At 42.5% G+C, this 115,343-nt stretch carries 94 protein-coding genes and 1 riboswitch (2 of these 95 only partly in view); of the genes, 35 read left to right on the forward strand and 59 right to left on the reverse strand.

Annotated features, from left to right (window positions below):
* The 8 genes from pstA to J0L60_11350 form a co-directional block, all read right to left on the reverse strand.
* Window positions 1–651, reverse strand: partial view of a phosphate ABC transporter permease PstA gene (pstA, locus tag J0L60_11315; GenBank protein MBN8546706.1) — the 5' portion only. Its footprint begins 294 nt before the window's first position; only the first 651 of its 945 coding nucleotides appear in the window; its start codon is at window positions 649–651; its stop codon lies off the left edge, out of view.
* A 1-nt stretch (window position 652) separates the two neighbouring features.
* On the reverse strand, window positions 653–1,639 hold the full coding sequence (gene pstC, locus J0L60_11320) for a phosphate ABC transporter permease subunit PstC (protein ID MBN8546707.1): 987 nt from the start codon (window positions 1,637–1,639) through the stop codon (window positions 653–655).
* A 2-nt stretch (window positions 1,640–1,641) separates the two neighbouring features.
* Window positions 1,642–2,526, reverse strand: a complete 885-nt coding sequence (locus tag J0L60_11325; GenBank protein MBN8546708.1) for a phosphate ABC transporter substrate-binding protein — start codon at window positions 2,524–2,526, stop codon at window positions 1,642–1,644.
* 73 nt (window positions 2,527–2,599) lie between these two features.
* On the reverse strand, window positions 2,600–3,661 hold the full coding sequence (phnE, locus tag J0L60_11330) for a phosphonate ABC transporter, permease protein PhnE (GenBank protein ID MBN8546709.1): 1,062 nt from the start codon (window positions 3,659–3,661) through the stop codon (window positions 2,600–2,602).
* Entirely contained in the window at window positions 3,661–4,419 is a 759-nt protein-coding gene (gene phnC, locus J0L60_11335) for a phosphonate ABC transporter ATP-binding protein (GenBank protein MBN8546710.1), read from the reverse strand. The genes phnE and phnC overlap by 1 nt, the downstream gene beginning before the upstream one ends.
* A gap of 2 nt (window positions 4,420–4,421) precedes the next feature.
* Entirely contained in the window at window positions 4,422–5,348 is a 927-nt protein-coding gene (locus J0L60_11340; GenBank protein ID MBN8546711.1) for a phosphate/phosphite/phosphonate ABC transporter substrate-binding protein, read from the reverse strand.
* 243 nt (window positions 5,349–5,591) lie between these two features.
* On the reverse strand, window positions 5,592–11,210 hold the full coding sequence (locus J0L60_11345; protein ID MBN8546712.1) for a CHAT domain-containing protein: 5,619 nt from the start codon (window positions 11,208–11,210) through the stop codon (window positions 5,592–5,594).
* Between the two features lie 12 nt (window positions 11,211–11,222).
* Window positions 11,223–13,673 carry a CHAT domain-containing protein gene (locus J0L60_11350; protein MBN8546713.1) on the reverse strand — a complete coding sequence of 817 codons (2,451 nt, stop codon included), beginning with the start codon at window positions 13,671–13,673 and terminating at the stop codon, window positions 11,223–11,225.
* Between the two features lie 278 nt (window positions 13,674–13,951).
* On the opposite strand from J0L60_11350, the gene J0L60_11355 reads away from it, so the two are divergent.
* From J0L60_11355 to J0L60_11380, 6 genes are all read left to right on the forward strand, one after another.
* Window positions 13,952–15,013, forward strand: a complete 1,062-nt coding sequence (locus tag J0L60_11355) for a hypothetical protein (GenBank protein ID MBN8546714.1) — start codon at window positions 13,952–13,954, stop codon at window positions 15,011–15,013.
* A gap of 2 nt (window positions 15,014–15,015) precedes the next feature.
* Window positions 15,016–15,693, forward strand: coding sequence for a FecR domain-containing protein (locus J0L60_11360; protein ID MBN8546715.1), 678 nt, complete (start codon window positions 15,016–15,018; stop codon window positions 15,691–15,693).
* A gap of 154 nt (window positions 15,694–15,847) precedes the next feature.
* Window positions 15,848–18,280, forward strand: a complete 2,433-nt coding sequence (locus J0L60_11365; protein MBN8546716.1) for a hypothetical protein — start codon at window positions 15,848–15,850, stop codon at window positions 18,278–18,280.
* Between the two features lies 1 nt (window position 18,281).
* Complete coding sequence (locus J0L60_11370) at window positions 18,282–20,504, forward strand: adenylate/guanylate cyclase domain-containing protein (GenBank protein ID MBN8546717.1); 2,223 nt, start codon at window positions 18,282–18,284, stop codon at window positions 20,502–20,504.
* A complete protein-coding gene (locus J0L60_11375) occupies window positions 20,476–20,949 on the forward strand; it encodes a septal ring lytic transglycosylase RlpA family protein (GenBank protein ID MBN8546718.1) in 474 nt (157 codons plus the stop codon). The genes J0L60_11370 and J0L60_11375 overlap by 29 nt, the downstream gene beginning before the upstream one ends.
* A gap of 190 nt (window positions 20,950–21,139) precedes the next feature.
* The gene (locus J0L60_11380; protein ID MBN8546719.1) at window positions 21,140–22,480 is read left to right on the forward strand and encodes an O-antigen ligase family protein; all 1,341 of its coding nucleotides are present in this window, start codon (window positions 21,140–21,142) and stop codon (window positions 22,478–22,480) included.
* Here the strand turns inward: J0L60_11380 and J0L60_11385 are convergent.
* Entirely contained in the window at window positions 22,410–23,327 is a 918-nt protein-coding gene (locus J0L60_11385) for a hypothetical protein (GenBank protein ID MBN8546720.1), read from the reverse strand. The two genes, J0L60_11380 and J0L60_11385, sit on opposite strands and share 71 nt — an antisense overlap.
* Before the next feature lie 212 nt (window positions 23,328–23,539).
* On the opposite strand from J0L60_11385, the gene J0L60_11390 reads away from it, so the two are divergent.
* Window positions 23,540–25,048, forward strand: a complete 1,509-nt coding sequence (locus tag J0L60_11390; protein MBN8546721.1) for a response regulator — start codon at window positions 23,540–23,542, stop codon at window positions 25,046–25,048.
* A gap of 79 nt (window positions 25,049–25,127) precedes the next feature.
* Window positions 25,128–26,654: an AbgT family transporter gene (locus J0L60_11395; protein ID MBN8546722.1), complete on the forward strand. Its 1,527-nt coding sequence runs from the start codon at window positions 25,128–25,130 to the stop codon at window positions 26,652–26,654.
* A 94-nt stretch (window positions 26,655–26,748) separates the two neighbouring features.
* Here J0L60_11395 and J0L60_11400 read toward each other — a convergent pair whose 3' ends face one another.
* From J0L60_11400 to J0L60_11425, 6 genes are all read right to left on the reverse strand, one after another.
* A complete protein-coding gene (locus J0L60_11400; GenBank protein MBN8546723.1) occupies window positions 26,749–27,639 on the reverse strand; it encodes a prolyl oligopeptidase family serine peptidase in 891 nt (296 codons plus the stop codon).
* Between the two features lie 3 nt (window positions 27,640–27,642).
* Complete coding sequence (locus tag J0L60_11405) at window positions 27,643–28,692, reverse strand: PD40 domain-containing protein (GenBank protein ID MBN8546724.1); 1,050 nt, start codon at window positions 28,690–28,692, stop codon at window positions 27,643–27,645.
* Window positions 28,693–28,756: 64 nt separating this feature from the next.
* Window positions 28,757–29,470, reverse strand: coding sequence for an MBL fold metallo-hydrolase (locus J0L60_11410; GenBank protein ID MBN8546725.1), 714 nt, complete (start codon window positions 29,468–29,470; stop codon window positions 28,757–28,759).
* A gap of 18 nt (window positions 29,471–29,488) precedes the next feature.
* Window positions 29,489–31,525 carry a ferrous iron transporter B gene (locus J0L60_11415; protein ID MBN8546726.1) on the reverse strand — a complete coding sequence of 679 codons (2,037 nt, stop codon included), beginning with the start codon at window positions 31,523–31,525 and terminating at the stop codon, window positions 29,489–29,491.
* Window positions 31,526–31,527: 2 nt separating this feature from the next.
* Complete coding sequence (locus J0L60_11420) at window positions 31,528–31,758, reverse strand: ferrous iron transport protein A (protein ID MBN8546727.1); 231 nt, start codon at window positions 31,756–31,758, stop codon at window positions 31,528–31,530.
* Window positions 31,739–32,203: a transcriptional repressor gene (locus tag J0L60_11425; GenBank protein ID MBN8546728.1), complete on the reverse strand. Its 465-nt coding sequence runs from the start codon at window positions 32,201–32,203 to the stop codon at window positions 31,739–31,741. Before J0L60_11425 ends, J0L60_11420 begins: the two co-directional genes overlap by 20 nt.
* 171 nt (window positions 32,204–32,374) lie before the next feature.
* Here J0L60_11425 and J0L60_11430 point away from each other — a divergent pair, with 171 nt between their 5' ends.
* The 4 genes from J0L60_11430 to J0L60_11445 are packed head-to-tail and all read left to right on the forward strand — an operon-like array spanning window position 32,375 to window position 37,874.
* The gene (locus J0L60_11430) at window positions 32,375–34,054 is read left to right on the forward strand and encodes a CotH kinase family protein (GenBank protein ID MBN8546729.1); all 1,680 of its coding nucleotides are present in this window, start codon (window positions 32,375–32,377) and stop codon (window positions 34,052–34,054) included.
* 35 nt (window positions 34,055–34,089) lie between these two features.
* A complete protein-coding gene (locus J0L60_11435; GenBank protein ID MBN8546730.1) occupies window positions 34,090–35,172 on the forward strand; it encodes an ABC transporter ATP-binding protein in 1,083 nt (360 codons plus the stop codon).
* Complete coding sequence (locus J0L60_11440; GenBank protein ID MBN8546731.1) at window positions 35,162–36,025, forward strand: ABC transporter permease; 864 nt, start codon at window positions 35,162–35,164, stop codon at window positions 36,023–36,025. The genes J0L60_11435 and J0L60_11440 overlap by 11 nt, the downstream gene beginning before the upstream one ends.
* Window positions 36,015–37,874: an extracellular solute-binding protein gene (locus J0L60_11445; GenBank protein MBN8546732.1), complete on the forward strand. Its 1,860-nt coding sequence runs from the start codon at window positions 36,015–36,017 to the stop codon at window positions 37,872–37,874. Before J0L60_11440 ends, J0L60_11445 begins: the two co-directional genes overlap by 11 nt.
* Here the strand turns inward: J0L60_11445 and J0L60_11450 are convergent.
* The 9 genes from J0L60_11450 to thyA form a co-directional block, all read right to left on the reverse strand.
* Complete coding sequence (locus J0L60_11450; protein MBN8546733.1) at window positions 37,871–38,623, reverse strand: glycosyltransferase family 2 protein; 753 nt, start codon at window positions 38,621–38,623, stop codon at window positions 37,871–37,873. The two genes, J0L60_11445 and J0L60_11450, sit on opposite strands and share 4 nt — an antisense overlap.
* Before the next feature lie 2 nt (window positions 38,624–38,625).
* Window positions 38,626–39,039, reverse strand: a complete 414-nt coding sequence (locus tag J0L60_11455; protein ID MBN8546734.1) for a DUF393 domain-containing protein — start codon at window positions 39,037–39,039, stop codon at window positions 38,626–38,628.
* Complete coding sequence (locus J0L60_11460; protein ID MBN8546735.1) at window positions 39,032–40,255, reverse strand: HlyC/CorC family transporter; 1,224 nt, start codon at window positions 40,253–40,255, stop codon at window positions 39,032–39,034. Before J0L60_11460 ends, J0L60_11455 begins: the two co-directional genes overlap by 8 nt.
* Window positions 40,255–40,761 carry a hypothetical protein gene (locus J0L60_11465; protein MBN8546736.1) on the reverse strand — a complete coding sequence of 169 codons (507 nt, stop codon included), beginning with the start codon at window positions 40,759–40,761 and terminating at the stop codon, window positions 40,255–40,257. The genes J0L60_11460 and J0L60_11465 overlap by 1 nt, the downstream gene beginning before the upstream one ends.
* Window positions 40,761–41,648, reverse strand: a complete 888-nt coding sequence (locus tag J0L60_11470) for a decaprenyl-phosphate phosphoribosyltransferase (GenBank protein ID MBN8546737.1) — start codon at window positions 41,646–41,648, stop codon at window positions 40,761–40,763. The genes J0L60_11465 and J0L60_11470 overlap by 1 nt, the downstream gene beginning before the upstream one ends.
* A complete protein-coding gene (locus tag J0L60_11475) occupies window positions 41,645–43,300 on the reverse strand; it encodes a methylmalonyl-CoA mutase family protein (GenBank protein MBN8546738.1) in 1,656 nt (551 codons plus the stop codon). The genes J0L60_11470 and J0L60_11475 overlap by 4 nt, the downstream gene beginning before the upstream one ends.
* 233 nt (window positions 43,301–43,533) lie before the next feature.
* Entirely contained in the window at window positions 43,534–45,510 is a 1,977-nt protein-coding gene (gene mutL, locus J0L60_11480) for a DNA mismatch repair endonuclease MutL (GenBank protein ID MBN8546739.1), read from the reverse strand.
* Between the two features lie 301 nt (window positions 45,511–45,811).
* Window positions 45,812–46,312: a dihydrofolate reductase gene (locus J0L60_11485; protein MBN8546740.1), complete on the reverse strand. Its 501-nt coding sequence runs from the start codon at window positions 46,310–46,312 to the stop codon at window positions 45,812–45,814.
* The gene (thyA, locus tag J0L60_11490) at window positions 46,309–47,148 is read right to left on the reverse strand and encodes a thymidylate synthase (protein ID MBN8546741.1); all 840 of its coding nucleotides are present in this window, start codon (window positions 47,146–47,148) and stop codon (window positions 46,309–46,311) included. The genes J0L60_11485 and thyA overlap by 4 nt, the downstream gene beginning before the upstream one ends.
* Window positions 47,149–47,734: 586 nt before the next feature.
* Between thyA and J0L60_11495 the strand changes: the two genes are divergently transcribed.
* The 3 genes from J0L60_11495 to J0L60_11505 all read left to right on the forward strand — a co-directional run bounded on the left by J0L60_11495 (window position 47,735) and on the right by J0L60_11505 (window position 51,599).
* Window positions 47,735–49,303 (forward strand): T9SS type A sorting domain-containing protein, encoded by a 1,569-nt coding sequence (locus J0L60_11495; GenBank protein ID MBN8546742.1) that lies wholly within the window; start codon window positions 47,735–47,737, stop codon window positions 49,301–49,303.
* A 518-nt stretch (window positions 49,304–49,821) separates the two neighbouring features.
* The gene (locus tag J0L60_11500) at window positions 49,822–50,061 is read left to right on the forward strand and encodes a hypothetical protein (GenBank protein MBN8546743.1); all 240 of its coding nucleotides are present in this window, start codon (window positions 49,822–49,824) and stop codon (window positions 50,059–50,061) included.
* A 2-nt stretch (window positions 50,062–50,063) separates the two neighbouring features.
* Window positions 50,064–51,599: a T9SS type A sorting domain-containing protein gene (locus tag J0L60_11505; GenBank protein MBN8546744.1), complete on the forward strand. Its 1,536-nt coding sequence runs from the start codon at window positions 50,064–50,066 to the stop codon at window positions 51,597–51,599.
* Between the two features lie 112 nt (window positions 51,600–51,711).
* Here J0L60_11505 and J0L60_11510 read toward each other — a convergent pair whose 3' ends face one another.
* The 11 genes from J0L60_11510 to J0L60_11560 form a co-directional block, all read right to left on the reverse strand.
* Window positions 51,712–53,613: a M1 family metallopeptidase gene (locus tag J0L60_11510; protein ID MBN8546745.1), complete on the reverse strand. Its 1,902-nt coding sequence runs from the start codon at window positions 53,611–53,613 to the stop codon at window positions 51,712–51,714.
* 4 nt (window positions 53,614–53,617) lie between these two features.
* Window positions 53,618–54,901: a 3-phosphoshikimate 1-carboxyvinyltransferase gene (aroA, locus tag J0L60_11515; GenBank protein ID MBN8546746.1), complete on the reverse strand. Its 1,284-nt coding sequence runs from the start codon at window positions 54,899–54,901 to the stop codon at window positions 53,618–53,620.
* A gap of 101 nt (window positions 54,902–55,002) precedes the next feature.
* Window positions 55,003–55,557, reverse strand: coding sequence for an RNA methyltransferase (locus tag J0L60_11520; GenBank protein MBN8546747.1), 555 nt, complete (start codon window positions 55,555–55,557; stop codon window positions 55,003–55,005).
* Window positions 55,558–55,600: 43 nt separating this feature from the next.
* The gene (locus J0L60_11525; protein ID MBN8546748.1) at window positions 55,601–55,822 is read right to left on the reverse strand and encodes a hypothetical protein; all 222 of its coding nucleotides are present in this window, start codon (window positions 55,820–55,822) and stop codon (window positions 55,601–55,603) included.
* Entirely contained in the window at window positions 55,797–56,672 is an 876-nt protein-coding gene (gene deoC / locus J0L60_11530; GenBank protein ID MBN8546749.1) for a deoxyribose-phosphate aldolase, read from the reverse strand. Before deoC ends, J0L60_11525 begins: the two co-directional genes overlap by 26 nt.
* Window position 56,673: 1 nt before the next feature.
* Window positions 56,674–57,552 (reverse strand): bifunctional methylenetetrahydrofolate dehydrogenase/methenyltetrahydrofolate cyclohydrolase FolD, encoded by an 879-nt coding sequence (gene folD / locus J0L60_11535; GenBank protein ID MBN8546750.1) that lies wholly within the window; start codon window positions 57,550–57,552, stop codon window positions 56,674–56,676.
* A 1-nt stretch (window position 57,553) separates the two neighbouring features.
* Window positions 57,554–58,363 (reverse strand): TIGR00282 family metallophosphoesterase, encoded by an 810-nt coding sequence (locus tag J0L60_11540; protein MBN8546751.1) that lies wholly within the window; start codon window positions 58,361–58,363, stop codon window positions 57,554–57,556.
* Window positions 58,364–58,548: 185 nt separating this feature from the next.
* Entirely contained in the window at window positions 58,549–60,459 is a 1,911-nt protein-coding gene (locus J0L60_11545) for a T9SS type A sorting domain-containing protein (GenBank protein MBN8546752.1), read from the reverse strand.
* Between the two features lie 12 nt (window positions 60,460–60,471).
* Complete coding sequence (locus J0L60_11550) at window positions 60,472–61,506, reverse strand: hypothetical protein (protein ID MBN8546753.1); 1,035 nt, start codon at window positions 61,504–61,506, stop codon at window positions 60,472–60,474.
* A gap of 123 nt (window positions 61,507–61,629) precedes the next feature.
* Window positions 61,630–63,333, reverse strand: coding sequence for a T9SS type A sorting domain-containing protein (locus J0L60_11555; protein ID MBN8546754.1), 1,704 nt, complete (start codon window positions 63,331–63,333; stop codon window positions 61,630–61,632).
* A gap of 177 nt (window positions 63,334–63,510) precedes the next feature.
* Window positions 63,511–65,055 (reverse strand): VCBS repeat-containing protein, encoded by a 1,545-nt coding sequence (locus J0L60_11560; protein ID MBN8546755.1) that lies wholly within the window; start codon window positions 65,053–65,055, stop codon window positions 63,511–63,513.
* Between the two features lie 471 nt (window positions 65,056–65,526).
* Here J0L60_11560 and J0L60_11565 point away from each other — a divergent pair, with 471 nt between their 5' ends.
* From J0L60_11565 to J0L60_11595, 7 genes are all read left to right on the forward strand, one after another.
* Window positions 65,527–68,157, forward strand: coding sequence for a RecQ family ATP-dependent DNA helicase (locus J0L60_11565; GenBank protein MBN8546756.1), 2,631 nt, complete (start codon window positions 65,527–65,529; stop codon window positions 68,155–68,157).
* A gap of 259 nt (window positions 68,158–68,416) precedes the next feature.
* Window positions 68,417–68,492: riboswitch (SAM riboswitch) on the forward strand.
* Window positions 68,493–68,562: 70 nt separating this feature from the next.
* Window positions 68,563–69,726, forward strand: coding sequence for a methionine adenosyltransferase (locus J0L60_11570; GenBank protein MBN8546757.1), 1,164 nt, complete (start codon window positions 68,563–68,565; stop codon window positions 69,724–69,726).
* Between the two features lie 94 nt (window positions 69,727–69,820).
* Window positions 69,821–70,459, forward strand: coding sequence for a hypothetical protein (locus J0L60_11575; protein MBN8546758.1), 639 nt, complete (start codon window positions 69,821–69,823; stop codon window positions 70,457–70,459).
* 52 nt (window positions 70,460–70,511) lie between these two features.
* Window positions 70,512–71,120 (forward strand): hypothetical protein, encoded by a 609-nt coding sequence (locus tag J0L60_11580; protein MBN8546759.1) that lies wholly within the window; start codon window positions 70,512–70,514, stop codon window positions 71,118–71,120.
* Between the two features lie 100 nt (window positions 71,121–71,220).
* On the forward strand, window positions 71,221–71,478 hold the full coding sequence (locus tag J0L60_11585) for a hypothetical protein (protein ID MBN8546760.1): 258 nt from the start codon (window positions 71,221–71,223) through the stop codon (window positions 71,476–71,478).
* Window positions 71,479–71,572: 94 nt separating this feature from the next.
* Entirely contained in the window at window positions 71,573–73,291 is a 1,719-nt protein-coding gene (locus tag J0L60_11590; GenBank protein MBN8546761.1) for an AAA family ATPase, read from the forward strand.
* 261 nt (window positions 73,292–73,552) lie between these two features.
* Window positions 73,553–73,963: a HEAT repeat domain-containing protein gene (locus J0L60_11595; GenBank protein MBN8546762.1), complete on the forward strand. Its 411-nt coding sequence runs from the start codon at window positions 73,553–73,555 to the stop codon at window positions 73,961–73,963.
* A 61-nt stretch (window positions 73,964–74,024) separates the two neighbouring features.
* On the opposite strand, the gene lptB is transcribed toward J0L60_11595, so the two are convergent.
* Genes lptB through J0L60_11635 form a run of 8 tightly spaced genes read right to left on the reverse strand, consistent with a single transcriptional unit; the run spans window position 74,025 to window position 81,219 of the window.
* A complete protein-coding gene (gene lptB, locus J0L60_11600; protein ID MBN8546763.1) occupies window positions 74,025–74,759 on the reverse strand; it encodes an LPS export ABC transporter ATP-binding protein in 735 nt (244 codons plus the stop codon).
* Entirely contained in the window at window positions 74,740–76,227 is a 1,488-nt protein-coding gene (gene lptC, locus J0L60_11605; GenBank protein ID MBN8546764.1) for an LPS export ABC transporter periplasmic protein LptC, read from the reverse strand. The genes lptB and lptC (J0L60_11605) overlap by 20 nt, the downstream gene beginning before the upstream one ends.
* Window positions 76,220–76,813 carry an LPS export ABC transporter periplasmic protein LptC gene (lptC, locus tag J0L60_11610; protein MBN8546765.1) on the reverse strand — a complete coding sequence of 198 codons (594 nt, stop codon included), beginning with the start codon at window positions 76,811–76,813 and terminating at the stop codon, window positions 76,220–76,222. Before lptC (J0L60_11610) ends, lptC (J0L60_11605) begins: the two co-directional genes overlap by 8 nt.
* Window positions 76,810–77,829, reverse strand: coding sequence for a KpsF/GutQ family sugar-phosphate isomerase (locus J0L60_11615; GenBank protein ID MBN8546766.1), 1,020 nt, complete (start codon window positions 77,827–77,829; stop codon window positions 76,810–76,812). The genes lptC (J0L60_11610) and J0L60_11615 overlap by 4 nt, the downstream gene beginning before the upstream one ends.
* Window positions 77,830–77,833: 4 nt before the next feature.
* Window positions 77,834–78,640, reverse strand: a complete 807-nt coding sequence (kdsA, locus tag J0L60_11620; GenBank protein MBN8546767.1) for a 3-deoxy-8-phosphooctulonate synthase — start codon at window positions 78,638–78,640, stop codon at window positions 77,834–77,836.
* 2 nt (window positions 78,641–78,642) lie between these two features.
* A complete protein-coding gene (gene ruvB / locus J0L60_11625) occupies window positions 78,643–79,668 on the reverse strand; it encodes a Holliday junction branch migration DNA helicase RuvB (GenBank protein ID MBN8546768.1) in 1,026 nt (341 codons plus the stop codon).
* Entirely contained in the window at window positions 79,669–80,757 is a 1,089-nt protein-coding gene (locus J0L60_11630) for a DUF1624 domain-containing protein (protein ID MBN8546769.1), read from the reverse strand.
* Window positions 80,758–80,763: 6 nt separating this feature from the next.
* On the reverse strand, window positions 80,764–81,219 hold the full coding sequence (locus J0L60_11635) for a RidA family protein (GenBank protein MBN8546770.1): 456 nt from the start codon (window positions 81,217–81,219) through the stop codon (window positions 80,764–80,766).
* A gap of 67 nt (window positions 81,220–81,286) precedes the next feature.
* Here J0L60_11635 and mazG point away from each other — a divergent pair, with 67 nt between their 5' ends.
* Entirely contained in the window at window positions 81,287–82,045 is a 759-nt protein-coding gene (gene mazG / locus J0L60_11640) for a nucleoside triphosphate pyrophosphohydrolase (protein ID MBN8546771.1), read from the forward strand.
* 40 nt (window positions 82,046–82,085) lie between these two features.
* Here mazG and dnaX read toward each other — a convergent pair whose 3' ends face one another.
* Genes dnaX through lon form a run of 3 tightly spaced genes read right to left on the reverse strand, consistent with a single transcriptional unit; the run spans window position 82,086 to window position 86,549 of the window.
* On the reverse strand, window positions 82,086–83,576 hold the full coding sequence (gene dnaX, locus J0L60_11645) for a DNA polymerase III subunit gamma/tau (protein MBN8546772.1): 1,491 nt from the start codon (window positions 83,574–83,576) through the stop codon (window positions 82,086–82,088).
* A gap of 9 nt (window positions 83,577–83,585) precedes the next feature.
* Window positions 83,586–84,086, reverse strand: a complete 501-nt coding sequence (locus tag J0L60_11650; protein MBN8546773.1) for a GAF domain-containing protein — start codon at window positions 84,084–84,086, stop codon at window positions 83,586–83,588.
* On the reverse strand, window positions 84,087–86,549 hold the full coding sequence (gene lon, locus J0L60_11655) for an endopeptidase La (GenBank protein MBN8546774.1): 2,463 nt from the start codon (window positions 86,547–86,549) through the stop codon (window positions 84,087–84,089).
* 270 nt (window positions 86,550–86,819) lie between these two features.
* Here lon and J0L60_11660 point away from each other — a divergent pair, with 270 nt between their 5' ends.
* From J0L60_11660 to J0L60_11695, 8 genes are all read left to right on the forward strand, one after another.
* Entirely contained in the window at window positions 86,820–91,091 is a 4,272-nt protein-coding gene (locus J0L60_11660; GenBank protein MBN8546775.1) for a choice-of-anchor A family protein, read from the forward strand.
* Between the two features lie 358 nt (window positions 91,092–91,449).
* A complete protein-coding gene (locus tag J0L60_11665) occupies window positions 91,450–92,694 on the forward strand; it encodes a hypothetical protein (GenBank protein ID MBN8546776.1) in 1,245 nt (414 codons plus the stop codon).
* A gap of 119 nt (window positions 92,695–92,813) precedes the next feature.
* The gene (gene truA / locus J0L60_11670) at window positions 92,814–93,548 is read left to right on the forward strand and encodes a tRNA pseudouridine(38-40) synthase TruA (protein MBN8546777.1); all 735 of its coding nucleotides are present in this window, start codon (window positions 92,814–92,816) and stop codon (window positions 93,546–93,548) included.
* A gap of 125 nt (window positions 93,549–93,673) precedes the next feature.
* Window positions 93,674–93,997: a hypothetical protein gene (locus J0L60_11675; GenBank protein ID MBN8546778.1), complete on the forward strand. Its 324-nt coding sequence runs from the start codon at window positions 93,674–93,676 to the stop codon at window positions 93,995–93,997.
* A 6-nt stretch (window positions 93,998–94,003) separates the two neighbouring features.
* On the forward strand, window positions 94,004–94,498 hold the full coding sequence (locus tag J0L60_11680; protein MBN8546779.1) for a hypothetical protein: 495 nt from the start codon (window positions 94,004–94,006) through the stop codon (window positions 94,496–94,498).
* Window positions 94,498–95,088 (forward strand): hypothetical protein, encoded by a 591-nt coding sequence (locus J0L60_11685; protein MBN8546780.1) that lies wholly within the window; start codon window positions 94,498–94,500, stop codon window positions 95,086–95,088. The genes J0L60_11680 and J0L60_11685 overlap by 1 nt, the downstream gene beginning before the upstream one ends.
* 14 nt (window positions 95,089–95,102) lie before the next feature.
* Entirely contained in the window at window positions 95,103–95,885 is a 783-nt protein-coding gene (locus J0L60_11690) for an enoyl-CoA hydratase/isomerase family protein (GenBank protein MBN8546781.1), read from the forward strand.
* A 17-nt stretch (window positions 95,886–95,902) separates the two neighbouring features.
* Window positions 95,903–96,922 (forward strand): hypothetical protein, encoded by a 1,020-nt coding sequence (locus J0L60_11695; GenBank protein MBN8546782.1) that lies wholly within the window; start codon window positions 95,903–95,905, stop codon window positions 96,920–96,922.
* On the opposite strand, the gene J0L60_11700 is transcribed toward J0L60_11695, so the two are convergent.
* From J0L60_11700 to J0L60_11720, 5 genes are all read right to left on the reverse strand, one after another.
* Entirely contained in the window at window positions 96,912–98,291 is a 1,380-nt protein-coding gene (locus J0L60_11700) for an insulinase family protein (GenBank protein ID MBN8546783.1), read from the reverse strand. The genes J0L60_11695 and J0L60_11700 overlap by 11 nt on opposite strands.
* Complete coding sequence (locus tag J0L60_11705; GenBank protein ID MBN8546784.1) at window positions 98,288–99,553, reverse strand: insulinase family protein; 1,266 nt, start codon at window positions 99,551–99,553, stop codon at window positions 98,288–98,290. Before J0L60_11705 ends, J0L60_11700 begins: the two co-directional genes overlap by 4 nt.
* A 10-nt stretch (window positions 99,554–99,563) precedes the next feature.
* Entirely contained in the window at window positions 99,564–100,415 is an 852-nt protein-coding gene (gene lepB / locus J0L60_11710; GenBank protein MBN8546785.1) for a signal peptidase I, read from the reverse strand.
* A gap of 79 nt (window positions 100,416–100,494) precedes the next feature.
* The gene (gene gatB / locus J0L60_11715; protein ID MBN8546786.1) at window positions 100,495–101,952 is read right to left on the reverse strand and encodes an Asp-tRNA(Asn)/Glu-tRNA(Gln) amidotransferase subunit GatB; all 1,458 of its coding nucleotides are present in this window, start codon (window positions 101,950–101,952) and stop codon (window positions 100,495–100,497) included.
* Between the two features lie 3 nt (window positions 101,953–101,955).
* Window positions 101,956–102,270, reverse strand: coding sequence for an alpha-glucosidase C-terminal domain-containing protein (locus J0L60_11720; GenBank protein MBN8546787.1), 315 nt, complete (start codon window positions 102,268–102,270; stop codon window positions 101,956–101,958).
* Between the two features lie 344 nt (window positions 102,271–102,614).
* On the opposite strand from J0L60_11720, the gene J0L60_11725 reads away from it, so the two are divergent.
* Window positions 102,615–104,111, forward strand: a complete 1,497-nt coding sequence (locus J0L60_11725; protein ID MBN8546788.1) for an AAA family ATPase — start codon at window positions 102,615–102,617, stop codon at window positions 104,109–104,111.
* 53 nt (window positions 104,112–104,164) lie between these two features.
* Here J0L60_11725 and J0L60_11730 read toward each other — a convergent pair whose 3' ends face one another.
* The 8 genes from J0L60_11730 to J0L60_11765 all read right to left on the reverse strand — a co-directional run bounded on the left by J0L60_11730 (window position 104,165) and on the right by J0L60_11765 (window position 112,698).
* Complete coding sequence (locus J0L60_11730) at window positions 104,165–105,460, reverse strand: DUF4147 domain-containing protein (protein MBN8546789.1); 1,296 nt, start codon at window positions 105,458–105,460, stop codon at window positions 104,165–104,167.
* Window positions 105,447–106,568: a response regulator gene (locus tag J0L60_11735; protein ID MBN8546790.1), complete on the reverse strand. Its 1,122-nt coding sequence runs from the start codon at window positions 106,566–106,568 to the stop codon at window positions 105,447–105,449. Before J0L60_11735 ends, J0L60_11730 begins: the two co-directional genes overlap by 14 nt.
* 219 nt (window positions 106,569–106,787) lie before the next feature.
* Window positions 106,788–108,803, reverse strand: coding sequence for a TonB-dependent receptor (locus J0L60_11740; protein ID MBN8546791.1), 2,016 nt, complete (start codon window positions 108,801–108,803; stop codon window positions 106,788–106,790).
* 298 nt (window positions 108,804–109,101) lie between these two features.
* A complete protein-coding gene (locus tag J0L60_11745; GenBank protein ID MBN8546792.1) occupies window positions 109,102–109,557 on the reverse strand; it encodes a hypothetical protein in 456 nt (151 codons plus the stop codon).
* A 119-nt stretch (window positions 109,558–109,676) separates the two neighbouring features.
* Window positions 109,677–110,006 carry a hypothetical protein gene (locus J0L60_11750; GenBank protein ID MBN8546793.1) on the reverse strand — a complete coding sequence of 110 codons (330 nt, stop codon included), beginning with the start codon at window positions 110,004–110,006 and terminating at the stop codon, window positions 109,677–109,679.
* 19 nt (window positions 110,007–110,025) lie between these two features.
* The gene (locus J0L60_11755) at window positions 110,026–110,346 is read right to left on the reverse strand and encodes a rhodanese-like domain-containing protein (GenBank protein MBN8546794.1); all 321 of its coding nucleotides are present in this window, start codon (window positions 110,344–110,346) and stop codon (window positions 110,026–110,028) included.
* Between the two features lie 45 nt (window positions 110,347–110,391).
* A complete protein-coding gene (locus tag J0L60_11760; protein MBN8546795.1) occupies window positions 110,392–111,489 on the reverse strand; it encodes a TRAP transporter substrate-binding protein in 1,098 nt (365 codons plus the stop codon).
* 9 nt (window positions 111,490–111,498) lie between these two features.
* Window positions 111,499–112,698, reverse strand: coding sequence for a PP2C family protein-serine/threonine phosphatase (locus J0L60_11765; protein MBN8546796.1), 1,200 nt, complete (start codon window positions 112,696–112,698; stop codon window positions 111,499–111,501).
* Window positions 112,699–112,942: 244 nt separating this feature from the next.
* Here J0L60_11765 and J0L60_11770 point away from each other — a divergent pair, with 244 nt between their 5' ends.
* The 3 genes in view from J0L60_11770 to J0L60_11780 are tightly spaced (each overlapping or abutting the next) and all read left to right on the forward strand, a layout consistent with a single transcriptional unit that may run on beyond the window.
* Window positions 112,943–113,641 carry an ABC transporter permease gene (locus J0L60_11770; protein ID MBN8546797.1) on the forward strand — a complete coding sequence of 233 codons (699 nt, stop codon included), beginning with the start codon at window positions 112,943–112,945 and terminating at the stop codon, window positions 113,639–113,641.
* Window positions 113,626–114,381 (forward strand): ATP-binding cassette domain-containing protein, encoded by a 756-nt coding sequence (locus J0L60_11775; GenBank protein MBN8546798.1) that lies wholly within the window; start codon window positions 113,626–113,628, stop codon window positions 114,379–114,381. The genes J0L60_11770 and J0L60_11775 overlap by 16 nt, the downstream gene beginning before the upstream one ends.
* Window positions 114,374–115,343: the 5' portion of an MCE family protein gene (locus J0L60_11780; protein MBN8546799.1), read on the forward strand. It continues 95 nt past the right edge of the window; 970 of the gene's 1,065 nt are visible here — the first part of the coding sequence; the start codon lies at window positions 114,374–114,376; the stop codon falls past the right edge of the window. Before J0L60_11775 ends, J0L60_11780 begins: the two co-directional genes overlap by 8 nt.

Here is a 115,343-nt window from a genome sequence, read left to right on the forward strand (position 1 = left end):
ACCGATTGCCCTGCTTACCGAAAGGATTATCCCTGTAAACACTCCTGATATCGAGTGAGGAATAAGGACACGCCTCACCATCTGAAACTTTGTAGCCCCGGCACCGTACGCAGTCTCCCTGTAACTCTCGGGCACTGATTTGAATGACTGATATGTCGTAATGACAACCATCGGGACGAGCATAAACGCCAGAGTGAACGAAGCCCATAACATTGACGGTTTTCCGAACACAAGATCGAGCCCAAAAAATGAATCCATCCCGGTACCAATATTCAGGACAAAAAATCCCAGTCCGAATATCCCAAAGACCACAGAGGGCACACCTGAAAGATTATATAGCATAAAAAGAAAAAACTTGTCGAATGCCCTGTTAATCGAATATTCGGCAAGATATAAAGCAGTGGTCACCCCGACCGGAATTACAAACGCAAGCATGAGCACCACAGTTGCAAGGGTGCCGGTGATAACGGTTCCTATGCCACCGTTTGTCAGATCACTCGACTGGGCAGAGGTCAGGTATTCCCATGTGATCACAGGAACCCCCTCAATAACTATTTTGAGAAAGAAAAGAACATAAACAATTGCAGGAATCAGGAAGAGGGTTCCGAAAAACAGTACAACAATTTTATCAATCGTATTTCCCTTCGTCATGCTACCTGACCTCCCCGCCCGACTGTTGAATGAACTTTTTGATAAGGTATTTTACCAGAAGATTGATAAGCACAGACATCAGAAACAGGATCATCCCAAGAAAAAAGAGTGTCTGAAAATGAGCCGTATCCGAGGAGACCTCCCCAAGTTCTGCAGCTATCGTAGCGGTCATCGTTCTGACACTTCCAAAAGGATTCATCGAAATGTTGGCTGCATTCCCCGATGTCATCAGAACTATCATCGTATCCCCCAAAGCCCTGCCAAATCCCAAAAGTATGCTTGCACTTATCCCGTTTACAGCTGCAGGGAAAACCACACTCCGGACCGTCTCCCACCGTCCTGCACCCAGACTGTAAGCCGCTGTTCGCACATGCCCCGGTACTCCCCGAAGTGCCTCTTCAGTGAGCGAAGCAATCTGTGGAATTATTATCAGTGAGAGTCCCACTGAAGAAAGAAAGGCATTTAGCCTGTTTTCAGGATCAAAAAGGGATGAAAAAAATGTGACACCCACCGTTAAGAGGATGAAACCTACCGCGACCGTCGGAAGTGATGCAAAAATATCAATAATCTGCTTCAGGAACCTGCTGATTGAAGGGGGTGCAAACTCTGAAATGTAAACTCCAATCCCCACTCCGAATATCGATGAAATTATCGTTGCCGGTATCGCAGTCATGATTGTCCCCAAAATAAGGGGAATTATTGAATACTTGGGGTCAGCCGAAACGGGATACCATTCGAAAACTTTTTCGCCGTTTTTTGTCGAAAAAAGAAGGTCTGAGGGACTTAGATAATTAAAGACAAGAAGGCTTTGATAAATTATAAAAATGAAGAAAAGACCGGTAACCAAAAAAACGAGAACCCCTGTCGATCTGACGAGGAGCGATACAAATGAGTTGCCGGAAAGAGCGCTCAGTCCTTTTTTGGCTGCAAAGACCGACTCATCCCTGTCAACAGCAAATTTTACAGGTATCCTTCTTTCCGGATCCACCACTACCTCAACGGGATGTAATTCATTTTAGCCACGATATCCTGACCCTCATCCGAAAGTACAAAATCAATAAACTCTTGTACCCCTTTTTTTGCCTCTGACTTTGAAACCAAAAGAAGGTGACGGGAAATGTAATACCTGCCTGATCTGATATCCTCATAATTTGGATGGTTTGAGTCAACGGGTGATTTTGACTTTTCTCCCTCAGCAGATTTTATTTTGATTATTTTGATTCCGGGTTTGTTGATGAAGTAGCCAATACCGCCGTAGACAATCCCTCTCCTGTCGTGAGCTACAGCGTCTGCGAGAGAGGCGGTTCCCTGAAGCACCTGAGTTGATCTGGCAAATTCCTCTCCTCCAAGGATGTTTTCCTTAAAAAAACGGTATGTCCCGCTGTTATTGTCCCTTCCGTAGAGATTTATGGAAAGGTCATCTCCGCCAACTTCATTGAAATTTTTAATCTTTCCTGTGAATATGGCTCTAAGTTGAGCCAGAGTCAGATCTTCGAGATTCAGACTGCTGTTCACCGCGATTGTTATGCCGTCGAAAGCAACATTGGTCAGAGAGAGCGAAATTTTTTTTATATCGGCTTTTTCTTTTTCAGCTTTCAGAATCTCCCGGCTCATGCAGGCAATATCGGCTGATCCGTTAATCAATGCTGTGATTCCGTTTCCTGACCCGCCACCAGTGACTGCAACCCGCACATCCTTGTGTTTTTTCATGTAAGCCTCAGCCCATTTTTGGCATAGATTAACCATGGTGTCACTACCCTTTATATTGATAGTGAAACCCCGGGTGCTGTCACCACATCCGCTGAAGACCAACCATGAAAAAAAAACAGCAGCGAACAATTGTCTGCCCGCTACTGTTTTAAAAAGACTGTTCAATTTGATGTCCTGTCTAAATCTCCCGCTTCCCGTTTCACCCGTGTCAGGTTTCAGGGGAAGAGAGGTCTAATCACTAATAAATTGCCTGACGAATCTTGGTCGAAATGTAATCCATAACCCAGACCACGAGGGCAATCATAATAACTATAAGCCCAACCTCATGCCACTGAGCAAGTCCCTGATACTGAATCAGCATGGTGCCTATTCCACCGCCACCAACCAGACCGATAATGGTAGCCATTCTCACATTTATATCCCATCTGTAGATGGTAAAGGAGAGGAAAGGAAGAATGATCTGAGGAATTACTGCAAACCAGATTACCTGAATCTTGTTTGCACCTGTTGCAGAAATAGCCTCAACCGGCCCTTCTTCAATTGATTCAATTGCCTCTGAATAAAGTTTCGCATTCGATGCAATACTGTGGATAAGAAGTGCCATCATTCCCGCAAAAGCACCAATTCCTATCCATACTGAAAAGATAATCGCCCAAATCAGTGGTTCAATTGAACGGACAAAGTTCGAGACGAGTCTGAGAAATGCATAGACTGCGAGGGTGAACTTGTTTTCATTCATCAAATTTCGAGCCGAGAGGAAACTCACAATCAGTGTAATTGGTATCGAAATCAGTGTGGCGATAAGTGCTATATAGATTGTTTCAATTATTGCAAAGAGTGCTTCGTCAAAAATTGCCATCTCAGGATTGAACAAAGCACTGAATATTCTTTGTGCTGCCTGAACACCTTCATCGCTGAACAGGTCGATTATCGAAATTTTTGTTACAATCCAACCGGCAATAAAGGTAATATTGAAAAGGAACCAGCCGAAAATCTCGACTGTATATTTGGTAACCTTGCCCGGTTTTGCAATTCCAACAAGTCTGCAGGAGAGAGAAGTACCTGTAAGGCTCCATACACTGCCAATAATAACACTCACGAGAGCTATGATGCCAATTTCGGTCCAACTGAACGGCAGATCTTTTATCTGGAGGATGAATCTGTTCCAAACTATCCTGTCTATCACCAGAATCGAGTAGAAGACAAAGAAAATATCGAGCAGTGCTGCCTTTATTTTGGCTTTTCTTAAAACATAATCGTTTCTTTTGGCAATTACATCATGTGGATTAACATGTGCCATTATCTTATCTCCACTTCTTCGGCTTCATCGCCATAAATTGTTTTGAACCATTTTTCATCGATATCGTGTGGCAGGCCTTCGTATATGATCTCGCCTGCTTTCAGAGCAATTACTCTCGAAGCGTATTTTCTTACCAGACTCAGGAAGTGGAGGTTGCAAATTACCGTTGTTCCGAGTTCCTTGTTAATCTTTTCGAAATAGTGCATTACCGAGTTTGAGGTTGCGGGGTCAAGTGACGCCACCGGTTCGTCTGCGAGAAGAAGTTTTGGATTTTGCATCAGACTGCGGGCAATTGCCACTCTCTGCTGCTGACCGCCGCTGAGTGCATCCGCTCTGATATATGCTTTCTCCTCGATACCCACGATGCGAAGTGCATTCATTGCATCTTCAATCAATTCAGGAGGGAAACTTTCGGTGATCGTTTGGAAAGTACTAAGTCTGCCGAGACTGCCCGTTAAAACATTTGTAATTACGCTTCTTCTTTTAATCAGGTTGAATTGCTGAAAAACCATTCCAATCTGCTGTTTCAACCCTCTCAGCTCCTTGCCCGAAACATGTGTGATATCCTTTCCCATGAAAGTAATCTCACCGGATGTCGGTTCGTGAAGTCTGTTAATACATCTCAGAAGAGTTGACTTACCCGATCCGCTAAGACCGATAATCACGAGGAATTCCCCCTCCTTCACATCAAAACTGACACCTTTTAGTGCATGAGTTCCTGAAGGATAAATTTTATGAACTTTATCAACTTTTAATATTGTCACAGTGCCCCCTCAATCTTAAAGTTGATGGCGTCAAGAATTTTTCTAAGCCCGTCATAGTCCTTGTCAGTTGTTGGTATCAGTTTTTTAACATTATAAATCCGGTGCAAAGACTCCTGACCCGCTTTAGTCGAAACGAATTTCAGGAAAGCTTCCACAATCCTTAGTTTCATTTCTTCAGGCATGCTTTTGTTGAATATTACGGGGTCGTTTGGAATCGGTTCGGTGAGTGCAATAATTTTAATTTTTTCAAATACATCGGGATACTGCGTTACCACCCGTTCTCTGGCATCCCTCAACTGACCTGTCTCATCTTTCGGAGAATAGTATGTTGCTCCTGCGTCCACCTGTTTCTGGTAAACCATCGAGACAACAATATCATGTTTCTTTGCAAAAATCGAATCTGAGGGGACAATACCATGTTTTTTTAGAAGTGCGGCCGGAAGGATGTAACCGGAGGTTGAGGAGGGATCGACATAAGCAATTTTCTTGCTCATCAGGTCAGTGATGGTGTCCAATCCCGAGTCAGACCTCACTATTATCTGTCCCCGGTAGACAGCCTCTCCATTGTCTCGAACAATACGAAGAAGAGCTGTGGCGCCATATTTTTTGTTGGCCATGAGATAGGAAAAAGTGTTTATTACCGCAATATCGGCTTTGTTGCTCCCAAAACTCTCGACTACCGTTACATAATCTGCAGGCACAGCCGAAGTGAAGTAGTACCCTGTTTCCTTTTGGAGAAACTCAAGCAATTCCTTTGCAGTGGTGGTTATCTGTTTCGCATCAACAGAAGGTGTAAAAAAAAGCTTGATCGGGTTCTTCTTGGAACCGAGCTCAGTGCTGTACTTGCCCCATTCCCTCTGCGTGGTTACCACGATGAAAAGAAGGAGAGGTGTAAGAAATAAAAGGATTCGTAAGATTTTCATATTTCATCAAAAAAAAAAAGAATACAATCACGAAATATGCCTTAGATTCCTCTCCTGACAAAGTAATCCTGAAAATTTCCAATGTTAAGAAATTGTTAAGAAATTGTTAACTGCGAAATCAGCCAATAATCACAGTTTTTTCAGACCATCAAAGATCTTAATTATACCAAATCTCAAAACTTCAATATTACTGCATTACTGCATTATTGGATTATTGGATTACTGCATTACTGCATTATTGCATTACCTGTAGTCCCCCACCATTATGAAGGGAGCCCAGAAATACGGGAATGCATATTTGGGGTTCTTAATCAGTTTTAGTTTGGCTTTTTGAAGCGCTTCACTCTTTGACATGGTTTTCAGGTTGGTGTAAAACTCTGTCATAAGGATGGAGGTTGCTTCGTCTTCCACTTGCCAAAGGGAAGCCACAACAGTCTGCACACCGATTTTGAGGAAGGCATTTGCCGGTGACACAAGCCAGCCCTTGGCAAATTCCTCGCTTATTGCGGTTTTACAGGCGGAAAGAGTGACGAGTTTATAATTTCTCAGGTTCGTCAATCCCCACACTTCGTTAATGGTCAATTGCCCGTCAGAGAGAGGATCCTGCCCCGCACCTTTTTTTGCCATGGTGAGGAAAGATTTGGTTATCTCACCGTAGTTCATGTTTCCGTGAGTTGCAAGATGCAAGGTGTTGAACTGCCCTTTGGTGAGCGAGCGGATTTTCTCCTCGGTGGCATCATCTTTTGAATATATCTCTGCATCGGTAAAAAGCTTTTTCAATCCGTTGACTTCATTTTCCGAGGAAGGAAGTGATTTGTCGGCATTCGCAAATGCGATCAGTTTGAACGGAACCGCTTCTTTTGCCATGTTTTGGGAGAATACCTTAAACGAGGTTACATAAAACAAAAGGTGATCTTCGAGTAAAAACTTAACTTTTTCACCCGGTTGCGAGGAGATCAAAGTTTCAAACGGGAGATAGTAGAGCTTGCCGAAAGGTACAACACAAAGCTTTTTCTTCCCCTTAAAAATCGATTTTACGGGCTGAACAAGCATCTGATAAAGTTCCATCGCAAGTTTTCGCTGCGGAGCAAGGTACATCTCATCTTCCATTGTCATGCTCTTGTTTTTCGGAGTATAGGTGTCAGGATCTACCTCACCAATCTCTTTTGCAGGATAGGAATCCTTGAGCATTGAGTAAAATTCAACAAGTTTCTGCTCAAGTTCATCTTTTTTGATGTTCATCACGACGGCACCTACGGTATCGGATGTGGCACCAAAAATGTAGAGGTTATTGTCACCCATAAGGTAGGCAAGAACCGCCACATCTTCAGGTATGAACTCCTGCCACTCAAGGAAACTGACCGGGTTAATGTTGTCTTTGAAATAGTCGTCGAGACCCGGATTTTTTTGCACCGTCTGCATTATAAACTCGACATAACTGTTCTCGGCGACTTCGAGACTTGCTTCGAGACTCGCTATTTTCTCCTTGTTCCGTAGTTCAGCGGGTTTCGATTTTTCCTTTTGAAGCTCTTCTTCCAGTCCCGATTTTTTGTTTTTCAGTTCCTTTTCTTTTTCGATTGCTTCGTTCTGATTTTTGTCATCAAATTTTGGGGTTACATTTCCAAACTGCTCTTTCAGACCTTCATTATAGCTCATATCGAGATAATAGAGAGCACTGTCCAACTGGCCTTTCTGTATGAATGAATTGATCAGAGCCTCATAAATTTTTACCTTCAAATCACCCGAAGAAAATAGCTTCGCAGCCTTGTCGCCTCCGACCAGCTTACCCCGGATGTCAGAAAGTACATTCACCGCTTTTCTAAGGTATGAAATGGAGGAATCCTGATTTTTTTCCTGCTGGAAATTCAGCGCTTTATAATAGTAGGAGTGATAGACCAGTTTGTTTGTCCCCAGCTCCTGCGAGAGTTTGATCGAATTATCCAGAAATTTATTTGAAGACTTGAAATCATTTTTGATGTAGTTGAGTCTGCCGAGCACGAGAGAACTGTACATCAGGTCGTTTCTGTCCTTTAGTTCGGTGCTGAGATCATAGGCAAGTTTCGCGTATTTTTCGGCAAGATCAGTCTTTTTAGTGTCGATATAGAGTGATGCAAGGAGTCCGTAAGGAGTGGTCAGATAGGTTTTTGCACCCGTTTTCTTGGCATGTTCAATTGACTTTATGAGAAATTTCTCTGCCTCATCATATTTCTTTTGTTCATACAACACTTCACCTATATTTGAAAGCACCGTCGCCCGGAAATCACCGAAATATTTCAATGAATCGAGAATCGAAAGTGACTTTTGGAAATAAGGAAGTGCCGCAGCGTAGTCGCCCTGCCAGAAATAGACGGTTCCCATGTTGTTCAGGGGTGTGGCCCGGTAATAGTCGTTTTCGAGCGATTTGTATATGCTGTCAGATTTTGAATAGTTATCGATAGAAAGCTGATATTCACCAAGAGAGTTGTAAATATTTCCGTATGAGATAAAAATACTGGCAAGTGCCCAGGGATTGTCAATCTTGTCGTAGTAGCTGTAGGCGGTATCAAAAATTGCCTGAGCCTTTTTGTATTCTCCTAAAACACGGTTCAAATCACCTTTATAGAGATAGACATCACCAAGAAGGTTGTTGTTGTTCATCTCCTTCGCCACCGCTTCTGCCTTGAGGAAATAACTAAGTGCCTTGTCGAAATCACCTCCGGCAATGGACGCGGAACCGAGATTGATCAGTACATTTCCAATCTCCGCTTTTTCCTGCATCGATTCATATATCGCAAGAGCGGAATCGAGATATTTACTCGAAATAGCAGATCCACCCGTCTCGGAGTAAAGCAGCCCTATCTGCTTGAAGCAATACGCAATCGGGGAATTGTTGCTGATCTCCTTCGCCATTTTCAGGGCGCTGTTGAAGATGACCAAAGCGGTATCAAAATTATTCCGGTAACCATACTGCAACTGCCCAAGGTTTATCATACAGTAGATGGCATCGAGTTTGTCATTCACCAAAAGGTTGAGTTCAAGACTCTTTTTAAGAGCTGTGGTTGCATTCGCCACATCGTTGAATGTCATGTAAGCAAGTCCCTGTTCAAACCAGTTTTCCGCAATGGCATACTTGTCTTTCGATTTTTCCTTTATTGCGAGACTCTTGTTGAAGAAGTCGAAAGTCTTCTCGAAATCTTTGAGGTATTTGTACATCGCTCCGATGTTATCATACACTTCAGCCATCCCTTTTTCATCATTTTGTGATTTGTAAAGTTCGACAGCCTTGTCAAAATATTCCATCGCCTTGCCGGGATCACCCTGTTTACTGTAGAGGGAACCGATTTTAGAATAGGAGAAAGCCTGATCAGCGAGATTTCCTGTCTTTACTCTGTGTTCGATTGCTTTATTGTGGGCTTTTATTGCATCATCAAACTTGCCGAGATTCCAAAGAGCCTGACCGATATTCGACTGACAAAGACCTGCATTATCCAGATCTTCAAGTTCGAGATAAAGCTTGTAACTGTTCGTATAGTTCTCGATGGCAATCTGATATTCCCCAAGTTCGAAATAGGTATATCCCATGTCGAAAAGATTCTGAGCCTGTTTCTTCTTGTTGCCCGTAATAAGGCTAAGTTCGTGGACTCTTTTGTAGATATCGAGGGATTTCTGATAGTTACCCATCTTCGAGTAAACATCCGCAATATTTCTTAATACCGTCAGTTTGTCATCTGAAACCGATGTCCCCTTGCTTGAATCGTAGGAAGCGAGGGCAAGTTCGTAAAACTCAACCGACTCCTTGTACTTGTCCATTCCCGCGAGCGAGTATGCCTTGCCCCAGTATGTTCCACCGAGTCTCTCCCACAGCCAGTCAGAAGGTTCGGTTGCAACCATTTTTTTTCTGATCGCAAGACAACTGTCATAATATGCTATCGATTTTTCATACTGCTCAAGATCGGAATATAATATCCCCAGATTATGCTGATTCGTAGCGATATATGATGTATCTTTTACCAGGCGTGCATACTCAAGACTTCTCTTGTAGGCGTATTCCGTTCCTGCCATGTCACCTTTTGCCTTGAGGTAAAGACCTCTTGCCAGGTAAACTCTTTTGATTTTGTCGTTGTTTTTCAGCCAGTCTGCGAACAAAGTAGCAGCCAGGGAATATTTTTCAGCTTCATCCATCAGTCCTTTGGGATAAAGGTCCTCGGTGGTATCTGCAAACTTCCCGGGGATGTCGTAATCGGCTATTGACGCACTGTCCACATCAAATATTTTTCGCAGATCCTTTTCACCATTGGCTTTCAGGATCAGATTCGCGAGTTTCGTCTGGCCGGCAATGGCATCCGAGGAAATCCAGGAAAAGTAGGACTCGATAAATTTAAAGGAGAGCCCGAGATATTTTGCGGGGAAATCTTTTACGAAGAAAAGAAAGTGTTTAACGGTTTCCAGGTCGGATTTTTTGATCGCCTTATCCACCGTCAGACCTTTGAACTCACCCGTTTCAGCCGGTTTTTGGTACGCCGGGTCTTCTTTTACTAGATCCTCTATAATACTATAAATGGGAGGATAATCAGCGAGAAATATTTCAAGGATTTTGGCATCAAGCGTTGGATCAGCAAGATAGTTCAGGACACCGTAACTGTATAAAATATTTTGGGAATTGTCCCTGAATATGATTTCCGATTTTGCAACATCAAGAAGTGGTGAAGTGTAGCCGGTTTTTCTGGCAACCGGAATGTAAGCATGATCTACAATAAAAAGTTTTTTATTCTTGTTTACACCGTCAAATAACTTAATCCCGATTTTGGTTTTGTAATCACCAACATCAAGTACCTTTCCCTTCCCCAGATTGAAAACATCGTGGTCGACAAGTTCAGGATACACACACGCCCACACATTTACATCGGATCCGTGTACTATGTTATCATAACTGCCTCCGAAAACTGTGGCAATAAGGGAGTCGGCAGTTATGTAATTAATGTCAGAGATGAAAAATACCCTGTTCTCAGTTTCTGTGGATGAAACCTTCCAAAGGTCTTTGTATTTCGGATCTTTAACATGCCTTGCAAGCATATCCAGATTGACCATCATAGCCATCGCATTCACCAGAGTGGAGTCGATATTTGATTCCTTCGCCAGCCTGACACTCTCGAGATAACTGCTCTTTGCTTTTAATAAATCACCTGTGTAGGTGTACATGTCACCGATAGTCTTATAAGATGCTGCAATCTGTGCTTTGTTTTTTTCTGACTTTAATTCCTGTTCCATCGTCTTTATTTTCGCGGCAGCTCCGGTGAGGAGCGATTTGGAATCAGGAAGTTTTAATTCATATTTTTCAAGAAGTGTGGCATCTTTTTCCTTGCCAAAATAGTTGATTGCGTCAATTATCAGGTCCTCTGTTTTGAAACCGGCAATGTATTCTTCATAATAGTAGATGAGATTGTCGTAATATGTATCGACATATTTATTGAGTTTCAACTCCTTCGATTTCTGAAGTGAAAGCTGGAAGTAGTCGAGAGCAAGCTCATGTCTCTTCATATTGTTATATGCCACGCCAATATTGTTTATGGCGATTACATAATTTTCGTAATCCTTTTCCTGATAAAATCCCTGCAGTGTTGAATGCCACAAATTTATGGCAACATTGTATTTTGTCGAATCGAAAGCTGTAAGTGCACGGTTAAATATTTTGAGAAGCGAATCGGAACTTTCCTCCGGAGATTTTGCAGTCAGCAACCCTTTTGCAGAATGCTCTTCCTCAGTAACGGATACTTTGCCTGTCTCCTTGCCACTAACGGGCGAAGAGCTCAGTTTGTAACCTGAAACCACTATTATGGTTGCAGTAAAGAATAAAAGTGTAACTTGTAAAACTCGCTTTTTCATCTCATTTCCTAGTTATTTGCCGGGTGATCCAATTAAAATAAATGGTGCCCAGTAAAATGGGTGACTCCAGTCTTTGTTCGTTTTATTGTTTAAAACGGCTATTTGAGCATCTCTCATTGAGAAGAGCAGTGGCTTTTTTTCGTCTTTGTATTTCTCGTAAAAATGTTCCATCATAAATCCGGTTGATTTGTCGTCCACAGTCCAAAGTGTACCCATTACATTGGCAGCTCCGGCATAGAGCAGCGCCCGGGTGAGTCCTGTAAGATCATCCGTCGTCAGATACTTTTGACCTCCGAAAGCTCCAACTCTTCCGGAAAGACATGCACTTAATACTACGAGATTTGCATTAAGTTTCAATTTAAATATCTCTGAAGCTCTCAGGTATCCGTCGTCACTTGAGTTTTTGGTAAGCATAAGATGACTCTTGAGAGCATCCTCCTCATAAATCCCATGGGTGGCGAAGTGGAGTATATCATATTTCCCCGCCTCTTTTTTAATCACCGATTCGGTGGCTGCCTCATTTATCAGAAGAAGAGTTTTATTTTTGTCAAAATGACGCGATATCTCATTTGCCTCTTTCTCAGCGAAAGGAAGTGGTGAGAATTTCGTGTTCGGATAGATGGGATTACCCACAATCAAAATCTTCCCTTCATCCTTCTTCCCTGCTTTCAGAAGAAACGGAAGTGAAGATGCTGAAGGAAGTGTGAGGATCTCCTTCTCCTCGATCCAGTATGTCGGTCTTGCCACATGATGTTTCTTTGTAAGATCAAGGTTTTTGAATGATGATATCAGCGCCGCAAATGGCATCTCGTGTAGAAAACCATGAGGAATGATTATTACCCTGTTAAAATTAACAAGATCCTTGTCCTGCTGATCACCGATTATTGTCTTGTAAAGCTGGAAGAGAGCGAGCTGAAGTACCCTGTCAGCATCTGAGGCATACCACATTTCGGCAAGTTTAAGACTGTCGAGTGAGTCATCGTTTCTGTTCAGAATCTTTTGAAGTTCGGTGAACTCCCCCCTCCTGTTCGGGAACAGATTTATGTCTGTGATAATTTTGGTTACGAGTGAATCGATTTCCCTTGGACTCTGTCTGGATCTGGAAACCGTGATCGAATTCCCGGTTACGAGAAAAGTGTAGAAAGCATTCCTTCCGATAAAGAACTCGACAACTGCACTTTTTTCATCGATTAGCTTTTGGAAGTCTTTCAGCTTCACTGTTTCCTCACTCACAAGCAGATTCAGATCCGGCTGCAACTCCTCCTTCTTCGAATAGATTTTTGAGTATTCATCAAGAAGGGTCGTAAATTTCCCGATTTTATCTTCCTCAAAATAAAGCCACAGCGAATCCCTGAAAACTGTCTCAATCTCGCTTTTCCTCGAAAGTACCTCCTTTAATTCAGAGGGGAGATTCTCCTCCACTCCTGATGCCTTGGTGGACAACATATCTATGAAGGATCTTGATTTGACTTTCTCGGCAAGATTGAACATTGCTTCAAAATCTTTGTTCTCATAAAGTTCGTTTATCAGGAGCACATAATAGTAGGTGAGATTGTCAAGAAATACTGCCCTCCCCCGTTCATCATCCAGTTTGGAGCGGTACTCCTCTATAACTGCGAGATTCTCTTTTAATAAATTAATCCCATTATTGCGAAATATTTCACCGTTCTCTTTTCTGTCTGACATCTCAAGATAGAGGTAACCGAGTCTTAGGGATGCTATCGCTTTCCAGTAGTTATTGCCGCTTTTTTTATATCCCTCGATACTCATCTCGATATTTTTAGCGGCACTGTCGAGCTGCCCGACACTCTGAAATGAGATACCAAGATTGAACAGAATGTTTGTCTTCAGGTTTTCATCCGGAGTGGAAACCGAAAGATTCCTTGCCCTTATCAGGGTGGTTAAAGCGTCATTCAGCACCTGATTGTAATCGCTGTTGTCAGGATCGGCGGATGCATCAAGCCTGTAGAGTATGCCGAGATTCAGGAGCACCGAGAGTCTGCCGTCATTATTCCCCTTTTTTTCATAAAAGTCGAGCACTTCCATAAAAAGATTCTCAGCCTCGGTGATCTTACCGGCATAAGCCGACCGTCTGTCAGTCTCCATCAGGGTAATCGCCAGATTGTTTTTTATATTGTACAGCTCTGTTTCGATTGCATTCGACAAAGGCGGGTTAAAATCTTTATTCAAAAGGTTTACAGCCAGTCTGTAAAAACTTGCAGCAGCCTCCAGTTCCCTGTAATTATAATAGAGTGTCCCGAGTAATTTTACCGACCGGATCTGGTTATAATTGTCTTTCTCCTTCTCCGAAACCTTAAAAGCTTCGAAAATCACCTTCTCGGCATCCTTGTACATCGATTTTTCGAGGAGTGCATAACCCTTGTCTACGAGTTTACCAGCTTCGCCCGTCTGTGCTTCAAGCAGTGGAACAAAAATCAGAATAAAAAAGAAAATTTTTTTCATGTTGGAAAAGTTTCAGATTTTTTACTAAATTGAGTAATACAAGATTTGATTTTACCTTAATTTGTGATCCAAAGCAATTTAACGGTTTTGAAGTGTCTAAATCACAGATTAAGGAGAGATTAAAGACTATTTTAACAAAAGAGATTCTAATTATTTCCTTTTACTCGTAGATGGAGTAATTTAGAATTCAATTTAATAAAGTTTATTTAGAATTCAAACTCTATTACATTTCTACGAGCAAAAAGTTTCCCTTAAGTTTATTTATCAACGGAGGACCCATGAGAAATCGAGTGGCTATATTCATCTTTTCTGTAATCATGACTCTGTCAGCGGCAGCGCAGGCACCAAGAGTCGATATACAGATACTTAATCCGCTGCCAACAGTAGATCTTACACAATTCATTAATGCAAAAGATCTGTGTGGCGCACCGGAAGTGTTTCAGGTTAGGCTTGATCCTAAAGGTCAGCAGGGCTTCATAAAAGCTTTTTTCTCCTGGAAAAAAATTGATCAGACAAATTACGACGAAGTCTATAGAATGACCAGTAATAATTTTACCATCAGAGACTTCTACAGCAACGAATTGTGTAATTCCGAGATTAATGTCAAGGAAGAAAATTCCAACAAGACCCTCATCGACGAGGCTCTGAAAAAAGGCGTGCCGGTTGGCAGTTACAAAATAACAATCGAGTTGTACGGTGCCAATGGTACATTTCTTGCTTCAGATACTGAAATAAGGGATTTCACAAACCCTGCAGCAACTTTGGCTCTTATCTCTCCTGTGCAGTTAATGTCTTACAGTGAAAACAGCGTACCTGCATCATGGAACCCGGTTATAGGTGCACAGTCTTACAGAATTAAAGCTGTCAGACTCACATCTATTCCACCTTCACTCGAATCAGCAATCGAAGACGGTACTCCCTGTATCAATAATGTTGATGTGGGACCAGTCACCCAACTGAATGACCTTTCAATTCTTCAGACAGCAAACCCCTGGAGACCGGGTGATTTTGTTGTCGTCAGAGTAACGGCTATCGTTCCCGGCGCAGGTACCAATCAGGAATTGAACAGTAATATTATCCTTTTCCAGATTAGAAATGTCAACAATCCCCAATCATCAGTTATTTCACAGTTGATAATGAATCTCCTCTCATTCCTGCCACCAAATATGGTTACTCCGGAGTTGCAGCAGTTCCTGACCCTTTACGGTGCTTCCATTACAGGATACCAGGGAGATGGTGGACAAAACCTGAATTTGAACGAATTCCTTAATCTCTTAAATATGATAATTGCGAACCCGGAGATACTAATTAATATCCGTCTCGAAGGTTCCGGGAGTTAAATATGAAAAAATATCTTTTAAATTTATCCGTACTCATGGTTGCTGTTTTCTTCTTCTCGGGAGCAACCGAAGAGATAAATGCTCCAGCCGCTGTTGTTACGAAGGTTGTTAACGCCGCTGAATACAAGACTTCTTCCGGTAAGTGGACCGATTTGAAAGTTGGACAGGCTCTTAACTCTGAAGATATGATTAAGACTTCAGGGAAATCTCTTGTCGTTGTCAAGTTTACCGATAACTCGGTACTCAAGGTGAGAGAGAATTCCCAGGTTAAAATATCAACCCTTAAGAAAGACAAAAATGTCTCCAAAACAGTAGATGTTGATAAAGGAGCTGTAAATGCTTCTGTTACCAAACAGGATCAGCAGGATTTCAAATTCAAATCACCGACTCTCGTGGCTTCGGTCCGCGGTACCTGGCTCCTCTTTGGAGTCGGAAGTGACACTACAAATGTTGACTTGAAGGAAGGACAGCTCTTCTGCGAAGCCCAGCTTGGAAGACAGGAATCTGGCGATTTGAAAGAAAATCAAACTGTTACAGTAACTCCTGAGGGTTCTTTCAAACCGAGAGAAATGACCGATTCAGAGAAAAAAAGATTCGAGAATTCGAACAGGTCGAATGTCAAAAAAGTGGTGATTAAAACACCGCAAGGTGACATCGTAATAGAATATCTGGAAAATTAAAGAATATATTTTCAGTATTAAGCCGCTTTTCATATTAAAACCATGTGAAAGCGGCTTTTATTTTTTGTTTTTTTTATGCTATTTTGTAAATTCCATAAACCCTTAAAGAAATTACCCAACTCCCGTTTCATCAATATCCCGGAGGTTTAATAGAATGTTAAATTACTTTTTCAAAATCAGTTTCTTTTTGCTTCTGCCTGTGGTTTTGTTAGCACAAGCAAGCAATTTTGTGACGGGCGTGTCACTTACGGATGCCAGAGAGGGCTCTGATCTAACCATAAGAGCGGAGCTGACCAATATCAGCGAAATTTCTGATATCACGATAGCTTATCGTGTATTTGGTACAACGGAATTCATTAAAAAAGAGATGGACCTTTCGGGCGGTAGTGCAAGCATAAATCTGGGTGCAGACGAAATAAGATTGCCGTCTCTCGAATATTATTTCATCATCAAAATGAGAAGCGGTGGTGAAGAAACCTATCCCGTTGATGCAGTCATGCAGTCGTATCTGAATGTACAGGTTCAACCCAAATCAGCCAAGGACAGTGAAGTTTTGCTGCTTAACCCTGAACCGGGTACACCTATGACAACTGATGAGGCTCTCGTTACCATTTCACTTCTTAAAGCCAACGATGAGGTTGACAAAGGAAAAACCCGTATTTTCGTCAACGGAGTCGACCTTTCCGATCAGCTTTTTATCGCCGAGGATCTTATTATTCTTGCCGGTGACAAACTCGTTTCGAATCTCAAAACCGGAGGTTTGAATTCCGTCAGAGTGGAACTCTATAAAAAAGACGGCGCTGCATACCATGCCTACTCCGCAGGTTTTGAAGTCAAGGAAAAAAGCGGTAACAGGATTCAAGGCACACCTTTTGAATATTTCCTTAATGTGAGAGGTGAAACCAGAAACGAAAATGTAAGAGAAGTGAACAACTGGTACAATAACATCTCCCTTGATGGTAAAGCCACCTACGGTGCTTTTGATGCCGATCTGCAGGTTTACGCCACTTCGGAAGAGAAAGGGTACCTCCAGCCTTACAACAGATATAAACTCGGAATCTATAACGAGTATTTCAGAGTAATTGGTGGAGATTATACACCCGGATATCAGTCACTCATCATGAACGGCAAAAGAGTCAGAGGTATCACCAGCAGTCTGCATGTCGGATTCTTTAATGTTCAGGCTTCCTACGGCGAAATAAACCGCGGTATCGATGGAGCGATTGTAGAGATTTTGCCACCGAACACCTCACTTCTTGGCGCTGATATTCAGAGACTCCCTGACGGAAGGATCGCAAGAGTTAATCAGGGTACTTTCAAACGCGATGTCCTGGCAGTCAATCCATACTTCACTGCCGGTGAAACATTTAAACTTGGATTTACCTATCTTCATTCGAAAGATGACCTTGCTTCTGCTCAATTCACCAGACAACCCCAGGAAAATGTTGTGGCTGGTGCCGACTTCGCTTTGAACCTTGACGACAACAGAATCCAGCTATATGCTCAGGGAGCATTCTCCGTCATCAACAAGGATATAACCACGGGAAACATCCCCGATTCGACCATTGACAAGGTTTTTGGTCCCGGTGGTGCATTCAGCGGTAATTCCGGGCAGATAAAAGATATCAAAGACATTATCAGCAGGTTCATCACTTTCAACCAGTTCCTATCCCCATTGAAACCGGATGAACTTTCTTCTCTTGCTTATGAAGTAAGCCTTTCACTTAATTATTTCAACAATTACTTCAAAGGTTCATACATTAGCAGAGGCTTTGACTATATCTCCTTCGGAAATAATTATCTTAGAACCGATGTCTCCGGATTTAATCTCTTTGACCGTTTTTCGTTGCTCGACAACAGGATGTTTCTCTCCCTCGGATACGAAAGACTGGAAGACAACAGAAATAAAACCAAATTTGCGACAACCAAATTCACAAATTTTAATGCATCAGTTTCATACTATCCTGCTTTCAATCTGCCCGGAATCATTCTTTCCTACTCCAGAAATGAAAACAACAACGGTATCCTGAGTACTGATCCTGATCCTATAAGAAGAACCTACGGCATTGATGATTATACCAACAGATTTGGATTGCAGGTTACTTACAGATTCTTTGCTGCATACAACCACAATCTTTCTGCAAATGCTTCGATTTCGAGCAGAAAAGACAACACCATATTCCAGTTTGATGCAAACAATACAATGTTTGGTATCAACTACTCGACAGAGTGGAGCAAAGCATTACAGTCGTTCCTGAACCTTAACATGAGCAATAATGAGATTGTTCAAGGACCGGGAAGACCAACTGTCAACTTTAACATCACTTCACTTGTTGCCGGAGCAAAATATTATCTGATGCAGAACAAGCTCGTTCTCAACGGTTCTGTCTCCCCCACCTTCGGAGATGCAAAAAGAACAGCAATCGATGTGAGCGCACTTTACTATGTGCTTCAGAATTTCTCGCTGCAGTTACAGGTAAGATACATATTGAACAGTGGTGATATTTTTGACCCTGTAAGAAATGTCACAATACCGATAGCAAACGATTCTATAATTGGATTAACAACAAGATATGAATTGAGGTAAGATGCAACCCAGGAAAAACAAGTCAGGCTTCGTAACAAAACTTGCCACAGCAGCGGTTGTTGCACTTCTGACAATTCTTCTCACGGGTGACTTTTTTATCTCAATAAAGCCCATCAAAGAGCTTGAGCTTAAGCAAATTGATGAGAAATTTACAAAAAGAGGTGCTGTCCCGTTTAAGGACAGCACCTCTAATGTTATTATTCTCGAGATAACCCGGAATACTTTTAAGGGCATGCCTGAAAAGTATAAAAAATGGCCCTACCCCCGGGAATTTTTCGCCCGTGTAATTAATAACCTGAATAATGCCGGTGTAAAAGCCATAGGCGTCGACCTTCTTATGGAAAGTTCCAGCATCTTCTCGCGTGAAGATGACTCCACTTTGATAAATGCCATTCTCGCTAAACACAATGTTGTGGTTGCCGGTAAGACTTTCGATGAAAACAGAAACACCGGAGGCAATGTACAGGTGGAGGTCGAAAATCTGAAGGAAGACTACGGGAGTTTCCTTTTCCCGGTCGACAGCTCAATCGGGATCGTGCAGGTAATAGCCGATAACGATGGTGTTCACCGCCGATACTACCCCTTTGCTTATTCCCAGACCTCCAAAAAAAGTGTCCCCACTTTCTCATTCGCAGTATTAAACAAATGGTTCGGTCTCTCTCCGCTCACCATTTCCGAGATTTCAGGTGACTATTTTAAATTGGGGAAAAATCTGATACCGAAGTACGACGATGTTTCGATGCTGGTAAACCTTTACGGTTCATCGCGCACATTCAAACATGTTGATTTTATTGATGTACTCGATGATTCGGTATTCAATACCGCTGAGGAACTTGAATACGGTACATCGTTGAATATTTGGGATGATCCCGCTTCAGGATTGCTCTATTCGGGGATGTTCAAGGACAAGATTGTTCTGATCGGCTCCACTCTCGAGGAAGATCGTGATGTTATTCCCGTTGCGTTATCGACCGACGAAAAAGGCGGAAGCAACACTATTTACGGTGTAGAGTTCCACGCAAATGTTATCCAAAACATTATCGATGGAAACTACATAAACAAGTTTCCCTACTGGGCAGAGGTGCTCCTCATAATTGCTTTTGTAATGATCAGCTTCTTCCTGACTTCCTATCTGAGAGATCTGAAACTTCGCATGAGCTGGATCGTCGAGATCGGAAGTGTCGTGCTGGTCTTTCTCCTGGTTTTTGGAATCAGGGAACTCTCCAATTATCTCTTTATCGATCAGAAACTCCTTCTCTCGTATGTTGGAATTGACCTCGGAATCATTCTCGGTTATTTCTCCAGTACAGCCTACTACTTCATCCTGGAAAGAAGACAGAAAACACAAATCAAAGGAATGTTTTCACAGTATGTCGATAAATCGATGGTTGACGAACTGATTGCCAATCCCGATAAACTACGACTTGGCGGTGAGAAAAAATTTGTAACGGTCTTCTTTTCCGACATTGCAGGATTCTCAACTTTCTCGGAAAACAAGGAACCGGAAGAGCTTGTAGCATTTCTCAACCAGTATCTCAGTGCGATGACGGAATCGGTTATTGCAAACAAAGGAACTCTCGACAAGTACATCGGCGATGCCGTGATGGCTTTTTGGGGAGCTCCGATTCCGATTGAAAACCACGCCCAGCTCGCCTGCAAAACCGCTCTTACTCAGCAGGAAATCATCAAAAGGATGCAGAAAAAGTGGAAGGAGGAAGGGCAGCCGATTATTGATGTGAGAATCGGTATAAATACGGGTGACATGGTTGTTGGTAATGTCGGTGGCACACAGAGATTCGATTACACCGTGATGGGTGACAATGTGAACCTCGCTTCCAGACTCGAGGGAGCAAACAAAGCCTACGGTACTCACATAATGATTAGCGAATCCACTTTTGAACTCGTGCATAAGGAGTTCATGACTCGTGAGCTCGACAGGCTAGTGGTTAAAGGAAAAACCCTGCCTGTGAAAGTCTACGAACTTGTTGCTGAAGCCGGTGCTGAAATTGATGAGGAGACGAAACAAGCGATGCAACACTACTGCGACGCCATGTCAAAGTATCGTAATCGTGACTTCGGAGGCGCCCTCGAACTTTTCAACAAAGCTCTCGAAACCAAACCTGATGACGGACCATCAAAGGTTTACATTGAAAGGTCGAAACACTATATTGAATCACCTCCGGACGAGAACTGGGATGGCGTTTTTAAACTCACTACAAAATAATTTGTTTAGAGGCGGGGTAATTCTCGCCTCTTCCCTTATTATCTCGGCCTGTGCTTCCACAGTACGAATACCCAACAACAGGAACAAACCCGACATCGAGGTAAACAACCCTGAAAGCAATCCCGCCTCCTTCGATCTTAAAGTCGTTTCAACTTTTACCGGAAAAGCCACTTATTATGCCGACAAATTTCAGAACCAAAAGACTGCGAGCGGTGAGGTTTACAAAAAAAGCAAGTTTACCGCCGCACACAAAGACCTCCCCTTCAATACACTTGTGAAAGTTACAAATCTGAAAAACGGGAAAAGTGTCGTGGTTAAAATAAACGACAGAGGACCTTTCGGGAGGGACAGGGAAATCGACCTCTCATACATCGCTGCTAAATCGATCGACATGCTCGCTGATGGTGTGGTGGATGTGAAAGTGGATATTCTCGGGAACAACTGATTACCCCTGATTAACGGGAACAACAAATCCCCTCTCCCTTTTCCTGCTTATTGTTAAATTCACACTTTACAATTTATTTTTTTGGAAAAACTCTCTGATTCTCAGATCACTCACAGAAATTAAGAACTCTGACACAGGATTCCTGCTTGCACTGCTGATTACGGCCGCCGTTTCGGCAGTTCTGCCTGCCATGGCAGTCCCTGTCCTGCTCGGAGCGGTTCTATTTTATGCCCTGATCAAAGCCGGCGGAAGAGAGTTTAATCTTGTTGTGGTTATGCTGCTCCTCTTTCTTACCAGCAGCACACTCGACCCGTCTTTCCGAGTAGCAGTAATCGTATGGTCGCTTGCCTCCCTTGCGTGGTTTGCATTTGATGATCCGGAAAAGCATGAACGGATGAAAATTCCGCGCGGGATAATCCTTTTTGCAGTTTTCACCCTCTTTTTTATTGTACTTTCGGCCCTCGTTTCAATAAACCCTTTTAAGGGATTGTCAGCCGCATTTCGTCAGGCAGTGTTTTTTGTTTTTGCGTTTTTAATCTTTATGAATATCAAAAACCTGAAAGATGTGTATCTCCTGCTGGCAACCGTGTTGCTTACGGGATTGATCAACGGATTTGCAATCCTCTATTCTATTTTTGCCGGTGGTATCTCGGCACATACCCTTTTGGAAGGACCAAGCAGATTCGGCGGGCTTTTTACAAATATCAATATCAATTTTTCAGGAGTCACTCTCGCCGTCTCTTTCCTTATTATCGTGGCTTATTTCTTTCTGAAAAATAACCGGAACATGCCACGAAGGGCTTTTCTCCTTGCAATTCTTTTTCCCCTCTCTCTGGCACTATTGATTTCAAATTCCAGAGCAGCACTTCTCGCAGCTTTCGCGGGTGGCATTACTTTCTTCCTGATAGTTTTCCCAAAATACAGGTTCCATTTTTTCGTAGGAGTCATCGTGTTTGCTTTGGCTGCATTCCTCATACCTCCGGTCAACGAATTCCTTTCGCTGATGCTCCGTTTTGAAAGATTTTTGAATGTAAGGGATCATCTGTGGGCGATGTCGTGGGAATCGATTAAAGATCATCCTCTGCTTGGCACCGGTCCCGACCAGTTTAAGGACTATTTCTTCAAATACATGACCGCCTCCGAAGGAAGCTATGCGGAAATGATGATAAAAAGCCTTTACAAAGAAGCAGGTGACAGCGGTCTCTCACATAATTTTTTTCTTTTCAGACAAACTGAACTCGGCCTTCCGGGACTCATCTCCGCTTTTTGGTTACCGGGGATGTTTATTCTGTTCGCCGTAAGAGCAATGAGAGAATTACGAAATCAAGACAGGGATGGTTTTATTTTGGTTGCCGCATCATTGTCGGTGGGTGTGGGACTATTTGCACGGTCGGTCTTCGAATCAATCGGAATTCTTACCCACGGATGGCTGATGGTCGACCTTCCGTTCTGGGTTTGTTTTATGGTGATTGTTTATTTTTACCGGAAGACCCGCCAAATCCAAACAGAAATCCAGAAAAGCTCCCCATAGCATAATAGAAATGCATCATTATTAGAATTGACGGGAGGCTCACCGCGGGCAGTCCGTATTTCAGAAACTTACTGAAACTTTCCACCATAACTGCCGTCAGATAAATCCCCAGAATCATCATAAATGACCCTATGGTAAAGAGTGCGGTCCTGGAGTAGTCAAAAAAGTGTAGTGCGCCAGTTAGTAACAGGAGTGTGATCTGGAGAGTGTAAAACAACACAGGGGCAGCCTGTTTAATGCTGTGACTTAAGGGATCCAGTGCGAAATACTTCCCGTAGTCAAAGTTCTGCTTCTTAAGTTTTATCAGGGTTTTCCTCGTCCTGTAAAAGTAAATCAGTTCAGGATAGGCGTATCCCTTGAACCCTTTTTTCTCCGCCCTGTGATAAAATTCATTGTCCTGGTTCCTGATAAATTTTTCATCAAACAGTCCGATCGAATCAAAAACCTCTTTACGAACAGCGAAGGCACCACTTCCAAATCCGGGAACAGGTTTCGACACTCCGGATATCCTTTGCCAGTTCCTTCCAAGCCTCGAAAGATGAAACAACTGAATGGACCTTTCGATCATGGTCTCCGCTTTTGGGAAATCGTAACAGGGCGAGAATATCGATACATCTTTGTCCCTCGCGGCAACCTGAGCAAGATTCCTGAAGTAACCGGGATTCAGACTGCTGTGTGCTCCGAGCATCTGTACCACATCAGCCCCATTATCGAGAGCATAACGGACTCCAATATTCAAAGCATTTGGTGTGTATTTGGCAGGATTATCCAGAAGAACAATTTCAATCCCGTCGGAGACTGACTGGCTGACAGTCCACTCAATTTCCTTGTTCTTCGAGCCCGACACAACCACGACCGAAGTAAGATAACCGGTGTTTTCTTCCGTAAGAATGTTGTTTAATAAAGTATTTAGGGAAAGATGGTCGTCGAGAACAGGAATTACTGCAAATATTTTGATGGCGGTATCTGTTTTTGTTAGAAATTTTATTAATTTTCCTTGTAATTTAACCTATGTTTCGTAAATATAAAAAGCTATTAACCATTAATTGTTGAATTCACTTGAAACAGTACAATCATAGCGGCTCAAAAATTCTTATTGTTGATGATGATGCAACAAATCTTAAGTACCTTCTTATCAGACTGACACAGGCAGGATATGAAGTAACCCAGTCACAATCGGGCAATGAAGCACTACAAATGCTTCAAACTTTTTTACCCGATCTCATCCTCCTCGATATTAAAATGCCCGGCCTCGACGGTTTTGAAGTCTGCCGGATTGTTAAGGCGATGGAAGAAACTGAGGATATCCCCATAATATTCCTGACCGCCCTGACTGATACCATCGACAAGATTAAAGGATTTCAGGCAGGCGGTGTTGATTATGTAACCAAGCCGATCAACTTCGATGAGCTTAATGCCAGAATAAACGCACACCTCACTCTCGTTAAACAGCACAGGGAACTGAAAGCCAGTGAGGCCAAGTTTCAGATGCTCGCTGATTTTTCGTTCGATTTCGAGTACTGGCTGAATGATATGAACAAGTTCAACTATGTATCCCCCTCTGCGAAAAGAATAACAGGATATGAGGCTTCAGATTTTGAGAATGACCCTGCCCTGCTGAGACGGATAATTCACCCCGAAGACAGAGAAAAAATCTGGAAGGATATTGAATCAGGTTTCGATTCCACTGAACCGATTATGCGACAATTCAGAATCGTAACCAAAAGTGGCGAAATCAAGTGGATTGCCCATAAATCTCTAATTATCACCGATAAAGAGGGTAAAAACTACGGCAGAAGAGCTTCAAATCAGGATATTACGACTCTAAAACTCGTCGAGGATGCCCTTCGCCAGTCGGAACAGGAACTGAAAGCTGCAAATCATTCCAAAGATGAATTCCTCTCAATCCTCGCTCACGACCTCAAGTCCCCGTTTACAGGTTTAATAGGTTTATCAGAAATGATGAACAACTATTATAATGAACTCAATTCCGACGAAATCCGGGAGTTCTCTTCAGGTATTTATGAGTCTGCAAAGGTTATCTACGCCCTCATCGAAAATCTCCTCACCTGGACAAGAATTCAGTCGGGTAAACTGGAGTTTGAACCTTCAGAAACCAATTTAAGAGATGCAGTCAGGGATGTGGTTTTCTCGAGTGAAACCAGTGCCCTTAAAAAGAACATTACCCTGCTGAACGAGGTTGAACCCGGTATCAGCATAATTTGTGACAGAAACATGCTCGACATGATTCTGAGAAACATCATATCGAATTCAATCAAGTTTACATATTACGGAGGTGAAGTCAGAATTTCAGCCGAACTCGCTGGCAACTTCGTCATTCTTGTGATAAAAGATAACGGAATCGGAATAACTGCCGAGAATCTTGCAAAACTCTTTAAGATGGAATCAATTATCTCAACCACCGGAACAAACAAAGAACAGGGCTCGGGAATGGGTCTGCTGCTAACAAAAGATTTTGTTGAAATCCAGGGTGGTACAATAGTAATTGAAAGCGAATCAGGAGAAGGCACAACGGTCTCAATCTCGTTACCGTTGCAGAAAAAATAATTTTTATTAATGAACTAATTTTCTCCGAAATACATTAATAATGTAGAACTTTCTACATCTGTTAATCTTTCGGAGTACTATGTCAACAAAACCGGCCAACGCGGGTATTTGGGATAAATTCCTGAATATCATTGAAAAAGGGGGGAACCTTCTTCCTCATCCTGCAACACTCTTTCTGATTTTTGCCATTCTCATCGTAGCCGCCTCCGGAGTGGCTTCCTGGCTTGGACTCGAGGTTCAACATCCCGCAAAAGACGAGATGATTAAACCCGTCAACCTGCTTTCGGTTGAAGGACTTCATTACATTCTTACTTCGATGGTTCACAATTTTACTTCCTTTGCACCGCTCGGAACAGTACTCGTTGCATTGCTCGGAATTGGTGTGGCAGAAGGGAGTGGATTGATGGGCACGGCATTAAGACTGATCGTGATCAAGGCACCGGCAAAAATCCTCACTTTCGTGATTGTGTTCTCAGGTGTCATGTCAAACGCAGCAAGCGAAGTTGGATATGTCCTTCTGATTCCCCTTGCAGCAATTATTTTTCTGGCTGTCGGAAGACACCCGGTTCTCGGAATTGCTGCCGCATTTGCTGGTGTCTCGGGAGGGTACAGCGCCAATCTCCTCCTTGGTACAATCGACCCCCTGCTCGCAGGTCTCTCGCAGGAAGCAGCCCACATAATAGACCCTAACTACTCCGTAAACCCAGCGGCAAACTACTACTTCCTCGCAGTCTCAACATTCATTATTGCAGCAGCAGGAACATGGGTAACCGAAAAACTTGTTGCCCCAAGACTCGGGAAATATACCGGTGACGAAAAACCGGAAGAACTTAAACCTCTCACACCTCTCGAGAAAAAGGGTTTATGGTCAGCTTCTGCTGTTGTTTTTGTTCTTGCGTTGGTGATCATCGCCGGGCTCGTTCCTGAAAACGGATATCTTCGCGATCCCAAAACAAACGATATTCTAAAATCACCTTTTATGTCGGGAATTGTAGCCATCATTTTTATTGGTGGAGCACTCGCGGGTCTCGCTTATGGAATCGCTGCAAAAACGATAAAAAGTGATTCCGATGCAATGAAAGGGATGAGTAAATCGATGGAAACACTGGGGTCATACCTCGTGCTGGTTTTCTTCGCTGCTCAGTTTGTTGCTTATTTCAACAAAACAAATCTTGGTTTGATAATTGCTGTTGAAGGCTCCTCAGTACTGAAATCTCTCAATCTCGGTGAGATTCCCCTGATGATTTCATTTGTCATCCTGACTTCAATTCTGAATCTTTTTATGGGCTCTGCCTCTGCAAAATGGGCTATAATGGCACCTGTCTTCATCCCGATGTTTATGCTGTTGGGCTATTCTCCCGAGTTTACACAGGCAGCTTACAGAGTGGGCGATAGTGTCTCAAATGTAATCTCACCCATGATGTCATATTTTGCACTGATCATTGCCATGATTCAGAAATATGACAAAAATGCCGGTTTGGGGACATTGATTTCCACAATGATACCTTATACCGTGGTGTTCTTCATCATCTGGTCTCTGTTGCTCGTGGGATGGGTAGCGATGGATTTACCTCTGGGTCCCGGCTCCAGATTGTATTATCCATAGTGTAAACGCTGTTGCAGGATTTATTTTGAGAATCCGGGAAGAAGAATTGATGGATTTCATCTGTCAATTCTTCTTCCGGTTTTAAAGTGAAAGGTTACAGTTTCAGTATCTTCTTGATATCTTTCATCGATTTGTTTTGAGATACCAGACTAAAAAACAAAATTTGTTTCTCCACATGGGTCGTCCAGTATTCCCAGTTATGATCACCTGAATCAGCAAGGTTCAAAATTGGCACTTTCCTTGAGGCTGCCTCTTTTGCAAAGGAGGAATTGACCCCAAAAGCAAAATCCTTTTTACCACAGGCAATGAAGATTTTCAGTTTCTCTTTCTTCCCTTTGAAGTTTTTCAAAAGGTGAATCGCAGAATTCTTTTCCCAAACTTTTTTGTTCTTCGCATAGTCTCCGAGTCTCTTTTTAATTCCCCACTTACCGGAGAACTTGGTGATGTCCAGTATTCCGCTCATCGACCCGGCTGCCTTGAAATAGCCATCTTTTTTGAGATAAAATGATATGGCACCGTGACCACCCATGCTCAAGCCGGTAATGAACCTGTTTTTCTCATCGACCCGGTATTTGCTCTCTATGTAAGGGACAACCCTTTTCCAAAATGCGCTCTCATATTGCAGTTCTTTTCGGTCGTTGCTGTTCACATACCAGGAATCATAGTAGCCGTCGGGAAGTACTATAATCATCTTGTAGAGGTCGGCAAGCTTTTGGATATCATAGTTTACTTTCCAGTCATACGATGAACCTGCCCACCCGTGAAGGAGATAAACAAGCGGATATTTGGTATTGTTCTTTCTGTATTCCTTCGGCGTATAGATGAAAAGCTTGTTGATGATCGTCGACTTGTCATTATTCCCCTTGTCGAGCTGCTCATATTCTGCCTTTGGAGAAAAAAAAGCTAGGTTTACGGAATCCTGTGAATACAGAGTCCCGGAAAAGGAAAGGAAAAGGAATAACAGGATTCTGGTTTTGAGTCTCACTAGTTATTCTCCATCAACCCAGTCGGCAAAGAAAACATTGGTATCACCTTTTTCTTTGTTAAATCTGTTGGAGGCGAAAACGAGGTGTTTTCCATCCTTAGTAAACATCGGGAATCCGTCAAAAGATTCGTTGAATGTAACCTGTTCGAGACCTGTACCGTCAATCTTGATCAGGTAAAGATCGAAATTCCTTGGGTCCTTACTTAAAGCATTTGAACAGAAAATGATTCTTTTACCATCGGGATGAAAGAAGGGAGCGAAACTTGCCTTACCAAAATTTGTTACCTGAACCTTGTTTTTGCCATCTGCATCCATTACGAATATTTCAAGAGCGCCCGGTCTGACGAGTTTTTCTTTTACAAGTTCGTCATAGTCCTTAAGTTCTTTATCAGTTTTTGGTCTGCTTGCTCTGTAAACAATTTTGGAACCGTCTGCTGAGAAAAAGGCACCACCGTCATATCCTTTTTCGAATGTGAGCCGTTTTTGGTTGCTTCCGTCAATGTCCATTATATACAGTTCAGGATCACCATCGCGAAGGGAGGTAAAAATTATTTTATCACCTTTCGGTGAAACTGTTGCTTCAGCGTCGTAGGAATCATTGTTGGTTACCTGACGAATGTTTTTACCGTCTTTGTCGGCAATAAATATTTCGTAGGAATCGTAAAGTTTCCAGACATAACCTTTTGAAAAATCAGGATTCGCAGGGCATTTGGCATCAGCCACATGTGTGGAAGCATAGATGATCGATTCATCTCCAGGCATGAAATATGAGCAGGTGGTTCTGCCATGACCGGTAGAAACCATTTTTTTATCTGTTCCGTCAATATTCATTGTGAATATCTGATCGCACTCCATCCCCTTGGTTTTCGCCTGAAATATCAATTTTTTGTTGTCAAATGAGAGGTAAGCTTCTGCATTTTCACCACCATCAGTGATCATTTTTATATTTTTTAGTCTCTTTTCACCTTTAAAAACCATGCTGTCGGCATTTTGCGCTGTTGCAGAAAAATTGAAAATAACCATTGATATCAGTAAAAGCAGAATGCTCTTCATCTAATTAACCTCATAGATTGTGTTTGTGTTCGAAAAAGTTTTAAGACAAGCCTTAAATTAAGGTTTATTGCGGGACATGAACAAGGAAAAATTCTTTGGCGGCTTTTCCGATTCTTTCAGCCTCTTCCATTGTCATGTGCATACCGGGGACGCTTTCATCGTCCTCCCCTGCTTCGAGTATCGCAAGGTCGGCTCCTTTGGCGTGGTGCAAAAGTTCGTCACAGTAGGCAGTATCACCACCATAGCAAATTTTCTTGCCACCGTAGCCAAACTTAAATCCGATGGCAGGCACGAGTCGGGTTTCGTTTCCCTTTCCTGTCATTTCACTGTGCTTTACGGGAAATGGAGTGATTGAGACTCCGTGACGGGAGAACCGTTTAGAGTCCATGATTGGCTTTAAATATATTGGATAGGAAGTGCTTAGACCGTAAACAGTCCGGAACGCATTATAAATACTCTCTATCTCAAAGCATCCTTCGGGATAATGGATATTCATTGGAGAGCGTTTCCTCATGACGCGAAGGTAGGTAAGCAGTGACCACACTCCGCCGACATGATCATGGTGACCATGAGTAATAAAAATATCTGTGATTGATAAAATCTCTTCGGGGTGGAGTTCTTCATTTAGATCACGAAGTATCCCGTCACCCGGATCAATGACTATCTTCGTCTCACCGGCCCGCAATAAGATACCCGTGGCAATAGCAGGAATTGAACAAAAGATCTTGATACTGAAATCTTCCTTTTCCCAGAAGATTGGATATTCGGATTTAACCATAAAAAAGCTGTCTCATTTTTAAATTACAACCATCGCTGTGAGTCCTCCGACAAAAAACGCTATTACCCACGCACTGATCCAAATCGTAAAACCCTCTCTCCAGCCCCTCTCCTTAAGCATAACCATAAATGATGCAATACAAGGGACAAAAAGAGTAATCACCACTAGTGACACAGCAACCTGCATCGGGGTAAGAGACAGATCGAAAAGGCCTGCAGCTCCAAAATCTCTTCTGACTGTTCCCATCACAAAAGCAACTGACGCCTCAGACGGAAGTTTCAGCCAGTTCACCGTTAACGGTTCAAGAAAATTCGTGAATACTGCAAGTAGTCCGGTTATCTCTAAAATTCCAACTCCAAGCGCTCCGATGAAAAACCATAAAGCAGCCTCTTTCATGAAACCGGTTGATCTGTACCAGGTTTTTTTCAAAATATTGTCTATCCTCGGCACACGCATCATCGGCAGATCAATTAACAAGGGAGTGCTCTGCCCCGGCAACATTTTGTGCAAAACTGTTGAAACTGTTATCATCATGGCTACAATCACTGTGGCGTACACCAGCATGGCTTGAGGACCGGCGGTTCCGGCAAGTACTGCAATAACAGCGAGCTGCGCAGAACACGGGATGACAAATTGAAGAATAGCCGTGGCAATCGTTTTTTCCCTCTCACTTCCGAGTATTCTGGTGGTAATCGTTGCCATGGTTACACACCCAAACCCGAGAAGTATCGGGATTACCGCTCTTCCGTTTAACCCGATTCTCGAGAGGGACCTGTCCATCATCGTGGCAAGCCTTGGCAAATAACCCGAATCCTCGAGAATTGCCATCACAAAATAAAAAGCTATCACCAGGGGTAAAAGAAGAAACAGCAGATATGTAATTGTCATGCTGAAAACGCCAAACTCTCCAAAGAAGAGTTTTACAATTGGATTGGGGAAATGAAAATCGACCTGGGTGTCTTTGTTTGCTGCTGCAGCTTCAAACGATTTTTTCAGCGCGGGTTCGTACTTGATTCCCTCTTTAAATCTAAACTCTTTGGTTCCTGTTGCATTTCCATCCTGATCAAGTGAGGTCACTTTAATGTCAACGGGCGTAAATTCACCGACAAAACTTTTTGTGTAAAATTCAAAATATCTTTTCCCGACTGTGTCCTCTGTGAATCCTACAAGTCGTTGAGCAACCAAATCGCCAACCAGAAAATAGAGAACCACCAGTACAACTGCCAGAATTGGGATACCTGTAACGGGATTTAATGAAAGGCTTCCAAGTATATTGAAAAAACGCCCTTTGGAAGTGTCTTCATATTCGACATCCGCAATTATCTCATTTACACTTTTTCTTCTTTCAATATAAATCGCTTCACGGTCGTCAGCACTTCCGCATTCAAATCCGTACTTGGCAGATACTTCCTCATCACCTTCAGCTACAAGAAGAGCCACACCTCTGCCGTGATTATTCACGATGTGCTGGTTCAATCTGCCGGTAATTTCGCCGCTGACATTTCCTGTTCTTGCTTTCTCGATTGCCTCGGGCAGGAGATCAAAACCTGCTTTACTAACAGCAGAAGTCTCTATCACTTCAACACCGAAAAGTGCAGACAACCTTGCTGCGTCAATTTTTATCTTTTTTCTTTTAACTTCATCGCTGAAATTGAGAACAATTGTAACCTTCTTCCCCATCTCAATCAGTTGTTTTGTAAGAAAGAGATCCCTCTCAAGATGAAGTGAATTTACAACATTAAGCACGATATCAGCTTCGATGATCACATCCCGGGCAACTCTCTCCTCATCATTAAATGATGAGACACCATATATTCCCGGGGTATCAAGAATTTCATAATTTTTCCAGGTACCTGTACTTACTGAAACGGTTGTACCGGGGAAATTCGAAACATCAACATAAACTCCACTCAGATAATTGAACACGAGCGATTTGCCCACATTGGGATTGCCAACGAGGACAACCCTCTTTCTCTCAACGAGTGGTTCGTTCAAATTTGGAGTCTGTAATAAATCTTTCGGGCTTACTTTTATGCCCGTGGCTTCTGTTCTCATTGTCAAAGTTCTTCTGAAATTAATATCTGCGACGCCAGTTCATATCCCAGCGCAATCTCCTGCCGGTTCTTCTGTATAACTACAGTGCCTCCCGGCAATCTCTCAAGACAAAATATTCTGTCACCCTCGCTTATACCAAATCTGATTAACTGTACTTTCAGCACTCCGTGTGGCAGAGCCATCACAGTAAAATATTTCCCTTTACGGGCTGAATCAAGCGTTCTTTTTTCCATTATACCAGGGGCAATCCGGTTTTTTCTCACACCGGGCAAAAATATTGTATGAATAGCTCGAGGTTTTATAACCAAGATTTTCACCGATTTCCTTCGACATCTCTTCGAGTCTGTGTTCCGTAAACTCCACAATCCTTCCACAATCCATACATACAAGGTGGAAGTGATTCTGTCTCTTGAAATTGCTTTCGTAATAGTTTACTTTGTTTGAAAAATTGCGGAGGGATAAAAGTTCTGCCTGACAGAGGAGTTCGAGTGTATTATACACGGTTGCCCGCGATACATGCGAGTGGTTGTTCTTCATCGAAATAAAAAGTTCGTCAGCGCTAAAATGACCGTCAAACTCCAATGCCGCTTCAAGAACTTCGAATCTTTCGGGTGTTATTCTGTTGCTTCCCCGTTTGAGGAAATCTCTGAATAACTCGGTTGCCTGGTTGTTTTTCACTTCTTCTTAAAATTATTTAGATTTAATCTACATAAAAATAACATTTACCCGGCAATTAAACAAATAAAATTTCTGTCGCTTGAAAATAGATTTTTCTCCGACTTCCATTTGAATGATTTTTATCATATTATTTAATTAATTTACCATGTAAATCATTCAATTTTTGAACCAATGAATACTACTAAATTGAACCCGATAATAAAATTCCTTGTATTACTTTTCCTCTTTCCGTTTTTTGCTCAGGCACAGTTTACATCATCCAATCTTCCCATTGTAATAATAAATACCAACGGGCAGATTATTATTGATGATGAAAAAATAACTGCTGACATGGGAGTAATATATAACGGAGAGGGCGTCCGCAATTATATGACCGACCCCCGTAATCACTACAACGGTAAGATCGGCATTGAGATCAGAGGCTCAAGCACACAAATGTTCCCTAAAAAAGGTTATGCTGTTGAAACCAGAGACTCGACCGGGGAAAATCTTAATGTACAATTACTCGGTATGCCATCCGAAAACGACTGGGTCTTCAACGCAGAGTATAACGACAAAACATTAATGAGGAATGTGCTTGTTTATGACATGGCAAGAAGAACCATGAAATATGCATCAAGGTCACGCTACTTCGAACTCGTTCTCAACGGTGAGTATATCGGCACTTATGTTCTTCTGGAAAAAATTAAAAACGATAAAAACAGAGTCTATATAAAAGAACTTGACCCGGAAGATATCACGGATGACGCACTCACAGGTGGTTACATTGTCAAGGTCGACAAACTTGACGGTGAAGACAATGGCGGATGGTATTCAAACTATCCTCCCTACCCGGGTGCCACACAGTCTATATATTATCAGTTCCACATCCCAAAAGCCTCCGATATTGTCCCGCAACAAATTAATTACATAAAGGCTTTCGTAACCAATTTTGAAAGCGTTATGGCTTCCCCTCAATACGAGGATTCGCTTTATGGTTACCCTTCCATTATTGATGAAACTTCATTTGCCGACATGTTTCTTATCAGCGAAGTCTCGAGAAATGTTGATGCTTACCGTCTGAGTGCCTACATGTATAAAGACCGTGATTCAAGGGACAGGAAACTATATGCCGGACCAGCCTGGGATTTTAACCATTCCCTCGGAAATGCCAATTATTACGACTCCTGGCTCGGAAACGGGTGGCAACTCGATGTTCTCACCAGCGATACGAGTTTCCTGTACAATGACTATTTCCAGGTCCCCTTCTGGTGGAAAAAATTTAAGGATTCCCCAAGATTCAAAGCAAAAGTGAAGGAAAGATGGGCAATCCTCAAAAACACAGCTTTCGATAAAAACCGGATTTTTGGTGTGATCGATTCGCTGGTGACCTATCTGAATGAAAGTCAGACCCGCAACTTCCAAAAATGGCCCATCCTCGGTCAGTGGGTATGGCCTAACTGGTATGTGGGACAGACTTATCAGGACGAGATTACCTATCTGAAGAACTGGATAAACGGGAGACTGCTTTGGGTAAACTATGCGATAAATCTCTTTACCAGCACTGAAGATGAGAAACCACTCCCTGAAGATATTCTCCTTATCTCCAACTATCCAAACCCGTTCAATCCCGTTACAAATGTGGATTATCAGATTCCGGGGAATGGCACAGCGAATATTTCCGTCTTTTCCGCAGATGGGAGCCTCGTTTCAACTCTCTTCTCGGGTGAAGTTACAAAAGGAAGGTATAAAGTGGAATTTGATGCAGGTAATTTGAGACTTGCCTCCGGGTTTTATCCTGTGGTAATTTCCTATTACCCTGAAAACGGTGTGATGCAAAAGAAAACTGCAAAAGTGATTTATTTGAAATAAATTTATCCACTTCAAGTGAGGTACATTCAGTAAAGATGCTCGAATTACGAAACATTACAAAAACTTTTGGAAAGACAACTGTAGTTGATAATATATCAATTACTATTGGCGAGGGTGAATTTTTCTGTCTTTTGGGACCCAGCGGTTGTGGGAAAACGACCCTCCTGAGAATGATTGCAGGATTTGAGACTCCAACAAAAGGCTCGATCATATTGAACGGTCTGGATATCACTTCTCTTCCCGCTTATAAAAGGGATTTCAACCTCGTTTTCCAGAATTTTGCATTGTTTCCACATCTTTCGGTTTATGATAATGTGGCTTACGGTCTGAAAGTGAAAAGAGTCGCTGCATCCGAGATTGAGGAGAGAGTAAATCAGACACTCGATTCCCTCGGTTTGCAGGGTTTTGGGAAAAGACTCCCCTCAACCCTTTCAGGCGGGCAGCAACAAAGAGTGGCGGTTGCCAGGGCAATCATCAACCGCCCCAAAATATTACTCCTCGATGAGCCATTGTCCTCACTCGATAAAAAAATTGCAGAACGAACCCTCATGGAGCTCACTGATCTGCAGAAAAACCTCGGAATCACCTTTTTATATGTAACTCACAATCAACATGAAGCCCTTTCTCTTGCCGACAGGATAGCACTGATAAACAATGGAAAAATCTCACAACTGGCTTCCCCGGCTGAGTTGTACGAAAAACCTGCTGACCGTTTCACAGCCGGCTTTATCGGTAAAATGAATTTTCTACCCGCCGAGGTTTTGAGCAGGGATGACAACCACTACAAAATTAGACTTTTCGACTCACACACAATCAACTTCAAGTCGAACGGTGAATTCCGTCTCGGAAACAGTTCCTACTTTTGCCTGAGACCCGAAAATATTTCGATATCTACAAATCCTGATCAAATTACAGGAAACTCCCTCCCCGCAGTTCTAAAGCACAGGGTCTATCTCGGTGACTCCCTCGATTTTGAATTTGTTACTGAAAACGGTACCCCCTTGCATGTGAAATCACACCGCCATTTAGGAAATGGCGACTTGAATTCCATAATCCCCGGTGCACAATGTTTCCTTAAGTGGGAAGACTCTTCAGGTTGGATAGTTAGTGAAAACTAAAAAAAGAGATTTTCTTTTTTATCTCGCTCCGCCGGGATTTTGGCTGTTCATCTTCTTTTTTATCCCTCTCGTTCTCATTGCAGGCTATGCTTTTGCGATAAAAGATGCATACGGTGGAATAAAGGAAGGATTCACCTTCGAAAATTTTAGTCAGGTGTTTGAACCCCTTTATCTCGGTGTCTTTGTCAGATCGTTGCTGGTCTCGTTTGGAGTAACGGTCACGACAGTGTTACTTGGATATCCTGTCGCCTATTACTTGAGTTTTACACGAAGCAGGTTAAAATACTTTTTACTCTTTTGCATTACACTTCCATTGTGGACCAATTTTCTTGTGAAGGTTTATTCATTCATCATTCTGCTAGGTGAAAACGGACTCGTAAACAATTTTCTGATCTGGTGCGGACTTGTTGATAAACCTCTGGCTCTGATCAACAATACATTTTCACTCTTCCTGTCGTTCGTTTATATCAACCTTCCTTTCCTCATTATGCCGGTCTATGCCTCGCTCGACAAAATAGACCATTCATACATAGAAGCATCGCAGGACCTTGGGGCAGGGAGAGTAAAGACATTCTGGAAAATTATTGTCCCCTGGTCGGCTCCGGGACTTGCAGCCGGAATCGTATTTGTGTTCGTTCCAACTCTCACAAATTTCCTCGTCCCCGAATTTCTCGGTGGAATAAACAACTATATGATCGGGAATCTGATCACACAACAGTTCTCGCATGCAAGAAATCTCCCTCTCGGTGCCGCTTTCAGTTCGATAATTGTGCTCCTCGTGGTTATACTCACAGCCGCTTATCTTAAATATTTCAATCCTTACACCCAACATGAGGATTCGAATGAACGGTAACGCAGGTGAAGAACGCTTTGAAAAGCAGAGTATAAAAGTCTCCAAAGGAACCGTCTTTACTGCATTTACCATTGGACTCTTCCTTCTCTTCCCCGTGATAATAACAATGATTTTTTCTTTTAACGAGTCGAACAGAATTACATCGTGGGAAGGATTCAGTCTGAAGTGGTACCGGAGTGCATTCGAGAATATATCACTCTGGGCTGCAATCAAGAATACCGTAATCGTGGCTGTTGCCAATACTTTTTTCTCTACAATTCTTGGTACACTCGCAGCATACGGGATGGCTCGATACAATTTCAAATTCAAGTCAGTCTTCAGAAATTTTATCTATATCCCTGTGATTCTGCCTGAAGTCATTTTTGGAATAGCACTGCTTACGCTTTTCAACGCACTGGGTTTGGGACTGGGGCTCACTACTGTAATTATATCTCACATTACCTTTTCTGTTTCATTTGTAATTCTGATTGTGGGTGCACGCCTCGATCATTTTGATTTTAAACTTGAGGAAGCAAGTCTCGATCTGGGAGCAACCCCTTCGGCCACATTTTTCAAAGTTGTCCTCCCTGTCATCTACCCGGGAGTACTCTCGGCAGCAATTTTTGCTTTCACTTTGAGTGTGGATGATTTTATCATCACTTTTTTTACCGCAGGAACAGGGGCATCCACACTTCCCGTAAAAATCTACTCAATGATCAAATTTGCGATCACTCCCGAGATTAACGCAGTCTCTACCATTCTGATCATACTAACCTCCATCGCCCTTGTTTCTTCATTTTTTCTGCAAAAATCGAATCTGCTCGAAAAAATCAAACCCCGCTATATAGTTTCTGTTTTTATCATTTTTACACTCGGTATTGCCTCTGTTTCCTTCTATCTCGGAAACCGTGAACAGTTGAATGTTTTCATCTGGACTGAATACATTGATCAAAAAATAATTGATGAATTCGAAGCAAAATATGATATCAAAGTAAATCTCGATTATTACAGCAACAACGAAGAGATGTTGTCAAAACTGCAGATGGGATATAACGGATACGATCTCATCTTCCCTTCCGATTATATGGTGGATATCATGCTAAAAAAGGGAATGTTGCGCAAAATCGACAAGGAAACCCTCACCAACTACAGATTTATCGACCGGTCGTTCAAATCGGGTTATTTCGACCCCAAAGGAGATTTTCATATCCCCTATGCCTATGGTTACATGGGTATAGTTTACAACAGGGAAATGGTGAAAAACCCGCCTGCATCGTGGAGCATCCTTTGGGATGAGCGCTACAAAGGGAAGATCATCATGATGAATGACATGAGAGAGGTTTTCTCAGTGGTGTACAATTATCTTGGAATGGATATAGAAAAAAGAAGTGAAGTCGACCTGGAACGGGCTCTGACGATGCTAAAAGATCAAAAGAGGCTGCTAAAGAAATATGAGAGCAGTGTCGTCCAGGAATATCTCTACTCAGGCGAAGTGTGGCTCGCCCATACAGACCTCGGTACAGCCCTGAAAATTATGCAGAATGATCCGAAATTTGATTTTATCGCTCCAATTGAAGGAACCAATATCTTCCTCGACAATATGAGCATACCCGCACAGGCACCCAACTGGCAAAATGCCCTGAAATTCATCAACTTCCTTCTCGAACCCCGGAACACCGCCCTCAACATTGCAAAAGTTCTCTACCCAATGCCAAATACAGGTGCTGTCGAATTTCTCCCTGAACAGATAAAGAAGAATAAACTCCTCTTCCCCACACCCGAACAGATAAAATCATTCACCATGCTGAAAGACCTTGGCGACTTTAACACAAAACTCGATATTGCCTGGACAAGGCTGATGAATTATTAGATTTTTTTCTCTCTCCTCATCTCCCATATTTTCATATAGGTGAGGAGATTTGTAAGAGCGTGAAGGATTGAGATTATCAGTCCTTCAACTCCATCTGTGAAACCTCGGCGGAGGATGTAGTGCTGAAGGAAGGCTGCAAGCGGATTTACTATAAAATTCAATGGTGTGGAGCGTTTTGTAAGAAAGCTTTCCTCGGCTTCAAGGGTGGAATAATTGTTGATTTTTGCAAAGGTGCTTTTAAGGTCAAAGTGGGTGTAGTGAAGTATATCCCCTTTTAGGTAACCGATCTTGCCATTCACAACAAATCCTTCATGGACTTTTCGATCCGTGAGTTTCGTTAGGCTTTTTTTGAAAAGTCGAAGTTGAAATCCGGGATACCAGCCGCACGATTTTATCCATTTCCCGTTGAAAAAAGTTTTGCGGGGGATGTAAAAGCCATCAAACGAGGGGACTGCCTGAAGTGTACCCGTGATTTCGTTTTTCAACTCTTCTGAAACTTCCTCATCAGCGTCGAGACTCAGAACCCATTCATTTGAACAGCTCCTAAGGGCAAAATCTTTCTGTTCCGAAAAACCCTTCCAGTCATTGTGGATTACTTTTGCTCCCAGAGATTTAGCGATCTCTACAGTCCCGTCCTTGCTTCCGGAATCTACCACAATTATTTCATCAGCCCAGGCAACGCTTTTCAAACAACGGGCAATATTTTTTTCTTCGTTCAGGGTGATAATAGATATCGATATTTTTTGCAAGATCAGCCTAAAAATTTCTTCCGTGTTTCAGGAGTCGGAATTCTACATACCTCTTCCCTGCCGAAAAACCTGTATCTGTTCCTGGCGATGAGGGAATAAACTCCGTTTCGAATAAAAGGGGGAACAATAATGAAGATATATAACAGTCCGAAAAAACCACCGAGCTCTCTCGCCACCCGAAGGCCGGCACTCGAACTTGTGAAATGATTTTCACCATTCAGGAGGATAAAAGTATCAAAATCTGTTTGTGAGAGTTTTAATTTGGAGAGGGTTTCCTGTCCAAGTTCTGACTGAAGGGATGCAAAACGGAATTTATCGTTTTTATCCCTGTCAATAATAAAATTCACCCAAAAATTGCAGAAATTACACACCCCGTCGAACAGGATTACAAATTTATCTTTTGGGATATCAGACATCTTCTATCCGTGAGAGCTTGATCATTTCGATTCTTCTCGCAGAGGAGCGTATGATATGAACCTTAAACAGACCGGCAGTAACTATCTCACCCTGAGCCGGAATTCTCCCCGTCTCCGCCATTATGAATCCGCCAATCGTATTGTAATCTCCATCCGGAATGCCAAGATCAAATTTTTCATTGATGCTGTCAACTTCAACATCCCCGCCGATAAGATATTCGTTATCCCCTGTCTGACGGCAGACATTCTCTTCAACATCATATTCATCTTTTATTTCGCCAAACACTTCCTCTATCAGGTCTTCCGCAGTTACGATTCCGGCGGTTCCTCCAAATTCATCTATCACAACCGCGATCGAGATTCTCTCCCTCAGGAAATCATTGAGCATATCAACGCTTTTTTTGGTCTCGGGAACATTCAAAATCTGACGGACAATTTCAGACAGATTCGCCGGCTGCTTAAAGAGGTCGTAGGCAAGCACAAATCCCGTTATGTTGTCAAGATTGTCTTCGTACACAGGGAGTTTAGAGTAACCTGATTCGATGAATGTTTCAATAACTTCCTCAAGACTGCTGTTTATTTCCACACCCACAATTTCGGTTCTGGGTCTCATTGCCTCATTAACCCGCTGATCCTGCATATCAATGAGTTTTCTGATCGCCTGTCCCTCTTTTTTATTAACATTCCCGGCATTCTCCCCTTCTTCAATGAGCAACTGCAAATCCTCACGACGAACCAGATCAAGTAGTGAATCGGAAGTTGATTTTTTGCGACTGATTAAGAGGGTGAAGTAACTCGCCAGTTTAACGAGAGGGTAGAATATCACATAAAGACCCCGCATTGGAATGGCGAAAACAAGCAACAAAGTTGTACTGAGTTCCCTGCCAATATATTTTGGGATCAGCTCGCCAAAAAACAAAATAACCAAAGTGGATATTATCAGAATCTCAAATTCATTTAATCCAAAATGATCCACTAAAAAAATGGTGGAAATGGAGGCGAAAGTGATATTCGCAATATTATTGCCGATCAGAAGTGTGGAAAAGAATTTCTCGGGATTATTGATAAAATAATGCGCAGCCTTCGCACCGGGGTTGTTCTTCCCTGCTTTTATCTCAATTTTGAGTTTGTTGGAAACTATATATGCCATTTCAGTACCCGAGAAGAAGGCACTCATCAAAATCAAAATTCCGAGAAGAAGAAGTTGTGTCTCCATCAGTATGTTCTCTTTACCTCGATACCTTCGATTTTACCGGCAAATATTTCTCCTTTGTATCTGATCTCAAGCTTAAGGTCCACTGCTTTTAAATCCTTCAATCCGGATGTGCTGTTCCGTTCCTTTGAGGAAAATCTAAAATTAATAAAACTTGATTTACCCGGTTTCTGAAGTTTGTTATCCTCGGGGAGGATTATGAACGGAAACTTCTTTATCTCTTTACCTTCCGCATATATTGTGGCATTCAAACAGACAATGCTGTCGATTTCGGGTTTTTCCCAGGCAGCAAACATCGCTTCACCTGTAAAAAGAAAACCGTTGGGGCCACCCGGCATCATATCAATCCAGGCTTCCGCCCTGTCGATCTTAAGAAAACCTTGTGTTACTGCATTTTCCACCGTTTTCCCGCTCTCCATCGAATTGCTCTCTTTCTCACAATTGCAGCATCCTGCAAATAAAACCACGAAAACCAAAACCGGTATAAATTTAAAGATGTGTAGTCTCATCATAAAACCTTGTAAACAATCAGAATTGTAGCCGAAAGATATAAAATTGCATTCAGTATTGTGGGAATATCTTTGAATAAAATTTCAATCGTGCTCTCTCCTCTATGATGAAGATAAACAAGATACATGTATCTGTAAATTCCAAACACTACAAATCCCGTTGTATAGATCAGTTTTTCAGTTCCAAATGTTTCAACAGTTCTCTGTGAAACTGTGTAAAGAGTGTAAAAAACGATTACACTTCCCGCAGAAACAGCAGATATCTGATCGATAAATCTGCGTGAATAATTCTCAAGCACTCTTCTGACCGGTACTGAATCCTGATCTTCCGAGCTGAGAAGTTCCGATTCCGACATTCTTTTCATCACCGCAAGAAAAAGAGAAATGAAAAGTGTAATAAGAATCAACCAGCTCGAAGCTTCCACTCCGATTACCACTGTTCCCGCCCAAACTCTTAAGATAAAACCGCCCGCTATTGAAAAAATATCCAAAAGCACAATGTTTTTCAGCTTAAATGAGTAGGCAGTGTTAAGCAGGATGTATAAAATTATGATGATCTGAAAATGAAAATTCAGTTTTAAGGAGAAAAGAACAACCAGTACACCCAGCCCCAGCAATACAAAAAGAGCATTTTGAACTGATATTTCACCCGCCGGTATGGGCCTGAATCTCTTCTTCGGATGCAGCCTGTCCCTGTCCTTGTCAATAATATCGTTCAGGACATATACAATGCTCGAAGCAAAGTTGAAAGCTACAAATCCTAAAAGTGAGAGAATCAGATCATCAGCATTAAACAGTTTTCTTGAATAGACCAGGGGCACAAACAGGAAAACATTCTTTATCCAGTGTGGTGCCCTGATCAATCTCAGATATTTTTTGAATATCAAAATACCGCTTCTTCCGTATATATTCCGAATGGTTCTTTTAATACATCTATCATCTCGCCGAGTGTAACATAGTTTGCCGCGGCTTTCACAAATTCGGGCATCAGATTGTTCCCGTTTTCAGCAGCATTCTTGATCGCTTCGAGTGAAGATTCAACTTCCGCACTGCTTCTTTGTTGTTTCAGTTCGGCGAGCCGTTCCCTTTGAACTTTTTCCACTTCGGGAGAAATTGTCAGAATGGGAATATCAATTTTCTCGTCTGTCTCGACAAATTCATTTACACCGACGATTATTTTTTCTTTTTTATCCACCTCTTTTTGGTAGGCATAGGCGGCGTCGGCAATCTGTTTTTGGAAGTAACCCGTCTCAATGGCAGGAATTACTCCTCCGAGAGAATCTATTTCTTCAAATATTCTGTTTGCTTCTGCCTCCATTTTGTCTGTCATCGACTCAACCATGTAGCTTCCCGCAAGCGGATCGACAGAGTTGATCACTCCCGTCTCATAAGCTATCAACTGCTGGGTTCTCAATGCAATTTTTACCGCTTTTTCGCTCGGAAGTGCAAGTGTCTCATCCATGGAATTGGTATGAAGTGACTGAGTACCTCCCAAAACTGCGGCAAGCGCCTGAAATGCAGTTCTGACAATATTGTTCTCAGGCTGTTGTGCGGTAAGTGTACACCCTGCTGTCTGGGTATGGAACCTCAACCACCAGCTTCTCGGATTTTTCGCTCCGTATTTTTCTTTCATTCTCTTTGCATAAATTCTTCTTGCAGCCCTGAATTTGGCAATTTCTTCGAAGAAATCAAGGTGTGAATTGAAGAAAAATGATATTCTCGGGGCAAATTCATCGATGTCCATGCCGCGCTCCATACAGGCTTCGATATAGGCAAAACCATCGGCGAGTGTGTATGCAAGTTCCTGAACAGATGTGGAGCCCGCTTCCCTGATATGATAACCGCTCACGGAAACGGGATTCCATTGCGGCACTTCATTTGTGCAATACTCAATCATATCCACAATTATCCGCATCGAAGGATGCGGGGGATAAATATATTCTTTTTGTGCTATGTATTCCTTCAAAATATCATTCTGAAGTGTACCTCTGAGACTCTTAAAATCTACTCCCTGCTTCTGAGCAACAGCGAGATAAAAAGCAAAAATCATTGCCGCAGGTGAGTTTATTGTCATTGAGGTGGAAACCTTGTCCAAAGGAATTCCCTTAAACAGTATCTCCATATCCTTCAGGGAAGAGATCGAAACTCCACAGATCCCCACTTCCCCTTCACTCAAAGGTGCATCAGCATCCCAGCCCATAAGTGTTGGAAGATCAAAAGCAACCGATAGTCCTGTCTGACCATTTTTCAACAGATAATGGAATCGCTCATTTGTATCCTCGGGTGAACCAAATCCGGCAAACTGCCGCATGGTCCACACTTTTCCCCGGTATCCGTTTGGATGAATTCCTCTGGTGTATGGATACTCACCGGGAAAACTCAAATCGCGATTGTAGTCAAAATTTTCTATGTCATGTGGACCATACAGCACCTTAACGGGTTCACCGCTCACCGTGGTGTACTTCAGTCCCTGGTCTTTCGAACGGGCAACCTTCTCGTTGTACTCGTTCAGCTTTTCGTTGTAAATCGAATTACTCATATTGATCTCCTGTTTTTTGTTCCGTTTTTCTTCCTACTCCCAATTTCAAAATTCAGCCGTCAGCCATCAAGAATTCAATGCATTCAAAATTAATCCCCCTGTGGTTTAAACCACAGGCTATTGGTATATCGAATTTCAAACTTCATACCTCAAACTTCTGACTTCCTCTTTCAGCCTTCAGCCCTCATACTTCAGCCCTCATACCTAATACCTAATACCTAATACCTAATACCTCAAGAAGTTCTCCCAAACCTTCTGTCGAACTCATCGAGTGAGATTTTCAAAACGACTGGTCTTCCGTGTGGACAGACATAGGGATTCTCGGTTGCAAAGAGTTCATCAATCAGCCGCCGCATCTCTTCCTGCGATAGCCGGTCACCCGCTTTGATTGCGGCTTTACACGAGAATGATTTTGCCATGTTTTCGGTGGCATCCAAAATTTTCTCTTCCCTGTTCTCAATATACTGATCAAGAATTTCCAAAAGAATCTTTTCTTCCTCACCCGTCTTCACCTGTGAAGGAATGCTTTCAACCACCAGATCTGTTTTGGAAATTACTTTTACGATAAAACCCAGCCTCTGAAGATATTCCTGCAACTCCTTAACGAGCATCACCCTCGCGGGATCAGTGTGAATCACTTTAGGGAAAAGGAGCTGCTGAAAAAGGGGCATCCCTCTCGTCAACTGCTTTTTTGCCATCTCATATAAAATTCTCTCATGGGCCACATGCTGATCAATTATCATCAGACCCGTTTTGATCTGGCACAATATGTATTTGTTGTGCAACTGAATGATAAAGGGAGTCGAATCAGTTTCCGCAGTGTCAGCAGGTATTCTCTCAAATATCTTCGGAGTGTAGGCATCCACATTTTTATCGCTGTATGACCCTCCGCTGACTGTCTTCCCTCCAAAAGCATTTGCGTTTCCCTGACCATCACCCGAACCTGCATCTGCAAATGGATGATTCTCGTCATCGGTCTCTTCACCCGTTTCAACTCTCCTCGAAATGGCGCCAAATATCAGGTCGATATCGCTGTCATTTATCACGGGTCGCTTTGGCATGGAGGAGGAACCTGACCGGAAATCTCTCTCCCCGTTGTTTGCAAATCGTTGAGTGTTTTCGGGTCTGTCACTGAAATCACTTCTTTGCGTTCTGGAATAGTTGTCAAAACCAAGTTTTTCGGTCTCACCAAGACTGTTCACCGTAAAAGAAAGGGAAGGTACTAGATCAAATTCGCCCAGACCTTTTCTTACAACGGCACTCACAAAGTTATATATATCCTTCTCCTCGTCAAATCTCACTTCGAGTTTTGAGGGATGGACATTTACATCCACCTTGGCAGGATCAATCTCGAGAAAAAGAACAAAGAAAGGATAATCCCCCTTCTCAAGGAAATTTTCATAAGCATTAAAAACTGCAAAATTCACCTGCTTCGACGAAACGAACCTTCCGTTCAGAAAAAGATACTGGTCTCCCCTTGCCTTCTTAACAAGAGCAGGCTTACCCAAATAACCTCTGATTGAAAGATAATCGGTTTTTTCTTCAACAAATATTGTGTTGTTTCTTACTTTATCGCCAAAAACCTGTGCCAGTCTCTCGTCAAGTTCACACGCCGGGAAATCATGCACGAGGGAATCATCCGTAAAAAATTTAAAACTTATATCGGGTCTTCCCAACGCAAGTCTCTGAAATACATCAATTACATGCCGCAATTCTGTAGAATCAGACTTTAAAAAATTTCTTCTTGCGGGAATATTGTAAAACAGATTTTTTACACTTATATCTGTTCCCTTAAAATACCCACCCTGATCCTTCGTGATCGTTCTGCTGTCATCTATTTTAATTACAGTAGAAAGTTGCTCATTGCTTGTTCCCGTTTTCATCTCAAACTGTGCTACAGCAACCATCGAACTTAATGCCTCTCCCCGAAATCCCAGAGTTGTTATCGCATCAAGATCACTCTCCACCACAATCTTGCTTGTGGCATGCTTCATAATGGAAACCAGAGCGTCCTCTTCGGTCATTCCCTCGCCATTATCGATCACTCTTATGAGAGTTCTCCCGGCATTTTTTATGACGAGTTCGATCTCCGTGGCACCGGCATCAATAGAGTTTTCCATCAACTCCTTTACAGCCGATTCAGGCCTCTGGATGACCTCACCCGCCGCAATCTTGCTCGCTATATTCTCAGGTAAAACTCTTATTTTCATCTTTTTTGTCTTTTTGCGCTCTTTGTGGTTTCAGATAGTTACACGGATTACACGGATTTTACACGGATTTCACGGATACTTTCTTTGCGTCCTCTGCGGTTTCAGATAGTTACACGGATTACACGGATTTTACACAGATTTCACGGATACTTTCTTTGCGTCCTCTGCGGTTTCAGATAGTTACACGGATTACACGGATTTTACACAGATTTCACGGATAGATTTTATTATCTCTCTGTGCTCTCTGTGTGCTCTGTGGTTCCATCCCCCTTTGCGATCTTTGCGTTCTCTGCGGTTTATTCTATAACCGAAGTTCCGAAGTTCTCTCGTACCTTGCAATTACAAACTCATCCCGTGTTTCACTGCTCACAAGGTCCCACTCCTCAAAGCTAAACCGCGGGAAAGTCACCTCTCCTTCGGCGGAAAACCTCATCCACGAAATTATCATCTCATCCACCAGTCCTTTTTCGAGAACCTGCCGGTAAATTTCACCCCCGCCTATTATAAACATTTTTTCTTTGGAAATGGTGCTTGCATATTCGAAGCCCTCCTCAAGTGAATGAAAGACCTTCACTTCCGGATATTTTGGATCAAAGTTTTTATCGCGGGTTATAACTATATGTTCCCTGTCACGAAGCGGCTTTTTGAAAAAACCGTATGTTTTTCGCCCCATAAGAACGGGATAACCGATGGTGGTAGCCTTGAAATGGTCAAAATCCTCTTTTACATTCCACGACATGTCACCGTTGGCTTTGCCGATTACGAAATTATTTGCCACAGCGACAATAATTATTCGCCTCAAACGGCAACCTCAAATTTAATCGCAGGGTGACTTGTATATCCAATAAGTTCAAAATCCTCGAATTTCAGCTCATCAATCGGTTTTTTGGCAATTTTAAGTGTGGGAAGTGGAAGGGGCTCCCTCTCGAGCTGTAATTTCAATCCTTCGAGGTGGTCATACTTCTCCTGCGGGGTTCCTTTATCGGCTACATATATATGAGCATCTATAATGGTGTGACTGAAAATCCCCGGCTCAAGTCCCGTTTCATTTGCGATTATCATGGTGAGCATCGAGTAAGCCGCAAGGTTGAAAGGAATTCCGAGAGCTATGTCCCCCGACCTTTGAGTGAGGTGGCAGTTCAGTCTGTTCCCCTGCACATTAAATGCAAAGGTGTAGTGACATGGAGGAAGTTTGCTTTTTGTGGCATTTCCCGGTTCCCAGGCTGTTACAATCAGTCTGCGGCTGTATGGATTTCTCTTTATTTCGTCAATTATATATCTTATCTGATCAACCTGTCTTACCTGCCAGTTACCGTTTTCATCCATTTCAGCGGAAGGAAATTTCCTCCAGTAATAACCGTAGGCGGTCTCAAGATTTCCTTCCTCGTCAGCCCAGGCATCCCAGATTTTTGTATGCTGCCTCAAATTCCTGATGTGGTCTTCACCCGAGAGATACCATAAAACTTCGTGTAAAAGAGATTTCCAGATCATCTTTTTGGTCGTCAGAAGCGGAAATCCTTTTGAAATGTCCACACGATAATTTGCCGAAAAATATGATATCGTATCAATTCCCGTCCGTGATGGTTTACGAACTCCTTCGTTCATTACAAGACGGACAAGGTCCAGGTATTCTTTCATCTTTGCTGTTCTGTTTTGAGGGATTTAAGAAAAAATTAAACCGCAATTTACAAAATTCGGGAGAATGTCTAATGGCAATAAATTCTGATACTTCTCAACTTTCAGGTCAAATCTCCATTTCCCCCTCCCCTGTTAACCTGTAATCATAAAGTGAAACCCTTCTCAAATATTAGAAAGATAATAATGAGATTTTTGCCGAAATTGAGAAAAACGGTCTTCTCAATATTATGAATAACAGGAATATTAACAGAAAAACCATTTGGCACACTATTTGCTTAAGAGAATAGAGTGAAACTACAGAAACACATAAACGGGAGACAAAAGTACTAACATTGTACTACCCCGGGAGGAGAAACAACAGCAGAGAAAAAACAGAAAAACCAGGGATTGAATAACGATCCCACATTAAATCCCCTTTTGAAGGACGACTCGAAGCGTGCAGGAACAAACCACATTCCGATATTTTCTTCCATACTCCCCTCCTTTAAGAGCTGTACAGGGCAGTTCTCCCATTGAACAGCCTCAATCTATTTATAAGTCAAATTTATCTGACTGAAACATTTATTAAATTGAGAAGATGCTTTATATGAGAAACAGAATTTTATCAGTAATGATTTTAGTTGCCCTGATGAGCCTGGCAACAGAAGCTCAGCTTACCAGAATAGTCTTCAAAAAGTGGGGTAACTATACCAGAATGTTGGGAATTAAAGCCGGGGACCAGAATGGAGACGGAATCAACGACTTCTGGCTTGGGAATCACGATTCTACCGGAAAGGGGTATCTCGAATTGTATTATGGTGGTGATCCTGTGGATACAATTCCCAAGATGAAATTGAGATGCATCGTTAGTTCCAGTTCAATTGCTGCAACAAGTATCGACTTAAATGGTGACACATATAGCGACTTGATTCTCCACCAGCAGCATGGTGAAATCCCCCCGGTGTTGAGGGTCTATTTTGGTGGACCGCTCCTTGATACCATACCCGACATGGTGATTCCATTTCCCGACACGCTTGCCAATTTCGCCATTATATATAATTCAACAAACAGGTGGATCGATTACAATGGTGATGGGCGACAAGAGCTTGTTATAAAGTATCGGTATTCTTATCCTGACAATCGGCCGTTTCTTGCATTCTACAAAACTGGTTCTGAGTTCACAGGCGAACCTTTCAGAAAATGTTATCTTGATTCCAATTATTACATGAGTGATTATTTTAAGTATGAAATGGGGGATATAAATGGTGATGGGTGCACGGATATTTTTGAACTCGCCACTGATCCCGATAACCCCGATAACAATAAACTTCATGTAATCTACGGGAATCCTGCATTCAACTTTGATGATCATTTTGTATTTCAATACAGCAGTGCATATACTGATTTCAGCGAATGGACAGAACTTTTCCCTGACATGGACGGAGACGGAAAGGATGATTTCCTTCATTTAGATTATACGAACCAGTATCCCTATTGGATAGATACAAAAATAACAACAGGTGGTTACCCTCCGTTTGAACATAAACTCGCCTGGAGGGGCTTCAACAGTCAGGAGGCAGGATTTGCATCCTCGCAACCATTACCGAGCCCGGGAGATTTTAACGGTGACGGTAAACCGGAATTTCTTCGGAGTATTGGTTACAGTGAGTGGCTCTGGCTGGGGGGAAATCCTTCAGGGAGAGATATGGTGGCGGATCAGAAATTTTACGGTTACAACGGCAGAGGGATGATCGGGGATGTTACAGGTGACGGGGTTGATGATTTTATCACTTCAACCATTACCAACCCATCTATTATTGAACCGGGTTTTGCTGTAATATTTGCCGGAGACAGAACATTTGTTTCTGTTAATGATGGAGAGGAACCAACCGTACCCAAAACAATCAATGTTGAAGCATTTCCCAACCCTTTTAATCCGTCAACAAGGGTAAGATTTACTGTTCCGACAGCCGGAGTAGTAACATTAACAATCTTCTCGTTGTCCGGGGAGGAACTGGAAAAGCGGGAACTTGGAGAGCGACATCCCGGCAGTCATGAAGAAGAAATAAACCTTAGTTCGAAAAACGCTGCATCGGGAATCTATTTTGCAGAGATTACCCTGAAATCAGGCACTGATGTGAAAAAAGAGAGAGTGAAACTTCAACTATTGAAGTAGCAGAGTAGCGAAGCATCAAAGTAGCATCATAAATTTAAGGCTGCCCTGGTGTAATTATCGGGCAGCCTTTTATTTGTATTATGGCAACATATAATCTGTCTTTAATCTTGAGCCAATATTTTTACAATATTCAGCAAAACTAAATGTAAAAAAATATTTTTTTCCCCTCTTGACTTTAAATAAAATTATGTTTACATTAAATAAAGCTATTTATAATTTATTCCCGGAGCAAACGGAAACAAGCCCATACTAAAAAAGAAGAGTAAAATTCTCTTCCGGTTATTAAGAATCAACCTTTTCAGGGTGTTATCAGGGATAACTCCATTTTTCACATCTCTCATCCCACCCCGGTTAAGCGCACCAGGCAAAAAAATGGTTTACTTTACCATTTAGCTTATCAATTATTGGCAGGACTCATCGTCCGGAAATTAATAAATTAATCTAGAGATTAATATGAAAAAGATAGTCTTAATTTTATTTATACTCGTAATAATAACCCCCCCCATATATATGGGCAAATGGGTAAAACAATATTTCCTTACATCTCCTTCTTTGATGGATATGTAAATTACAGGATACAACCTTACAACTGGGGGCAAGCATTCGACCCTCAAGATCTTCAAATCAGTACAAAGGAACTCAGCACAATGATGGATACCCTTGGCATCACTCATTCTGTTTCATGGGCTGATCAAACAAGTACTGTCCCGAGTGATTACAACCAGCGGCGTAAAATCAAAAATTATGAAGGATATTAAAGATGAAGCACTTCGTTAAATCAATAATTATAACGGTGGTGCTCTGCACCACCGTCTATTCACAGTTGGATTCAGTTGTGTTTGTTAAGTGGGGGTGGCATATAAATACACCATTTCGTGTTTGTGATGATCAGAATGGGGACGGATATAACGACATTTTAATAGCAGATGTTGATAATGGAATTTCGAGTATTAAAATTTACCCCGGGGGTCCATCAATTGATACTATTCCATTATGGCAAGTAAAAATTGATTTTACTGGAGTAACTATTGACATAAACGGGGATGGGCATTTGGATATAGTTACTTTTCCCTATGTGGGAGCAAGCCATCTGGCAGTTTATTATGGTGGTCCTCTGTTGGATACAATCCCTGATTATTTAATCCAGTTTCCTGTTCCCTCTACTGCAACGGGATGGATTGTAAATAGTGCGGGTTCAAAAATTGACATGAACGGAGATGGAATTGAAGAACTTGCATTTTGGTATGGACAATGGCCCAATGACACACTCTATTTTTATGAAACAGGTTCAAAGTTCACGGGTGCACCAAAACAAAGATACGCAGGTGAATTGTTTAATCAAAAAATGGGAACGAGATTAATGTTTGGTGATTTAAATGGAGATGGATGTTCTGATTTATGGATAACATTGAATGATCCATCAGGTAATTACACCAAATCGAGATTTAATGTAATTTATGGTGATCCTGAATTTAGTCTGACAGAAAGATTCAGTTATCAGCATGACGGGACCGGTTACATAATGGACGGATTAACTATTGCTTCAAGGATAATCTCAGATTTTAACGGTGATGGAAAGGATGACTGGCTTAATCCAAACAATGGGCAGTATATCTACTTTTATGGTAATATGGTTAACAGTGGCGGGTATCCACCAACTGAGTTTCCAACTGCGTACAGAGGACTAAATACACAGGACAGGGGAGAACCTAATGGTTTTAATATGAATATCGGTGATGTAAATGGTGACGGGATAAAGGATCTGATGCTCGGTATTGGTTATGATGCACAATGGCTGTGGCTCGGTGGAAAGCCCACTGTTGATAACATCGCCAACATAAAGTTTAATGGAGCCACAGGAAGGGGATTTGTGGGAGATGTAACAGGAGATGGAGTTGATGATTTAGCACTTGTATATGATTATGACGGTAATTCTACGGGATACGGCTATGCAGTAATAGTGGCGGGAGACAGGAATCTGGTATCTGTTCAGGATAATAATCCCTCTTCAGTTCCTTCATCTTTGAAAGTTGAGGCCTATCCCAACCCTTTTAATCCAACAACAAAAATAAAGTACACACTTACCACAACGGGTTTAGTGTCACTTTCAATAGTTAGTGTATCAGGAGAACTGATTGAAAAACGGGAACTCGGCGAAATACCTCCCGGAAGTTATGAACAAGAGATAAACCTCGGTTCGAAAAACGCAGCATCAGGGATCTATTTTGCAGAGATTACCCTGAAATCAGGCACTGAGGTGAAAAAGGAGAGAGTGAAACTTCAACTATTGAAGTAGCAGAGTAGCGAAGCATCAAAGTAGCATCATAAATTTAAGGCTGCCCTGATGTAATTATCGGGCAGCCTTTTTCATTCGCTTTCATAAAAAGTATAAAGGCAGAATTCAATTATTACTTCAACAGATTATCAACTCTGATCACATCGGGTACATTTTCGTCGCCAAGCAGGTAGGATGCACCTTTTCGCAACACAGGCAGGTTGATATTAAGTGATTTTCTACCATCTTTCCATACGAGAGCGGTTTCGGAGTAAATGAGTTTCTTGTTATCACCGTTTATTTCATAAATTCGAACGGGCAACGTGAGTCTGCCTTTGTTTTCAACCACAACCGCCACTTCACCATCACCGGCTCCCTTCCCTTTTGTTTTATCTCCGTCGATTAAACTGAATTTCAATGACATGTCGGGATAATCCCAGTTAAAAAACCATGATTTAAAATACCAGCTAAGGTCTTCACCATAAAAACCGCTCATGGTATTAAAAAAGTCAAAGGGCATGGGGTGCTTTCCGTTCCACAATGAGATATAATATCTCATGGCTTCACGGAATTTCTCTTCACCCATAATATCCTGCAAAAAGAGATAGGCGAGTGAAGGTCTGTTGTAGGCTGCCATTCTGTAGGTTTGTCCTTTAAGTTGAATTGAAGGTACCATAGGCGGCACTTCAAACTCTCGTCCGGCGAGTTCGTCGAAAGCCTTCATCTGGTTTGCTACCGGATTGTATTTCCCGACTTCTTTCTGAAATTTGTAAGGAATCATTCTTGCCCAGCCCTCATCCATAAAAGCATACTTCACTTCATTTGTTCCCATAAAAAACGGGAAATATGTGTGTGCTATTTCGTGCGAAGTGAGCCCTACGGCCGAGGCATACGAATTTTCGGACCCGTCGTTCACCATCATCGGAAACTCCATGCCCCCCTGACCATTAAAGACAGTCATCACAGGGTACGGATAAGGGACACCCGGCAAATCTTCCGAAAAATAGTTTATTGCCTTAACTGCAATGTCAGCAACCTGATAAAAATCTTCCGAATTTTCGTTATAAACTGCTGATACAAAAGCTTTTCTGCCTGTTTTTTTATCCACAATCATGGTTGAAGCATCCCATAGGTAATCAACTGCAGAAGCGAATGCAAAATCAGGAACGAATTTGGCTTTATAATAAAAAGTGTTTTTCCCTTTTTTCGACTTCAGGGCGGTTTTGTTCTCTTTTGTGATGATGTTTACAATCTTTTCAGAGTTCAAAGCCTTTTTCCATGAGTCAAGAATTGCATCTGAATACACTTCTGACGGGTTTTGCAATTCTCCGGTTGCCCAAACAAGGAATCCCTCGGGAACGGTAACTTTTACATCAAAATCTGCGAAATTATTGTAGAATTCCTGATTCATGGTGTAGTTTTGCATGTCCCATCCCTGAAGATCATCATAGACTGACATTTGCGGGTACCAGTAGGCGACAAAGAGGGTTGAATCGCTGTATTTCCCCATTCTGACTCTGGATATCTCCGGAATTTTAGCCTCCCACTTCATTTCAAGCGAAACCTTTGCACCGCTTAACAACGGTGAATCGAGACTGATCGTCATTAATGTGCCCGACCTGTTAATCACCCCGCTTTTTAAATCAATCTCCACACCATCAATTTTCAGGTCGGATATTACAGTGCCGTCATGCACATCTTTTGGATTGATCTGAAAATCCCTCGCTACCCCCTTTTTAAATGCATCCTGATATAATCTCAGAACGAGTTTTGTGAGGTTTTTGGGAAAGTTGTTTTTATACTCGATATTGATTTTCCCTCTGACCACCCCCTCGACGGGAAACAATTCCGCATCGATTTTGTAAGCAACATCGTTCATCACATAATTTTTTCCCGGTTTTCCCTCCGGAGTTCTAAATCCGTTGTTAACCGCCTCTCTGATATTCAGGGGCATATAATCATTTATTTCGAAGTTCTGGGCTAAGCCTGCGAATGACAGGAGAATGATTAACGGAACGATTGCAAACCGGAACATTGTGTCAGTCCTTTTTGGAAATGGAGTCTAATTGATCATAAAAAGCGGGATTCGAAACCGCAACACACTCTGATTGATTTACTTTCCCCCCCTGATTCAGAAGTGCCGCAAGAATTGAAAAAGCCATCGCGATTCTGTGATCGCCGTAGCTTTCAAAAAGGGCAAAATCATCCAAATCCTTTCCGTACAAAAGGAATCCGTCATCATACTCTGCCACTCCCGCACCGCAGAACTGAAGATTTTTCACAATTGCGGAGATTCTGTCTGTCTCTTTCACTCTAAGTTCTTTTGCATTTTTTATCTGAAATCCCCCCTCTGCAAAAAGTCCGGCAATGGTTAAAGCGGGAATTTCATCGATAATAAGGGGAATCTCTTCAGGGTCAATTTCTATATTTATAAGGTCGGATCTTTTAACAAAAATATCGCCCGACTTACCACAGTTTCCCGTCTCTTCCCTGTCCACAATTATTTGACCACCCATTCGTTTCAGAATTTCGATCGCCATTGTCCGCTCAGGCGTAAGAAGAAGATTTTTGATTCTGAGGGTATCCCCCGCTATCAGGGTAAGAACTATGAAGAACATCGCACTTGAAACATCACCCGGAACTGTAAACTCTCCCGGTTTTGGATAGTATGCTTTTGAAACGGTCATTACTTTTCCCGAGGGGTGTGCCTCCCTTGGAATCCCGAGCATCTCCTCGGTATGATTTCTCGTTTCAAAAGGATCAATCAGAGTCAGTTTGCCTCTTCCGAGATGGAGCCCCGCGAGAATCAGTGCACTTTTTACCTGTGCACTCGCCACTTCAAGAGTAATCTCAGCCGATTTGAATTTCCCCTTACTGACCGTCATCGGGAGAGTGTTGCCCGTGAGCTCAATTTTGGCACCAATTTTCTTAAGGGGATTTGCCACCCTCTCCATCGGTCTGCTCCTTAGGGAATCATCACCCGTGAGGGTTGACTCGAAATCCTGTGCAGAAAGAAGTCCTGCCAAAAGTCGTGCGGTTGTCCCTGAATTTCCGGCATCAAGATTTTTCTCAGGCTGTCTGAATCCCTTAAAACCAACCCCCGTTACAACCAGATCATCCCCTCTCTTTTCGAATCCCGCTCCCAGTTCTTTCAGGCAGTTAATGGATGATTCAACATCGGCACTGTGAGAAATATTTTTAACCACAGACTCCCCTTCAGCCATCGCTGCGAAAATCACAGCTCTGTGTGATACCGATTTGTCGCCCGAAAATGTGAGTTCGCCTTTAACTCTTTGTATCTGCTTGATTGTCTTTAAACTCATAATCTTTCCATATTCAGTTCAGCCAAATTTCGACTGATATTTTACTTCTGTTTATCTTGTTTTAATTTTGTTTTAGCAGTGGTATTCTTCCACCTGCGGGGCTATTTCTTCATCCACTTCGAAACCATCTCTTCATATTCATCACCCGGAAGCCGGGACTGCTGATAATGCCCTGCGAGAAGTTTCTGCCTCATCGCCTCATAAACGGAAACTGCAGCGGCAACCGAGGCATTAAGACTTTGAATCATCCCTTTCATGGGAATGTAATAACTGAAATCCGCCTTGGCGAGTGCATCGGGTGAAACACCTCTGTGCTCATTTCCCATCACAAAAGCAACTTTCCGTGTGAAATCGATTTCATAAAGTGATCTCGAATTTTCATCCAGATAACTGGCTGCGATGATAAATCCTTTTTCACGAAGTGAAGAGTAGCAATCATCAACAGTTTTGAATTTTTCAGTCTCCACCCACTTCGACGCTGAAGCTGATGACTTGCCGCCAAGTTTCGGGAATTTTTCGATATTGTAGAGGAGTGACACTTTTTTGATGCCTACAGCATCGCAACTTCTTAGAATTGCACTCACATTGTGGGGGTCGTGTATGTTTTCAAGTACTAAAGTGAGATCATTCTGTCTGTTTGCTGCTACACGAAGAATCTTTTCGCGGCGGGATTGTGTAATTTCGCGGGATTTTTCCAATTTACTTTACGATCAGTTTGTAAATACTAAAGGTGAAGTCGCCCCTCGATTTGTCAAGTTTGAGGCGTTTAATGTCATCAATCTTGAGATAGAAGAGAGCAAGTTCGAGAATCTTGTCCATCACTTCATCCTCGGAATGAGCCCAGCTTTCGCAACCGTGAAGTGAAGGTATCTCGGCGGTAAAGCCGTCGTCAGTCTTAGTAACTACCAGTTCCAGAACCACTGCCACCGCCCGTTACAATTTTTACGCTGGCACTGGCACCAATTCTGTCGGCACCGCTCTCCACCATCGCCTTTGCATCTTCCGTGGTTCTTATTCCACCTGATGCCTTCACTCCGAGTGTGGTACCCACAACCTGCCGCATCAGAGCGACCGCCTGCACCGTTGCACCCCCCTTTGAGAAGCCGGTGGATGTTTTTACATAATTTGCACCTGCCTGTTTGCAGATCAGCGAAGCCTTTACGATCTCCTCATCTGTAAGGAGACATGTCTCAAGGATCACTTTTACAATTATTCTTCTGTTTTTCGCAGGAATCACAATCTGTTGAATGTCTTCAAAAACCTCCCGGTACATCCCCGATTTCAACCAGCCGACATTAATTACCATGTCAAGTTCCTGTGCTCCCTCTGCCATTGCCTGCTCCGCTTCAGCCCTTTTTACTGCTGTCGGGTTTGAACCCAAAGGGAAGCCGATAACGGTACAAACTTTTACTCTCGTCCCCCGAAGCAGGTCGCTGCACAGTTTTACATGGCACGGATTCACACATACACTCGCAAATTCATACTGCTTCGCCTCTGCACAAAGAGTTTTTATTTCTGCAATCGTTGCATCGGGTTTAAGGAGGGTATGGTCAATCATCCTTGCGAGTTCATGATCGCTGAGCTCGTGACCCACACCAATTCCGGCAGAAATTCTTTCCGCACCCGCATTCACAATTTTATTAACTGTAAGTGGTTGAGTTACTACATTTCGCTCCCACCCCTTGCAGGTCTCTGAAGTGCAGTAAAAATCGCTAAGTTTTCTCTCGAGCAGTGCCTGATGCACAATTTTTGAAATTCTGGTTGAATCCATTTTACATTCCGTAATCTTTGAATGCTTTTACTGTGTTTTTTAATAACATTGCGATGGTCATCGGTCCTACACCACCCGGAACGGGGGTAATATACGAGGCGACCTCCGAAACCCCTTCAAAATCGACATCACCCACAAGTCTTGATCCCGTTTTTGAAGTGGCGTCCTCCACTCTGTTTGTCCCCACATCTATAACAACAACTCCCTCTTTTACCATCTCTTTTTTGATAAATTTAGGAACTCCCATTGCCGCTATCAGGATATCCGCCTGCTTTGTGAATACAGAAATATCCCTGGCTGCCGAATGACAAACCGTTACAATTGCATTGGCGAATTTCTTTTTCTGCATCAAAAGAAGTGCGGCAGGTTTGCCTACTATGTTGCTTCTTCCCACCACAACCACATGCTTTCCGGCCGGATCGATTTCATATCTCTTAAGCAGTTCCACAACTCCGGCAGGTGTACACGGAAGAAATGTCGGGTTTCCCGTCACCATCTCTCCCACTGTTTGGGGGTGAAATCCGTCAACATCTTTTTTTGGATCAACCGCCCTGATTATAACATCTTCATTTATCTGCTTTGGAAGAGGCAACTGAACGAGTATCCCGTGGAAATCACGATTTTCATTGTAATATTCAACTGTCTTCAGAAGTTCTTTTTCAGTAGTATCCTCAGGCAGGTTCACAACAACCGAATTTATTCCGACTTCACCACACGATTTATGTTTGTTTCTTACATAAACCTCGCTGGCAGGGTTATTGCCGACTATTATGACTACAAGTCCCGGAACCCTCCCCGTTTTGAGTCTGAGCTCTTCAATCTCAATTTTGAGTTCGGCTTTGATCTCATTGGATACTTTTTTACCGTCGATAAGAATCATATCAGTTTTGTGCTGTTTTATCAAATTCAGGGAATATAAATTTCTCTATCTCCACAGTTTTACCTGTTTCGGTATCAATTTTCAGGAAAACTCCGCAAATATGCACATCTTCAAGAGCTGTCTCATATTTTTGCGGTGTCTGATACAAAAATCTGTTTAGTGCGGGTGCCACCTTCATACCTATTACTGAATTGTAAGGACCCGTCATGCCGACATCAGAAATAAATGCCGTCCCCTGTGGAAAGATTCTTTCGTCATTAGTCTGCACATGCGTATGAGTACCAAGTATGGCAGAAACCTTGCCGTCGAGGTGATACGCAAGTGCCTGCTTTTCGGCTGTCGCTTCGGCGTGAAAATCGACAATTATTACTTTTGTCTCCCCCTTTATTTTGTTTGCAAGAATCCATTCAGCAGATCTGAAGGGACAATCAATTATCGGCATAAATGTTCTGCCCTGAAGATTCAAAACCGCAACCTTCCCTTTCGAAGTCTCGAAAATGTAGTGTCCGTTGCCGTGGGCACCCCTCGGGTAGTTCTGAGGTCTCAAAACGCGGGGTTCATTTTTAAAATATTCCTGAGCCTGAGGTTTATCCCAAGTGTGGTTTCCCCCGGTTATAACTCTCACCCCCAAATTGAAAAGTGCCTCTCCCTCTTTTGGAAGAATCCCTTTTCCGTCGTTTGTGTTTTCCCCGTTAACTATTATTGCATCGGTTTTATATTTTTGTTGAAATGTCGGCAGCCATGTGAGAACCATTTCAAAACCCGGTTTCCCCACGATGTCTCCGATAAACAATATGTTGATTGTCGCCATAAATTTCCTTAATCTGAATCCTAAATATAGCAAAAATTAGAGTATCGATTGTCGGGTTGGAACGATATCATATTTGGAACCAAAGTCGAAACAAAAAAGGCTGCCCCCCTGTAGAACTTCAGAACTCCGGAACTTCAGAACCTCAGTAACTCCGATGCGCCGCGGCGCACTGAAATTCTGAGGTTCTATTTCAAAAGTACCATCTTCCGGCTCTGAATATATACGGGGATGTTCCTCTCACTTTCAACCACATTGATGCGATAGATATATACCCCGCTCGCAACCCCTCCGGATTTACTGCCCGGTGCTGCAATATCTTCCGCGGTTACCGTCAGCGAATAATATCCCCCCTCCTGTTCCTTGTTTATCATCGTCTTCACCAGTTCACCACTCGAGTTGTAGATATCAAGCCGTACCCTCGACCTTGTTTTTAGTTTATACTCTATCGTTGTGGAAGGGTTAAAAGGATTCGGATAGTTCTGATAAAGATGATAATCCTCTGAAATAATATCTCCCTCATCAACCGATACGGGTACTATTCCCGTCTCCTCACTCGCATCACTCTTTAGATTCTGGTTATCTACTGCCTTTACCTTAAAAAAGACAGGTTTGTTATACGGTTTCTTGTGTACGAAGTTAAACAGTGTATCCGTACCGTTCCAGATCATCTTCGTTGTGTCGGGGGTGAATCCTCTTGTGCTGTCGGCATATACCTCATATCTGTTCAGGTCTGATTCCGTGTTTGGTCTCCATGAGAGTTCATAGATTCCCTGTGTACCCGTGGAGCGGAGTTTCACTCTCGCCGGAACACGGGGAGCATAATCCTGGTATGTATAACTTTCACCATACGGTCCACCGTAGAAACCGATATCGCTTCTCGTACCGTCCCTGTCGAGTATCGTTGAGTCTCCCGCATCTATAAGGGGGGAATACATCTGGAGATGAAAATCGATGTCGGGGAAGTCACCGTAATCCTTCACAAACATCGGATTAACATACAGATTCCCGCTGTTGACAAGTGGTGGCTGAGTTCCGCTAATCGGGGTGGGTACATTCCAGAAACAGTTATTGTTTACCTTCAGATTGGGAGAGCTGTTCCAGATACCTTTATCAAACCCGTAAACCACATTATTGGTAAAGGTTACATTGCCTGAGGAGACCATGAAGTCTTTGCGGTAATCCCAGCCGGGACCCTCTGAAATGCAAAACACATTGGTGAAGAATGACATGGTGCCGGTTGCAGGTACAAAAGGGTTGTCATCAGAGTTGTAGGATTTTGTATAAAAGAGATTGTTAGAGAATTCGACCCGGGGGTCAACTGTTAACGCTGTGGTGTATAACTGATTGTAAAAATCGGAGGAAACAAATGGTTTTGTAAATATGTTATTTCTGAAAAAAAAGCGGGGATAAAACAGTCCATTATTTATAAAATGTCGCATTGAGTATAATGGATGAACAAGAAGATTATTTTGAAAATAAATAGTATCTATCCCATGACTGTCGAAACCCGTATAAAGAAATGTATGTACATTTAGCATTATATTGTCGCTGATAATCCCTTTATTGATGTAAACTCCACTCCCAAAATTGAATAATTTACAGTTAGAGATCAGAACTCCGGACGCGTAAACCATGAAAGATGTGTCCCCAAACGCCGTTTGTATCAAAGAATCACTCACACCGGTAGCATTCCCCTTAAGAGTAAAATTGGAAACAGATAAAGAATCGGATACATCTATTGCAAAGTGAAACAGATATTGCGGGCGAATCATCCCCTGGCAATCAAGAATTGTCGTCTCCATATTTTCACCAATTATTGCTATATACGGTGGTATACCCTGCAGAAATTCCCTATAAACCCCCGCTCCGACATAAATAGTGTCACCTCTTTGACAGACATTCACACATTTCTGAATGCTGTCAGATGCAGTTGCCCAGGATGTGTAGGGCGGTTGTGGGGTCAGGTTACCCGCTTTTACATAGCGGATAGTACCGAACATATTTGTGTTAATACTCAGCAAAAAGATTACAGTTATGATGAGTGTCCTCATGACTCTGACGCTGCTTTCACTTATCATGACCGCACTTCTTTCCATCTTGTTTCCCTTTTACCTCTCATGCCGCAAGATGATATTATTGGATGATGTCCGTAAAGGGCTCTGCAGTTTCTTAACCGGTTGTACCAGTCCCTCTTTGTAAAGATATGCGATTGATTCCCCGAGTATTTGTATCGCATCATAATTATCCACTGAATTGGGAGCCGGTATTTCAATCTCATAATCCCCGACCAGGGATGTAAATGAAGCATTTATATTATCATCTGTTTGTAACGATTTGAGATAATACAAAAGACGGCTCATTCTTTCGGAACTTCCTGTCGGCGAAAAGTAATTTTCCCAAATAAACGAATCTGAAACTTCAATACTCTCAACGGCATATAATTCACGGGTGGTTTTGTTTTCCAATTCAAACTCTATTCCCAGGAGTTTCTTTCCGGAGGTGTGGTTTCCGGCAAACTCAACAGGGGAGGTGTTGTCTTCAAGAAAGCCAAGTTTATAAGAAATGTAGCAAAGATTTGTATTAACCAGTTCCCCTGAACGGACTGCATGAGATATCACAGAATCCTTCACCAGACCCCCGTCTTCATAGTGAATGATTACTTTTGCAAGACACAGAGTATCATAAGGCCTTCTGATCCCGTCCCCGTTCGACAGTCTTCTCAAATGGAAATCAACTCTGTAGCTGATGGTATCAAGGCACCTCTCATTTGCCGGTACCCTGTATCTGGTAACCTGTCTGTAGCCTCTTTCTTCCCGGTACGGAAAGGTTTGCAAAACGGTAGGACCATATATTATCTTTGAATTTAAGGGTGCATTCAGGTTGGTCCGGTAATACTTCCCTTCCAGAAGTGTGTCTTTCCCGGATTGATGACGGAGTTCGAGACGATGGGCACTTGTGACGGGAGTGAAGGCTTTCCAATTCTTGTGATATGCATTGGAAAAATAAAAAATCCAGTCCATGCTTTCTATTCGCCCGGCACTAAAGAAATTGAAATTTTCAATCCTGCTCTGAGGAAAACCCGCTATCATCATAAATATCATGAAAGACAGGGTCTTGACTAAAAATTTGTTTCTTTTTATCATATTAATTCCTGCGAATAAAAAATATCCTGTGTCTGAAAATAATCAATTTTTTGGGAGAAAACAGTTTCAGAACCTCAGTAACTCCGAAGTTCTGAGGTTCTGAAATTCCGAGGTTCCGGATTTCTACTTATTCACCACCATCTTAATTGCAGCCGAGTGGTTGCCTGATTCCAGGTGGAAGATATAAACGCCCGAGGGGAGACCTGTTGCATTGAACTTCAGTTGGTGGCTGCCGGCAGAGGTTTCACCGTCGATCAGGGTTGCCACTTCTCGCCCGAGGATATCGTAAACAACACCCTTTGCATATCCTTTTGATGGCAATGAGAACCGGATAACTGTTTCAGGGTTGAAGGGATTAGGGTAGTTCTGACCCAGGTTGAATTCTGCAGGGAGCGTTCCCGTGGTTTCCTCAATGCCGAGCGGTACATCCGCAGTGCCGAGATGAACGCGGTTAAGTATTGTATCATAAGCGGCACGCGTAACCGTGATCGAGTTGAACTGATCGCTTCCCCTGCCGATAATGATACCCGTGTGGAAGGTTGCCGTGCTGCCGGCGGATAGATTAAACCTGCCCGATGACACTATATTCCTTTTATCGGCAAGGTGATTATCGATCCACCCGGTATTGGCAACAGGGTCGCCGGAGTAGATCAGTCTGTTATCGATGCCAGCGCACGGAACACCACCTCTTACTTCACCCCACTGCCAGTTGCAGGGATCCATCGGGTCACCCGAGGGGCGTTTCCCCTCCATGTAGTTGCGGAGCTGCGAAGTGGTGAGGAAGTCTCCCTGTGTGGGGTGGGAGCTCAGGAACATTATGCTTCCCGTTACTCCGGAGTTTTTTGCTCCCGGGACATACTGTTTCGGGAAAGGTTTGCCGAAGTGGAGCACCGCGCTGTCGAGGGGGATATCGGTACCGGGATCGTAAACACCGTTGTTGTTGTTGTCGGTGAAGGTTTCTCCGGGGATAAAGACAGGGGTTCCGAGCAGGAATGAGTGGAATACCGCGGGAGGGTTGTTGCCAAACTGACTGTCGGATGTCCGGTTGTAGTAGTATGCCGAGTTTCTCGCCACATCGGTACCCGAGAGGTCGTCGGAGTAGTTCCCAAGGTCGGTGTCTGAGTACATTCCGAATATCATATCCGAAAGATCCTGTACAACACTTCCCGTGTTTTTCACTTCATACCTGAAGAAGACGGCATCACGGATCTCTGCGACATCCGAATGGGGGAATGCATATACCGTCTGCATCACTTCAATTCCCATCGGGAGAACATCTTTGAACTTTCGCAGGGCGGTGTCGGCAGCATCGTTGAAAATACACCAGACGGAGATCTCACCGAGTATTTCGGGCATGTCCTCGTTTGGATCCCATTTGCCGTTGCTGTTCAGATCGACGGGGTTATAGTTGCCGTCGTTGTTGCCGTCCCAATAACGGGCACCGAGGGCGACTGCGTCCCTCCAGTTCTGCCAGCTTGTACCGAAAGCGGGATCGTTGAGGGAGACCACATAAAGCCGGTTCTTGGGGTCATTTGAGGGTGTGCCGGCTTTCCCGGGGATGAAGTCCCACACACGGGCGGCGGACATCACGCCGTTAGCCCAGAGGGTTGAGTTCTTAATGCCGGAGAGGGCAAAACCGCCCGAGTAGATGGTGGAAATGCCGTCATACTTCACTCCTGAACTTCCGTTTACCGTCACTTCACCTATCACACCCCGGTTGTCCAAAGGCAGTTTTATCCGCCCCGTGTTAAGCTCATACACGCTTTGGGCTGTGAGCAGGGTGGCCATGCTTACAAGGAATAACAATGTGCTGTAAAATTGTTTCATTTGGGTTCCTCCCACTGATTGTTAAGGAATAAATTCTTTGCTATGCTATTAAGAAAATACACATCAAAAAAAAAAAAAACAAAGTACCGTGATAAAATAGGCAAAAAACAGTGACCTAAAATATCTGCAGGCGGAATTGCACCTATCTTGCTACTTTTGAATGTCAGTTGTTTTTTATTACTTCAAATATTGAATTTTCGCATTTTTGTTTTGATGTCTACCCCCTTTCTCATGATCAAGTGAAATTATATATATCCCTGATGATATGTTCAGTTCTTTGAGATCAATCTTCTCGGTTGTAATACCGGCTGCTAATTCGATTCCCTTTTTTATCAGTTCCTTTCCTGTTGTGTTGTATAGCCTCAATTCTGCATATCCCGGGTAATTACTCGTTATTTCAACCGATAATTCACCCCGTGTTGGATTTGGGTACGCTTTTAATGTTATTTCTTCTTTTTGCTCAGTTGCAAGTTCCCCATCTTCAATTGCCATCGCAACTCTCTCACCACTCATTATATAAAAAGTGCCGGGCTGTGCATATGTTGCACCGTTCGTTCCTATTCCAATGTCATCAAGTCCGTCGCCATTTACATCTCCAACCCTGCCCAGGATGTTGAATGAATTCCCGTAATATCTGATTGGTGTATCATCAATCTTGTGTTTACCTCCCACAAACAATCGGCCACCAGAACCATCAAGTGATGATAAAAAGTCTCCATACCCGTCGCCGTTTACATCGCCTACCGAGCAGGTATGATAAAATCCCTGATTCTGTGTGTTAAATCCTTCTTCGGGTATATAATCAGGTTGCCTTGAGCCATGACTGATTGCCATTATATACCAATATGGATACTTAAATTTCGTGTCATAAAATACAATGTCTGCTTTACCGTCCTTGTTGATATCTTCAATGATTCTATTCGTATAAACCACAGCAGATGAATCTAATATTTTAACTGTATCCTGAAATGAGAAGTCAGATCTCCCAAACACAAAACCCCTTCGGGTAAAATTCATCGGAATCGAAGGGCTTTTGAGAATAAAAGATAAATCAGTTCTTCCATCTCCGTCAAGATCACCACTCGTGATTTCATAACCCCATATTGTCTCATTTGGATAAAATGTTGCAATCTTGTCGGGGATCGAATCCATCTCCGGAGACGAATTGTATATCAGAATTGCCCCTTTACCGCCATACATGTCGTATGCATAGGCAACCATTTCTTCATAACCGTCCCCGTTAAAATCTACCGGCCAGTCACCTCCCACAAATCTTAGATTGCCAATTATCTGTTCTGGTGCTTGAAATATTAAATCGGGAATTGTATCCATCATTGGGCCGCCAAGATATATCTTTAAGGTTAATGGACGGGTATTGAATGTTGTCACTATCAAATCCCTGTATCCGTCACGATTGTAATCACATGCTGAAATGTGGTATGGAAGATACCCTATGAAAGGTATTTCGAAAACAGGCACCGAATCTACAGGATTACCACCATGAAAAAGCAAAGCTTTTGCATTCCAATTAGAAGTAGAAGCTGTAATAAGGACAAAATCATCACAGCCATCATCATTCTGATCCCCCATATAGAGGACAGCCTTGGGTTGGTAAATATCATCTCGTGCGAATATTATTGAGTCAAACTGGGCCACCGCAGTGAAACTCAACAAAAAAACTAACCCGGGCAGTAGCATCAACGATTTAAGGTATTTACTCATAATATTTTCCAAAAAGATTAAGTATCTAAATAACGATCTAAAGGCATCTTAATTGCTTAAAATGTCTTAGTGCTTCAAACTTGGTTTTGTAAAGGTTTCCCGGAGAAGAACCACATGGGTGGTTCGCTTCAGGGTGTGGAAGGTACATTACGATAGACTATTTGCTCTTAAAGGGACCGGTAAAAATCCTTGAACATCCTGCCGGATAACTTGCAATAACCGGACAAATTTTGCCCCGGTTATTATATTTCCTGCTTTTACATTTCTCTCCCGTGATTAATGATATCCTAAAAATAAATTACAAATTTTTGTAATTAATGTCAAGAGACCAAAAGAATATTTTTAACATGTGTTATTACACCAATAATTGAAATTTATTTCAACACAGATGTTTTTAAAAAGGCTGCCCCCCTCTCAAAACAGCCCTGAATGATTTCCTCATGTCGCGTGAATTTTATACATTTGCATCCGATGACACCACAAGAAGCATTAAAAAAATATTTCGGCTACAACTCTTTCCGGCAGGGACAACTCGAGATAATCGAGGCGATCCTGAATAAAGAGAATGTCCTTACGATTCTTCCTACAGGGGGAGGAAAATCGATCTGCTATCAGATTCCGGCGGTTATTTCAAAAGGTTTCTCTATCGTTATCTCACCCCTTATCGCCCTCATGAAAGATCAGGTTGACAACCTGAGAAAAGCAGGGATCACAGCCGAATTTATCAACAGCTCCCTCGGAGGATATGAGATCGAGAGAATTCTCCGTGATCTGGAACAGGGACTGATAAAGCTGCTCTATGTAGCACCTGAAAGACTCGAAAACACCTCTTTCGCAGAAAAAATAAAGGAGTTAAAGCCTTCTTTTGTATTCGTGGATGAAGCACACTGCATCAGCGAGTGGGGACATAATTTCAGACCGGGCTACCTTAAAATTCGTGATTTTATCACCTGGACGGGAATAAAAAACATCTCGGCATTTACCGCCACCGCCACGGAAGAGGTACGCGAAGACATTACCAGACAACTGAACATGCGCGACCCCCTCATCTTTGTGAGAGGATTCGAGAGAGACAACATTTCTCTTTCCATTCAGGAGGTGAAGGACAAAAAAGCCAAAACAGCGGAATTATTGAGAACTTACGGAACCCCCGCAATAATATACACAGGCTCACGAAAAAAAGCGGAAGAACTTTCAGAACACCTCACTATGAGAAAGATAGAAAATCTTTTCTATCACGCGGGACTCCCGAACGAACAGAGGAAAAAGATACAGGACCACTTCCTTTCGGGACGGGTTAAAGTGATAGTTGCTACCAATGCCTTTGGAATGGGAATCGACAAGGAGGATGTGCGGCTGGTAATCCATTATAACATGCCCGGCACTATCGAGAGCTACTACCAGGAATTTGGAAGAGCGGGAAGGGACGGAAAGGATTCTTTTGCAGTAATGCTTTTCGAGAGAGCTGACTTGAAACTTCAGCAGTTTTTTATCGATTCTGCCTTCCCGCGAAAAGACCTTGTCGGAGAGATTTATGATGCCCTCCTCGATTCGGTTTCAGTGCAACAGGGGGAACTCCCCGAAAAGCTGTTAAAAATTGATTATGACCTGATCAACCTGATCCTCGGTAAAAATATCGCCAGAGGCACGATACTCGGTGCCCTCTCAATACTCGAGAAGGCAGGGTACCTCGCAGCCATTTCCGACTTCAGGCAGAAACACTTCTTTTCATACATCCTGAACAGCGAGCAGCTAAAAAAATATACCAAAAACCTCCCCGACAATATTAAAAAGGAGGCAATACTGTATCTGGTGAAGGAATATGGAGCCATCCCTTTCGAAAAAACCGTACTTCTCGACATGGATAAAATGTCTCAGGAATTGTCGGTGGGTGAAAATACACTTCGCGAAACCATGTTCGAACTTGATAACAGCGGGATACTCTCATTCTCCGCTCCCTCTTCTAAAGATACTTTCAAGCTGCTCATTCCCCGGATAAAAAGTGCCAAACTTGTTGTTGATTCCAGGTACATGGATCAGAACTACAACAACTCTTTCAACAAGCTGAAGCAAATGGAATCTCTCGTTTACCACACAGGCTGCAGATTTGCTTTTATACTGAAATATTTTGGGGATAAAAAGGAATATAAATGCGGGAAGTGCGACAACTGCATGAAGGAGAGCGAGACCCTCCCAGCGGATGCATACCAGTTTATAAATGAGTCGATACTTCGAACAGTGCATCTCTTTTCGGACGGCATCAGTCCTGTCCATATTTTTACAATTATTATGGGGAACTCGAAGTCGGAGGGTTACCAGAAACTGCCAGTTTTTGGCATCTGTTCAGGCTTCAAATACGGACACATCAAATCTGTGTTCAACCAGCTCCTTAATACGGGATATATCTTCGAGAACCGCTCAAAATCGAACAGGATTTTTCTTTCCAACAAGGGATATGCGGCTCTGGTGGAATTGCGGCTTGTAACCGATGAACAATCAGGCACCCCCTCCGATCCCAACACCGATCTCGAACTCTATTTCAAGTTGAAAGTTTTGAGGGAGAGAGCGGGTCTAAAATTCTCACAACCGCCTTATCTTATCTGTAATGATGAGGTTCTGCTGAAGTTCGCCCAAATGAAACCGAAGACTAAAGAAGAGTTTCTGGAAGTGGAGGGCTCAAACGAGCGGATGTTCAACAAAATCGGCGATGAAATTCTCTCGGTAATAAACAGTATCACGATAAAAAATGAACAGGGGCAAAAGAAAAAACTGAATATACCCGCTTCCCACTTCCCTGTTTGGGAGATGGCAAAGGAGGGAAAAACCCTCGCTGAAATGGCAAGTGCAAAGAATCAAAGTGAGACCGTAATATCGATGCAACTGGAAGAACTGATTGGCATGGATCCTTCGATAGACCCCGAAAAAATTCTCACTCCACCCAGGTTCAAAATAATGTATGCAAAATACAAGGAAGGCTTTGTAGAACTTAAGGCTCTTAAAACAAAGCTGGGTGAACGCTTCTCATACCCCGAAGTACGGATATTCCTCGCCCGGTTTAAGCATCGTGAACCAAATTATGGAAAAGGATCGCAGTTGTATTGAGATAAGGCTGAGGGCTGAAGGTCGACGGCTGAATAGCCAATCATGAAAAAAACAGAGTAAAATCAAAAAAAAATGAAAAATATTTTAAAAAGTACTTGCATATGTCAAATATAAGTTTTACATTAGAGTACAAGAATTAAAATTTCTGCATGTCGTTTTTATCAAGTTACTTGCTGCGACAAAAAACAAGAGCTAAAGGCTGACCCGCCTTGAGCGGGTTTTTTGGTTTTAAGAGGTCAGTTGATAACTGAACAAGGGTTTTGAAGACGGTCGTGATTTGTGCGTATTGCAAGCGACCTTAAATAATTTGCTAAAAAGTACCCCGAGTTACACCTCCCCGCTTTTTTCGCACATAACTAATTCCAAAAATGATTGAATCTTTCAAAAAAAACAAAAGGAATGATTATGTCCAACGAATTTTATTTTACATCCGAGTCTGTTTCCGAAGGTCACCCCGATAAAGTTGCCGATCAGATATCCGATGCCGTGCTCGATAACTGCCTTGCTCAGGACCCGAACTCAAGAGTTGCATGCGAAACACTCATCGGGAAAAACCTGGTTGTATTGACGGGTGAAATTACCTCAAGCCACAAACCCGATTATGAAAAAATTGTCAGAGATACACTAAGGAAAATCGGTTATAGGAAAGATTTCCCCGGAATCGACCCCGATGCCTGCACTGTCATCATAAATATCGTAAAACAGGTTGAAGAGATCAACCAGGGAGTTGACCAGGCTTCGGGTAACACGGGAGCCGGTGATCAGGGGATAATGTTTGGCTATGCCACAAATGAAACTGATGAATACCTGCCCGTAACTTTGGCCTTGTCGCACAGAATATTAAAAGAGCTTGCCCGTATCAGACACGCCGGTGAGGTGGATTGGCTCCGTCCCGATGCAAAGTCACAGGTGACTGTACGGTATGAAGACGGCAAACCGGTTGCGATAAACACAATAGTGGTCTCGACACAGCACTCTGAAAAGATTGCACAGGCAGAAATAAGGGAATTCCTGACAAAACGGGTGATTGAAAATGGTAAAATTATCCCGCAGGAGCTTTTGAAGGAGGGATACAAATTACATGTGAATCCGACGGGTGCTTTTACAACGGGTGGTCCCGTCGCGGATGCCGGACTGACAGGAAGAAAAATAATCGTTGATACTTATGGAGGTGCTGCTCCCCATGGCGGTGGTGCCTTTTCGGGGAAAGACTACACAAAAGTGGACCGCTCGGCGGCATACATCGCCCGTTATGCTGCCAAGAATGTGGTAGCTGCCGGTCTGGCTGACAAATGCACCATTCAGCTCTCTTATGCGATTGGAGTAACCGAACCAATTTCGATACTGATCGATACGCATGGTACGGGGAAACACGACGAAAATGAAATAAGTGAAGCCGTGAAAAAGGTGTTTGATTTCAGTCCAAAAGGAATTATAGAAATACTTCGACTGAAAAGACCGGTTTATGCGAAGACCGCTGCCTACGGGCATTTTGGAAGAAATGATGAAGATTTTACCTGGGAAAAAACAGATAAAGTTGATGAACTGAAAAGTCTGCTGAATAAATAAAAAAAAATAAAATATATTCGCCCCGGGAGTTCTGCTCCGTGGTTACTCCCGGGCTTAAATTAACTGATATTAAGATAAATTACAGAGGTTGCTGATGTATCCAATAAACCGCGTTTTAAAGTGCCGGGTTGAAGAACTTGGCTTGACTAAAAAAGAAATAGCCGAAAAGATGGGCTACAAAAATCTCTCAAAAGGGATTTCAAAAGTCCATGACCTTGTTTACCGTGACTACTACTCCCCATTTTTCCTGAAACGGTTTCTCGAAGTGGTGCCCGTGGATGAATTTGTCCTCGAGCTTGCTGTCGAAGCCACCGAGTCGATCTTCGCCCTGAGAAAAAAAATTGAAACCGAAAGAGACCGGACATATGACTATGAAGAGGCAGTGCTGATTGAGAGAACTGTTGACCCCTACATCCTGAGAAGAACGCAGAGGAAGGTCTCCCCTTGGGCTTTTCAGAACCCGATGAACAAATGGATGAAGCCGAAATTATGCCCTTCGTTCCTCGGAACGATTAAAGACCTGAGCAGATCCGAGGCACTTGCACTCGTTAAGGAGTTTATCAAAGAGGATTTTGCCGCCACAGGGGGTTCGGTAAGAGAAGCCGGGAAAATAATCTGCTACTACTTTGTCCGCGATTTCAGGACTGCCTGCCAGCTTGATACCGAAGGGAATGTAATCAGACCGAATGTAAGACTGGTCTCGGGCGAAATAGCAGAGTGGTCCCGCTATTAAGCATTTTTTTGGAAAAATAATATTTGAGCATTAAACAAAAGGAGAATTTGAAATGTACCCTATAAACAGAATAATTGCCGCAAGAATAACTGATAACGGTATCAGCAAAAGAGAACTGGCCAAAAAGATTTATCACAAAAAAGCTGAAAAAGGTCTGAAGATAATTAACGATTTTTTGTATAACGACCGTTACAATCCGGAACTTGTACAGCAGCTCTTACAGCATGTACCCGTGGAGAGTTACATTGTGGAGGCTTTCCTCGAAGCGGGAGAGCAGATTAAAAGGCTGCATGACAAGCTCGCTGAGGAGAGGGCAAAACAGAGCGAACAAAGAGCCATCAGAAAACAGATGAAAAACTTTGAGTCTAAGCTGATAAGAATCCCCGCCGAGTTTGAGGCAACAGAAAAAGCCAAAAAGTCGATGTTTCGAAAATACCCGCTCGAGATATATGTTTTTACCAAGGATGAGATCCAAAAACTCTCCTGGAAAGAGCAACTGGAGCTGGTAAAGGAATTGATACTTGAGGATTTCGCCCTGTATGGTAACAAAAAATTTACCCCCTACTACATTTCCGGATATGTATTCCACAAGGAATATTTTGAGAAATACGAGTTTAATGTAGAAGGCGAACTTACTTACTACGACAACAGGCTGGATTAACAAACTGTTCTCCGGGGCACCTGCTCCGTGTGTCCCGGGGAACGCTTCTCTCTTTTATACTAAACGATTTATAGCGGATCATAACACAGGAGGATTTGAAATGCATCGATTTGCAATGTTTTTGGTTTCGGCAGTCGTTTTTATCTATATAGGTGTGTGGTTTTTTCTTGCGATAGTGGCATTCATGATCGTAGTCTGGTTCATGCTGATACTGTGGAACCGTGTGCTCTCCGAGATCTTGCCCCTCCCCGAAATTGGTTGCTTTGGTGGAATAATTTTCACAATTTTTGTGATTGTGATATCGACAACGGTTTATGCTGTGTGGGTTTTAGCTACCCTTCCCCCTGTAGTTAAATAACAATATGCGGATAATTTGAGCAAGGCAGCAGACGACACAATACTATTAACAAATCACTATATTTGTGCATGCGAACTATAAAAAATCCGACAAAATGAAAAAGCAAATACCATCCAAATCTTCCAACTTTTATGATCTGATTGATAAAGATGCCTATTATATAGATAAAACAGTATTTATCGAAAAATTAGAGCAACTGAGCGATAAATACCTCTTCTTTCTCCGTCCGAGGAGATTCGGAAAGTCTTTGTTGATCTCCACTTTGGAACACTACTATGGTATTCAATACAACGATCAGTTCGATAAGCTGTTTGGAAATTATTATATCGGGCAAAAGGGAAATACCACACCTCTTAAAAATTCGTTTTACACCTTGAAATTTGAGTTCGCAGGCATTGATACATCCAACAATGAAAATATAATGCCTGCTTTCAAGAACAAGGTTATCGCGGGAATAAAAATGTTCGCAATGCAGTATGGATATTTTTCCGAAAATGAAATTGAGGACTTAAAGCATCAATTGACCCCGGCGGATATACTTTCCAATTTTTTTCCGAGTTTGCTATTAAAAGGTTTTTCGGGGAAGATCTTCCTCCTTATCGATGAATACGACCATTTTACTAATGAATTGTTCGCTTTTAATGAAGATCATTTTCTTGAAATTGTTGCCCGCAATGGCTGGGTAAGAAAGTTTTATGAAGTTATAAAACAGTACTCAGGAGAGGGACTCATCGACCGCTTTTTCGCAACGGGTGTTACTCCTGTAACCCTCGACAGCATGACCAGCGGGTTTAATATCGGACTAAATATCACCCTGGATTCAAGATTCAATAACCTTGCCGGATTTACAGAGTCTGAGTTAAAAGAACTTATAATCGGTACGATCTATGAAGAAGGGAAATTTGATCTGGATAAATTGCTTCTCGATATGCGTGCCTGGTTCAACGGGAGCCGGTTCAACCGCAGTGGAGGTGAAAGACTCTATAATCCTCAACTGGTTTTAAGTTTCCTTGCGGCATTTAGTGCCGGTTACACCTACCCCGCTGAAATAACCGACAACAATGTAACGAGCGACTGGAAAAAGATAAGCAACATTCTGGCTAAACTTCCAAAAAAAGACAGAGATTCGATCGTTGAAGAAGTTTACATTAATGAAGCCATCGAGGGTGGTCTCGCCACTCAATTCAACCTTGAGATGCCTTACAGAAGAGCAGATGCCATATCCGTTCTTTATTACAACGGACTCCTTACCATCGACAAAGAAGAGTACGGCATTATCAGGTTTGTAATCCCCAATTATGTCATTAAAACCATTTATTGGGAATATTTGCGGGCAAAATATGAGATTGAAGAAAACATTGCTTTTGATCTCTCGGAGAAAGCCCCGATCTTCAAACAGATGGCAGGTGAAGGGAAAATTGATCTCCTCGTACAGGAAGTATCAAAAATAATGGGACCTTTAAGGGACAACGACTTCCAAAACTTCCGGGAGAGCAACATAAAAATGATTGTTATCTCCATCCTTTCCCTGAACAAAATCTTCATCATCGACAGCGAAAGGGAGATATCCAACGGACGGCTTGATTTGTTACTCACAAAATATGAACACTACGATTCAAAATTCCAATTCCTCATCGAATTCAAATATGTAAAGATAAAAGAAGAAGCAAAATACGAACAGATAAAGAGTGAAGGAATCGCCCAGCTTCAAAAATATAAATCATCCGATGAGATAAAGCGCCTTGAAAACCTTAAATGCTATCTCGTGCTTTTCAGCAACAAAAGAAAAGGGGAAGCGTTTTTAATCCAATAATGCAGTAATGCAAAAATCCAATAACGATAATAGAAGATTTTTCGGGGTTTACCTTGAAAAAGGGGTTTTACTATTTTTCTTATAAGATAGATACAACCAACAGTAATCCAATTTCACCCGCTATCATCATTTTAGTTCGATGATACATATCCGCTGTACACCACACCTTTAAACATGCATATTTCGCCCAGTTAATAATTAAATTATTGTAATCGATATCCTGTTCTGAAGAGATCAAACAAACAAAACCGGGAGTTCATTATGCGAACCAGAATTTTATCCATCGTCCTTTTTGCTGTTCTTTTTACAGCTTTTATTGCACCTGAAATCAGTGCCAACAACACACCGAAAAAATCCGACTCCTACAAACAAGCCGAGCTCAACTATATACACGGTGTGGAATCTGATAATGCGGGACTGAGAGTCAGTGCCACATATTTCCTCGGCGAGATGCAGAGCGAAGCTGCCGTAATTCCGTTATTAAGAGTATTGAAAAATTGTACAGATGAAGAATGCAGGATTGCTGCAGCACTTGCGCTTGTAAAAATTGGAGATGCCAGAGGTGTTTATGCGGTAAAGAAAGCTGCTGAATTTGATGAAAGTAAACGCGTCAGAGACCTATGCTGGAAGTTTTACATGTCAACAGTAAAAACAGGTGCATCCAGATTCTAACTTTGGGACCTCAATCCTGAAGATAAGGCGTGTCCCATGCTTTCCGGGATGCGCCTTTTTTTTAATATCTGTCCAGTTTAAAGTTTTCACCCAGATACATTTTTCTTACCTCTTCGTCATCAGCAAGTTCGTTCGCACCACCGGAACGGAAAATAACTCCCGAAATTAATATATATGCCTTATCGACAATACTTAATGTTTCATGGACATTGTGATCTGTTATAAGGACACCGATTCCTCGGTTTTTCAGTCCGGCAACTATCTGCATGATGTCTTCAACAGCGATCGGATCGACCCCGGCAAAAGGTTCATCGAGCAGGATAAATCCCGGGTCGGTACAAAGTGCTCTTGCAATTTCTGTCCGTCGTCTTTCGCCGCCACTGAGCTGATAGCCAAGGCTTTTGCGAAGATGAGTCATTCGGAAATCTTCGAGGAGGGATTCAAGTTTTTCCTTCCGAGCCTGAGAGGTCATCGGAAGCATCTGAAGTATCCCCTTAATGTTATCTTCAACGGAGAGTTTCCTGAAGATGGATGCTTCCTGAGGCAGGTAACCGATGCCAAGGCGTGCCCTTTTATACATTGGATAGGATGAAATTTCAGTATCATCGAGAAAGACTCTTCCTTCATTCGGTTTAATCATCCCGACCATCATGTAAAAAGTTGTGGTCTTGCCCGCTCCGTTAGGACCCAGCAATCCAACGATCTCGCCTCTCGAAACAGATATTGAAACCTTGTTTACTACTGTGCGTTTTTTATAGATTTTTACTAAATTATCGCTACTTAGATTTTCCGGCATAAAAAGGGTGCTCTACTTCTCGTATTTTGTTTAAAAATTCTCCAAAATGCTCCTTCTTTAAAGGAGCCTTCCCGTAATCCATATATGTTGGAAGGAAATATTTCTTTTCGTTTCCTTTTACCAGATTTTCGGGATAATATTCGCTCACGGGATCACCGTATAACCGGACATCTTCAACCTTGTTACTGTCAAAAGTAATTATTGCACTGTTCGAACTTGAGCGAATCAGTCCGTTCGGTGCCCCTTCATCATAAACATAATAGAAACTTAAAACATTCTCATAGATGTTGGTTTGTTTAAGCCTCCCCTCATCAAAACTCATGACGACATCCTTGCCCGAAACCTGATCATATCTGAATTCACCATTCTTTGAGATAATCAGACTGTTTTTCTTTATGAGTACTTTTTCCGCTTTTTTATTTTTTATAAAAAGATTTACCGTATCACCCGAAAGTTGCGATTTCTCGAACCAAAGGACCGGCGGAATTTTATCCCCTCCCTTTTTGTAGGTATAAATCGCTTCGGGTGCTTCCGTATACTCGGTATATGAATTTTTCGAAGCAAAATCCCCTTTAATAATCACCACTGAATCATAAGCGATCATTTTGACGCTGTCTCTTGTTGTGAACGATTCCAGTTTAAGGGCGCGAAGAAGAAGTGTATCAACTGCAGTTCCTGCCGTATCAATTTGCATAACAAATGGAGAACCCTCGACTATTGTGTGCTTTTCAGCTCTGAAATCCTGTACATGCTCTCCAAGAATCAGCGTGTTTTCTTCAAAGTTTTTGATCTGGACATTGCTCCAGGCGTCTGTCGTTTTATTAATCTGATCGTAAACCAGACTGTCGGCGAGAACAATTGTAGTGCTGTCCATAACAGTTACATTTCTGAAGGCATGTGTAACCAGTGTAATTCTGTTATGAACAAGACTGTCGGCATCGAGAGAACTCGATTTGTCCCACAATCTTACACCCCCCGAGGCATAGGCTGTCTGTGTATTGCGGAAATAGATCAACTCTGAAGAGGTCATCGTACCCGTGCTGTCGTAGAGTCTTACATTTTTTACAAAACGGGCTTTCGTCTCGGTAAAAAGGTACTCCCCTGTTTCAGCTTTCAGAAAAACTTTTTTATCATCCAGCTCCACGGGTGTTGAGGCGTAAGCTCTGCGGGTATTTCCATAATAAAATCCCCTGTCCGTTTTGATCGTGAGGGTATCCTGTGTAATCACCACATTTCCGATCAGTTCTGCTTCGTTTCTGTCAACAAAATGTACCGCAGAATCACAGGTAATCCTCACATTCAAATGTGTAATCACCACATCGCCGCCGAAACCTCTGATCTTCTCCTCTTCGTTTTCCCTGCCCGTCATCCGTTCACCCGTTATTACGATCTTTGGTTTGTCCTGGGAAAATAGAAATATCCCCGGATAAATGATAAAAACCGTTAGAATTACAAAGAGTTTATTCATTTTTGAATTCACTCCCCTCGGTAATCAGGGTTACTTTGTAGATCGTATAATTTCTCAATGACTGGTCAGATTCAAAACCGTAACCTTCAATATCTTCTGTTTTTGTCTTTATTTTCACGAATTCATCGGTCCAGATCTTCCTGTCGGAGTTTCTCCACATCAGTTTTTCCGATTTCAATACCATTCCACTGTCGTTTTCCACTACCACATTTCCATAAATAAAAATATCTTTAGTGACATCGTCAACCCTTCCGCTTTCACCCGTAAGTACAGCTTCCACTTTTCCCTGTTCATTGTAAAAATCGACCCTTACCTTGTTTTCCAGAAGCGTTTCATTCCTCAAATAATAAACCTTAATTACACCGGAAGTGAGGGTTGCGACAACCTTTCCCGAATCAGTAAAGCTGATGGTGGAATTTATGCTTTGCTGATCGGGTAACACCTCGGTCTTTATCCCTTTTTGCAGCGGATTCAATTTTTCGGTATTGTCACAACCGGAAAGCAGAATCAACACGAACAGTAAGGGGAAAATAAAAAGTGTCCGATACATGATACCCGACGGAAAATGTCTGATATCCTCGTTCATCTCATTCTCAAACCCAGATTAACCAGGTCGTGCAGGTGAACAATTCCGACCGGTTTGTCCTCTTTATCGGTAACGGGAAGGCAGGTAATTTTGTGGCTTTCCATTTTCTGAAGTGCGAGTGAAGCAAGTTGACCCGGTTTTACACTTTTCGGATTCTCGGTCATCATCTCTCTGGCAACAAGTCCTGACAAATCGGTGGTCCTCTCCAGGAGTCTTCTTAAATCTCCATCGGTTATTACTCCAAGCAACTTACCGCCATCATCTACAACACAGGTGACACCGAGTCTTTTTGAGGTTATTTCGAGAATTGAATCCTTGAATGAAGTTTTTTCGTGCACCACAGGTATGGCATCACCGGTGTACATAATCTCGGATATTTTAAGTGAGAGCCGCTTACCGAGGCTTCCACCGGGATGAAGCATTGCAAAATCCTGCTGGGTGAATCCTCTGAGTTTAAGTAGTGCAACCGACAAGGCATCGCCCATTACGAGTGATGCAGTCGTGGAGGCTGTGGGTGCGAGATCGTATGGACAGGCTTCTTCCAAAACCTCTACATCCAATATCACATCCATTTGTCTTGCCATCCTTGACTTCACATCACCGAGCATTCCAATCAGAGGCACTTTCAGTCTTTTTAACATCGGAATCAACATTTGCAGTTCTTCAGTTGCACCCGACTTCGAGAGCAAGATCACCACATCCTCTTTTCTTACCATACCAAGATCACCATGAAGTGCATCCGTCGGGTGAAGATAGATTGCAGGGGTTCCGGTGGAATTCATGGTTGCCACTATCTTTCGTGCTATTAATCCTGATTTCCCGACTCCCGTGAGGACGACTCTACCGTCACTCCTCATAATAAGATCGACAGCTTTGGCAAAACCCGCATCTATCTTTTCATAAAGATTTTTTACAGCTTCAGATTCTATCCGGATAACTTCCTTGCCTATTGTGATTATCCGGTCGAGACTGTATCGTTTTTTTTGAGTCTTCGTGACTGATTTCTCTTCGTGCATAGCTTTACCTGACTGCCTCTTCAATTTTTTTTATGCCTGTCAGAAACTCCTCGAGCTTTTCGAGAGGAAACTGACTTGCAGCATCACTCTTCGCATTTTTTGGATCAGGGTGCACTTCGAGGAAGAGAGCATCAATTCCAACAGCTACTGCAGCCCGGGCAAGTGGTTTTATATATTCAGGCTGACCACCGCTTTCAGTCCCTTTTGAAGGAAGCTGAACTGAATGTGTAGCGTCCATAACAACCGGGTAACCTGTTTTCCTCATTATAACCAGTGACCGCATATCCACTACAAGATTGTGATAACCAAAAGTGGTACCCCGCTCTGTCAGTAAAATACTCCTGTTCCCCGTCGAAGCCACCTTTGCTGCAGCATGTTCCATATCCTCGGGAGCAAGAAACTGTCCTTTTTTTATATTAACCGCTTTCCCTGTCCGACCCGCCGCAAGCAGCAAATCAGTCTGTCTGCAAAGAAAAGCCGGAATCTGCAGCATGTCAACGGAGTCTGCTGCCATAAGAGCATCCTCAGGGGAATGGATATCAGTAACGACAGGCAGCCCGAGAGTATTCCTGACACTTGACAATATCTTCAAAGCTTTTTCGTCACCCGGTCCAGTAAAAGAGGAAACACTCGTCCGATTAGCTTTTTTGAAACTTGACTTAAAAATGAACGGTATTCCGAGCCGTGAAGTAATTTCCTTTATCTTTGTTGCTGTAGCAAAGATGATATCGGAATTTTCCACAACGCACGGACCCGCAATGAGTACAAGAGGGTTTCCCCCTCCAATTCTAATATTGTTGATCTCAACCATGTTTACTCATCAAATAAGGAGACCTGGTCTCTTTTGAAAGGTTTGTTAAAATGTCTGTATGCAAATTCTGTAGCAATCCTTCCTCTTGGGGTTCTTTGTAAAAATCCCCTTTGAATAAGGAATGGTTCGTATACTTCTTCAATTGTGTCCTTCTCTTCACCGACAGCTACTGCAATCGTTGTAAGCCCTACAGGACCTCCGCCGTATTTCTCGATAATGGACATGATGATATCTTTGTCCATCTCGTCAAGTCCGAACTTATCAACATCAAGGGCAGTAAGGGCGGTTTCCGCCACTTCCATATCAATGGTTTCTTTTTTGAGGTAGTCGGCAAAATCCCTCGTTCTTTTCAGAAGGCGATTTGCAATTCTTGGAGTCCCGCGTGATCTGCCTGCGATTTCAAGCGCAGCTTCGGGGTTTATTCTGATACCAAGTATTGAAGATGACCGCTCAATAATTCCCTTCAGGGTATCATTATCGTAATAGTCGAGCCTGAAATTTATGCCAAATCTGTCCCGAAGTGGAGAGGTCAACATTCCTGCTCTCGTTGTGGCGCCCACAAGTGTGAACTTCGGAAGACTGATCTGTACTGTTCTCGCAGCAGGACCACTCTCGATCATAATGTCAATCCGAAAATCTTCCATTGCCGAATAAAGATATTCCTCGACTACAGGGGAAAGTCTGTGAATTTCATCGATGAAAAGGACGCTTCTTTCCTCCAGCCCCGTTAAAATGCCCGCAAGGTCACCCGGCTTTTCGAGTACAGGACCCGAAGTCAACTTAATCGGTACCTTTAATTCATTCGCGATGATATTTGAAAGTGTGGTTTTACCAAGTCCCGGAGGTCCCGTTAAAAGAGTGTGATCGAGAGATTCCCCCCTGTTGTTGGCAGCACCAATGAAGACCTTCAGGTTATCGACGATTTTTTTTTGACCCTGAAAACCTGTAAAAGTAGAGGGTCTTAGATTCCTCTCGAGTTCTTTCTCTTCGCCGGTGATCGTTGGATCGAGTGTGGAATTTTTACCCATTTACCCTCTCATCATCGAGAAGTTTTTGAAATTCAGTTTGTTCAGAATAATCACAATCAAAACCATAAGAGAAGTGGTACCGAGTGAAACAAGAAACGACTCCTGAACATCATAGGCCTTTGTAAAGTATATACTTAACGGAGTATAATCTATGAGTAACTTGTTCATTACATAGACAAGCAGTGTATTCCTTGCCATCAAAATAAAGATTTTGGGATTCTGTTCAAGAATTATGGAAGTCTGAATCACCGCAATCAATCCCATTATTATCAGCCCTGCTTTCCGGGTGACCCTGACAACCATTCCAGTAGTTGTCGCACTTTCCAGAGGGAGAGCATCAAACGCCAGTTGAAGAACAAAAGAAAAAATAATCAGCAGCAATCCGGCAATCAGTAATTTCCTCACACCTGTGAGATCTTCGAAAGTGGAAGGATTGCTCGAAATAAAACATCCGGCACAGCATCCTGCTGTAAAATAGAAAGCATGCGGGAAAAAAGTAAAAGCCGATCCGACAGATCTTGTGAAATAGGCTCCCGCCCAAAGAGGAAGTATCCTGCCAACATTCAACAATTCAAAAACCACTGTGAGAAGAAGTATCAGGATGGAGGCAAATCCGACAATGTATTTAATCTGAAACGGGAGTTTCGATGCCACCCACAATAAAAAAATGGTGAACAGCATTGATGCACCAAGAATCTGAAGTATATCAACAGTCAAAAACTGCTGCCAGTCAGCCTCAGTAATCCCCTCGCCGTTATACAATTGTCTAAACCCGTGAAAATTGAGAAGGTATCCTGTCAGGATCAGCAAAAATCCCCTTTTTATGACCCTCTTTACCAAAGGATTCTCCTGAAACGGAAGACCCTGGGTTTTATACAGATACATGAAGAGGGTGCCCGAAGTAAAAATAAAAAACGGCACTATGAGCGTATTGATGTATTGCCAGTAATTCAAAAGAAAATCATTGGTGTTTTTGAATTCAGGCGCAAGTGTATGATCCAGATTCAGTGCAAAAATCAACAGGATAATTGCAACTGCCCTTAGCAGGTCCAGGAAAATTACACGATTTTTACTCAGGCTTTCTGACATGGTTTCTTACTTTAATAATGCAATCATTTCAATTTCCACTGCGGAATCGAGTGGTAGCCCGCTCACTCCAACGGCGCTTCTTGTATGCTTGCCGTTGTCTCCGAAAAGTTCAACGAGCAATTCTGATGCTCCGTTTGCAATCTTCGGTTCGTTGGCATATCCCTCCACACAGTTCACAAAAACTGTCAATTTAACAATTCTCTCTATTTTTTCAAGATCACCGAGAAGTTTTTTTGCAACAGCGAGGCAGTTGATGGCACAAATTCGTGCGGCAGCAATTCCCTCTTCTTCAGAAAGATTGCCCCCAACTTTCCCCTTGTAAGCAATTGCACCCTGCTGAAGTGCGACCTGTCCTGATGTATAGAGCAAATTCCCGACAATCTGACCGGGTACATAAGCTGCGAGAGGTGTTGGAGCATCAGGAATGGTAATTCCCAGTTCTGCCAGTTTTTCGTTTATCATAATATTATCTAACTTTAAGTTACTGATTTCATTTTTGTTCAATTACACACAATTCCGGAAAGTATGTATGACAGAGTTTAAATTTAAGGAATTTATCGATATTTTAAGGCGGTTAAGAAAGGAATGTCCCTGGGACAGAGAACAAACCAATGATTCGATCAAAATGGCAACCATCGAAGAGGCTTATGAAACCCTTGATGCGATCAATAACAAGGATTTTAAGGAGCTGAAGGAGGAACTCGGCGACCTTCTTCTCCATGTTGCTTTTCACTCTGTTATAGCCGAAGAAGACGGTCATTTCAATCTGGATGATGTAATTCAGGGAATTTCGGATAAACTGGTCCGTCGCCACCCGCATGTTTTTGGAGATGTGGAAGTGGAGAATACGACTGAAGTAATGAAAAACTGGGAAGCAATCAAAATGGCTGAGGGGAAAAAATCCCTCCTTTCAGGAATTCCTGTATCAATGCCTGCACTGCACAAAGCATACAGGATGCAAGAAAAAGCAGCCAAAACAGGATTTGAATGGCAAAGTATCGATGAAGTAAAGGAAAAGATGCTCGAAGAGAGAGGTGAACTTGAAGAAGCCGAACTTTCGGGAGACTTTGACAAGCTCGAAGAAGAATTCGGTGATTATCTGTTTGCCCTCACCAACTATGCAAGATTCAAAAAAATAAATCCGGAAAATGCTTTAAACAAAGCGAATAAAAAGTTTGAAACCCGATTTGGTTTCATCGAGCAGGAACTGGCGAAATCCAACAGAATCCCGTCTGAGGCTTCTCTTCAGGAAATGATTGATCTTTGGAATAAAGCCAAGGAGTTATAAGTTTTAAGTTATAAATTAAAAATTATGAGTTGATGGTGTATCAGATTTCCCTGCCGCCGAACTTGTCTTTTATAAAAAGGACATAGGGGTCTGTTTCTTCCTTGTCAGGTACGATTTCTTCCCGTTTTCTTGCGAGAGAAGCAAAAAACTTCTTCTCCTCTGCGAGCGGAACCTCATTTACCACCGGCTCATCCATCTCTTCAGGATACTCTTCCACCATGGTTTCTTCCATGATGTTTTCGTATTCCTGTTCAATTGCCGACTCCAGTTCCGGATTTTTCAGATCTGTAATGGGAGCTGCCTCTGCTACTACTGTTGGTTCAGGCTTTTTTTTTTCGTCGTCCTGTTCAGGATTCTTTATTTCTGCTTCCGGTCTGGTTACATTCACATTATCGCCAAAATTGGTCTTCGACAGTATCTCCACGAGTCCGGAAATCGTTTCAGAAGTCTCAAATCCTGTAATCTGACTCAGCGCGAGTTCGCTTCTCAATTTGTGATTTTGGGAATAACGAAGTTCGGAGAGTAATCTGCTTAGATAGTTCATCACCCTTAGCAGGTCACCTTCGGAAAAATATTTTGCGAGTTTCACATATCGTTCGAAATATACCGCAGCACTTTCGATGAGAGAGGTGTCCTTCGTAGCTGCCACTGAAAGAATATTCCTAAAATGCTCAAGCAAACCGTTAAAGAAGTCGATAAAACTCCAGCCGTTTTTATAAACACGGTCGCAGACGAAGAAAGGCATTTTGAAATCTTTATTGATCAGCCCGTCGGTTACTTCAAAGTAGATATCCTCATCGATAAAATTGAAAACCTTTATTACAGACGAATAATCAATTTTATCTCCTGAAAAAGCAGCTGCCTGATCGAAAAAGCTTTCCGCATCACGCATTCCGCCATCAGCTTTTTTTGCGATCAGAGTGAGTGTTTTGTCATCAATCTCAATATTTTCTTTTTCAGCAATCTCTCTGAGACCTTCTTTTATGATGTCAAGGGGAATTCTGCGGAAATCATACCTCTGACAGCGCGAAATGATGGTAATCGGTACTTTGTGGACATCAGTAGTGGCAAATATAAATATAGTGTGTTCGGGTGGTTCCTCAAGAGTTTTAAGGAATGCATTAAACGATTCCTTGGTGAGCATGTGAACCTCATCAATAATATACACCTTGTACTTTCCTGTAACGGGTGCATATCTGACCGATTCTGTAAGGGAACGGACTTCATCAATTCCCCTGTTTGAAGCCGCATCGATTTCGATAAAATCTATCGACTGTCCTGATTGTATTGCAAGACAATTCGCACACACATTACACGGCTCGGCTTCAACGGGATTTAGACAGTTGATCGATTTTGCAATTATCCTCGCAGTTGTCGTTTTTCCCACACCCCTTGGACCGGTCAGCAGGTATGCATGAGCTATTCTCCCTCTTATAATTGCATTTCTTAGAGTGACAGTAACATGTTCCTGTCCAAGAACCGTTTCGAATGTCTGGGGTCTGTATTTCCGTGCTGAAACCTGAAAGCTCATAATCTCTTCTTAAATGTTTGGAATTGTTGTTTTTGACAATAACTGTGCAACAAGCTGCTCAAGATATAATCTGTCAGTATCGTTGAAAGTGGAAAAATCGTAACTGTCGAGGTCGAGCACTCCGAGAAGTTTTCCGTCTTTTAGAAGTGGAACCACGATTTCGGAATTGCTGCCTGAATCACACGCAATATGCCCCGGGAAATCGTGGACATTTTCCACAATCTCCGTCTCTTTGGTGACCATTACTTTTCCGCAAACCCCCCTTCCCGGTTGAATTTCGGTGCATGCAATCTTTCCCTGAAAAGGACCGAGTACAAGTTTTCCTTCAGTAACCAGATAAAATCCCGCCCAACTGACCTTTGGAAAACTCTCTTTTATCACTGCAGTAAAATTGGAAAGCGACGACAACCAGTGATCAGCCTCCTGAATCAGATGAGGCATCTGCTCAAGCAGATATTTATATACTTCCTCTTTAACCGCAGAAACGGGTAATGTAAGTTCAGAACTCATCTAATTGAGACTTTCTGCGGGAGTCCGGCGTTTCTTTTTGACTTCTGATACAGTTTCTGCGTTTTTCTCTATTCTCTCAGCTACTGTCTTTTTCCAGTCAGGGAAAACCCAGTCCAAAGCCTCCTCAACTGTTTCTACAGGCACGATTACAAGGTCTTTTGTGATGTTGGCTCTTATCTCTGCTACATCCGCAGTGTTGTCATTGGGAATCAGAACAGTTTTGTAACCGTTCCTTCTGGCAGCAAGAAGTTTTTCATTGAGCCCCCCGATTGGTAAAACTTCACCTCTCAGGGTAATTTCACCTGTCATTGCAACCGAATCGCTGGCGGGAATCTCCAAAAATGCAGAGAGCATAGCCATAATCATCGTGATACCGGCTGATGGTCCGTCTTTAGGAATCGCTCCTTCAGGCAGATGGATATGTATTTCCTTGTTCAACATGAAGTCGGGTTTTAGTCCAAATTTTTCAGCGTTCGATCTGATGAAACTCAAACCCGCCTGAGCTGACTCTTTCATTACATTTCCGAGTTGCCCTGTAAGTGTTAGCTTTTCCTTGCCGTGCATTACGGTTACATCCACTTTAAGGATGTCGCCACCAACACTCGTCCAAGCGAGCCCCGTTACACTCCCTATTCTCGCACCTTTTTCATAAATATGTTTTTTGTAGCGAGGAGCACCGAGATATTTTTCCACAATGGCGGGTGTAATAACATTTGGTTTCTTCGAGTTTTTCTCATTGGTCTGGATCTTTACCACAAAATCTTTTGCAACTTTTCTCAGGACACCGGTTATTTCCCTCTCCATGTTCCTGACTCCCGATTCACGGGTGTAGTTGTTTATTATCTCAAGAATAGCCTCATCCTCGAACTTCACTTTGGCTTTTCCCAAACCATGCAGTTTTATCTGTTTAGGTATGATGTGTCGCTTCGCTATTTCAAGTTTGTCCACCTCGAGATAACTGGAGAGTTCTATGATTTCCATTCTGTCCTGAAGTGGCAGAGGGATGTTATATCTTACATTCGCTGTCGTAATGAAAAGTACCTGCGATAGGTCATAGTCAACTTCGAGGTAGTGATCATTAAACGAAAAATTCTGTTCGGGATCAAGTACCTCAAGCATTGCCGAAGACGGATCGCCTCTGAAATCGGAACTCAGTTTATCGATTTCATCGAGCAGAATCACGGGATTTACCGTGCCTGCCCGTTTCATGGACTGAATAATTTTTCCCGGCATTGAGCCGATGTAGGTCTTCCGGTGGCCCCTTATTTCAGCCTCATCCCTGACACCACCGAGGCTTATTCTGACAAACTGCCTGCCAAGTGCACGGGCTATCGATCTGCCGAGCGAGGTTTTTCCCACTCCGGGAGGTCCTACGAGACACAGAATCTGACCCCTCATGTTCTTCACAAGATTGAGAACAGCGATGTGCTCTATAATTCTCTCCTTTGGTTTCTCAAGTCCAAAATGATCCTCATCAAGAATCTTCTGTACATGTGAGATATCAAGTTTATCTTTTGTCCTTTTCTTCCAGGGAACAGCTATCAGCCAGTCAAGATAATTTCTGATCACTGTATATTCAGGCGACATCGGGGGGATTTTCGAGAGCTTGTTATACTCCTCGATCGCCTTGTCTTCCACAGATTCCGGCATCCCGGCAGCTTCAATGCTCTCAAGAAGTTTCGCTTCCTCTGAAAGTGCATCATCTTCGCCGAGTTCCTCCTGAAGAATTTTGATCTGCTCTTGAATTATAAACTTTCTTTGCGTTTTTGCTATGTTTTCCTGGACCTTGTGATCGATCTCTTTTTCAACTTTAAGGATTTCTATCTCACCGCGCAGAAGCTTAATCAACTCATAATACTGGTCTTTTAGTTTCCCCTTCCTCATGATTTTCATTTTGCCGTCGATTGCCTGATTTATGTTGGCAGCAGCAAAATAAAGTTTTCTGTCGGGTTCCGAAATGTTCTCAAATGAGACAAGAGTTTCAGCATTTATATTTTTATTTAACGATGCATATTCCTTGAAAGCGATTTCAGCCTGCCTGATTAATGCAGTAATCTCGGCATCGTTCGACATCTGCACTTCCCGCAATTGAATTGCGGCTTCAAAATACTCGGTTTCAGAAGTGAAGTGCTTTATCTTCCCCATAACCAGACCATCAACCACTATTTTGAGCAAGCCATTTGGCAGTTTCATCGTCTGAACAATTTTTGCAATCGTACCTTCCCGATATAACTCATCGGGGCCCGGTTCATCTATGTTGGAATTTTTTTGGGCTGCAAGAAATATGAGTCTGTGGTTGTTTAGTGAGAAATTGGCTGCGTTTACAGAAAGGTCTCTGCCTACAAGAACAGGTGAAATCATATATGGAAAAATGACAAGATCCCTTAATGGCAATACAGGTATTATCTCCGGAATTTCGACTGTAATGCTCTGCTCTTCAGGCTCGTTTATAATTTTACTCATGTTTGTCTAATTTGTGAAAAATAACCTGTAAAAATATCAATAAAGATCGGGTTATTCAAGGCACTCTTTTGGGAGTGGATATTATTTTATTTTTCACGATATTCCACCACTAATTTGCCTCTATTTTATACACACAACTGAATAAATTCTCATTTTGAGTCACTCTTAAAATGAGAAACTGTAATTTTGAGGTAAAAAAAGAGCTTTTTCTTTGGTATGATTTTTGCACTAAAATTGAAGGTTCTTAAACACTAAACCATGGACAATATTATGAGGTCTAACAAGATCACTCTATACAATTTTCTTTTTGTCTTGTTGATGTTCTCATCAACATTGTTTGCCGGCAGTAAAGTGCTGGATTACAATGTAACGCTTAATGGCGTAACCTGGGATGTCACAAATAACAGGACAACTTTTACCTATCTCGTAGTAGGGGACGGTTCCGGTAAAGACCTCTCCCACTGGGTGATAGCGCTTTGCAACAACCATACCGGTGTTACGGGTACACCAAGCCCGACCGCCATCGGTACCGATCCGACCACACAGTTGTATGGTTTTAAATGGGACTGTGGCCAGAAAATTGGTCAGTCAAAGGTTTACACTCTTGTCGTACCGGGAATTTGGGATACTGCTCAGGTGCAGATAGCTGCGAAAGCAGGTCTTAATATCGATTACGGTACTGTAACCGGTCCTGCATGTACTGCTTACAACCCCAAAGCTTCGGTTGGAGACAGGGTTTGGCTTGACACAGACAAAGATGGCATACAGGATGCCGGTGAGAATGGAGTTTCAGGTGTTACGGTTAAACTTTACGATTGCAACAACAATCTGATTTCGACCACAACTACAAATTCAAGTGGTAATTACCTTTTCAGTGATCTCGTCCCCGGAGATTATTATGTAAAATTTGAACCATCTTCAAGTTATGTTTTCACAGATCAGAATGAAGGTTCAGACGATTCAAAAGATTCAGATGTCAGTGAAGCCACCGGAAAAACGGGCTGTACTACACTCTCACCCAACGAAAATGATCTTTCGTGGGATGCGGGTCTTACCACCGTACCGCTTCCTGAGGGAAAAATTGGCAATAGGGTATGGAATGACCTGAATTTCAATGGTATCCAAAATGATGGTGAACCAGGTCTCGCAAATGTTACCGTTAAGTTATACACTTGTGATGGTACTCTACTGAGTACCAAAGTAACCAATTCCAATGGAAATTATCTTTTTGAGACACTTCCGACCGGATCATACTACCTTGAATTTGTAAAACCAAACGGTTTTGTTTTTACAACAAAAGATGCCGGTTCTGACGATGAAAAAGATTCAGACGCCAATCCAGCAGACGGAAAAACCGCTTGCTTCAACCTCCTGACAGGAAATGAAGATGAAACCCGTGACGCCGGTCTTTATGACCCTCTAACTATGAAGGGTTCTCTTGGAAATCTTTTCTGGAAAGATCTTAATGCAAACGGACTCCAGGATAACAATGAACCCGGTATAAGTGGTGCAACTGTCAGATTGCTCGACTGCAGTCTGAATCAGGTTGCCACAACCACAACCAACAGCAACGGTGTTTACTCCTTCACAAATGTTACACCCGGCGACTATGTTGTTGAATTTACACTCCCGTCAGGGTATGTGTTCGCTCCTTCAAATCGCGGATCCGACGACAACAAAGATTCTGATGTAGATCCTAATACAGGTAGAACAGTCTGCATAACCCTCGCTCCCGGTCAAACCGACCTCACATGGGATGCCGGTGCTTATCTCCCTGCCACTTGTGCAACTGACTGGTCAGGATCCCTCGGTCCCGATTCAACCATTTGCCTCTACACCCCGCAATGGATCACGATTAATGGCTCGGTAAATCTGTTACCTCAAAACACCCGTGCACAACTCGTGTTGACATGGAAAGTTGTTAAACCCTCTAATGTAACCAATTGTCCTTCCGGATTTGATCCCTGCACACAGGATCATTTTACACAAAAATGGATATATGGCGATACTACATTTACAATGCAGGCATGGTGGCCCGGAATTACTCCAACAGATACTCTGGTCGAGATTCGGTACAGTATGAGCATTCTTGATTGTGACGGAAACCAGATCAAGACAGGTGTTAACAGAACCCTGTCATGGAATCCTTCAGTCTGTCCACCTCCAAACGCGCCCGAAGCTGATTTGAGTCTGATTAAATCCGTCTCAAATCCGACCCCGCAGAATGGTGAGACAATTCAATATACTATAGTTTTGAACAACGCCGGTCCTGGAACCGCAACCGGAATCAAGGTAAGCGATGTTCTCCCTGCAGGTATAGTGTATGTCAGCTCCAGCCCGACAGTCGGAAGTTTTGATGTAAACACGAATCTGTGGACAGTTTCGTCACTCGCTGCTAATGCAAGTGCAACACTTGTTATCAATGCAAGAGTGAATGTCAATCTGATGAACTCACTTTCATTCGACCTTGGAGTTGCAAAGAATTACAACCTTTTTGTGCTGAATGACTATACAGCTCCTTCCTCCGATACAGAGGGCAAGGTAGCAGTAGGAAATGACTGCAGAATTGGTAACTACAGCGTCGGTGATAAGCTCCAGAATTCAAACGGTACCGAAGATGTGCTTGTGGTTGGTCATAACCTCTACTTCACATCCGGAAGAGTTTACAACGGTAATGTGGTATATGGAAACTATGCCGAAGTAACTCCTTACCTCGCCACAATCACTGAAGGCACACTCAGAAAAGATAGTGTTATCGATTTCCCTGCTGCTTCAGCCTATCTGCTGAATCTCAGCAGTCAGTTTGCAGCTTATGGAACCAACGGTTCCGCAGGTCTCCAGTATGGTAAACTGTCACTTGTCGGATCAAATCCGTCATTGAATGTTTTCAAGATCTGGGCTGACACACTCTCGATGGCAAACGATTTCGAGATCAGCGTTCCTAACGGAGCTTCTGCCCTCGTAAACATATTTGGATCGTATGCCAATTGGAAAGGCGGACTGAATGTTTATGGAACTCCATATTCGAATGTTCTTTACAACTTTGTCGAAGCCGATTCAATAACCATCTCCAATATAGATGTTAGAGGTTCTATTCTTGCTCCTCGAACTGATGTGAACTTCATTTCCGGTGTACAAAACGGTCAGATGGTTGCAAAGAATGCAAAAGGAAAAGGTCAGTATAATCTCGTTCTCTTCAGAGGAAACATACCTGTTGACACAACAGTAGTGAATACCGCTGAAGTGGTTGCAGCAGTTCAGAATGACCCTGACTCTCATCCAAACAACCACAATAAGAATGAAGATGATATGAGCTCTGCCGCAATAGTTATCAGCAGAGAAGTGAACAACACCTCGGGATCGTCATACAACTGGCAACAGGTTTCAACTGTTGGTTTCAATCAGATAATCCTTACTATGGTCAACGATCAGAACGGTAACCTGCTTGCAGGAACCTTTGGTGGTGGAATCTACAGATCGACAAACGGCGGTGCAGAGTGGACTTTGATAAATTCAAATATGCTCTCTGTCTATGTCTGGTCATTGATCTCGGTTCCGGGTGGAAAAATCTACGCCGGTACTGAGTCAGGAATCTATGCTTCAACTGATAATGGTAATACATGGTCTGTGGCAGGTTTGAGCAACCGTGATGTAAGAGCCCTGCTGCTTGGAAACGGCGGAACAATATACGCCGGTGTCTGGGGAAGTGGTATCTATTATACCGATGACTTCGGATCAAGCTGGACAGAATTCAGCACCGGTCTTACCGATCTCGCTGTTCATGCACTTGCCAAAAACAGCAACGGTGACATCTATGCAGGTACAATGGGCGGTGGAGTTCACAAACTCTCCCTCGGAAGTGGCGCATGGATTCACCTCAACTCGAACCCTGTCAGCAGATTCATCTGGTCACTCACAGTTGACGGAAACGGTGTTGTTTATGCCGGAACTTATGGTGACGGTGTAATAAGAAGTGAAGACGGAGGTGCTTCATGGCAGAGAATTTCCTCAGGAATGACTGCTTCGCATATCTATGCAATCGGTCACGATGCAATGAACAATATCTTTGCAAGTGCCTGGGGCTCGGGAGTTTATATGCTTCCAGTAGTTGTCACAAGAGGTCTCCCCGATTTCTGGATGGATTTTGGTTTGTCAGGCAAGAATATCTCATCAATCTCTGTAAACTCTTCTACAAACGAAGTGGTTGCTGGTACTGATGCCGGTGATATCTATAAAACTGATATCATCCTGTCAGCAAAAGACAATTCAACAATTCCGACCGAATTCAAGCTGTTCCAGAATTATCCGAATCCGTTCAACCCTGCGACTGTGATTGAGTTTACTCTTCCTTCAGTTCAGGATGTTAAACTGGTTGTGTATAATATCCTTGGCCAGCAGATTCAGGTTCTGAATAATGGACAACTGAAACCCGGATATCATAAATTTACTTTCGATGGCAAGGGCCTTGCGAGCGGTGTATATTTCTACAGACTCGTAGCCGGTCAGTTCACAGAAGTGAAGAAAATGATTCTCCAGAAATAAGCAAATGAACTTCGGATATCGCTTTTTAATTCGAAAAATCGATACCTGACTCTCAATAAATTAGATCTTAAAAGCTGCCCGAAGAAATTTGAGGCAGCTTTTTTTTGTCCCATTCGTCATTTATATCCTCCATTCATCCATTTTTTTGCTTTTTTCCTTGTTATAACATCTTTTAATTTCGCTTTTTTGTTATATTTGCATCGCAATTTTTTATTTATATAATAAACAGTTGCAAACAGACTTAACGAAAATTTAAACTATTTGCATATTAAATGAGTAAAGTCTAATTTACATTGAAGCTTTTTTTGCTTTTTGGAAACTTAATTCCATTCAACAATCCACAATAAGGAGTTATTATATGAAACAAGTATTTGCATTTGTTCTTTTAGTTGCATTTCTTGCTACAGTAACCAATGCCCAGTCAGGTTTGGTACCTAAAGAAAAAAGTGGCGGCTACGCCAGAGTACAGGCAATGGGCGGAGAAGGTGGAACAAATCCATTTTTAGTAGACGCTTTTAACATGACAAACAACCCTGCTTTTGCCAAATATTATGGCAATTTCCTTTGGGGTGATATCGGTGCTTCAGCCGCTGCCGCTAATGACGGTGATGGTCAGTTCGCCGGATTCAACTTTGCACTTGACAAAAAACTTACACTCGGTGCCATCCTTGCAAGAAACGACTTCAAGGGTGCCGGTATCTCGAGTGTTTCGATGACTAACAGCCTCGTAACCATCCTCAATGGTTTACCAGGAACCGGAAGAAATGCTGTCAACCTCGACAACAACTTCCAGCTTCTCGGTGCTTATGCTCTTTCTGATGCTACAGTTCTTGGTCTTGGTGTTTCCTTTGCTTCCACACAGAACGATTTGACACCCGCTACTGGTACTGCAGACAAATCCTCAGCTTCACAGCTCGGATTAAACCTTGGACTTATCCAGCATTTCTCAAAAGACAACGGTCTTGATTTCTCATTCTCTTTTGTTTCCGGAAGTGCTAAAAATGAAGCTGCCAAGACAAATAAAGTATCTGCTTCAACCATCGGTGTTGGTGCAAGATACTTCCACAACATTGGCAAAGGTTTCTCTTTTGTCCCTGTAGTTTCCTTCACAACAATGAGCGGAACTGTTGATGTTGCCGGTACAAGCACTGATATGGATTCATACACCAATTTGGGTGTTGGCGCTGGTCTTAACTATACTACCGGTGACCTTTTCCTCGCTGGTGGTGTTAGCTTCGCTACTGAATCATGGACTTCCAAAGCAACCACAACTGCTCCTGAACTTACAAAAAACCACATGTGGTTCCCAGTTTGGAATCTTGGTGCAGAATTCAAAGTCACCGAGTGGATGAAAGCAAGACTTGGTTACAAAGTTGCTACCAACAAAGACAAAATGGAATCAGCTGCAACCGCAACAACCAAAAACGAAACTGTTGCTACCATGTTCGACAGAACCGGTGTTACACTCGGTCTCGGATTCAAATTTGGAAGCTTCAACCTCGACGCTACAGTTAATGACGAAGTTTTGAGACAAGGTTTCAAAAACCTTTCAACAGGTGGTGTTAACACATTTGGACATATTTCAGCAAGCTACGCTTTCTAAGATATCATCAAATTTTATTCCCCAAAAAGGCTGTCTGAAAAGGCAGCCTTTTTTTATATTCATTCTGATTAAATTTACTCTCGCTTTTTTTTAATTTACACTCCCCTTGTGCAAAATGAATGAATAACTACAAAATTATCATCCAGTATGACGGTTCCGGTTTTCAGGGATGGCAGATCCAAGCCAAGGGTAAAACTGTACAAGGCGAAATCAAAAGGGCTCTTGAAGTACTTCTTAAACATGAAGTGGTGCTAACAGGTGCCGGAAGAACAGACACGGGTGTGCATGCCCTCGGTCAGGTTGCCAATTTTAAGAGTGAACAAACTCTCGATTTTTATCGATTCAAGCACTCGCTTAATTCGATGCTCCCCTTCACAATAAGAATTCGAAGCATGGAAAGCGTTCCTGAGTCGTTCAACTCAAGATTTGATGCTTTATCGAGATCGTATGTCTATTTTATCTCGAACTCCCCTTCCCCATTTAATTTCAGGTTCATTTACAATTATCATTATCCGTTGAATGTGTCGCTTTTGAACATTTTATCACGCCCGTTGACCGGTATGCATGATTTCTCTTCTTTTACTAAATACGCCAAAGACCGTGAAAATTTTGATTGCAACATAAAGTCATTAAAATGGACCAGGATCAAGGATAATGTCGTTTTCTTCATAGAAGCTGACAGATTTCTACACGGCATGGTAAGGGCTATAACAGGCACGGTGTTGAGACTGGCAAAAGAAGGCGGAACCGAAAATGACATGAATGACATCCTCAATTCCAAAAACCGGGAAAAAGCATTTGGTTCGGTACCTGCTAAAGGGCTGTTTCTATATAAAATTAAATATCAGGTATAATATTGCTCACCTTCCGAAAATCAGTCACAATCAATGTAAATAAGGAAAAAATATTTAATTTTCACCTTGATACCACAAATATCTCAGTTATCTCTCCCCCCTTCCCAAAAGTATTAAAAGTGGAAATGAGTGAGAAACCCCTGAAAAAAGGGTCAAAAGTCAGTCTCGAAATCGATTTTCTTCTTTTCAGGCAGAACTGGCTAATAAAAATTTCCGAGGTAATCTCGGGCTCGCTGATTACAGACCTGCAGGAAACAGGTCCCTTCAAATTTTGGGAACACAACCACAGATTTTCCGGTGAAGATGGTGCCGTGGTCATGATGGACGAAATTAGATTCCTTCCACCGTTCGGAATATTTGGGTGGCTTGCTCTTCCTTTTGTATATTTACAACTCTATTTAATGTTTTCTGACAGACATCGAAGAACCAAAAAATATCTTGAGAGGTAACAGAATTTGGATTTTTTTGCAGAGATTCATCCAAAAGCAGTACATTACCCGGTCGCTTTGCTTAGCATCTATCCGCTGCTTTTAATTATTTACAACTTTTACAAAAATGAGGTTCTTGCAAAATCAGCACTTTTGATGCTTGCCGGTGGAATCGCCGGTGTAGTATTTGCCCTGTTCACAGGAAACAGTGCGTTTCAATCTTTTGTGCAGGCAAATTCATCCCACCCTCAAATAAAGATGATTACCGAACTCATAGAAGTTCACGAGGATTTTGCAACAGCTCTAACTTTTGTCTTTTCTGCTGCCTTTGTGCTTAATTTCCTCTTTTTCGTAAAAATGTACATAAAAAAGGAAGCTGACTCGAAGTTTGTCGTAAATGCTCCGCGCATTCTTCTCGCTTTATCGGCACTCGGACTCTATTTCCTCTATAAAACAGCAGAGATTGGCGGAAAACTGGTTTTTGATTATGGTGTCGGCACCAAAAATTTCCATGTGAATTAATGAAAAAATTTACCTTTATCCTTTTGTTACTCTTATCCTTTACTGCCTTTGCCGGTGATCCGGGCGAAAGCAGAGCGAAGGGCTATTTCTTTGCCTTGGGGGTCGGTCCCCGGGTTCCATTTGGCAATTTTAGTTCGAAAACCATAATGGGCTACGGATTCAACGCCGAGCTGTCATATGTGGACAACAAAATAATGCCCTACTTCATCTTTGGCAGAATTGGTTTTGAACAGTTTCCGGGCAGTCAGGACTACTATCAGGATACAGAATATTCCCATTACAGCATGCAATACCTCCCCCTCTCAGTGGGTGTCAGGCACTACTTCCCTCCGATTCTGAAAAATGTGTTCCTGCTTACTCCTATCGCCGAAGTTTCAGGCTCGATGATTATCTTTCAGGAACTGCACGATTTTAAACAGGGAATTAATAAAAACGGCTATATCGAAGACGGTGTGCGGTTTGGAGGAAGTGCCGGATTTGGAGTCTCCGCGTTTGTACTTGAGGCAATGGCATCCTATAACATTTATAACGACAGTCACTTCATTTCGTTTGATCTGAGGGTCCGACTTCCTTTGTTTGTTTCATTCTAATCAGGAAATTTCAAATGAATTACAATTTTCTTCTGTTTTCACTCGAAAATAATATCGCCACAATCACAATTAACAGACCCGACAAACTAAACGCCCTCAATGGCGATTTGTTGAATGAACTGGAAAATCTCATCGACCTTGTAAAAGAAAACAACGAAGCCAAAGTGGTTATTATTACGGGTGCCGGTGAGAAGTCATTTGTTGCCGGAGCCGATATTTCCGAGCTGGCAAAACTCTCTGTTTCAGAGGCAAGAAAATTTGCCCTCAAGGGTCAACGAATTTTTTCAAAAATTGAGACACTCGGGAAACCCGTGATTGCAGCGGTGAATGGTTTTGCCCTGGGTGGCGGCTGCGAACTTGCCCTTGCCTGCCATATCCGTTTCGCTTCTGCCAATGCCTTTTTTGGGCAGCCGGAAGTGAACCTTGGCACTATTCCGGGATACGGAGGCACTCAACGTCTTGCCAGACTTGTAAACACCGGTAGAGCTCTTGAAATGATTCTTGGTGGAGACAGAGTCTCAGCCTCCGAAGCGTTTGCAATGGGACTTGCGAATAAAGTGTATGAAAAAGAAGAACTCCTCTACAAAACGATGGAATTTGCCCAAAAACTGGTTCAAAAACCCGCCCATGCTCTGAATTACGCTCTTAGTGCAGTTCTTGCCACTAACGAACTAAATCTTGATGCCGGACTCGATTTTGAAGCATCTCTCTTCGCACTGAGTGCAGGTACGGGTGACTTTAAGGAAGGGACTTCTGCTTTTCTTGAAAAAAGGAAGCCCGAATTTAAGGGGAATTAATTGCCGGGTTCGCACAGTTGATCAGATTTAAACTCGTTATCATCTTTCTTTTGGTGGTTGCCAATATCTTTGTCTTTTTCAATTACAAAGAGGCAAAAACCGCGGAGAAAAAGGCGGTTGTTGAGGCTTTTCCGGTCAAAAAGCGACCACTCTCCCCCTTTATCGTCGATTCAGTTCTAAAGGCGACCCTGACCGAATTCTCAATCCCCGATTCTTTTTATGTGAAAAGTAAAAAGAAAAAGAAATTCCACAAACTTTTTGTACCTGAAGATTTGCCTCTTCCGACAATTGAAAATATCATATATAACAAACTGGGTGAGTTCGAAGGAAAGGTTAAGGCAGGGTATAATAAAAAGGAGAAAGGGACACTTTTTTCGATTCCTTTTGGTGATACCCTGAACTATGCATTTTTGGTACAAAGGAAGAAGGGGTACACAAGGTCTTCATCGGTTATTTCAATCGTGATCAGCGGATACGAGAAATCTTCCGAAGAAACTAAAAAATATCTGAGAGATTATCCTGAACCATATGTCATTCTGCTAAAACCCACAAAAAGTGTCCAGGTTTTATCTAAAGACTTTGACGATCAACAGCTCCCTTATGCCGTTCTGGTAGGAAGTGACGATGCCGACCTCGAATTCAGGATATCCGAAAACCACCCGAAAAAAAGAATTGAAACAACGATTTCAGGTCTCATTAATGCCTTTCCGAATTCAGCTTTTTTCTATGTTGATCATTCTTCCGCTCTCGGCAATTCTGTAATTCTTCCCTTTGTCAAAGAAAAATTTGAATTGAAAAAGAAGCTGCTGATCAAATCGAATATTTTCATTCCTGTCAGTGGAAACGATTCAACGGAGACTGTGAATGCTTTTAATGAAGAATATTCAAAAAACAGGAAGAAACACAATCTCGTATTTATCCTGAAACCTGAGTCAATCATCTGGCTCGAGGGAGAGATAAAAAAACTCCGTAAAAAGGGGGTTAAAATATCAGGAACATTCGAGACAGGCGGACAAACAGCCCCAGCTACTCCCTGATTACCACCATACCTTTGTCATTCACTTCAACCACTCCCCTCATTAATGGTTTGGGGATGGTCTTTACAATTTCCTCCATGTCACCCACCAACACAATCTGCATGTTTTCGAGTAGCATATACTTGTTGGCAGCGGTAATTGCCTGATCGATATTTATTTTACCATAGCCCTTCCTGCTGACACTATAGTAATCAAGTGGCAAATCCCGTTGTATGAGAGACCTCTGAAGCGCCGAAACCATACCGTAGGTCTCAAACATAAATGTATCACTTCGGGTCGACTGGTTTTTAACAAACTCAAGCTCTTCTTCGGTTATATTCTTCCTGATCAGATTCATCTCTTTCAGTATTTCAATAAGTGCTGCTCCGGTGTTTTGAGTATCAACTGAAGTGCTTATGATATACTGGCCTGAGTATTTCATCATGTACATGAAGGAGTGAATCCCGTAGGTGAATCCCTTCTCTTCACGCAGATTCTTGATAAGTCTGCTGTTGAAGTGTCCCCCGAAAATATTGTTTACCAGGGTGAATGCGAGATCATCAACCGAAAGTTTCAACGGATCCAGAGGAAACCCGCCAAGCATTTCTGTTTGTGGAGCGTCTTTTCTGTCCAATATGTATATTCTGAGGTCGCGAAGTGAATAGTCGGTATCAACCTTTTCGGGATCGTGAACTCCCAGTCTCCCCTTAAAGTTTTTCTTTATCGAATCTTCAACAACTGACCAGTCGAGATCGGTCACCACAGTGAAGACAGGCCTGACGGGTTCAATTCTTTCTGCATGGAAAAAGGTAACATCCGAAAGTGTCATTTCCTCTATCGATTCCTCGGTTGCGGCGAGAGAGGTATATGCGTTTGGTCTCCCCTGAACAATTTTACCTAAAAGTCTCCATGCCATCGCCTGAGGCTGGTTTTTAGCCTGCTGGATTGCATTTCTGATCTTGTCTCTCTCCCGTTCAAAATCCTCAAGTTTGAAATGTGGATCGTAAACCACCTCGGACACTAATTTCATCATCAGGTCGAGGTCATCTGAAAGTCCGCTGATGCTAACCTCGAAATTGTCGCTTCCTGCCATTATACTGAGTGAAAGTCCCCTGCTTTCAAGAAGTGCATTAAGCTGCAGGGAATCCCATTCTCCTGCGCCTTCATCGAGAAGTGCCGCCGTAAGCTGTGCGAGTCCCTCTCCACCAACAGGATCATACTTTGATCCGGCTTCCACAATAAAGGTCACCACGGTGATCGGCAGACCCTCTTTCTTTTGAAATATCACCCTCGAGCCATTCTCAAGGAAATATTCCGGAAATGCAGGTGGTACATAGTCACTCTTTTTAGACGGTGCAGGTGCCTTTGATCTGTCAAGTGTATTTATCATTTTCCACCTCCGGGTACAATCAACAACCTGGCATAATTTTCTGTTGTATATTTCAATGCCACTGCTTTCAACTCATCTGCATCGATGGATTCTATCGTCTTCAGGATATTTTCCATCTCATTAGGATTACCTGTGTAAAAATTGTACTCGTTCATTCGCGAAGCAATTGCATTCACACTCTGCATATTATAGATCGCTTGAACTTTATAGTTATATTTAATTCTTTGCATCTCTTCTGCTGAAATTTCGCTGTTCAGCGCTTTGTGCAACTCATCAATTATCTCCTTCTCCATCTCTTCAGGTTCAATTCCGGGTTTCACTAGGGCGGTCAGAAGGTTCATACCGTGATATTTTCCGGTGTAGTTGGAAAACTCGATGTTTTGCAGAGACTCATCTGTAAAGACAAACTTTTTGTGCAGACGGGAGTTTTTTGATGAAGTCAGGAAATCGCCTGTAAGCGCAAGAGCTATGTCTTCGCGGGTAAATGCAGTTGTTGAAGGCCAGGCAAACATCAGTTTTGGAAGGTAAACTTTGTCGACAAATACTTCTTTTACGGTTTCCCGGAGTGAAAATTCTTCCACTTTTTCTGGTGCCGGTGGAGGGACAGTACCTTTTATTTCGCCAAAATATTTGTTTATGAGTTCTTTTGTTTGGTCAATTTCGATATCTCCGCCAACCACAAGAGTGGCATTGGAGGGAGAATAAAATGTGTTAAAAAATTCCCTTACATCATCCAAATCAATCGATAAAATATCGTTCATGTATCCTATTACCGGTCTCCGATAAGGGTGACCTTCAGGATACACAAGTTTCAACAACTTCTCGAAACCAAGACCGTAGGGTGCATTATCGTACCGTTCCAGTCTTTCATTTTTTACTACATCTATTTGATTTGAAAGTGTTTCCTGAACAAGCGCAGGGAGGAACCAGCCCATTCTGTCTGATTCGAGCCACAAACCGAGTTCGAGGTGTGTGGATGGTAGTTTGTCGAAATATACTGTCCTGTCGAATGTTGTGTTGGCATTCAGGTTACCGCCGGTCTCCTGAATATAGTGAAAATGTTTCCCTTTCGGAACATTTACAGACCCCTGAAACATCATGTGCTCGAAGAGATGCGCAAGTCCCGATTTACGGTTTCCTTCATTTGCACTTCCGGTTTTGTAAAGCAGGTTGATTGAAACAATCGGATTTTGATTGTCCCTTGTAAGAATTACTTCAAGACCATTGTCCAGGAAATATTTCTCATAATTAATGTTAATCATTTTACCCTCATTAGTTGAGTATTTTTAGAATCCTGTCTCCTCTAATTGATCCCAGCAAACGGAAAAGATCGCTGAACGGGATCTTGTTATCCCAGGAGAACAGGACAAAAACCGCCTTGCCAACGATCATATTGCGTGCAACGGGACCCCAAAATCTTGAGTCAGAAGAGTCATCCCTGTTATCACCCATCATGAAATAGTAGTCTTCCTGGAACTCGTACTCATCAACTGCCTTGTCTTTTATAAACACCTGACCGTTGGTTATCTTTACCACTTCCTCACCAAATTCCCTGTTGATGAAGTGCTGCCATCCGATTGCGGACTGAGGCGTAAGTTTTACCTTGGCGCCTTTTTTAGGCACAACAAAAGGACCAAAATTGTCAGGGTTCCAGTTCTCGTAACCCGGGAACATGTATGCAGCAATTCTTGGATCGTTCTGAGAGGCCCCGTACTGAATGTATGGTGGAAGTGGTGCCGGTTTACCGTTTACAAATACTACCTTGCTACGAACGACAAGTGTGTCCCCGGGCAAGCCGATGCATCTTTTTACATACTGAATATTCTCAGGATTCGGTCTGAATTCCCCTTTTTCGCCGGGGAAATCGAAGACAACAATGTCACCTCTGTCAGGGTCTGTGAAGATATCCCAACGAAAGTGGGGTATTTTAATCTCTGTGTAAGGAATGAATTTCGGTGAATTGATTCCGTAGATGAATTTGTTTACAACAACAAAATCACCCACTAAAATTGTACTCTCCATCGATGGAGTGGGAATTCGGGTGTTCTGAAAGAAAAATGATATAATAAAGAGTGCTGCAACAAAAGCTTGAAGCAATGACTTCAGCTCTTTTTTTACATTCAAGATTTTTTCTCCAAATTAAAATGTAAATTTACGAAAAGAGGAGTTATTAAGAGGTTGAAAGTTTTGTGACCTTGTGGTTTCAAGCCCGTTTTTTCAGACTTTTAAGCAATATTTCATTGACAACTGCAGGATTTGCTTTTCCCTTCGTTTCCCTCATGATTTTACCCACAAAGAAACCCGCAACTTTCTCTTTACCGCTTAAATACTCCTGAACCTGTGCCGGATTTTCATCGAGGAGTTTTTCAACCACCTGCTCAAGTTCGTCCGTATTCGATATTTGCATCAAACCTTCTCTCTCCACTATTTTATGGGGATCTGTCGGTTCATGTAACATCATTGCGAATACTTCCTTGGCAATTTTACCCGAGATAACGCCTGATGTTATCAGATTTACGAGTTCTGAAAGTCGTTTGGGTTCTATTATGAATCCGGTAAGCAAAATCTTTTCTTCATTGGCAACCTTCAAAACTTCAGTCATTATCCAGTTGCTGATCTCTTTGTAATTCTGAGTGTGTTTTACACATTCTTCAAAGTAATATGTGTAGTCCGGTTGTTGAGTCAGAATTGATGCATCATATTGAGGAAGATTGAAAACGGTTTCGTATCGTTTCTTCTTCGCTTCAGGCAACTCAGGTAACGATGATTTCACCCTCTCAAACCATTCATCATCTATTTCGAGCGGCATCAAATCCGGATCCGGGAAATATCTGTAGTCGTGCGAATCTTCTTTAGATCTCATCGGGGTTACAATTCCCCTGTCAGCATTCCAAAGAAGTGTCTGCTGCACTATGCTTCCGCCATCCTCGAGAATGTCTATCTGCCTCTCGATCTCAAAATTGATAGCCCGTTCGACATTTCTGAAGGAGTTCATGTTTTTTACTTCTGTTTTGGTGCCCAGCTTTTGTTCACCACGCAACCTGACTGAAATATTGGCATCGCATCTCAAAGATCCCTCTTCCATATTGCCGTCGCAAATACCGAGGAAAAGAAGTGTTTGTCTCAGCTTTTTCAGATATGCTGCAGCTTCGGCACCACTTCTCAGATCAGGTTCACTAACAATCTCAATGAGAGGGACACCGCACCGGTTGACATCCACCAGGGTGCTCTCTCCTCTGTCATGTATCGACTTCCCCGCATCTTCTTCCAAATGAGCTCTTGTTACTCCAATCTCTTTTATCGTGCCATCTTCCAGCTCGATTTTCACAACACCTCTGCCCACAACAGGTAAAGAGAATTGTGAAATCTGGTAGCCTTTTGGCAGATCGGGATAGAAATAATTTTTCCGGGCGAAGATGGAATGGCGGTTCACTTCAGCATCGAGTGCAATCCCGAGCCGGATGGCAAACTCGACTGCAGTTCTGTTTAATACCGGCAGTGTTCCGGGGTGTCCGAGACAAACGGGACAGAGATTACTGTTCGCGTTTTCTGAAAAAACCGATGAACAGCCACAAAATATTTTAGTTTTTGTCTTGAGTTGTGCATGAACCTCCAATCCAATTACAGGTTCATATTTTTCAAGCAGGGAGTGAAATGTCATGCTCTATTTTTTTGAGTAAATGGCATTCCCGTAGGGCGAGAGGGTTAATTTTATCCTGTCCTCGAATTGTTCAGTCTCTCCGGAAAACGCCTCGGTGTAAACTCCCGAGTAATTACCCAACTGAAGTTCTATCGTTTTTTCTTCTCCGGATAAATTGAAACAGGCAAGAACATTGCTGTCATCAGCTTCACGCATAAATGCGATTACTTTACCATCAAGATTCTCGTCAAGTCGAACCAGATCACCACCTTTAATCCCCTTGTATAAAGCAGGATTAACTTTTTTAAGTCGCGAAAGGGTCCTGTAGAGTTCTGTCATTTTATTTTTTCCGTTTTTATTCATCAAATCAAATCTTCGTATTTTTGCTGTTGGAATGTCTAAACTGATATGGCCGCAACATTCCGGCTCAGCCAGCATCACCTTTATTTTGAACAGTCAGGAACTTAAGGTTTTAAGCTGCTGTTCTAATACTTATATGGTTTATGCTCAAAAGTAACCTGCTAATTTAACGATATTGACCAACATAAAAAACAGCTAAAATTAATATTTTTTTTAGTAGGGAAGTAATAATTATACCAGAATTAGTAATAAATTTATATCTTTACATTTGAGAATCAGAAAATTTAATTCGCTCTTTATTAATAATAAAACCGTTTATTCAGATGAAAATTTATTTCAGAGAAAACCAGTTAGCTTACTTAAACCAGATCGCTGCGAATACAGTGGGTCATTCCAACTTTACTCTCCTTGTAGGTAAAAGAAAAGTTGGAAAAACCACACTGATAAAACAGTTTCTGAGAGCAAATGCCGGTGCTTACTTTACAATTAGTAACAAATCGTCATTCCTGCAATTACAGGATATTTCAGAGTACCTGAAATCTTATACCTTTCCTGACAGTTTCATACCTAATTTCCAAAGTTGGGGTAACTTCTTCGAATTTCTGTTCTATATCGCTCGAAACAGACCTGTTAATATAGTTATTGATGAGTTTCATAACTTTGAATTGATCGAATCTGAAGCATTTGACGAGTTAAGAAGAGCCTGGGACACACACTCTAAAAATTCCATGCTCAACCTGATCGTTGTTACTTCAAATATCGATTTCATGAAAAGAAAATTTGAGGGTGAAGACAGCCCGTTATTCAGGATTAACAACCACTTTATCAAACTTACTCCTTTCCGCCTTTCGGATGTGATTGTTATTTTCAGGATGAACAATTCGAAATTGTCAACCAACCAGATTATCGACCTTTACACAATTTTTGGCGGTCTACCCAAGTATTACTTTCTTATTGAAAGGCATCACCTGTGGAACAAAGACCTTGAGACTATTTTGAAGGAACTGGTATTTGTCGATTTTGCTCCGCTCGCCTACGAATTGAAGGAATTGCTCATCAATGACTTCACTAGAGGCAATAAAATATATCTCTCCATCCTCCAGGCAATTGCCGCCGGATTCACAAAGATGTCTGATATCGCAAAAACCGTGAACATTCCGGTAACGAATCTGACAAAATATCTTTATGAACTCGAAAAGAAAAAGAGACTTATCGAGAGACAACTCCCCGTGAATACAAGTGATGATGCAAAATCGAAATTCGGTAGATATTTTATCAGAAATTATTTTGAAAATTTCTGGTTCAGATTTATCCAGCCCGATATCATCAATTTTGAAATGGGCGAGTATGACAAGATGCTTGTTACAATCAGCGACAAACTCGGTGAATATGTAAACAGCAGACTCGGAATATTCGTGAGAGAAATCTTTCATGACTATCAGAAAAGCCCTTATATCCAGTACCTCTTCCCGTTCGAAATCACGAGCGTTGGTTCTGTTTGGAACAGAAGAGATACAATTGAAATTGTTGTCGTAAGTGAATCTGCCCGTGCAGTGCTTTATGCAAATCTTGTTCTTCAGGATGAACCTCTGAACAAGTATGATGTAAATCTCGCATCCACTCAGTTCTTCAAATTCAAAAACCTTTATGCGAATTATTCGAAAAGGTATCTGTTGATTACGAAGAACGGGCTTGATGAGGGTGCTGAAGCATTCTGCAAACAGAAAAACATTTCAACGATCGACATAAATGTATTCTTTGATGCTCTCGTCAGCGACACAGTTGATGCAGATGCACAGATTATCGAAATTGTCGTTTGATCGGCTGATTTCTCAGTATTTTGGAGCTGCCCTGACCCGGCAGCTTTTTTTTTTTACTCCAACTCGCCGTATATCAGAATGTCAGTAAGATTCACACCGGTATGTCCAGTAATGACGGCTGAACCTGTCTTACCGATCCATTCACCTGAATTGCTCGACTCAAGATAACTCTCAAAATCAAGACCTCTGTTCAAACTCTCCGGAAAGGTGTTCCCATCAATAATTGCTCCTGCAAAGGATGTGGTGCCGTCTTTGCCATCCGTACCTGCCGCTAGCAACACAGCATCCCTTCCGGCTATGAGCTTTGAAAACCGCATTGCGAACTCACATGCTCTTCCTCCAATTCCCTCCCCTTTTACTTTCACACCCGGCTCTGCCCCGGATATGATCAACACAGGTAAGCCTGAAAGTCTCCGCTTTTCTTTTATAATCTGACACTTTTCAAAGAAAGCAGTTGCTGTATCTTCCACATTCCCTGTAACAGGTTCGTCACAAACCACCAAATCCATCTTCACTCCTGATGCCAGTTCTGCAAAAGTATGAAGAAATCTTCTGTTTGAGTCGATAATCTTTGTTTCAGGGATGATTTGTGTTTTTTGGACAGTGGGAAGTGTCTTTTCGACGATTGTTAAAATCCGGCGTATAAAATCAGTGTCAGCAGGTTTCGAAAATCTCTGCAGCACTTCTCCCGTTTTTCCGGCGTCTGCCTCCAAGGGAACCAGCATTCCCGATCCGATAGCCCTTACATCATCAGATAATACATCCGAAATGATGAGATTAAGAATGTGCCTTGTTTTAATATAACTGAGCAAACCCCCGCCTTTTATTTTTGAAACAGAACTCCTGACCAGATTCAAATCTTCAATTTCAATGCCCGCGTTCATTAAAATCGTTGTGAGCCGGCGTTTATCCTCGATAGTTACACCATCAACAGGGGCGACAACCATTGCAGAAGTGCCGCCTGACAGCAGATAGATAAAGAGAGAATCAGGGGGGACGGTTTTACAAAACTCAATCAGTCTTGCTCCGGCCAAAAGACTTTTTTCATCAGGAAGAGGATGCGATGAGACAAGAATTTCGAAGGAAGAAATTTTCGGCGGTTTGTCTGAATTGGTGATTATCAGCCCTCTCGATACTCTGTCACCAAAAAACCTGACGGCACCCTGAGCCATTTCAACAGCAGATTTCCCTGTCGCTACAATCTCTACTAACCGGTTGTTTTTAAGCTTCAATTTGTGTTCCTGCAGAGCATTATAAACGGTCACCGCAGGATCGTGACAGGCTAAAGCCTCACGGAATATTCTCTCGATCTCTTGTTTAAAGGGAGCCGTTTTGCTATACCCGTTCAAGCATTTTCTTCCGAATATTCTCCAGTGAACTTGTTGCCTCAGTCGTCATTTTAATTATCTTCTCAAGAATCAATGACTGACCGTGCTTGTTAATATCAGGCTTTTGAAGATTCAGATGAAATTTCTCCATCAGCGGAATAATCTTTTTCAATCCCATGTATGAAAGAACGGGTTGAAACTTGTGGCACAATTCTCTGGCCCTTTTAATGTCATCATTCCCAAGGGAAGATTCCAACTCACGAAGTAAAGGTCCGGAATTTTCGAGAAAACTCTTGACAATATCTGAAGCAAAAAGAATGTCATTATTAGATACTTCCTTCAGGTATGTAAGATCTACAAGCTCATCAACAATAAAGATATCATCATCACCAGATCCGTTGTTTATGAATTCAAAACGGGGTTCTTCAAACAGAAAGGATTGGACAGCAGCAATCAGTTCCTTTGAAACAATCGGCTTTCCTATGTAACCATTCATGCCCGATTCAGCCACTCTTGCTTCACTTTCAGACCTCAAAGCAGCCGTTAATGCTATAACGGGAGTGCGGCTTTTGGGTTCCGGAAATGTGTCTCTGATTCTTCTTGTGGCTTCGTAACCATCCATAACCGGCATCGATATGTCCATTAAGATTAAATCATAATCGTTCGAGGCAACCTTTTCTATTGCCTCCTCACCGTTCCAGGCATGGTCCAGAAGCAAATCGAGGTTTGACAGAATGCTTTCCACCACTTTTTTGTTTATTTCGTTGTCCTCCACCAGGAGCACCCTTTTCCCTCTTTTTGCTTTTTCTGAGGGATTTCCTTCGTCCGGGCAAGAATCTGAATTTTTCAGATTTTTCGAACCCGGCATCGCCTCCTTCGATATCGAAACCTGGATTACTCCCCTGTATAGGTCCTCATCAATCGACAGAATAAAAAACTCGAATCCGGTGCCGTCAACTTCTTCGTAAAAACGGAGAGATCCGGCTCTTAGTGACGATTTTATCCAGTCACAAAAACAACCTGTGTATTGGTTTATTTCGCCATCGGGAAAATGAAGTTCATCATCGAAAATGAATTTGTGAATGGAAGGAAAGTAGCTGAATCTTGCTGTTGAAATGACTTGTCTCATTCTGCTTTTCTGTCTTAAGAGCAATTAATAATCTTGGGGGTAAAGATAAAAAAAAGGCTGCTAAAAAGCAGCCTTTTGGGGGGAGTTTCGTATGTTAAACACTAGCAGGGAATCATGTTTAACTACGATGTAAACTTAAGGGTCGAACGGGTATTATTTAATCAGGTTTCGATAAACACCCCTTTTTACTCGATAAACACCCCTTTTTACTCGATAAAATCAGAGAATATAGACTTTCAAGGTTGTCCGTAAATTCCGACCTGTTTCTGGCATGATGCTTTTTACCCTCGAAAGGTGATTTCTGTAATCCGCATCAAATATATTATCAATGCCGATCGATAAAAGTCCGGTCAACCTGCCAAGGGAAAATGACCGGTGAAAGTTAGTGTTTACAGATATATAACCGGCAGTTGGTGTCTCAAATGTATCTGTTTCCTCCTGTGAAGCAGCCATTTCAGCGGAGAGCTCCAGGGTGCTGGATTCAAACAATTTGTAGCTCGCCTCTAGATAAAGTTTTGCCGGAGGAATCTGTGGCAGTTTTCCACCATCAGTCATTTCGCCCCGGGTAAAACTTGCTTTCACTAAAAAAGTAAATGACGGGGAAAATTTTAATTCAGATTGAAACTCCACACCGGAGATTTTGGCAGAAACACCCTGAGTGGCATAGACAGGAAGAAATGTCTGGTAGTTTATTCTCCCTGTATTTCTCGGAATTATGAAATCTGCAAGGTCATAGTAATAGATATTTACGAGTGTGTAAAAATTATCGAGCTTGTAATACGAGAAGAGCTCAATCCCTGTCCCTCTTTCAGATGCCAGGTCAGGATTGCCGGTTTCATATGAATATGCTGCAAGATGTGGACCTTCGGAGAATAACTCCTCAATAGTGGGAACTCTGGATGACCTGCTGAGATTCATACCCGCAAACAATTCGTTCGTTATTCCGTAAATCCCGGATAAGGCAAGGGAATATGTAACGAAGTCCCTCTCTCTGATGTATCCGATGTTGGCTTTTTTATCCTTCTCGGGCGAAATAAGATCATAGTTGACCCTCCCTCCAAATTCAATGCTAAGCCCGTTATAATTGAAAGGCTGCCAAAAATAGAACGAAAGGTTCTTCGACTGTGATTTTGGAGTAAAGACAAATCCGCCGGTTTCAAAGTCCCGGTACTGCCCTGAGGCACCTATCACTCCGTCCTCATTGAACCCAAAAAGGTGATGCTCAAAATTCATGAACCCGGTGTAGTCTGTTATACTGAATTCAGCGCCAATCAGGTCGTTTCTTTCATATTCTTTGTGCCTGTAAAACGATCTGTTCACATGAAAGGTGGCATTGTGAATCAGCGACGAATTTACATTGAAAGAGGCTTTTGCCGAGTAAACATTTCTGAAAATTGATATCCGAACCCCGTTCGGATGAGCACCAACAAAACCTCCGGGTATGCCGTAATCCATCTCCATGCTCCGGTATGCGTAACCTGCGTAACCAAAATCACCAAGATACGATGCTCCCAAGGAGAGCCCTGTGGCATCGGAAAATGAGTTTTTAAGGTTTCCGGCAGGTGTTCTAAGGTCGCTCGACTTCCTCGAAGTGATGCTCCCTTTAATCACCATGCTCCCATAACCGTACTCGGCATTCCCCCCAAACAAAAGTCCGTTGTTTGCACTTTCGTAATACGACCCTGCAGTGCCGGAGAAACCGTTTGATTTTTCGACCGGAATGTCATGCCTGATCACATTTACCACACCACCTATCGTAACTGGAGAAAAAATAATCGTTCGCGGACCTCTTATAATTTCTGCCCTGGTGATGGAGAAAGGCTCTATTGTGAGTGCATGATCAGGTGAGGTGGCACTCAAATCCGTGGTTTTTACCCCGTCCTCTGCGAATAGTATTCTGTCACCACCAAGTCCCCGTATCACCGGGCGGGCCGGTGCGGGACCCATCGAACGAATCGCCATTCCCGCCTCATTCTTCAAGGTTGCAGCAAGGGTAAGTCCCAGATTTTTTTGTAAATCAACACCTTCCACAGTGCCTTTCAGATTGTCAATCTCTTCAAATTTTGAATGAGAATGATTGCCGGTGATCAGCACTGTCCCAAACTCAAGATTTTTCGGAATGAGATACACAAGAAGGTTGAATGGTATGCCGTTTTCGGGGGTGGTTTGAAATGTATAATTCGAATAACTGATGTGAGTAATATGAATCACTGACTTGGTGTTTACCGGGAGCATGATCTCAAAAAATCCGTTTTCATCAGATATAACGCCTGATTTCATTCCTTCGACACTCACAGACGCAGCAGAAACGGGCTCTTTGTTGAATGAGTCCAGTATTTTTCCTGTCACCGTCATCATTCTCGCGGATTGTCCCGAAATCTGACTAAAGGATCCCGCAGTCAGGAAGATAAGGAAAAATGCAAAGTTTAAAATTTTCATGTTAATTTTAGAGAGTTTATCAGAATTTTATATTAAAGTGTTGATTTAATTAAATCTGATAAACTCCCTTTTTAGTAAAGTTGTTAAATGGGTTCTATTGAACAATCACTTTAATATTTCCGGATCGAAAATCGTTGTGTCCTTCATGCGTAATATAAAACTCAACGGTGGTCATACCTGCCTTTTTCCCGCGGAAATGAATCTCATATTTTGCATCTGGTTCGTCCTGATGCTGCCATATTTCCACCATTGAAGTATCTGCGATACCCCAGTTAAGCTTCTTTGCTGCATCCGAGGGTGGATTGATTATGTTTTTATTCGCATCAAAGAATCTTACATTCATGTGATCTGTGGAGTTACCGAGAGGTACTTTTATCGTATCGGTGGAAACACCTCTGAAAATGGATGCCACCGGAATACCTGAGGTGGAAAGATATACTCCCTCCGCTGCAAAATGTTCTTCCTGCGGTACAAGTACATTATCTTCTTTTTTACATCCGGAATAAAGACCAAGCATGGCAATAACAGCCATAAAAAGTAATTTTTTCATTTAATTTCTCTTTAGTAATGTTAATAATACAATCACACAATGTCCCGGCATCCATTATTTTTGAAAATGGCAGGACAGAACAAGACTGTGATTGGTGTTCAAAATAGCTTAGGGAAAAACTAAAGAGCCGGAGGTCCTCTAAGAGGTGAGATGTTAAATTTTTGACTCGATATTTCGTTCTGCTGTCCATTCTTTACAGAGAGCGACAGCTTTTGGAAATGATCGGTCGAGAATTTACTTTCTGTAAGCGCCGGATTACCCGCGAATAGCAGGAGCAGACACTCGGAAGCAATTACTGATGAGTGATGTGTAATTCCATTGTGGTGATTTTCAATGAAGACAGGGTGGGCAAACCAGTTCTCTTCCATCCCGTGTCTGTGAAACACGGATGTCAGCATCACTGCCAGGTAAAGCAGGAGCACGAGACTGTTTTTCTTTCTGTCGGGCATTTTTGTCAATCCGTCCGGATTATCCTTTTTCCGTTTCAAAACGCCAGCCTAAGATTCCACTGTCAAGGTTATATACCTTGGTAAACCCGTTTTGACCCATGAACAGACCTGCATGAAAACTTCTGCTGCCACTTCTGCAATAGAGATAATAGCTTTTTTCTCTGTCGAGTTCAAGAATCTCCTGTTGAAATGACGGAGAGTAGATATCAATATTTAATGAATTCGGGATCCTCTTTTCACTGTTTTCTTCGGGGGTCCTGACATCAATCAATACTGCATCAGGGTCGTTTTTGTAACCGTCCAGAAATTCGGATGGAGAAAGATTTTTTACAACTAACATTTATGTCTTTGCCTGGTTTATATCAGATAACAAATTAACCGTTACTTATACTTTATAGTTCCTTTCGGTCAACTCATAAAGTGATGAAGTTAGATTCTGATATTTCCGATAAGATTCATAGATTTTTTTGCTTGCAGGTTCTGCCTCTGTCATCTCGGAAATCACTTCCGCAGTCTTCTCTTTCAGTTTCTGCAATACCTCATCGGGGAATTGTACCAGTTTCACTTCGGGATCATTTTTGATGAGTTGAAGACTTTCCGCATTTTTTGCCACCATTTCAGCAGTAATCATGGTATCAATATACCCTGCTGCTCCTCTTAAAATCGCCTTCAGATCATCAGCGAGAGAATCGAATGCCTTTTTGTTGATCATAAATTCGGTTGCTCCCGCAGGCTCCTGCCACCCGGGATAGTAGTAGTATTTCGCTATTCTCTGAAATCCCATTTTATAATCGTGAAAAGGACCCACCCATTCCAGTGCGTCGAGAACTCCCCTCTCCAGATTTGTGTAAAGCTCTCCTCCCGGAAACAGAAGTGCACTGGCTCCCATTTTCGCCATTACCTTGCCGCCAATTCCCGGGATTCTCATCTTTAACCCGTTAAAATCATCGACACTTTTTATCTCTTTCCGGAACCAGCCACCCATCTGACCGCTCGTGTTACCACCGGGCATCGGGATGATCCCGTGCTTCGCATACAATTCTTCCCAAAGTTGCATGCCACCACCAAAATGGAGCCATGCCGAAAACTGTGGAGCATTCATCCCGTATGGAAGTCCAGTAAAGAAAATTGCCGAAGGCTCCTTGCCTGCCCAATAGTAGGAGGCACTGTGCACCATCTCCACATTTCCCTGCTTCACGGCATCAAAACTTTCCATGGCAGGAACGAGTTCACCACCGCCGTAAACCTTTATCTTCAGCCTGCCACCTGACATCTGATCCACAAGCTGTGAAAAGAGCGTCATCATCTCACCGTAAACGGGGAAATTGGGGGGCCAGGTGGTAGCCATTTTCCACTTGATACTTTTTCCGGAAAAACCGTCGGCTTTGTTGTTTTTTCTCATGCAGGAGGAGAAAAAGGCAGGGAATGCAGCAGCAGTACCAACGAGTGCCGCCTTCTTAATGAAATCTCTTCTTTTACTCATATGTTTTTATCAGGATTTAGTTTTTTTAATAACCATCAGCGTTGCATCATCGTCCCACTTCACCCCGCCGCCAAATCTGTCGGCTTCTTCGAATATTATCTCAATAATATCAGCAGCAGGTTCCTTCCCGTGCTTCTTTACAAGTTTTATGACTTCCTGAATTGTAAAAAATTCCTCATTTGCATTCTGTCTTTCAATGATACCATCGCTATAGAGAAGCAGGATATCTCCTTCGTCCATGTGCGCAAATGAGCGTTTTATGCTTATATCGGGAAATGCTCCAAAAATCAGTCCAGTTGGATGGAGCTCTTCAATTCCCTCTTTTTTGAATATCAACGGCGAGGGATGCCCCCCGTTAGCGTAAAAAAGATTTCCGTTGTTTTCGAACTCGGCAAAGAACAGCGAAATGAAACTTGTTGAGTATGAACCCCGATAGATTACCTCATTCAATTTTTTCAAGGTGTAAACCATCTTCATGTGCTTCTCAACCCCCATTCGCAACCCGGTAACCACATCCCTGACCATCAAGGCAGCAGGAAGTCCGTGTCCGCTCGCATCCCCAAAACATATGCCAAAATCATCGGCATCAAACTTGAAATAGTCATAAAGGTCACCCCCGACAAGTTCTGCAGGTTTAGATCTTGCCGCTATATCCCATCCGGGAATTGCAGGAGGTACTGATGCCAGAAGCGATTGCTGAATCCTCGCTGCCTGCTCCATTTCACCAATTACAGCCTCTGAAAACAGTCTGTAATTGACCGCCCTTCTGACGGCATTTAGACAAAATTCTATCTCTTCCCTCACCCACCCGCTGCGAAGCTCGAAAACAAAAATATATTTCCGTTCGGGACTGTTTACAACCACTACTGCCGGTACAGAATATCCCTCCTGGTCTGCCGGCTTAAATATCGTAATTGTTGCCGGGTCATCAAAAATATAAAGCCTGGTCTTCAAAACCAGCGTCACTTCGGGAAGATCGACAGCCACTTTCAGCGCGTAGGTGTTCTCATCCAGATCGTCGGGATATATCAACTCGAAGTTCCCGGTAACCTCTTCGTAAATCCGCCCGTTTCCGATTTGCAAATCATTTCCAAAAACCGTCTGAAGTCTGGTTACTATGTTCACTAAAAAATCCTGACCGGTCTTTTCTTTTCCAATTCCGGCAAGTAGTGCGTCTAATTTTCTGTAAAAGTATTTTGGTTCTAACATTTTAATTCATCTTTTTTGGTAAAAGGGGAAATTTGCCCCTTATAAATATAGTTAATTGTCCTTTATTTTTGAGAATTCAGTCACATAAAATTCAATCTTTAGCGAAAAAATTGTTAAATTATAAATTGATTTTGTCATATTTTCACTATCCGGAACAATTTTGGCACGCGAATCCACATTTGAACAACTACGGAAATTTTTCGACATAATTGGAGCTCTGTCCCTTTTTACACACAGATTCTTCATGAATGTCCTTAAACCGCCGTATGAATTCGCTGAAATTGCCAAGCACATGTACGAACTCGGAGTGAAAACATTCCCGATAGTAAGTGTGACAGGTGTGATCATCGGCGTGGTGCTAACCCTGCAATCGCTCCCGATTATGATTAAATTCGGCGCCGAGGCATTTCTGCCCTACATGGTCACCCTCTCTGTCATCAGAGAATTGGGACCCGTTCTTACAGCTTTGATTTTTGCAGGCAGGGTTTCAAGTGGAATTGGTGCCGAACTCGGGTCAATGAGAGTAACAGAGCAGATTGATGCCATGGAAGTTTCCGCAATCGATCCTTTCCGTTTTCTTGTCGTAACCAGAGTGATTGCTACTACACTAATCCTTCCAATACTTACCGTTTATGTCGATTTTCTTGCAATTGGAGGCGGTTTTTTTGCTTCCTATATTTCGATGAATACAACTTACGACCTGTACATGTCACAGGTAATCGAAGTTGTCAAGTTTGGTGACATTATTCCCGGCATCGGGAAGACTGTTGTATTCGGCTTCATCGTGGGCATTACAGGCTCATTCCTTGGATATACTGCCGATAAAGGGACAGAAGGGGTAGGGAAAGCCTCGACGACCTCGGTAGTTTATTCGTCGTTATTGATACTTGTTTTTGATATGATTCTTGTCCAGATTGCGTTGTGGTTATGGCCCGTAAATTAGTCGAAATCCATGACCTCTACAAAAGTTTTGGTGAGCAAACCGTGCTCGGGGGAGTCTCTTTGGATGTAACAGAGACGCAAAATCTTGTTATATTTGGAAAATCCGGCACCGGAAAAAGTGTCTTGCTTAAATGCATGGTCGGTTTGTTGACTCCTGACAGCGGGACTATAACGATTAATGGAATCGATGTGCTCAATATCCCGTTGAAGCAGATGAATGAACTCAGGAAAAATATCGGCTTTCTCTTTCAAAGTGCAGCTCTGTATGATTCGATGTCTGTCAGGGAAAATCTGGCTTTCCCTCTCATCAGAAATTTTAATTTCACGCAAAAGGAAGTAAATTACAAAGTCGAGCGGGCATTGGATATGGTGTCGCTTTCCTATGCAATCGATAAAATGCCCAGCGAACTTTCCGGAGGAATGAGAAAAAGAGTGGGCCTTGCACGCTCCATAATTACCGAACCGATGCTCATGCTTTATGATGAACCGACAACCGGCCTCGACCCTATTACAACAAAGGAAATAAGTAAACTGATTCGCGATCTCCAAAAGGAACTTAAAATGACCTCGATTGCAGTAACACACGATCTGATCTGTGCCCAAATTATTGCTGATCGCGCAATCGTTCTCAACGATGGTATCATATTGTTTGAAGGAGATCTGGCGACTCTGACCACTCTTGAAGACCCCTTCCTGAAAAACTTTTTTAGCCCCGAATATTTAGAGGAAAATTATGGCTGAGCCACATAAATTTTTACGACTCGGTATTTTTGTATCTATCGGAATGATTCTGCTCTTGATAGGAATTTTTTATGTCGGCAGTAAACAATCACTTTTTACTCCCACATTTAAAGTAAAAGCCTATTTCACTAACATTGAAGGACTCAGAAAAGGTGCACCTGTCAGGATGTCTGGCATCAATGTCGGGGCTGTGGCAGATATCTTTTTAGCCCCCGACACCTCAGGGAAAGTACTCGTGATACTCGACCTCGAAAAAGATGTTCAAAGGTTCATTCGCACAAATACCCAGGCTTTTGTGGAAACAGAAGGTCTCGTAGGGAATAAGGTTGTTAATCTACAAAAAGGAACCGCCGACCAGCCCGCTGTCGAGGATGGTGGTACGATTGTCGGCATGAATCCCCTCGGTCTCGGAGCCATTCTTAGCGAAATCACTGAAATTCTCGGTTCCACTAAATCGATGAGCGCAGACCTCGCAGGAATTGTAGCAAAAGTGAATTCAGGAGAGGGAACATTCGGAAAACTTATAAATGATGACCGCCTCTACGAAAACACCAACAGAATCCTCCTGACCGCAAACCGCGGACTCGAGGAGGCAGTCTCCAAATATGACACTCTCGCCTCAATCGTAAGCGAACTCGGTAAAAACATAAATTCCGTGGTCAAAAATGCAGACCGAGTAATGTTTACAATGGATACACTGATGGCACATGTAGATGGAGTTATCAAGGATGTGAGAGCAGGAAAAGGAATTGTCGGCAAACTCGTGACTGACGGCAGTGATGTGGATGTATCGGTAAAAACCATGCTTTCTGAACTTGTCGGTATTACCAAAGAAGTAAGAGTGGGTGCCGGAAGATTCGCCGAAAACATGGAAGCCTTAAAACGCAACTGGCTCTTCTCGTCATACTTTGAAGAGAGGGGCTACTACGACAAATCAGGCTACGAGGTTAAACTCGAAGATT

Source organism: Ignavibacteria bacterium (genome assembly GCA_017302895.1).
Taxonomy (GTDB): Bacteria; Bacteroidota; Ignavibacteria; order Ignavibacteriales; family Ignavibacteriaceae; genus UTCHB3.

Bases quoted from the DNA above. Each gene is read 5' to 3' on its own strand.
- phnE (MBN8546709.1), bottom strand. From the start codon at position 3,661: ATGGCACATGTTAATCCACATGATGTAATTGCCAAAAGAAACGATTAT.
- J0L60_11340 (MBN8546711.1), bottom strand. From the start codon at position 5,348: ATGAAAATCTTACGAATCCTTTTATTTCTTACACCTCTCCTTCTTTTC.
- J0L60_11345 (MBN8546712.1), bottom strand. From the start codon at position 11,210: ATGAAAAAGCGAGTTTTACAAGTTACACTTTTATTCTTTACTGCAACC.
- J0L60_11350 (MBN8546713.1), bottom strand. From the start codon at position 13,673: ATGAAAAAAATTTTCTTTTTTATTCTGATTTTTGTTCCACTGCTTGAA.
- J0L60_11355 (MBN8546714.1), top strand. From the start codon at position 13,952: ATGAGAAATCGAGTGGCTATATTCATCTTTTCTGTAATCATGACTCTG.
- J0L60_11360 (MBN8546715.1), top strand. From the start codon at position 15,016: ATGAAAAAATATCTTTTAAATTTATCCGTACTCATGGTTGCTGTTTTC.
- J0L60_11365 (MBN8546716.1), top strand. From the start codon at position 15,848: ATGTTAAATTACTTTTTCAAAATCAGTTTCTTTTTGCTTCTGCCTGTG.
- J0L60_11370 (MBN8546717.1), top strand. From the start codon at position 18,282: ATGCAACCCAGGAAAAACAAGTCAGGCTTCGTAACAAAACTTGCCACA.
- J0L60_11375 (MBN8546718.1), top strand. From the start codon at position 20,476: ATGGCGTTTTTAAACTCACTACAAAATAATTTGTTTAGAGGCGGGGTA.
- J0L60_11380 (MBN8546719.1), top strand. From the start codon at position 21,140: ATGGCAGTCCCTGTCCTGCTCGGAGCGGTTCTATTTTATGCCCTGATC.
- J0L60_11395 (MBN8546722.1), top strand. From the start codon at position 25,128: ATGTCAACAAAACCGGCCAACGCGGGTATTTGGGATAAATTCCTGAAT.
- J0L60_11405 (MBN8546724.1), bottom strand. From the start codon at position 28,692: ATGAAGAGCATTCTGCTTTTACTGATATCAATGGTTATTTTCAATTTT.
- J0L60_11410 (MBN8546725.1), bottom strand. From the start codon at position 29,470: ATGGTTAAATCCGAATATCCAATCTTCTGGGAAAAGGAAGATTTCAGT.
- J0L60_11415 (MBN8546726.1), bottom strand. From the start codon at position 31,525: ATGAGAACAGAAGCCACGGGCATAAAAGTAAGCCCGAAAGATTTATTA.
- J0L60_11420 (MBN8546727.1), bottom strand. From the start codon at position 31,758: ATGGAAAAAAGAACGCTTGATTCAGCCCGTAAAGGGAAATATTTTACT.
- J0L60_11430 (MBN8546729.1), top strand. From the start codon at position 32,375: ATGAATACTACTAAATTGAACCCGATAATAAAATTCCTTGTATTACTT.
- J0L60_11435 (MBN8546730.1), top strand. From the start codon at position 34,090: ATGCTCGAATTACGAAACATTACAAAAACTTTTGGAAAGACAACTGTA.
- J0L60_11445 (MBN8546732.1), top strand. From the start codon at position 36,015: ATGAACGGTAACGCAGGTGAAGAACGCTTTGAAAAGCAGAGTATAAAA.
- J0L60_11455 (MBN8546734.1), bottom strand. From the start codon at position 39,039: ATGTCTGATATCCCAAAAGATAAATTTGTAATCCTGTTCGACGGGGTG.
- J0L60_11460 (MBN8546735.1), bottom strand. From the start codon at position 40,255: ATGGAGACACAACTTCTTCTTCTCGGAATTTTGATTTTGATGAGTGCC.
- J0L60_11465 (MBN8546736.1), bottom strand. From the start codon at position 40,761: ATGAGACTACACATCTTTAAATTTATACCGGTTTTGGTTTTCGTGGTT.
- J0L60_11475 (MBN8546738.1), bottom strand. From the start codon at position 43,300: ATGAGTAATTCGATTTACAACGAAAAGCTGAACGAGTACAACGAGAAG.
- mutL (MBN8546739.1), bottom strand. From the start codon at position 45,510: ATGAAAATAAGAGTTTTACCTGAGAATATAGCGAGCAAGATTGCGGCG.
- thyA (MBN8546741.1), bottom strand. From the start codon at position 47,148: ATGAAAGAATACCTGGACCTTGTCCGTCTTGTAATGAACGAAGGAGTT.
- J0L60_11495 (MBN8546742.1), top strand. From the start codon at position 47,735: ATGAGAAACAGAATTTTATCAGTAATGATTTTAGTTGCCCTGATGAGC.
- J0L60_11500 (MBN8546743.1), top strand. From the start codon at position 49,822: ATGGGTAAAACAATATTTCCTTACATCTCCTTCTTTGATGGATATGTA.
- J0L60_11505 (MBN8546744.1), top strand. From the start codon at position 50,064: ATGAAGCACTTCGTTAAATCAATAATTATAACGGTGGTGCTCTGCACC.
- J0L60_11510 (MBN8546745.1), bottom strand. From the start codon at position 53,613: ATGTTCCGGTTTGCAATCGTTCCGTTAATCATTCTCCTGTCATTCGCA.
- aroA (MBN8546746.1), bottom strand. From the start codon at position 54,901: ATGAGTTTAAAGACAATCAAGCAGATACAAAGAGTTAAAGGCGAACTC.
- deoC (MBN8546749.1), bottom strand. From the start codon at position 56,672: ATGGATTCAACCAGAATTTCAAAAATTGTGCATCAGGCACTGCTCGAG.
- folD (MBN8546750.1), bottom strand. From the start codon at position 57,552: ATGATTCTTATCGACGGTAAAAAAGTATCCAATGAGATCAAAGCCGAA.
- J0L60_11540 (MBN8546751.1), bottom strand. From the start codon at position 58,363: ATGGCGACAATCAACATATTGTTTATCGGAGACATCGTGGGGAAACCG.
- J0L60_11545 (MBN8546752.1), bottom strand. From the start codon at position 60,459: ATGGAAAGAAGTGCGGTCATGATAAGTGAAAGCAGCGTCAGAGTCATG.
- J0L60_11550 (MBN8546753.1), bottom strand. From the start codon at position 61,506: ATGATAAAAAGAAACAAATTTTTAGTCAAGACCCTGTCTTTCATGATA.
- J0L60_11555 (MBN8546754.1), bottom strand. From the start codon at position 63,333: ATGAAACAATTTTACAGCACATTGTTATTCCTTGTAAGCATGGCCACC.
- J0L60_11560 (MBN8546755.1), bottom strand. From the start codon at position 65,055: ATGAGTAAATACCTTAAATCGTTGATGCTACTGCCCGGGTTAGTTTTT.
- J0L60_11565 (MBN8546756.1), top strand. From the start codon at position 65,527: ATGACACCACAAGAAGCATTAAAAAAATATTTCGGCTACAACTCTTTC.
- J0L60_11570 (MBN8546757.1), top strand. From the start codon at position 68,563: ATGTCCAACGAATTTTATTTTACATCCGAGTCTGTTTCCGAAGGTCAC.
- J0L60_11575 (MBN8546758.1), top strand. From the start codon at position 69,821: ATGTATCCAATAAACCGCGTTTTAAAGTGCCGGGTTGAAGAACTTGGC.
- J0L60_11580 (MBN8546759.1), top strand. From the start codon at position 70,512: ATGTACCCTATAAACAGAATAATTGCCGCAAGAATAACTGATAACGGT.
- J0L60_11585 (MBN8546760.1), top strand. From the start codon at position 71,221: ATGCATCGATTTGCAATGTTTTTGGTTTCGGCAGTCGTTTTTATCTAT.
- J0L60_11590 (MBN8546761.1), top strand. From the start codon at position 71,573: ATGAAAAAGCAAATACCATCCAAATCTTCCAACTTTTATGATCTGATT.
- J0L60_11595 (MBN8546762.1), top strand. From the start codon at position 73,553: ATGCGAACCAGAATTTTATCCATCGTCCTTTTTGCTGTTCTTTTTACA.
- lptB (MBN8546763.1), bottom strand. From the start codon at position 74,759: ATGCCGGAAAATCTAAGTAGCGATAATTTAGTAAAAATCTATAAAAAA.
- lptC (MBN8546764.1), bottom strand. From the start codon at position 76,227: ATGAATAAACTCTTTGTAATTCTAACGGTTTTTATCATTTATCCGGGG.
- lptC (MBN8546765.1), bottom strand. From the start codon at position 76,813: ATGAACGAGGATATCAGACATTTTCCGTCGGGTATCATGTATCGGACA.
- J0L60_11615 (MBN8546766.1), bottom strand. From the start codon at position 77,829: ATGCACGAAGAGAAATCAGTCACGAAGACTCAAAAAAAACGATACAGT.
- kdsA (MBN8546767.1), bottom strand. From the start codon at position 78,640: ATGGTTGAGATCAACAATATTAGAATTGGAGGGGGAAACCCTCTTGTA.
- ruvB (MBN8546768.1), bottom strand. From the start codon at position 79,668: ATGGGTAAAAATTCCACACTCGATCCAACGATCACCGGCGAAGAGAAA.
- J0L60_11630 (MBN8546769.1), bottom strand. From the start codon at position 80,757: ATGTCAGAAAGCCTGAGTAAAAATCGTGTAATTTTCCTGGACCTGCTA.
- J0L60_11635 (MBN8546770.1), bottom strand. From the start codon at position 81,219: ATGATAAACGAAAAACTGGCAGAACTGGGAATTACCATTCCTGATGCT.
- mazG (MBN8546771.1), top strand. From the start codon at position 81,287: ATGACAGAGTTTAAATTTAAGGAATTTATCGATATTTTAAGGCGGTTA.
- dnaX (MBN8546772.1), bottom strand. From the start codon at position 83,576: ATGAGCTTTCAGGTTTCAGCACGGAAATACAGACCCCAGACATTCGAA.
- J0L60_11650 (MBN8546773.1), bottom strand. From the start codon at position 84,086: ATGAGTTCTGAACTTACATTACCCGTTTCTGCGGTTAAAGAGGAAGTA.
- lon (MBN8546774.1), bottom strand. From the start codon at position 86,549: ATGAGTAAAATTATAAACGAGCCTGAAGAGCAGAGCATTACAGTCGAA.
- J0L60_11660 (MBN8546775.1), top strand. From the start codon at position 86,820: ATGAGGTCTAACAAGATCACTCTATACAATTTTCTTTTTGTCTTGTTG.
- J0L60_11665 (MBN8546776.1), top strand. From the start codon at position 91,450: ATGAAACAAGTATTTGCATTTGTTCTTTTAGTTGCATTTCTTGCTACA.
- truA (MBN8546777.1), top strand. From the start codon at position 92,814: ATGAATAACTACAAAATTATCATCCAGTATGACGGTTCCGGTTTTCAG.
- J0L60_11675 (MBN8546778.1), top strand. From the start codon at position 93,674: ATGAGTGAGAAACCCCTGAAAAAAGGGTCAAAAGTCAGTCTCGAAATC.
- J0L60_11685 (MBN8546780.1), top strand. From the start codon at position 94,498: ATGAAAAAATTTACCTTTATCCTTTTGTTACTCTTATCCTTTACTGCC.
- J0L60_11690 (MBN8546781.1), top strand. From the start codon at position 95,103: ATGAATTACAATTTTCTTCTGTTTTCACTCGAAAATAATATCGCCACA.
- J0L60_11700 (MBN8546783.1), bottom strand. From the start codon at position 98,291: ATGATAAATACACTTGACAGATCAAAGGCACCTGCACCGTCTAAAAAG.
- J0L60_11705 (MBN8546784.1), bottom strand. From the start codon at position 99,553: ATGATTAACATTAATTATGAGAAATATTTCCTGGACAATGGTCTTGAA.
- gatB (MBN8546786.1), bottom strand. From the start codon at position 101,952: ATGACATTTCACTCCCTGCTTGAAAAATATGAACCTGTAATTGGATTG.
- J0L60_11720 (MBN8546787.1), bottom strand. From the start codon at position 102,270: ATGACAGAACTCTACAGGACCCTTTCGCGACTTAAAAAAGTTAATCCT.
- J0L60_11725 (MBN8546788.1), top strand. From the start codon at position 102,615: ATGAAAATTTATTTCAGAGAAAACCAGTTAGCTTACTTAAACCAGATC.
- J0L60_11735 (MBN8546790.1), bottom strand. From the start codon at position 106,568: ATGAGACAAGTCATTTCAACAGCAAGATTCAGCTACTTTCCTTCCATT.
- J0L60_11740 (MBN8546791.1), bottom strand. From the start codon at position 108,803: ATGCTCCCGGTAAACACCAAGTCAGTGATTCATATTACTCACATCAGT.
- J0L60_11745 (MBN8546792.1), bottom strand. From the start codon at position 109,557: ATGAAAAAATTACTTTTTATGGCTGTTATTGCCATGCTTGGTCTTTAT.
- J0L60_11750 (MBN8546793.1), bottom strand. From the start codon at position 110,006: ATGCCCGACAGAAAGAAAAACAGTCTCGTGCTCCTGCTTTACCTGGCA.
- J0L60_11755 (MBN8546794.1), bottom strand. From the start codon at position 110,346: ATGTTAGTTGTAAAAAATCTTTCTCCATCCGAATTTCTGGACGGTTAC.
- J0L60_11760 (MBN8546795.1), bottom strand. From the start codon at position 111,489: ATGAGTAAAAGAAGAGATTTCATTAAGAAGGCGGCACTCGTTGGTACT.
- J0L60_11765 (MBN8546796.1), bottom strand. From the start codon at position 112,698: ATGTTAGAACCAAAATACTTTTACAGAAAATTAGACGCACTACTTGCC.
- J0L60_11770 (MBN8546797.1), top strand. From the start codon at position 112,943: ATGAATGTCCTTAAACCGCCGTATGAATTCGCTGAAATTGCCAAGCAC.
- J0L60_11775 (MBN8546798.1), top strand. From the start codon at position 113,626: ATGGCCCGTAAATTAGTCGAAATCCATGACCTCTACAAAAGTTTTGGT.